Source organism: Tenacibaculum litoreum, from assembly GCF_964513915.1.
GTDB lineage: Bacteria > Bacteroidota > Bacteroidia > Flavobacteriales > Flavobacteriaceae > Polaribacter > Polaribacter litoreum.
In genome coordinates this window covers 690,001-805,343 of the sequence record NZ_CAZEQS010000003.1, presented here as the reverse complement: position 1 = coordinate 805,343, position 115,343 = coordinate 690,001, and the positions used below count along the sequence as shown (strand labels likewise).

94 protein-coding genes, 1 rRNA gene and 1 other RNA gene (2 of these 96 only partly in view) are annotated in these 115,343 nt (G+C 31.5%); 64 read left to right on the top strand and 32 right to left on the bottom strand.

Features of this window, described 5'->3' with window-relative positions; all coding sequences use genetic code 11:
* The 5 genes from lipA to ACKTTR_RS09750 all read right to left on the bottom strand — a co-directional run.
* Nucleotides 1-653, bottom strand: partial view of a lipoyl synthase gene (lipA, locus tag ACKTTR_RS09770; protein ID WP_408027665.1) — the 5' portion only. It extends 217 nt beyond the left edge of the window; only the first 653 of its 870 coding nucleotides appear in the window; its start codon is at nucleotides 651-653; the stop codon falls past the left edge of the window.
* A gap of 38 nt (nucleotides 654-691) precedes the next feature.
* Entirely contained in the window at nucleotides 692-1,912 is a 1,221-nt protein-coding gene (locus tag ACKTTR_RS09765) for an Nramp family divalent metal transporter (protein WP_408027664.1), read from the bottom strand.
* 182 nt (nucleotides 1,913-2,094) lie between these two features.
* The gene (locus ACKTTR_RS09760; RefSeq protein ID WP_408027663.1) at nucleotides 2,095-2,658 is read right to left on the bottom strand and encodes an RNA polymerase sigma factor; all 564 of its coding nucleotides are present in this window, start codon (nucleotides 2,656-2,658) and stop codon (nucleotides 2,095-2,097) included.
* Nucleotides 2,649-3,752 (bottom strand): glycosyltransferase, encoded by a 1,104-nt coding sequence (locus ACKTTR_RS09755; RefSeq protein ID WP_408027662.1) that lies wholly within the window; start codon nucleotides 3,750-3,752, stop codon nucleotides 2,649-2,651. Before ACKTTR_RS09755 ends, ACKTTR_RS09760 begins: the two co-directional genes overlap by 10 nt.
* A gap of 34 nt (nucleotides 3,753-3,786) precedes the next feature.
* Entirely contained in the window at nucleotides 3,787-3,990 is a 204-nt protein-coding gene (locus ACKTTR_RS09750) for a membrane or secreted protein (protein WP_099216576.1), read from the bottom strand.
* 134 nt (nucleotides 3,991-4,124) lie between these two features.
* Between ACKTTR_RS09750 and aqpZ the strand changes: the two genes are divergently transcribed.
* Nucleotides 4,125-4,811, top strand: a complete 687-nt coding sequence (aqpZ, locus tag ACKTTR_RS09745) for an aquaporin Z (RefSeq protein ID WP_408027661.1) — start codon at nucleotides 4,125-4,127, stop codon at nucleotides 4,809-4,811.
* A gap of 46 nt (nucleotides 4,812-4,857) precedes the next feature.
* Here aqpZ and murB read toward each other — a convergent pair whose 3' ends face one another.
* A complete protein-coding gene (gene murB / locus ACKTTR_RS09740; protein ID WP_408027660.1) occupies nucleotides 4,858-5,868 on the bottom strand; it encodes a UDP-N-acetylmuramate dehydrogenase in 1,011 nt (336 codons plus the stop codon).
* On the bottom strand, nucleotides 5,869-7,059 hold the full coding sequence (locus ACKTTR_RS09735) for a pyridoxal phosphate-dependent aminotransferase (protein ID WP_408027659.1): 1,191 nt from the start codon (nucleotides 7,057-7,059) through the stop codon (nucleotides 5,869-5,871).
* Nucleotides 7,060-7,216: 157 nt separating this feature from the next.
* On the opposite strand from ACKTTR_RS09735, the gene ACKTTR_RS09730 reads away from it, so the two are divergent.
* On the top strand, nucleotides 7,217-8,557 hold the full coding sequence (locus ACKTTR_RS09730; RefSeq protein ID WP_408027658.1) for an aspartyl protease family protein: 1,341 nt from the start codon (nucleotides 7,217-7,219) through the stop codon (nucleotides 8,555-8,557).
* A 49-nt stretch (nucleotides 8,558-8,606) separates the two neighbouring features.
* On the opposite strand, the gene ACKTTR_RS09725 is transcribed toward ACKTTR_RS09730, so the two are convergent.
* Complete coding sequence (locus ACKTTR_RS09725; RefSeq protein ID WP_408027657.1) at nucleotides 8,607-9,011, bottom strand: DUF1573 domain-containing protein; 405 nt, start codon at nucleotides 9,009-9,011, stop codon at nucleotides 8,607-8,609.
* 187 nt (nucleotides 9,012-9,198) lie between these two features.
* Between ACKTTR_RS09725 and ACKTTR_RS09720 the strand changes: the two genes are divergently transcribed.
* Complete coding sequence (locus tag ACKTTR_RS09720; RefSeq protein ID WP_408027656.1) at nucleotides 9,199-11,838, top strand: valine--tRNA ligase; 2,640 nt, start codon at nucleotides 9,199-9,201, stop codon at nucleotides 11,836-11,838.
* A 77-nt stretch (nucleotides 11,839-11,915) separates the two neighbouring features.
* On the opposite strand, the gene ACKTTR_RS09715 is transcribed toward ACKTTR_RS09720, so the two are convergent.
* A complete protein-coding gene (locus ACKTTR_RS09715; protein WP_408027655.1) occupies nucleotides 11,916-12,644 on the bottom strand; it encodes a head GIN domain-containing protein in 729 nt (242 codons plus the stop codon).
* A gap of 23 nt (nucleotides 12,645-12,667) precedes the next feature.
* Here ACKTTR_RS09715 and ACKTTR_RS09710 point away from each other — a divergent pair, with 23 nt between their 5' ends.
* Nucleotides 12,668-13,360, top strand: coding sequence for a lysoplasmalogenase family protein (locus ACKTTR_RS09710; protein WP_408027654.1), 693 nt, complete (start codon nucleotides 12,668-12,670; stop codon nucleotides 13,358-13,360).
* Here ACKTTR_RS09710 and ACKTTR_RS09705 read toward each other — a convergent pair.
* From ACKTTR_RS09705 to ACKTTR_RS09695, 3 genes are read right to left on the bottom strand one after another with little or no spacing between them, the layout of a single operon-like run.
* A complete protein-coding gene (locus tag ACKTTR_RS09705) occupies nucleotides 13,323-14,393 on the bottom strand; it encodes a hypothetical protein (RefSeq protein ID WP_408027653.1) in 1,071 nt (356 codons plus the stop codon). The genes ACKTTR_RS09710 and ACKTTR_RS09705 overlap by 38 nt on opposite strands.
* On the bottom strand, nucleotides 14,380-14,910 hold the full coding sequence (locus ACKTTR_RS09700; RefSeq protein ID WP_408027652.1) for a hypothetical protein: 531 nt from the start codon (nucleotides 14,908-14,910) through the stop codon (nucleotides 14,380-14,382). Before ACKTTR_RS09700 ends, ACKTTR_RS09705 begins: the two co-directional genes overlap by 14 nt.
* Nucleotides 14,900-15,466, bottom strand: a complete 567-nt coding sequence (locus ACKTTR_RS09695; RefSeq protein ID WP_408027651.1) for an RNA polymerase sigma factor — start codon at nucleotides 15,464-15,466, stop codon at nucleotides 14,900-14,902. The genes ACKTTR_RS09700 and ACKTTR_RS09695 overlap by 11 nt, the downstream gene beginning before the upstream one ends.
* 200 nt (nucleotides 15,467-15,666) lie before the next feature.
* On the opposite strand from ACKTTR_RS09695, the gene ACKTTR_RS09690 reads away from it, so the two are divergent.
* From ACKTTR_RS09690 to ACKTTR_RS09650, 9 genes are all read left to right on the top strand, one after another.
* Nucleotides 15,667-16,524 (top strand): hydroxymethylglutaryl-CoA lyase, encoded by an 858-nt coding sequence (locus ACKTTR_RS09690; protein ID WP_408027650.1) that lies wholly within the window; start codon nucleotides 15,667-15,669, stop codon nucleotides 16,522-16,524.
* 3 nt (nucleotides 16,525-16,527) lie between these two features.
* On the top strand, nucleotides 16,528-17,334 hold the full coding sequence (locus tag ACKTTR_RS09685; RefSeq protein WP_408027649.1) for a hypothetical protein: 807 nt from the start codon (nucleotides 16,528-16,530) through the stop codon (nucleotides 17,332-17,334).
* A gap of 36 nt (nucleotides 17,335-17,370) precedes the next feature.
* A complete protein-coding gene (locus ACKTTR_RS09680) occupies nucleotides 17,371-18,930 on the top strand; it encodes a bifunctional metallophosphatase/5'-nucleotidase (RefSeq protein ID WP_408027648.1) in 1,560 nt (519 codons plus the stop codon).
* A gap of 142 nt (nucleotides 18,931-19,072) precedes the next feature.
* Nucleotides 19,073-20,275 carry a porin gene (locus ACKTTR_RS09675; protein WP_408027647.1) on the top strand — a complete coding sequence of 401 codons (1,203 nt, stop codon included), beginning with the start codon at nucleotides 19,073-19,075 and terminating at the stop codon, nucleotides 20,273-20,275.
* A gap of 100 nt (nucleotides 20,276-20,375) precedes the next feature.
* Complete coding sequence (locus ACKTTR_RS09670; protein ID WP_273694409.1) at nucleotides 20,376-20,912, top strand: FMN-binding protein; 537 nt, start codon at nucleotides 20,376-20,378, stop codon at nucleotides 20,910-20,912.
* Nucleotides 20,913-21,404: a hypothetical protein gene (locus ACKTTR_RS09665; protein WP_408027646.1), complete on the top strand. Its 492-nt coding sequence runs from the start codon at nucleotides 20,913-20,915 to the stop codon at nucleotides 21,402-21,404.
* Nucleotides 21,405-21,564: 160 nt separating this feature from the next.
* Nucleotides 21,565-22,065, top strand: a complete 501-nt coding sequence (locus tag ACKTTR_RS09660; protein WP_408027645.1) for a hypothetical protein — start codon at nucleotides 21,565-21,567, stop codon at nucleotides 22,063-22,065.
* Between the two features lie 2 nt (nucleotides 22,066-22,067).
* Entirely contained in the window at nucleotides 22,068-23,768 is a 1,701-nt protein-coding gene (locus ACKTTR_RS09655; protein ID WP_408027644.1) for a tetratricopeptide repeat-containing sensor histidine kinase, read from the top strand.
* Between the two features lie 3 nt (nucleotides 23,769-23,771).
* On the top strand, nucleotides 23,772-24,515 hold the full coding sequence (locus ACKTTR_RS09650) for a LytR/AlgR family response regulator transcription factor (RefSeq protein ID WP_408027643.1): 744 nt from the start codon (nucleotides 23,772-23,774) through the stop codon (nucleotides 24,513-24,515).
* Here ACKTTR_RS09650 and ACKTTR_RS09645 read toward each other — a convergent pair whose 3' ends face one another.
* The 3 genes from ACKTTR_RS09645 to ACKTTR_RS09635 all read right to left on the bottom strand — a co-directional run bounded on the left by ACKTTR_RS09645 (nucleotide 24,516) and on the right by ACKTTR_RS09635 (nucleotide 26,261).
* Complete coding sequence (locus ACKTTR_RS09645; RefSeq protein WP_408027642.1) at nucleotides 24,516-24,785, bottom strand: hypothetical protein; 270 nt, start codon at nucleotides 24,783-24,785, stop codon at nucleotides 24,516-24,518.
* A gap of 5 nt (nucleotides 24,786-24,790) precedes the next feature.
* Complete coding sequence (locus ACKTTR_RS09640; protein ID WP_408027641.1) at nucleotides 24,791-25,378, bottom strand: hypothetical protein; 588 nt, start codon at nucleotides 25,376-25,378, stop codon at nucleotides 24,791-24,793.
* A 118-nt stretch (nucleotides 25,379-25,496) separates the two neighbouring features.
* Nucleotides 25,497-26,261, bottom strand: coding sequence for a hypothetical protein (locus ACKTTR_RS09635; protein WP_408027640.1), 765 nt, complete (start codon nucleotides 26,259-26,261; stop codon nucleotides 25,497-25,499).
* A 257-nt stretch (nucleotides 26,262-26,518) separates the two neighbouring features.
* Here ACKTTR_RS09635 and guaB point away from each other — a divergent pair, with 257 nt between their 5' ends.
* The 7 genes from guaB to ACKTTR_RS09600 all read left to right on the top strand — a co-directional run bounded on the left by guaB (nucleotide 26,519) and on the right by ACKTTR_RS09600 (nucleotide 51,132).
* Nucleotides 26,519-27,994: an IMP dehydrogenase gene (guaB, locus tag ACKTTR_RS09630; RefSeq protein WP_408027639.1), complete on the top strand. Its 1,476-nt coding sequence runs from the start codon at nucleotides 26,519-26,521 to the stop codon at nucleotides 27,992-27,994.
* Between the two features lie 162 nt (nucleotides 27,995-28,156).
* The gene (locus ACKTTR_RS09625; RefSeq protein WP_408027638.1) at nucleotides 28,157-30,622 is read left to right on the top strand and encodes a TonB-dependent receptor; all 2,466 of its coding nucleotides are present in this window, start codon (nucleotides 28,157-28,159) and stop codon (nucleotides 30,620-30,622) included.
* A 17-nt stretch (nucleotides 30,623-30,639) separates the two neighbouring features.
* A complete protein-coding gene (locus tag ACKTTR_RS09620; protein WP_408027637.1) occupies nucleotides 30,640-36,060 on the top strand; it encodes a fibronectin type III domain-containing protein in 5,421 nt (1,806 codons plus the stop codon).
* Nucleotides 36,057-36,536, top strand: a complete 480-nt coding sequence (locus ACKTTR_RS09615) for a hypothetical protein (RefSeq protein WP_408027636.1) — start codon at nucleotides 36,057-36,059, stop codon at nucleotides 36,534-36,536. The genes ACKTTR_RS09620 and ACKTTR_RS09615 overlap by 4 nt, the downstream gene beginning before the upstream one ends.
* 58 nt (nucleotides 36,537-36,594) lie before the next feature.
* Nucleotides 36,595-41,211 (top strand): hypothetical protein, encoded by a 4,617-nt coding sequence (locus ACKTTR_RS09610; RefSeq protein ID WP_408027635.1) that lies wholly within the window; start codon nucleotides 36,595-36,597, stop codon nucleotides 41,209-41,211.
* Complete coding sequence (locus ACKTTR_RS09605; protein ID WP_408027634.1) at nucleotides 41,204-43,303, top strand: fibronectin type III domain-containing protein; 2,100 nt, start codon at nucleotides 41,204-41,206, stop codon at nucleotides 43,301-43,303. Before ACKTTR_RS09610 ends, ACKTTR_RS09605 begins: the two co-directional genes overlap by 8 nt.
* A gap of 11 nt (nucleotides 43,304-43,314) precedes the next feature.
* On the top strand, nucleotides 43,315-51,132 hold the full coding sequence (locus ACKTTR_RS09600) for a T9SS type A sorting domain-containing protein (protein WP_408027633.1): 7,818 nt from the start codon (nucleotides 43,315-43,317) through the stop codon (nucleotides 51,130-51,132).
* A gap of 33 nt (nucleotides 51,133-51,165) precedes the next feature.
* Here the strand turns inward: ACKTTR_RS09600 and ACKTTR_RS09595 are convergent, their stop codons facing one another.
* Nucleotides 51,166-51,915 carry a hypothetical protein gene (locus ACKTTR_RS09595; RefSeq protein WP_408027632.1) on the bottom strand — a complete coding sequence of 250 codons (750 nt, stop codon included), beginning with the start codon at nucleotides 51,913-51,915 and terminating at the stop codon, nucleotides 51,166-51,168.
* A gap of 374 nt (nucleotides 51,916-52,289) precedes the next feature.
* Here ACKTTR_RS09595 and ACKTTR_RS09590 point away from each other — a divergent pair, with 374 nt between their 5' ends.
* The 11 genes from ACKTTR_RS09590 (at nucleotide 52,290) to ACKTTR_RS09540 (ending at nucleotide 62,635) form a co-directional block, all read left to right on the top strand.
* The gene (locus ACKTTR_RS09590) at nucleotides 52,290-52,457 is read left to right on the top strand and encodes a hypothetical protein (RefSeq protein ID WP_408027631.1); all 168 of its coding nucleotides are present in this window, start codon (nucleotides 52,290-52,292) and stop codon (nucleotides 52,455-52,457) included.
* 63 nt (nucleotides 52,458-52,520) lie between these two features.
* On the top strand, nucleotides 52,521-54,317 hold the full coding sequence (locus tag ACKTTR_RS09585) for a tetratricopeptide repeat-containing sensor histidine kinase (protein WP_408027630.1): 1,797 nt from the start codon (nucleotides 52,521-52,523) through the stop codon (nucleotides 54,315-54,317).
* A gap of 2 nt (nucleotides 54,318-54,319) precedes the next feature.
* The gene (locus tag ACKTTR_RS09580; protein ID WP_408027629.1) at nucleotides 54,320-54,985 is read left to right on the top strand and encodes a response regulator; all 666 of its coding nucleotides are present in this window, start codon (nucleotides 54,320-54,322) and stop codon (nucleotides 54,983-54,985) included.
* Nucleotides 54,986-55,595: 610 nt separating this feature from the next.
* The gene (locus ACKTTR_RS09575) at nucleotides 55,596-55,883 is read left to right on the top strand and encodes a hypothetical protein (protein ID WP_408027628.1); all 288 of its coding nucleotides are present in this window, start codon (nucleotides 55,596-55,598) and stop codon (nucleotides 55,881-55,883) included.
* A gap of 9 nt (nucleotides 55,884-55,892) precedes the next feature.
* Complete coding sequence (locus tag ACKTTR_RS09570) at nucleotides 55,893-56,126, top strand: hypothetical protein (RefSeq protein ID WP_408027627.1); 234 nt, start codon at nucleotides 55,893-55,895, stop codon at nucleotides 56,124-56,126.
* Nucleotides 56,126-56,404 (top strand): membrane protein insertion efficiency factor YidD, encoded by a 279-nt coding sequence (yidD, locus tag ACKTTR_RS09565; protein ID WP_408027626.1) that lies wholly within the window; start codon nucleotides 56,126-56,128, stop codon nucleotides 56,402-56,404. Before ACKTTR_RS09570 ends, yidD begins: the two co-directional genes overlap by 1 nt.
* Nucleotides 56,405-56,423: 19 nt before the next feature.
* Nucleotides 56,424-56,660, top strand: coding sequence for a hypothetical protein (locus ACKTTR_RS09560; RefSeq protein ID WP_121147378.1), 237 nt, complete (start codon nucleotides 56,424-56,426; stop codon nucleotides 56,658-56,660).
* Between the two features lie 92 nt (nucleotides 56,661-56,752).
* Nucleotides 56,753-58,609, top strand: coding sequence for a DNA topoisomerase IV subunit B (locus ACKTTR_RS09555; RefSeq protein WP_273694426.1), 1,857 nt, complete (start codon nucleotides 56,753-56,755; stop codon nucleotides 58,607-58,609).
* A 1-nt stretch (nucleotide 58,610) separates the two neighbouring features.
* Nucleotides 58,611-58,805: a hypothetical protein gene (locus tag ACKTTR_RS09550; protein ID WP_408027625.1), complete on the top strand. Its 195-nt coding sequence runs from the start codon at nucleotides 58,611-58,613 to the stop codon at nucleotides 58,803-58,805.
* 249 nt (nucleotides 58,806-59,054) lie between these two features.
* Nucleotides 59,055-61,769 (top strand): DNA gyrase/topoisomerase IV subunit A, encoded by a 2,715-nt coding sequence (locus tag ACKTTR_RS09545; RefSeq protein ID WP_408027624.1) that lies wholly within the window; start codon nucleotides 59,055-59,057, stop codon nucleotides 61,767-61,769.
* Nucleotides 61,769-62,635, top strand: coding sequence for a mechanosensitive ion channel family protein (locus ACKTTR_RS09540; RefSeq protein WP_408027623.1), 867 nt, complete (start codon nucleotides 61,769-61,771; stop codon nucleotides 62,633-62,635). Before ACKTTR_RS09545 ends, ACKTTR_RS09540 begins: the two co-directional genes overlap by 1 nt.
* A 15-nt stretch (nucleotides 62,636-62,650) precedes the next feature.
* Here ACKTTR_RS09540 and ACKTTR_RS09535 read toward each other — a convergent pair whose 3' ends face one another.
* The 3 genes from ACKTTR_RS09535 to ACKTTR_RS09525 form a co-directional block, all read right to left on the bottom strand.
* Nucleotides 62,651-63,613, bottom strand: a complete 963-nt coding sequence (locus tag ACKTTR_RS09535; RefSeq protein WP_408027622.1) for a hypothetical protein — start codon at nucleotides 63,611-63,613, stop codon at nucleotides 62,651-62,653.
* A gap of 148 nt (nucleotides 63,614-63,761) precedes the next feature.
* A complete protein-coding gene (locus tag ACKTTR_RS09530) occupies nucleotides 63,762-64,073 on the bottom strand; it encodes a DUF6787 family protein (RefSeq protein ID WP_408027621.1) in 312 nt (103 codons plus the stop codon).
* A gap of 86 nt (nucleotides 64,074-64,159) precedes the next feature.
* On the bottom strand, nucleotides 64,160-64,810 hold the full coding sequence (locus ACKTTR_RS09525) for a DUF937 domain-containing protein (protein ID WP_408027620.1): 651 nt from the start codon (nucleotides 64,808-64,810) through the stop codon (nucleotides 64,160-64,162).
* A 132-nt stretch (nucleotides 64,811-64,942) separates the two neighbouring features.
* Between ACKTTR_RS09525 and ACKTTR_RS09520 the strand changes: the two genes are divergently transcribed.
* From ACKTTR_RS09520 to ACKTTR_RS09510, 3 genes are all read left to right on the top strand, one after another.
* A complete protein-coding gene (locus tag ACKTTR_RS09520) occupies nucleotides 64,943-66,268 on the top strand; it encodes a dicarboxylate/amino acid:cation symporter (protein WP_408027619.1) in 1,326 nt (441 codons plus the stop codon).
* A 6-nt stretch (nucleotides 66,269-66,274) separates the two neighbouring features.
* A complete protein-coding gene (locus ACKTTR_RS09515; RefSeq protein WP_408027618.1) occupies nucleotides 66,275-67,111 on the top strand; it encodes a sulfurtransferase in 837 nt (278 codons plus the stop codon).
* 124 nt (nucleotides 67,112-67,235) lie between these two features.
* Nucleotides 67,236-67,646 carry a hypothetical protein gene (locus ACKTTR_RS09510; RefSeq protein ID WP_408027617.1) on the top strand — a complete coding sequence of 137 codons (411 nt, stop codon included), beginning with the start codon at nucleotides 67,236-67,238 and terminating at the stop codon, nucleotides 67,644-67,646.
* Between the two features lie 28 nt (nucleotides 67,647-67,674).
* On the opposite strand, the gene ACKTTR_RS09505 is transcribed toward ACKTTR_RS09510, so the two are convergent.
* From ACKTTR_RS09505 to ACKTTR_RS09495, 3 genes are read right to left on the bottom strand one after another with little or no spacing between them, the layout of a single operon-like run.
* Nucleotides 67,675-68,187: a DUF7935 family protein gene (locus tag ACKTTR_RS09505; RefSeq protein ID WP_408027616.1), complete on the bottom strand. Its 513-nt coding sequence runs from the start codon at nucleotides 68,185-68,187 to the stop codon at nucleotides 67,675-67,677.
* Nucleotides 68,177-68,890, bottom strand: a complete 714-nt coding sequence (locus ACKTTR_RS09500; protein ID WP_408027615.1) for a DUF3307 domain-containing protein — start codon at nucleotides 68,888-68,890, stop codon at nucleotides 68,177-68,179. Before ACKTTR_RS09500 ends, ACKTTR_RS09505 begins: the two co-directional genes overlap by 11 nt.
* Nucleotides 68,887-69,504 carry a SatD family protein gene (locus tag ACKTTR_RS09495; RefSeq protein ID WP_408027614.1) on the bottom strand — a complete coding sequence of 206 codons (618 nt, stop codon included), beginning with the start codon at nucleotides 69,502-69,504 and terminating at the stop codon, nucleotides 68,887-68,889. Before ACKTTR_RS09495 ends, ACKTTR_RS09500 begins: the two co-directional genes overlap by 4 nt.
* A gap of 229 nt (nucleotides 69,505-69,733) precedes the next feature.
* Between ACKTTR_RS09495 and ACKTTR_RS09490 the strand changes: the two genes are divergently transcribed.
* From ACKTTR_RS09490 to ACKTTR_RS09475, 4 genes are all read left to right on the top strand, one after another.
* Nucleotides 69,734-72,064, top strand: a complete 2,331-nt coding sequence (locus tag ACKTTR_RS09490; protein ID WP_408027613.1) for an ATP-dependent helicase — start codon at nucleotides 69,734-69,736, stop codon at nucleotides 72,062-72,064.
* Nucleotides 72,065-72,110: 46 nt separating this feature from the next.
* Entirely contained in the window at nucleotides 72,111-72,743 is a 633-nt protein-coding gene (locus tag ACKTTR_RS09485; protein WP_408027612.1) for a DUF4290 domain-containing protein, read from the top strand.
* Nucleotides 72,744-74,057, top strand: a complete 1,314-nt coding sequence (murA, locus tag ACKTTR_RS09480) for a UDP-N-acetylglucosamine 1-carboxyvinyltransferase (protein ID WP_408027611.1) — start codon at nucleotides 72,744-72,746, stop codon at nucleotides 74,055-74,057.
* Between the two features lie 134 nt (nucleotides 74,058-74,191).
* Nucleotides 74,192-74,956 carry a DUF6503 family protein gene (locus tag ACKTTR_RS09475; RefSeq protein WP_408027610.1) on the top strand — a complete coding sequence of 255 codons (765 nt, stop codon included), beginning with the start codon at nucleotides 74,192-74,194 and terminating at the stop codon, nucleotides 74,954-74,956.
* Between the two features lie 64 nt (nucleotides 74,957-75,020).
* On the opposite strand, the gene ACKTTR_RS09470 is transcribed toward ACKTTR_RS09475, so the two are convergent.
* Nucleotides 75,021-75,212 carry a hypothetical protein gene (locus ACKTTR_RS09470; protein ID WP_115901028.1) on the bottom strand — a complete coding sequence of 64 codons (192 nt, stop codon included), beginning with the start codon at nucleotides 75,210-75,212 and terminating at the stop codon, nucleotides 75,021-75,023.
* Nucleotides 75,213-75,408: 196 nt separating this feature from the next.
* On the opposite strand from ACKTTR_RS09470, the gene ACKTTR_RS09465 reads away from it, so the two are divergent.
* The 9 genes from ACKTTR_RS09465 (at nucleotide 75,409) to ACKTTR_RS09425 (ending at nucleotide 86,339) form a co-directional block, all read left to right on the top strand.
* A complete protein-coding gene (locus tag ACKTTR_RS09465; RefSeq protein WP_408027609.1) occupies nucleotides 75,409-75,984 on the top strand; it encodes a nucleotide exchange factor GrpE in 576 nt (191 codons plus the stop codon).
* 69 nt (nucleotides 75,985-76,053) lie between these two features.
* Nucleotides 76,054-77,178, top strand: a complete 1,125-nt coding sequence (gene dnaJ / locus ACKTTR_RS09460; protein WP_408027608.1) for a molecular chaperone DnaJ — start codon at nucleotides 76,054-76,056, stop codon at nucleotides 77,176-77,178.
* A 185-nt stretch (nucleotides 77,179-77,363) separates the two neighbouring features.
* Nucleotides 77,364-77,674, top strand: an RNA gene (rnpB, locus tag ACKTTR_RS09455) — RNase P RNA component class A.
* A gap of 289 nt (nucleotides 77,675-77,963) precedes the next feature.
* Entirely contained in the window at nucleotides 77,964-80,744 is a 2,781-nt protein-coding gene (locus tag ACKTTR_RS09450) for a bifunctional aconitate hydratase 2/2-methylisocitrate dehydratase (protein ID WP_408027607.1), read from the top strand.
* Nucleotides 80,745-80,931: 187 nt separating this feature from the next.
* Nucleotides 80,932-83,199 (top strand): aconitate hydratase, encoded by a 2,268-nt coding sequence (locus ACKTTR_RS09445; protein WP_408027606.1) that lies wholly within the window; start codon nucleotides 80,932-80,934, stop codon nucleotides 83,197-83,199.
* A gap of 103 nt (nucleotides 83,200-83,302) precedes the next feature.
* A complete protein-coding gene (locus ACKTTR_RS09440; RefSeq protein ID WP_408027605.1) occupies nucleotides 83,303-83,974 on the top strand; it encodes a Crp/Fnr family transcriptional regulator in 672 nt (223 codons plus the stop codon).
* 76 nt (nucleotides 83,975-84,050) lie between these two features.
* Nucleotides 84,051-84,938, top strand: a complete 888-nt coding sequence (locus ACKTTR_RS09435; protein ID WP_408027604.1) for an anti-sigma factor — start codon at nucleotides 84,051-84,053, stop codon at nucleotides 84,936-84,938.
* A 106-nt stretch (nucleotides 84,939-85,044) separates the two neighbouring features.
* The gene (locus tag ACKTTR_RS09430; RefSeq protein WP_408027603.1) at nucleotides 85,045-85,755 is read left to right on the top strand and encodes a peptidoglycan DD-metalloendopeptidase family protein; all 711 of its coding nucleotides are present in this window, start codon (nucleotides 85,045-85,047) and stop codon (nucleotides 85,753-85,755) included.
* A gap of 110 nt (nucleotides 85,756-85,865) precedes the next feature.
* Nucleotides 85,866-86,339, top strand: a complete 474-nt coding sequence (locus ACKTTR_RS09425; RefSeq protein WP_408027602.1) for a DUF6495 family protein — start codon at nucleotides 85,866-85,868, stop codon at nucleotides 86,337-86,339.
* A 16-nt stretch (nucleotides 86,340-86,355) separates the two neighbouring features.
* Here ACKTTR_RS09425 and ACKTTR_RS09420 read toward each other — a convergent pair whose 3' ends face one another.
* Nucleotides 86,356-87,039: an SIR2 family NAD-dependent protein deacylase gene (locus tag ACKTTR_RS09420; protein ID WP_408027601.1), complete on the bottom strand. Its 684-nt coding sequence runs from the start codon at nucleotides 87,037-87,039 to the stop codon at nucleotides 86,356-86,358.
* A gap of 382 nt (nucleotides 87,040-87,421) precedes the next feature.
* Here ACKTTR_RS09420 and ACKTTR_RS09415 point away from each other — a divergent pair, with 382 nt between their 5' ends.
* Together ACKTTR_RS09415 and ACKTTR_RS09410 are read left to right on the top strand one after the other, a co-directional pair.
* On the top strand, nucleotides 87,422-88,075 hold the full coding sequence (locus ACKTTR_RS09415) for a hypothetical protein (protein ID WP_408027600.1): 654 nt from the start codon (nucleotides 87,422-87,424) through the stop codon (nucleotides 88,073-88,075).
* A gap of 167 nt (nucleotides 88,076-88,242) precedes the next feature.
* Complete coding sequence (locus ACKTTR_RS09410; RefSeq protein ID WP_408027599.1) at nucleotides 88,243-88,914, top strand: TrmH family RNA methyltransferase; 672 nt, start codon at nucleotides 88,243-88,245, stop codon at nucleotides 88,912-88,914.
* Here ACKTTR_RS09410 and ACKTTR_RS09405 read toward each other — a convergent pair.
* From ACKTTR_RS09405 to ACKTTR_RS09395, 3 genes are all read right to left on the bottom strand, one after another.
* Complete coding sequence (locus ACKTTR_RS09405; protein ID WP_408027598.1) at nucleotides 88,907-91,243, bottom strand: type IA DNA topoisomerase; 2,337 nt, start codon at nucleotides 91,241-91,243, stop codon at nucleotides 88,907-88,909. The two genes, ACKTTR_RS09410 and ACKTTR_RS09405, sit on opposite strands and share 8 nt — an antisense overlap.
* Before the next feature lie 89 nt (nucleotides 91,244-91,332).
* The gene (locus tag ACKTTR_RS09400; RefSeq protein ID WP_408027597.1) at nucleotides 91,333-92,034 is read right to left on the bottom strand and encodes a LytR/AlgR family response regulator transcription factor; all 702 of its coding nucleotides are present in this window, start codon (nucleotides 92,032-92,034) and stop codon (nucleotides 91,333-91,335) included.
* Complete coding sequence (locus ACKTTR_RS09395) at nucleotides 92,031-92,993, bottom strand: sensor histidine kinase (RefSeq protein WP_408027596.1); 963 nt, start codon at nucleotides 92,991-92,993, stop codon at nucleotides 92,031-92,033. The genes ACKTTR_RS09400 and ACKTTR_RS09395 overlap by 4 nt, the downstream gene beginning before the upstream one ends.
* Nucleotides 92,994-93,333: 340 nt before the next feature.
* Here ACKTTR_RS09395 and ACKTTR_RS09390 point away from each other — a divergent pair, with 340 nt between their 5' ends.
* The 4 genes from ACKTTR_RS09390 to ACKTTR_RS09375 all read left to right on the top strand — a co-directional run bounded on the left by ACKTTR_RS09390 (nucleotide 93,334) and on the right by ACKTTR_RS09375 (nucleotide 99,109).
* Complete coding sequence (locus tag ACKTTR_RS09390; RefSeq protein ID WP_408027595.1) at nucleotides 93,334-95,517, top strand: DUF5916 domain-containing protein; 2,184 nt, start codon at nucleotides 93,334-93,336, stop codon at nucleotides 95,515-95,517.
* 185 nt (nucleotides 95,518-95,702) lie between these two features.
* Nucleotides 95,703-96,521 carry a copper resistance protein NlpE gene (locus tag ACKTTR_RS09385; RefSeq protein ID WP_408027594.1) on the top strand — a complete coding sequence of 273 codons (819 nt, stop codon included), beginning with the start codon at nucleotides 95,703-95,705 and terminating at the stop codon, nucleotides 96,519-96,521.
* A gap of 181 nt (nucleotides 96,522-96,702) precedes the next feature.
* Entirely contained in the window at nucleotides 96,703-98,136 is a 1,434-nt protein-coding gene (locus tag ACKTTR_RS09380; protein ID WP_408027593.1) for an ATP-grasp domain-containing protein, read from the top strand.
* Nucleotides 98,137-98,146: 10 nt separating this feature from the next.
* Entirely contained in the window at nucleotides 98,147-99,109 is a 963-nt protein-coding gene (locus ACKTTR_RS09375; protein ID WP_408027592.1) for a succinylglutamate desuccinylase/aspartoacylase family protein, read from the top strand.
* A gap of 785 nt (nucleotides 99,110-99,894) precedes the next feature.
* Here the strand turns inward: ACKTTR_RS09375 and ACKTTR_RS09370 are convergent.
* A complete protein-coding gene (locus ACKTTR_RS09370; protein ID WP_408027591.1) occupies nucleotides 99,895-100,737 on the bottom strand; it encodes a DUF2911 domain-containing protein in 843 nt (280 codons plus the stop codon).
* 122 nt (nucleotides 100,738-100,859) lie between these two features.
* Between ACKTTR_RS09370 and ACKTTR_RS09365 the strand changes: the two genes are divergently transcribed.
* From ACKTTR_RS09365 to ACKTTR_RS09355, 3 genes are read left to right on the top strand one after another with little or no spacing between them, the layout of a single operon-like run.
* The gene (locus ACKTTR_RS09365) at nucleotides 100,860-101,354 is read left to right on the top strand and encodes a DinB family protein (RefSeq protein WP_408027590.1); all 495 of its coding nucleotides are present in this window, start codon (nucleotides 100,860-100,862) and stop codon (nucleotides 101,352-101,354) included.
* Nucleotides 101,355-101,365: 11 nt separating this feature from the next.
* Nucleotides 101,366-102,031, top strand: coding sequence for an MIP/aquaporin family protein (locus ACKTTR_RS09360; RefSeq protein ID WP_408027589.1), 666 nt, complete (start codon nucleotides 101,366-101,368; stop codon nucleotides 102,029-102,031).
* Nucleotides 102,018-102,776 carry an NAD(P)-binding domain-containing protein gene (locus tag ACKTTR_RS09355; protein ID WP_408027588.1) on the top strand — a complete coding sequence of 253 codons (759 nt, stop codon included), beginning with the start codon at nucleotides 102,018-102,020 and terminating at the stop codon, nucleotides 102,774-102,776. The genes ACKTTR_RS09360 and ACKTTR_RS09355 overlap by 14 nt, the downstream gene beginning before the upstream one ends.
* A 14-nt stretch (nucleotides 102,777-102,790) precedes the next feature.
* Here the strand turns inward: ACKTTR_RS09355 and gldG are convergent, their stop codons facing one another.
* From gldG to ACKTTR_RS09335, 4 genes are all read right to left on the bottom strand, one after another.
* A complete protein-coding gene (gene gldG / locus ACKTTR_RS09350) occupies nucleotides 102,791-104,431 on the bottom strand; it encodes a gliding motility-associated ABC transporter substrate-binding protein GldG (protein WP_408027587.1) in 1,641 nt (546 codons plus the stop codon).
* Nucleotides 104,424-105,143 carry a gliding motility-associated ABC transporter permease subunit GldF gene (gldF, locus tag ACKTTR_RS09345; protein ID WP_408027586.1) on the bottom strand — a complete coding sequence of 240 codons (720 nt, stop codon included), beginning with the start codon at nucleotides 105,141-105,143 and terminating at the stop codon, nucleotides 104,424-104,426. The genes gldG and gldF overlap by 8 nt, the downstream gene beginning before the upstream one ends.
* 67 nt (nucleotides 105,144-105,210) lie before the next feature.
* Nucleotides 105,211-105,507, bottom strand: a complete 297-nt coding sequence (locus ACKTTR_RS09340) for a putative quinol monooxygenase (RefSeq protein WP_408027585.1) — start codon at nucleotides 105,505-105,507, stop codon at nucleotides 105,211-105,213.
* Nucleotides 105,508-105,511: 4 nt separating this feature from the next.
* Nucleotides 105,512-106,372, bottom strand: a complete 861-nt coding sequence (locus ACKTTR_RS09335) for an SAM hydrolase/SAM-dependent halogenase family protein (protein WP_408027584.1) — start codon at nucleotides 106,370-106,372, stop codon at nucleotides 105,512-105,514.
* 119 nt (nucleotides 106,373-106,491) lie between these two features.
* Between ACKTTR_RS09335 and ACKTTR_RS09330 the strand changes: the two genes are divergently transcribed.
* The 8 genes from ACKTTR_RS09330 to ACKTTR_RS09295 all read left to right on the top strand — a co-directional run.
* Nucleotides 106,492-107,445, top strand: coding sequence for a PhoH family protein (locus ACKTTR_RS09330; RefSeq protein WP_408027583.1), 954 nt, complete (start codon nucleotides 106,492-106,494; stop codon nucleotides 107,443-107,445).
* Nucleotides 107,442-108,062, top strand: coding sequence for a hypothetical protein (locus ACKTTR_RS09325; protein ID WP_408027582.1), 621 nt, complete (start codon nucleotides 107,442-107,444; stop codon nucleotides 108,060-108,062). The genes ACKTTR_RS09330 and ACKTTR_RS09325 overlap by 4 nt, the downstream gene beginning before the upstream one ends.
* Before the next feature lie 47 nt (nucleotides 108,063-108,109).
* A complete protein-coding gene (locus tag ACKTTR_RS09320; RefSeq protein WP_408027581.1) occupies nucleotides 108,110-109,060 on the top strand; it encodes a phosphoribosylaminoimidazolesuccinocarboxamide synthase in 951 nt (316 codons plus the stop codon).
* A gap of 114 nt (nucleotides 109,061-109,174) precedes the next feature.
* The gene (locus tag ACKTTR_RS09315; protein ID WP_408027580.1) at nucleotides 109,175-109,636 is read left to right on the top strand and encodes a (2Fe-2S)-binding protein; all 462 of its coding nucleotides are present in this window, start codon (nucleotides 109,175-109,177) and stop codon (nucleotides 109,634-109,636) included.
* Between the two features lie 12 nt (nucleotides 109,637-109,648).
* Entirely contained in the window at nucleotides 109,649-111,865 is a 2,217-nt protein-coding gene (locus ACKTTR_RS09310) for a xanthine dehydrogenase family protein molybdopterin-binding subunit (protein WP_408027579.1), read from the top strand.
* 128 nt (nucleotides 111,866-111,993) lie between these two features.
* On the top strand, nucleotides 111,994-113,247 hold the full coding sequence (locus ACKTTR_RS09305; RefSeq protein ID WP_159614866.1) for an aminotransferase class I/II-fold pyridoxal phosphate-dependent enzyme: 1,254 nt from the start codon (nucleotides 111,994-111,996) through the stop codon (nucleotides 113,245-113,247).
* A 107-nt stretch (nucleotides 113,248-113,354) separates the two neighbouring features.
* Entirely contained in the window at nucleotides 113,355-114,080 is a 726-nt protein-coding gene (locus ACKTTR_RS09300; protein WP_408027578.1) for a DUF4294 domain-containing protein, read from the top strand.
* Nucleotides 114,081-114,793: 713 nt separating this feature from the next.
* Nucleotides 114,794-115,343: ribosomal RNA gene (locus ACKTTR_RS09295) — 16S ribosomal RNA — on the top strand (it continues 974 nt past the right edge of the window).

Here is a 115,343-nt window from a genome sequence, read left to right as displayed (position 1 = left end):
ACTTCGTCTTCTGTTTCTCCTAAACCAAGCATAATTCCAGATTTAGTACGCATTCCGTTATCTTTTAAGTATTTTAAAACACCTAAACTACGATCATATTTAGCTTGAATACGAACTTCACGAGTTAAACGACGTACCGTTTCCATATTATGAGAAACGACTTCAGGAGCTACCTCAATAATACGGTCTAATAATTTTTCGTTTCCTTGAAAGTCTGGAATAAGAGTTTCTAAAGTAGTATTAGGATTAGCTCTACGAATAGCCTGTACTGTTTCAGACCAAATAATAGAACCTCCATCTTTTAAATCATCACGGTCAACAGAGGTAATTACCGCATGTTTAATATTCATTAATTTAATAGAACGAGCTACTTTTTCAGGTTCATCCCATTCTACAGTGTCTGGACGTCCAGTTTTAACACCACAAAATCCACAAGAACGTGTACAGATATTACCTAAAATCATAAAGGTAGCAGTACCTTCTCCCCAACATTCACCCATGTTTGGGCAGCTTCCACTGGTACAAATAGTGTTTAGTTTATATTTATCAACAAGTCCTCTTAGTTCCGTGTATTTTTTTCCTACAGGTAATTTTACACGTAACCATTTTGGTTTTTTCGTTCTTTCTGGTGTTGCTACAGTTTCGTTTGCCATTCCATAAAAATTGAACTGCAAATTTACGAAGAAAAGATTTATAAACTAAGTAAAAACCAAATACTAAATCCGAACAAAAAAACAATACCTATAAGACTCAAAATGCGTAACCCTATATTTGGTCTGTATTTTTTTGGAGTGTGCTTACCAGTAATTAAAATATAGTTAAGAATAGCATAAAAAGGAGCAGTTAAAAAAGATAAGACTGTGGCTATTCGTACAAGAAAGACCATATCACTTAAAAAATAATATAAAATAACAGAGGTTCCAAGTGTTAACAATACTAACCAAAACCAATAGCCTAGCTTTATTGTTTTAGGAAAAAGTAAAAATGAAGATTTTTCCATAGCTCTTGGAGAAGCATCTAACGTTGTAATAGTAGTACTAAACATGGTTGTAAAAGCAGCAACCCCAATAAATACAGAAGAAAATTCTCCTAAGTTTTTTGTGTATAAATTAATTAGTTGAGAAGCAAAAATAGTTCCTTTACTAGAGAATGATTCTCCCGACTGATACATAACTAATGCACCTAGCATAACAAAACAAACTCCCAAAAATAAAGCTCCAATGTAGCCAACATTAAAATCAAAAATAGCTTGTTTAGGTTTTATTTTTACAAAAGTAGTTTTGTCTTTTTCTACGGACCATAAAGAGTGCCAAATAGAAATATCTAACGGTGCAGGCATCCATCCTAAGAAGGCAATTAAAAAGGTTACTTGAGCTGTTCCGCTTGGTACTATTTGTTGAAAACTAAAGCCTTTATCAGTTTTAACTAATGCAATGTTAACAGCTACTATAGTACTAATGGTTAAAATAGCAATAATGTATTTCATTAAGTTATCTAAGAACTTATATTTACCTATACCTAATAAAACAATACTAACAAGCATAATGAGTACAGACCACGTAACTAAATCAAGTGAAATACCAAAAAGATTAGAGGCTAAACTGGCTGTAACAATAGTAACAGCTGCTTGAATGGTAAACATAGTAGCAAGATTTAAGATAAAGTAGCTGATTAAAACTCCTTTACCTAGCCTTTTATAACCATCGAGAAGAGTCTCACCTGTTGCAGTAGCATATCGAGGACCAAATTGAAAAAAAGGATATTTGATAATGTGTACTAGGAGTAAAGCCCATAGTAAACCAAAGCCAAAATCGGCACCAGCTCTGGTTGATTGTACTAAATGAGAAACACCTATAGCGGCTCCAGCAAACAATATTCCAGGGCCAAGTAAGTTTAAGAGGGATTTTTTCATGAAAAAAAAGAGCTTAAAAGTTTAAATAGTCACTATTTTTTAACTTTTCAAACAAAGTTTTTATATGCTTTTTTCTTTCTCTTTTCTGTTGAAATTCTTTGTAGAGTTCTTTTTTGTATAAGTTTTTTCCGCTTGCATAAAACTGTAAAATCATAAGGTTTTGATTTTTATGGTTTTGCAATTTATGATTTCTTTATTATTTCAGCTAATAATTTTTTGGCGCGAAGTAGTTTTACCTTTACATTGTTCATAGGCTCCCCAATTTGTTCAGAAATTTCTTTATAACTTAATTCTTGAAAGTAACGAAGGTTGATGACATCTTGATACTTTGGCTTTAATTTTTTAATGTCCTTTAGAAGTTTTGCTAAGTTTTGTTCGGTAATAATTTTGTCCTCAGGAGAAGGAGCGTCATCAACAACAGCGTATACTTCTTTTTCTTGTTCTTCGGTTGTTTGTGTATATATGGTAGATTTTTTCTTGCGAAGAGAATCAATATATACGTTTTTAGAAATTGTAATCAACCAAGTTTTAAACTGAAAGCTTTCATCAAAAGTTTCAATTCTATCAAAAGCCTTAGAAAAAGTTTGAATAGTTATATCCTCAGCATCGTTATCATTTTTAGTTTTTTTAAGCTGAAATGCGTACACGGTTCCCCAAAAAGTATCCAACAAATAATTAAAAGATATTTGATTTCCTTTTTTTGCTTGTTGAATGTGGTGGAGTACTTTTTCTTGATTTATTTCCAATGCTTAGGTTTCGAAATTTGATTTGATATAAAGATACTAATTTGCAGCAATACTAAACAAATATCAAGGAATGGTAGTAATAAAACAACATTTTTTTCATGGAGTTTTGATGCTGACCTTCCAAGAACTATGTATTGAATAAGATAATAACTAATTATAAAAGGTAAGGCTAACTTCCAGTTAACAAAAACAATATAACTTACTAAAAGGTAAAAAAGAAGCTTGGTAATATGGAAAAACCTAAGAAAAAAACGATGTTTAAACTTATATAGAGAAAAAAGAATTGATGCTTTTTTTTCTAAAGAAAACCATTTTTTAAAAGAAAGAGACTTTGTTGAAACAACAAAGCTATCTATGGTAATTGAATAGGTTGTATTCTTAGTGGTTACAGCATCTTTTAAAAACAAATCAGCTTCACCAATAAAAAGGTTCATGTGATTAATATATCCATTTACTTTAAAAAACTCACTTTTAGTATAAGCAAAGTTATGATTTGTAGCTTTATAAGGACTTCGGAATTTAACAAAAGAAAGTGATTGTATAGTTTTAAGTAAGTAGTCAAAACGAATGAGAAGATTACTAAATGAATTTTTCTTATGCTTTAGTTTTTGATGACCAATGACAATAGTTTTTTCTTGTGAAAAATTACTAGCCATTCCATGAATCCAGTTTTTAGACAATGCTTTACTACTTATTTCCGTGAATAATAAATGCTCATGAGTAGCGGCTTTTACCGCTAAAGTCAAAGCGTATTTTTTATTTCCCCAAAAAGCCTCTGTGTTTTTTACGTCTACTATTTTAATATTAGAAAAATCTTTTTGTAGCTTTTCAATAACACCGAGAGAATTATCAGAGGAAGCATTATTGACTAAAACAATTTCAAAACAAGTATATTTTTGTTTAGTTAAGTCTTGAATATAATTAATTAAAATGTCGGCATTGTTTTTTACATAAACAATTACTGACACAGGGATATTTACATCCGCGTCTTTTTGTGTTTTTTCTATATTAGTAAAAGATAAAAAGAACAAATAATACACTATTTGTACAGCCGTAACTACTACAAAAGTGTAGAACAGTATGGTAAATATCATAAAGAAAGTAAAAGGTTAGCTGCGTAGTGTTTGCTTAATTATGCTGAGGTTCGTTACATGTATCGAACTGGTCTGGAGTTTTACCACAAAATCCACAAGCTTCACCACTTTCGTTTAACATTGGGTTTTGGCTAGCACATGTACCAGCAAACTCTCCGTCTTTTTTTGCCCAAATTTTAATGGCAATTCCAGCAAATGCTAATGCTAATAATCCTATGGTAACAAAAATTAATTTCATGATGTATTGTTTTGTATTGCAAAGATACAAACTTCCTGTTTTTCTATATAAAATAAAGAGAGATTTATAAGGTTGTGACTTTTATGTGTTTGAGGGTCTTAATTGTATAATCAATTAATTTAAAAAATATGAATATGAAAAAATATTTTGCTGAATTCTTCGGAACATTTTGGCTAGTTTTTGGAGGTTGTGGTAGTGCTGTTTTAGCAGCAGGTTTTCCTGAGCTAGGTATTGGTTTTGCAGGAGTAGCATTAGCATTTGGTTTAACTGTATTAACAATGGCGTACGCCGTAGGACATATTTCTGGAGGTCATTTTAATCCTGCAGTTACTATTGGACTTTGGGTTGGAGGAAATCATACTGCTAAAGAAGTGGTACCATATATTATTTCACAATTAATAGGTGCTGTGTTGGCTGCTTCTTTTTTATACTTAATAGTAACGGACAATAATGGTTTTGAATCATTAGGAGGTTTTGCTGCAAACGGTTATGGAGATTTATCTCCAGGAGGATATAACATTGGAGCGGCTTTCTTAGCAGAGTTTTTATTAACCATGTTTTTCTTGTTAATTATTTTAGGAAGTATTCATAAAAATGCTCCGAGAGGTTTTGCTCCAATAGCAATTGGTTTAGGGTTAACTTTAATTCATTTAATTAGTATTCCTATAACCAATACTTCTGTAAACCCAGCTCGTTCTATGAGTCAAGCATTGTTTGCAGGAGGAGATTACTTATCGCAAGTATGGTTGTTTTGGGTAGCACCAATTGTTGGAGCAATTGTTGGAGGTTTAATTTATAAGACTCTGTTTGATAAAGAGTAGCAAAAGAGGTAGAAATAAAAAAGGAGTGTATTAATACACTCCTTTTTTATTTAATAATATTAACTTCTATTTCTAGATCAATATCAAATATGTTTTTAATAGTATGTTGAATTTTTTGTGCTAATTTGTAAATTTCTTTACCAGAGGCATCATTGTAATTGACTAAAACTAAAGCTTGTTTTTCATGCACTCCATAGTCACCAAAACGTTTTCCCTTAAATCCGCTTTGTTCAATTAACCAACCTGCAGGTACTTTAATTTCAGCATCAGAAATAACATAACTAGGAATATTAGGATGTTTTTTCTGAAGTTTTTCAAAATGTTTTCTAGAAATTACTGGATTTTTAAAGAAACTTCCGCTATTACCAATTTTTTTAGGATCTGGTAATTTGGACTGACGAATAGTAATAACAGCATCAGAAATATCTTTAATAGTGGGATTTGTAATTCCTTTTGAAGATAATTCAGATTCTATTGCTCCGTAAGAAGTGTTAAGTTTATGGTTGTTTTTAGTTAATTGAAAACTAACTGAAGTTAACACATATTTACCTTTAGCTTCATTTTTAAAAATAGAATTTCGGTATCCAAATTGACATTCTTCAGCAGAAAAAGAAACCAATTTTCCTGTTTTAATTTCAATCGCTTCTACTTTTGTGATAGTGTCTTTTACTTCAACTCCATAAGCTCCAATATTTTGGATAGGGCAAGTACCCACATTTCCAGGAATTAAAGATAAGTTTTCCAAGCCGCCATAATTTTGAGAAACGCACCATAAAACAAACTCATGCCAGTTTTCACCAGCATTTACAGTTATGTGGATGTCATCATGGTTTTCTCTATCAATAGAAATTCCTTTAATATCAATATGTATAACTAAGGTGTCAATATCTTTGGTAAGTAACATGTTACTACCACCAGAAATTAAGAAGATGTTTTTTTCTTCTTTTAAAAGTTGTTGTAGTTGGTATACAGAAGTAATAGAAACAAAACGTTTGGCATTTACATCAATGCCAAACGTGTTGTACTCTTTTAAAGATATGTTTTCTTGAATATTCAATTAACTATTGTATTTTTCTAAAGCGATTTTTAATATCTCAACTGAACGTTTTAAGTCCGCTTTATTTAAAACATAGGCTATACGTACTTGGTTTTTTCCTTCACCTTCGGTAGAATAAAATCCGCTAGCTGGTGCAACCATTACTGTTTCATTATTATCGCTAAATTTTTCTAAAATCCACTGAGCAAAATCGTCACTATCTTTTACAGGTAATTCAGCAACACAGTAAAAAGCTCCTTTTGGGTTGGCAACTTTAACTCCGTCTATTTTTTGTAATTCAGAGATTAATGTATTTCTACGATCTTCATATTCTTCAATAACTTCATCAAAATAACTTTGAGGAGTATCTAAAGCGGCTTCACTGGCAATTAAAGCATAGGTTGGCGGGCTTAGACGTGCTTGAGCAAATTTAATAGCTGTTCCAATAAATTCTTCGTTTTTAGAAACAATACAACCAATTCTTGCACCACACATACTATAACGTTTCGATACAGAATCAATCATAATTGCGTTTTGTTCTAGCCCTTCTAAAGTCATTACTGAATTGTGTTTTTCACCATCGTATGTGAATTCACGATACACTTCATCAGCTATTAAAAATAAATCGTGTTTTAACACAATTTGCTTTAGCTTTTCAATCTCTTCTTTACTGTATAAATATCCAGTTGGATTTCCTGGATTACAGATTAAAATTGCTTTAGTTTTTGAAGTAATTAATTTCTCAAAATCTTCAATAGCAGGTAAAGCAAAGTTGTCTTCAATTTTAGAAATTACAGGAACAACTTTTACACCAGAAGCAGTAGAAAAACCATTATAGTTAGCATAAAAAGGTTCAGGGATAATTATTTCATCTCCTGGATCAGTAATACTACCAATGGTAAATAATAAAGCTTCTGACCCTCCAGTAGTGGCAATAATATTATTTGCAGTTACATGAATATCATTTTTAGCATAATAATTAGCTAGTTTGGTTCTATATTCTTCTGAACCTTCAGATCTAGCATACGATAATACTTCAATAGTATTATTTTTTACTGCATCTAAAGCAACTTGTGGTGTTTTAATATCAGGTTGACCAATATTTAAATGATAAACTTTTGTTCCATTTTTTTTAGCAGCCTCAGCAAAAGGAACCAATTTACGAATTGGTGATTGAGGCATAGCATTTCCTTTACTAGAAATTGATGGCATTTTAATATAAATTAGTTGTTTGAAAGGCAAAATTGCGAAATATATTTGAGAGTATTAGAATCTTTATTGGAAAAAAAACGGTTAAAAAAATCATAAAAACCAAAATTTCTAAAATGAAGATTGTATCTTTAAGTATATAACCATAAAACAAGTTCTTTTGAATAGATTATTACTATACTTTTTTGCGCTTTTTTTTAGCGTGTCTGCCTTTACTCAACAAAATTTTCAGTTTTTAGGCAAGGAAACTGATAAACAATCTTTAAGATTTCAATTAATTAATAATTTAGTAGTCATTCCCTTAGAGATTAATGGGCATCAGTTATCATTTATCTTAGATACTGGTGTAAATAAGACAATCTTATTTAATTTAACTTCTAAAGATAGTGTTGGCTTAAATAATGTAAAGAAAGTGTTTATCAGAGGTTTGGGAAGTGGAGAACCAGTAGAAGCCTTATTTTCTAGAGGTAATAATTTTAGAATTAAAAACATTACTAGTTCAAATCAAGGATTATATGTTGTTTTGAAAGATGCTTTTGATATTTCTGCTAAAATGGGGACAACTATTCATGGTATTATAGGATATGATTTATTAAAAGACGTTATAGTTAAGATTAACTATGTAAATAAACGGATTGATTTTTATAATCCTAAAACATATAATTTGAATGTATGTAATAAATGTGAAAGTTTTCCTTTACAATTTTATAGAAATAAACCATACATAGATGTTAATGTACAGGTAGATACAGTAACTAACAAAATGTTACCAGTAAAACTTTTAATAGATACAGGTGGTAGTGATGCAGTCTGGTTATTTGAAGGAACAAAAAAAGAGCTTAAAACACCTAAGAAGTTTTTTAAAGATATAATAGGAGAGGGGTTTAGTGGTACCATTTATGGTAATCGAAGTAGAGTTCCCAAAATTTCTATTGGAAAGTTTGATATAGGTGAACCAACAGTATCTTTTTTAGATTCTTCATCAACATTTAATGCTAGACAGTTTAAAGAAAGAAACGGTAGTATTGGTGGTGGAATTTTAAAGCGTTTTAAGGTTTGGATTGATTACCCAAACAAAAGAGTTGTACTTAAAAAGAATGCTTCATTAAAGAAAGGTTTTTATTATAATATGAGTGGTTTACACATTGTGTATGATGGGCAAGAATTAATAAAAGAAAAAGGAACGACTAAGGTTGATGATAGTTATAATGTGAATAATCAGACCGCTAAAAACAATGTAATTTCTTTAGTGAGTACTTTCTTTTATCGTTTTAAACCTAAGTACAAAATAGATAAAGTAGTTGAAAATTCACCAGCTTTTAAAGCAGGGATTCAAGTAGGTGATGTAATAAAGAGAATTAATGGAAAGGCGGCACATGAATATCATTTAAATGAAATTATAGACATGTTTCATACAAAACCAGGTAAAAAAATAAAGATGGAAGTTGAAAGAGTAGGAGTTAAGCTTAAATTTATGTTTAAGTTAGAACAGAGGATATAAAAAAAGCTCAACATTAGTTGAGCTTTTTTTATATGTATAAAATAAGTTTCTAGCTATCACTTACTGTACTTTTCTCTTTGGCAGGAGTTGCATCTTTTACGATAAATCCTTTAATTTTAACTCTTTTTCTTTTGTTTTTAGCATTTGAAATAACAGTTAAAGTTTTAGAGAAACCACCTAATCTTTTTGTGTCGTAAGAAACTTCAATTTGTCCTTTTTTACCAGGCATAATTGGTTCTTCGGGCTTAGTAGGTACTGTACATCCACAAGGAGATACGATATCCTTAATAATAATAGGAGCATCACCTACGTTTGTAAATTCAAATACGCGTTTTCCTTCAGACCCATAAGCTATTTTTCCATAGTCAATAGTTTCAGTTTCAAATTTAAATTCTTGAGCGCTTACTGTTAAGGTGATAAAGCAAACAGCGATAAATGATAAAATTGTTCTCATAATGTTAAAAATTAATTTTTTAGGGTATTAACCGCTACAAATTTAGTATTATTTCTTTAAGTTCTAAAAAAACAACCTCTAATTTTCTGTACCTCATAGATAGTTGTATTTTTGCTAATCGAATTTCAAAAACAATGCCAAAGGTTAAAAAATGTTAAATTATTAACCATAAAGATACACATAACATATGAATATTCCATCAAAATATAATTCTAAAGAAGTAGAAGGAAAATGGTACGATTACTGGATGAAGCATAATTACTTTCATTCAGAAGTAGATGAACGCGAACCCTATACAATTGTTATACCGCCACCAAACGTCACAGGAGTTTTACATATGGGGCATATGTTAAATAATACAATTCAAGATGTGTTAATTCGTCGTGCTCGTTTACAAGGAAAAAATGCGTGTTGGGTTCCAGGTACCGATCATGCCTCAATTGCTACAGAAGCAAAAGTTGTAGCAAAACTAAAAGAGCAGGGTATTGATAAAAATGATTTAACTCGTGAAGAATTCTTAGCGCATGCTTGGGAATGGAAAAATGAGTATGGAGGTATCATTTTAGATCAGTTAAAAAAGTTAGGAGCTTCTTGTGATTGGGAGCGTACTGCGTTTACGATGGATCCTGCGTTGTCAGAATCAGTAATTAAAGTATTTGTGGACCTATATAACAAAGGATTAATTTACCGTGGATATCGAATGGTAAACTGGGATCCAGAGGCTAAAACTACACTTTCTGATGAAGAGGTTATTTATGAAGAGCGCCAAGGAAACTTATATTACTTACAATATGATATCGTTGACTCTGATGAAAAAGTAATTATAGCAACAACACGTCCTGAAACTATTTTAGGTGATACTGCTATCTGTATCAACCCTAATGATGAACGTTTTACACATTTAAAAGGTAAAAAAGCTATTGTTCCTCTTTGTAATAGAGAAATTCCAATTATTGAAGATGAATATGTAGATGTTGAATTTGGTACAGGTTGCTTAAAAGTAACACCTGCTCACGATGAAAATGATAAAACTTTAGGAGATAAGCATAAGTTAGAAGTAATTGATATTTTTAATGAAGATGCTACCTTAAATTCTTTCGGATTACATTATGAAGGTAAAGATCGTTTTGTAGTTCGTAAGGAAATATCTAAAGAATTAGAAGAAAAAGGATTTTTAGTAAAAACGGAAGTTCACACTAATAAAGTAGGTACCTCTGAGAGAACTAAGGCAGTAATTGAACCAAGATTATCAGATCAATGGTTCTTAAAAATGGAAGAGTTGGTAAAACCAGCTATTGAAGCTGTATTAGGAGAAGATAGAGAGGTGAAGTTATTCCCTAAAAAGTTTGAAAATACGTACCGTCACTGGATGGAAAATATCCGTGACTGGAATATATCACGTCAGTTATGGTGGGGACAACAAATTCCTGCATTTTATTATGGGGATGGTAAAGAAGATTTTGTAGTTGCTGAAAATATCGAAGATGCAGTTAAATTAGCTCAAGAAAAAACAGGAAACTCTTCATTGTCTGCGTCAGATTTAAAACAAGATCCAGATGCGTTAGACACGTGGTTTTCTTCTTGGTTATGGCCAATGTCGGTTTTCGATGGAATTCGTAATCCAGAAAATGAAGAAATAAAGTACTACTATCCAACCAATGATTTAGTAACAGGTCCAGATATTTTATTTTTCTGGGTGGCGCGTATGATTATTGCTGGATATGAGTACAAAGATGAACGCCCGTTTGAAAACGTATACTTAACTGGGTTAGTACGTGACAAACAACGTAGAAAAATGAGTAAATCTCTAGGGAATTCGCCAGACGCCTTAAAGTTAATAGAAGATTTTGGTGCAGATGGAGTTCGTGTAGGGTTGTTACTAAGTGCAGCAGCAGGAAATGATTTATTGTTTGATGAAGATTTATGCCAGCAAGGAAAAGGGTTTGCAAATAAAATTTGGAATACTTTCCGTTTAATTAAAGGATGGGAAATAGATGAAAGTTTAGAGCAACCAGAAACAGCTAAGATAGGGTTAGCTTGGTATGAAGCGAAGTTTAATAAAGTATTATTAGAAATAGAAGACCACTTTAGTAAATATCGTTTATCAGATGCGTTAATGGCGATTTATAAATTAATTACTGATGATTTCTCATCATGGTTATTAGAAATTGTAAAGCCAGGATACCAGCAACCAATCGATGCAAAAACATATAAAGCTGTAATAGAAGTATTAGAGAATAATTTAAAAGTATTACACCCATTTATGCCTTTCTTAACAGAGGAAATTTGGCAACACATTACAGAAAGAACTCCTGAAGATGCATTAATCATAGCTAAATATCCAACTGTAGGAGAAACAAATGAAGAATTGATAACGAATTTTGAGTTTGCTACTGGAGTTGTTTCTGGAATTAGAACAATTAGAAAAAACAAAAATATTTCGTTTAAAGACGCAATTGAATTGTCTGTTGTAAATAACGAAAAGTTTACAAAAGAGTTTGATGTAGTAATTCAAAAGTTAACAAATGCTTCAGAAATTAACTATGTTACCGATAAGGTAGATGGAGCAGCATCTTTCCGTGTAAAATCGAATGAATATTTTGTTCCGATTTCATTAGATACGATTGATGTGGAAGCAGAAATAACGAAGTTAAATGCAGAGTTAAAAAGAGCAGAAGGCTTTTTAACTGGAATTCAAAAGAAATTGTCTAATGAGCGATTTGTAAGTAATGCACCAGAGCAGGTAATTGCTTTAGAACGTAAAAAAGAATCAGATACATTAGCAAAGATTGAAACGATAAAAGCTAGTTTGACTTCATTACAATAATGAAAATAAATCTAGATAAATAAAAAATCCGCTGTTTACTTACAGCGGATTTTTTTATTATAATTTGTTAAGAATGTTTAATTTCTATCAATAACATCTCCTGAACCTAGAGAATTACTGTCTATTTGTGATGGATTCCCTTTGTAGTATATACTTCCTGAACCTACTACAGTAGCTTTAATTTTGTTAGTTACAGTTGCTAACACATCACCAGAACCTGCAATGCTAGCTTTTAAAGAATTGGTTTTTAAATCGTAACCCTTTACATTCCCAGAACCACCAATGGCACATTTTAAATTGTCAGTTTTTCCTTTTAGTCTAATGTTTCCTGATCCGCCTATAGATGTTTTAACGGTGTTAGCTTCAACACTAGCAGTAATATTTCCTGATCCACCTATAGCAAAAGATGCCTCATCAGCTTTTATACGTTTTTTAGCAATTACATTTCCTGACCCACCTAAAGCAACTGATTCTATATCCTCAAAAGGGACTGTAACTATTAGTTTTTTGGTAGTACTAATATTGGTATTTTCTTTAAAGTGAATATTTAACTTTCCGCTCTTCACTTCGGTTACAATATATTTTAAAATATTCTCTTCTCCTTCTAAGGTTACCTTACCTTCAGTTCCATCAATTAAATAAACATCAAAGGAACCTCCAACGTTCACTTTGTCAAAAGAACTAATCTTTCTAGTTTCAGTAATAACTTTTCCGTTACCTCTAATTTTTTTAGAATTCCACCAACTTTGAGAGTTAACGGTGAACGATAAGAGAATTAAAACGGTAGTAATAAGTTGTTTTTTCATTTTTAGTTATATTTAGCGTTAGTATGATGTCATTTAGCTTTAAAATCTTTAGTATAGCTTATGTTGTAGCTAGTATTTTATCATTATTTTTTATTGATGTAGATAAACCTATTACAGAGCTAATCTTAAAAATTTTTTCGTTACAATTTTTGTCTTTTTTATACTTGAGTTCTTCTCAAAAAATAAATTATTGGTATCTGCTTATATTAATGAGTTCTGTTGTATCAGACGCTCTTTTTATTTTTGAGGATGACTTTTTAAAAGGAGGTGTTTTTTTGTTGTTATTAAATAGAGTTTTATATTTAGTAATAGCAAGAAAGGCTATGTATAAAACAAAGCTTAAAACATTGCTTACCTACCTTATACCAGGGTTAATACTTTTTTTAATTATTTCGGTTTTATTAAGACCTTATTTAAAAGAACTTTCGTACTCGATTTTTATAATATGTTTTTTAAATGCGACTATAGTAGGAATAACTTTTTTCAATTTTTTAAATAAAATGAGTAAAGAAAATTTAATGTTCTTCTTAGGAATCTTTCTAATTATTACTGCTGATTTTTTAATTGCATATAATAAATATATAGATTACAAACTTTACTATGTTATCACGTATACTATAGTGTATTATGTGGCACGCTATTTAATTTGTATCTCGATGATTGAGAAAAAGAGGGTTTTTAATCGTTCAGTTTTAAAGAAACGCCTCCGTATCTAGATTTTATAGTAATGCTAGAGTTTGAATTATCTTTACCAAAAGTACCTTCATAATATTTTTTAGATGATTTATTAATGCTTTTAAACATTTTTATATAATCATCAGGGTATCCAAATCCAGCATAGCCTAAGTCAACAGTAAAATTAAAGTTGTTGTCACTACTAGTACCAAGTTTAATTCCAGCATAACTTCCATCAATAACAATACTTTGAAAACCTTTTTCAATATTATTAACTCTTACACCACCGTAATCGGTATCAATTTTTAAGTTTTTTCTAAGAGTCCCTATTTTTATACTAGCGTAATCAGAGTTACCATTAATGTTTGAGGCATCATCTATAGAAATACTTCCATAATCACTATTAAAATCAACATTGGTTGCAGTACCAATTTTCATGGTAGAATAATCGGCGTTTACTTTTAAGTTTTCTGATTTTAGAATGGCTAACTTAGAGTAATCAACACTTAAGTTCCCTGATCTCATAAAGTTAATTTCAGAAGTACCACAATAATCTAAATTAATGTTATTAGTTTCATTTAATAATTGATCAATTTGTATTTTACCGTAATCACAATTAATATTGGATTTACCTTCTAGTTTATCTAGCTCAATGTTTCCGTATTTATTATTTAAATCGGCATTATTGGTGATTGGCATCTTAACAAAGTAGTTAATCTTATAGTTTGTGTTATTACTGCCCCACCAAGACCAACTTGACTTTGTTTTTTCAATAATGGTTCTGGCTTCTACTAAACTAGGAGTAGATTCAAATCGAACATCAATCGCCTTTAATTTACGTTCAACATTAGATAAGTCATTACCCTTAACTGTTATTTTGACGTTAATCTCTATTCTGTTTTCGTTCCAAGTAGTCACGTTTACATTACCATATTTATTGTTAATATATAAGGTAGCGTTTTTGTTAACAGCAAAAGTTTTACGTATGTTTTTGCTTTTTTCGTGTTTTTTATCATTCGCTACTAAAAGTGTAGGAATGAATAGCAGTAGGAAAAGTAGTTTATATAATTTCATCTTCTAATATTTCTAATTTAGCGGGGTTTTGTTGTAATTCTAATCGTAAAAGAAGTTTCTCTAATACATCTAATCGTTGTTGATAATTTTGTATCATCTCTCTGATAATTTGATGTTTATTTTCTCTTTTAGATAGCTCTTTTACGAGCGTTTTGTATTGGTCTTCTAGTTCTTCAATTTCATTTAAAGAATCTTCAATAACCATTTCAGTTTCTAAACTTCTATATTGTTCAACCTCTTTTAATTCTTGATTTATAGTTGTTACAAAAAAGTTTTGAGCTTCTGCCATTTTAGGCGAAACATCTGCTAAGTCGTAGGTGTTTTTTTGTTGGTAACTACCAAGGTAAAACCCTAAAACTAATACTACTGATGCTGCGATACTCATCCAAAAATAAGATGGTTTTTTAGCTTGTTTTGGCGACTCTAGTTTTCGTTGAAATCGATTTAAATGTCCTTGATGAGGTTCAAAAACATCAAAATCATTTTCTTTAAAAAACTGATGTAGTTTATCCTCCATATACTTGTGTTTTATTAGTATTAGCTGTTAATACTTGTTTTAACTTCTTTTTTGCTCTAGATACTGTTGTTCGCACATTTTCATTGGTGTAATTTAATATCTGAGCGATTTCTTCATAATCATAACCTTCAATAAGGTTTAAGGTCAATACAATTCTGTAATTATCCTTTAAGCTTTGTAAACAGTTTATTACTCTTTTAACTTCTAAAGAACTGTAATCTATCTCAATATCTTCTATTTCATGGCTAGGAATCACGTCCATTCGTACTTCATCATATCGAGTAACCTTTTTTAATTGGGTTAAACTCTTATTAATTACAATTCTTTTTAACCATGCACCAAAAGTAACTTCACCTTTAAAACTATCTAACTTCATAAAAGCCGTTAAAAATGCTTCTTGAATTAAATCTTCTGCTTCGAACTCGTCTTTTAAAATACGATATGATGTATTATACATAGCTTTGTAATAGCTCTGATATACCTGCATTTGTGCAGAATTATCGTTTTTCCTACAGCGTTCGATTAGTTGGTTGATATGTGTTTGTTGCGACTCCAATGAAATCATTCTATACTAGAGACAATTTAACTTTTAAATTGTGACAGTTTACATCAATAAAAATAAATATTTTTCAGATTTTAATCTTTGGTTTGTGGTATTTTATTGATAATTAATTGGTTGGGTGTTTGTTTTTTTGTTGAACTTCAGTAAGTAATGCTAAGTAAAAAAAATGAATCAAAATATGTATATTTGACACAATGGTTAACAGTGTTAAAATTATTGAATGTCCAAGGGATGCTATGCAAGGAATTAAAAGCCATTTTATTCCCACAGAGACGAAGGCTAAATACATCAATTCACTGTTAAAGGTGGGATTTGATACGATTGATTTTGGAAGTTTTGTGTCACCAAAGGCAATTCCGCAAATGCGGGATACAGCCGAAGTTTTGTCAAAACTAGATTTATCGTCTACCACTAGTAAACTTTTAGCAATTGTTGCAAATGTAAGAGGCGCAAATGATGCATCACAGTTTGAAGAGATTGATTATTTAGGGTATCCTTTTTCAATATCAGAAAACTTTCAAATGCGTAATACGCACAAAACAATAGATCAATCTATTGATACTTTAAAAGAAGTATTAGCTATAGCTAATAGAACAAACAAAGAGGTAGTGGCTTATTTATCAATGGGATTTGGAAATCCGTATGGAGACCCTTGGAATGTTGAAATAGTAGGAGAATGGACGGAGAAACTTTCGTCGTTTGGTGTTAAAATCTTATCTTTGTCAGATACAATTGGGAGCTCAACACCTGAAGATATAGATTACTTATTTTCAAACTTAATACCTAGTTATCCTCAAATAGAATTCGGAGCTCATTTACATACAACACCAGCTAAATGGCATGAAAAAGTAGATAGTGCTTTTAAAGCAGGTTGTCGACGTTTTGATGGAGCTATAAAAGGGTATGGAGGTTGTCCAATGGCTAAAGATGAATTAACAGGTAATATGCCAACAGAAAAGTTATTGTCTTATTTTACAACAAATAAAGTAACAACCAATATTAAACCAATGAGTTTTGAAAGTGCTTATAACAAGGCACTAGAAGTTTTTTAAAAGATGATGAAATTAAATATTATTTTTCTTTTTTTCTTTTTCTCAGTTTTTTCACAATCTAAGGATAGTGAAAGAATAGGAGTGTGGGATGTGAATGGAAGTAAAATAATTAAAAATCAGTCAGTAAGTGATGAGTTAGCAGCCTATTATTGGGGTGAGTTCAATAGAATTTTTCCGAAAGAGTTGACTCAGAAATATATAAAACGTATTGTTTTAATGACTGATGGTGTAGATGAAAAAACTGGAGCTTTAGTTGCATTGAGTTCAAAGAATGATAAATGGCAATTAGAAATTGACATTAGAGATGTTAATTTTGAAACTAAAGATAAAAGAAGATTACATGAGTCAGTCTATACTTTAGTTCATGAGTTTGGACATTTACTAACACTAAATAGAACTCAAATAAGACCAACAAATAAAAGGGAACAAGGAGAAGGAGAACTATATTTGACTCTTGAAGGAGAGGCTTACAAAGATAGCTATATCAATAGGTTTGTTAATATATTTTGGAAAGGAGCATTATTAAATCGTTGGGATGTTATTCAACGAAAATACTGTTATACAGAGGCTAATTGTGTAGAAAAACTGTATGATTTATATTTAAACAATAGAACAGAGTTTCTTACTGATTATGCTGCAGAAAGTCCAGAAGAAGATATTGTTGAAAGCTGGACAGCTTTTGTGTTAAGACCTAAAATAAAGAAACCTAGAACTATAGCACATAAAAAAATAAACTTCTTTTACCAATTTCCAGAATTGGTAGAATATAGAAAAATGATAAGACAAAACACACGTCAATATCTTCATTAGAATTCGTAAATTTGGTTTTCTTATAAAAAAAGCCAAATGAAGCAATTTAAAATCCTTTTACTACTTTTAATAACTTGCACTTTAGTTAGTTGCGGTTCTCCCCAAAAGAAATTTAATTCAACTTCTTCAGAAACAAAATATCAGTTTAAAAGAGATACTGATAAAACCTATTTCACAATATTACAGCTAAATGATGTATATGAAATTGCTCCAATTCAAGGAGGAATGTATGGAGGAATGGCAAGAGTTGAAACCGTGCATAAACAGCTTTTAAAGGAAGATAAGAACACTATGTTAGTGTTAGCGGGAGATTTTTTATCACCTTCTTTACTAGGAACAATGAAGTATAATGGTGAAAGAGTGAGAGGAAAACAAATGGTAGAGGTTATGAATGCTATGAATTTTGACCTTGTAGCATTTGGAAACCACGAATTCGATTTAAGTTTTACACACCTACAAGATCGTTTGAACGAGAGTAAGTTTGATTGGATATCAGCCAATGTATTGCATAATGTTGATGGTAACCATTCCTATTTCCATAAAGTAGTTGATGGTAAAAAGCAAAGCTTAAAAGACGCTTTCATTAAAGAATTTAAGAATCCTGACGGAACTACTTTAAAAGTAGGATTTATAAGTGTTTGTATTCCTTCTAATCCTAAAAGTTATGTGTATTATGGAGATATGTATAAAGAAATACAACGTTCTTATAACGAAATAAAAGACAATGTTGATATTGTATTAGGCTTAACTCATGCATCACTTACAGAGGATAAAGAAATAGCAAAGCTTTTACCAAACGTACCATTAATCATGGGAGGACATGAGCATACAAATAGTTATACCGAGGTAGGTGAGGTAACAATAACCAAGGCAGATGCTAACGCAAAAACAGCATATATTCATAGGTTTGAATACGATCCAAAAACGAAAGAAATTAACTTTAAATCTGAGTTAAAAGAAATTAATAAATCGATTCCTTTTGATGCTAAAGTAAAAGAGGTTGTTGATAAATGGCAAGTAGTTTTAGAAGATAAAATTCAAGAAGTAGTATCAAATCCTTATGAGGTAATATATAAAGCAACAGAACCTTTGGATGCAAGAGAAAGTACTATTAGAACGGTACAAACCAATATGGGAAAAATCATTGCTGAATCTATGAGTTTAGCATATAATAATGAGGTGGACTGTGCTTTAGTAAATGGTGGGTCTGTACGAATAGATGATGTTTTATCTGGAGATGTAAATGCGGTAGATATTTTTAGAGTATTACCTTATGGAGGCGAGATTTTAAAAGTTAAGATTAAAGGAAGTTTATTGAAGGAAGTATTAGATTTTGGCGTTGAATCTTCAGGAACAGGTGCCTACTTACAACGATTTAATGCAAAAAAAGTAAATGGACTATGGGAGCTTAAAAATGGAAAACTACAAGAAAACCAAACTTACACAGTTGCTTTTTCAGATTATTTGTTAAGAGGACTTGATATTCCTATGCTTTCAAGTAAAAGTGAAGGAGTTTTAAATGTTTATACACCAAAAAAAGAAGAGATAGCATACGATATACGTAAGGCTGTTGTTAACCTTTTTAGAAAAAAATAAATTTAAAATATTGATTATTAAAGAAATATTAAAAAGTGTTAAATTTTATTTAAAATAAATCTTAATAAAATTTGTTAGATTAATTATCTCTATTACTTTTGCGGTCGTAAAACAAAAATAGTTTAAAATTAATCTAAATAAAATGAAAAAAATATTTTTCGGTTTATTAGCAGGAGTATCTTTATTCGCATCGGCGCAAACAGCTCCAAAAGATAGTATTCCAACAAACCCACAAAGCCAACAAAACGCCGCACAACGTTTATTGTCTTCTAACTTAAGCCAAAAAGGATTAACAGTAGGAGGTTATGGTGAAGTACACTTAAACAGAGCTACCGGTAAAGAAACTAATTTAGATGTTCATAGAGTAGTAATGTTATTTGGTTACAAATTCAACGAAAGAACACAGTTTATTACAGAAATTGAATTTGAGCATGTAAAAGAAGTTTACATTGAACAAGCATTCTTACAGTATGGTTTAACAGATAACTTAAATGTTAGAGCAGGTTTAATGTTAGTACCAATGGGTATTGTAAACGAATACCATGAACCAACTACATTCAACGGAGTTGAAAGACCAAGTATGGATAAAGCGATTGTACCAACAACATGGAGAGAAATCGGTTTAGGGGTATCAGGTAAATGGGATGAAGCTTCTTTACGTTACCAAGCTTATATGTTTAACGGATTTAACTCAGGGACTTACGATGATGCTACAGGAGAATATACTGGAAAGTTAGGAGGATCAAATGGTTTAAGAGGAGGTCGTCAAAAAGGAGCTGAATCTAAAATGAATAATATTAACTTCTCAGGTAAATTAGATTATTACGGATTACCAGGGTTACGTTTAGGGTTATCAGGATACTTTGGTAGAACACAATCTGATAGAGCAGTAGAAGATATTAACGGAGCTGATGTAGGAATTGCAATGCTTGGTTTAGATGCTCGTTATGCTTACCAACGATTTACAGCACGTGGACAATTTATCCATGCTAGTTTATCAGATACTGAAGAATACAATGCGTTATATGATTTAGATAACTCTAAAGATGCATTAGGAAGTGAGTTACAAGGATGGTATTTAGAAGCTGCTTATAACTTATTGCCTATGGACAAAAAGCAACAATTATACGCTTTTGCTCGTTATGAAGATTTTAATACACATGCATCTGTAGAAGGAGGAATTAGCGAAAATCTTGCTTATGATCGTGATGAGTGGACGTTTGGTTTAACTTATAAGGTTGCACCAGGAGCAGCATTTAAAGCTGACTACCAATTAAAGAACAATGCAATAGCAGGAAACCCAACAACAAAACAACTAAATTTAGGTTTTGGAGTTTGGTTCTAAGAGAACTAAAAGTTTAAAAAAATATAAAACCGAACCAAGTTCTAGTAATTTGGTTCGGTTTTTGTTTTTTTATTTAGACTAATTCTAATATTTTTGCAACATGAGAAAACAAATACTATTTCCTTTTGTACTATTAATAGCTTCTTTTAGCTTGTCATCATTTGTTATTCCAAAAAACATTCAAAAAAAAGTAGCTAAAGAAATTAGTAAAACTTTTGATGTAGAGGATTTTGACTTACAAAAAGTAGAAATATCAGATGAAGTTAATGATCAACTTGTACGTAAAATTAAAGGAGAAAAGTTGTTTAAAATAAATGCGAATGATAAACTTATTGGTTATGCATTTATTGATAAAGCACCTAGTAAAACAGACGAATTTGACTATTTAATTTTATTAGATTCAAATTTAATTATTGCTAAAACCAAGGTGTTAATTTATCGTGAAGATTATGGTGGAGAAATAGGAAGTAAACGATGGTTAAAGCAATTCAAAGGCAAAACATCAAAAGATAAGCTGAAGTATCAAAAAGATATTATGGCAATTTCTGGAGCAACCATATCTGCTTCATCAATGACTATTGCTGTTAATACATTCCTTCAAAATTTAGCAATTCTTCATCAAAATAAGGTATTATAAATGCAGGTTCACGGAGTTATTCATCAGTTTCCTAAAGAAATAAAACATTTAATTTTTGTTTTTGTAGCTACGTTAAGTATAGGCTATTTTGGAGGTCTTTCTTTTGTAAAAGATACGACCAATGCTAGCTCAAAAGGAATACAAGAACGCTACTTAGGAAATGAAGACGATGAAGAAGCTACTAAAATGATGTTTAAAAAATCTCCTGGAGAAATTAAAACATTAGTACACAATCACATTTTATCACTTTCAGTAATTTTCTTTTTATTAGCAATTATTTTGTCTACAACAAGTATTTCTATGAAGCTGAAACTGTTTTTAATGATAGAACCTTTTATTTCAGTTGTATGCACCTTTGGTGGTATTTATGTAATGTGGACAGGTATTACTTGGATGAAGTACATAGTTATGGCTTCAGGGTTTTTAATGACAGTTGTGTATACTACTTCTATAATTGTTATTGTTCAGCAATTATATCTTAAAAAACAATAAATAATATAATTTCTTATAGTCTACTTTTCTTTCAGTATTCTTCTTTACAAGAAAAGTAATTAAATACATAAAATCTTACTTAAAAATTATTTTAAGTGGGTTTTCTATCTAGTCTTTTTATTGTAAATTTAGCCAATAACCAAATTAAAAAAATTAAAAGATGGGAAACCCAGTAAACGTTAACGGAGTTACATTAACATTAAAAGATTTTAGAAAATTTGACACAAATATAAGTGCAGATAATGTACCTACAGGACCTTTGGTAAACATGTCTAGAGATGATTCAGGAAACAGTACAACTCCTAATACTATAACGGTTTTAGCATATTTACCAGACAATACATTGAATCCAGTTGATAATTCAAGTGGATTACAACTACAAGGAAACGAAATCTATTTAAACTACTACGGAGTTACGCCAACTAGAATCTTAAATAAAGAAGGTGGGTACGACACAGTAAATTGTAGAGATTTTAGAGTAGAATTTAATTGTGATGAACGTGCTACCCAGTATGATTTATATTATGTACAGTTTGCCTATCAATTAGATGAAGGAACTCCTTCTGTAGATATGATTTTAGTACGTAGTGAAAATGATGATCCAGAAACGGATAGAGGTACTGTAACAGGGCCTGTAGTTGAAGATGGAGATGGAAATTAACAATGAAAAAAATTATTCTATTTTTATTAATTAGTTACAATGTTATATATTCTCAAGATTTAGAGTTTTTAAAAGAAAGAGCAGAAATTATATGTAAAGAAAAGGAAAATAGTAAGTTTTGTAAAGTCTTTTCTTTTTATAAAAATAGTGAGTTTGATTCATGTTATGTGCATATTAATGAGTCTCTTTTAAAGGTATCAACGATAGAGGAGCGTGACATTTTAAATTATATTCAAGGTGTTTCAGCGGTTAGAAAAAAGCTTTTAAAGAAGGCATTGAATAGTATTTCTTTGATGTCAGAAAGTGGTGATTTTAAAGCTTTAAAAGAGCTTAATTTAGGAAGTATACATTTAAGGTTAAAGGATTATGATAAAGCTTTAGCTCATTATAAAAATTGGGAGAGTTTAAATGTAAAAACAACAGATAAGTTTGCTAAAAAGGTTTATCATAATATAGGTATAGTTTATATTCATAAAAAATCGTATTCAAAAGCAAAAGAATATTTCGAAAAAGAGCTTTCTCTTATAAAAGAAAAGGATACATTGTCTTTAATAAGAGCTAAGATGGATTTAGCAAATGTATATTACAATCAGTATTTAGATAGTGATGCTATTCCATTGTTTGAAGAAGCTTATAGTTTGGCTAAGTCCTATCCTAATCTAGAGTTTAAACAGTTAACTTCTCAAAACATGGCAGTTGTAGAGAAGAATAGAAAGAACTATCAAAAAAGTGTTGATTACTACATGGAGTATGGCCGTTGGAAAGATTCTATCTGGAACCGCGATAAAATTTGGGAGCTTACAGAAAAAGACAAACAATTAGCCGTAGCTCAAAAGCAACAAGAAATCGTTTTACAAGAAGAACAGCTAAAACGTCAAGCAGTAGTGCAAAAGAGTTTAGTAATTGGAGCTTCGGGTTTATTAGTTTTTCTGGGATTTTTAGGCTATTTTTATAGAGAGTTAAGAAGTAAAAATAGGTTTATAACTAAGCAAAAAGAGGAGTTAAACGTAGCTAACAAAACCAAAGATTATTTGTTTTCTGTAGTGTCTCATGATTTACGTTCTCCAATAAATACGATTAAACGACAACACGAAAAGCTAAAACGACAGTTAAAAAACAAAGAATACGACGCGGTAAGCGAAACTACCAATAATGCTATTGCATTAACTGAAAGTACGAGTCATTTATTAAACAATGTGTTGCATTGGTCGTTAGAGCAAAACAATCAGTTATCGTTTAAAGCAGAAGAATACCCTTTAAAACCATTGGTAGAACAGGCAGTTTATAACTTTGAAGAAATTGCAGAAGCTAAAAACATTGCACTAACTACAAAGTTAGAAGCTACTATTTTAGTAAAGGCAGATAAGGAATCCTTAAAAATAGTATTGAGAAATTTGTTAGATAATGCACTAAAATACACAGGAGAAAACGGTACAATAGCAATAAAAACCTATAAAGACTCTGAAGAATTTAGTACAATTGAAATTAAAGACACAGGTTTTGGAATTTCAGAAGAAAAACTAGCAAAAATTAAAGGATTAGAAGATTTAAGTATTGACAAAATTAACAGATCTGAGGGCGTAGGGCTAGGTATGTTACTATGTCAAACACTTATTAAAAAGAATAATGGAAAATTACTCATAGATAGTGAGTTGGAAGTGGGGACAACTATACGAATTTTGTTACCCAACGCAAGCGCATAAATTATGAAAAGACTACAATTACTATTGCTAGAAGATTCAGAAGAAGAAGCTTTAGAACTTTCTTCTTTTTTAGAAGATAATGATTATGAGGTATCATTAGCAAAAAATGCAGTAGAAGCAGAAAAACTGATTAGAAACCGCTTTTTTGATGTTATTATTTTAGACATCATGATAAACGGAAGACCAGACGGAATTTCGTTAGCACATCGTTTGAATAAAGAAGGAATTAATGTACCGTTTTTATTCTTAACAAGTATGCAAGGAAGAGAAATTTTTGATGAAGCAAAACTAACCAATCCGTTAGTATATCTTTTAAAACCATATAACAAATTAGAATTGTTATTCTCTTTAGAATTGGCTATTGAGTCATGCTATCAACAAAGTAATAGTATTAGTTTAGCATCTGAGAATGGTGTGATAAGTCCATCTTTTTTATTCATAAAGAAAAAAAGAAGCGTAGTAAAAGTTGATGTAGCTGCTATTAATTATGTTGAAGTAAAAGAAAAATACTGTAGCATAATTTGCGACTCAGGAAACTACCTTATAAAGTTATCATTAACTAAGTTAAAAGAAATGCTGTCTAATCCAGATTTTAGACAAGTGCATAGAAATTACTTAGTTAACGTAAAGAAAATCAAAGAAATTTACTTTGAAGATAATCTTATTGTCTTAGACAATGATGAAAAAATACTCTTTAGTGAGCGTTATAAAACAGCATTTATAAAAGACAATACAATTTTTAGGTAGTTATACCACTTTAGAAACTAAACTTATTACAAAGCCAAAGCCATTTTCGATATTAGAAATAGCTTTGGCTTTTTCATTATTACTAATAGTAGCATCATCAATAAGTTTAAGCGTTTTTATGGCATTAGCATTGGTAATTTTACTTTCCTTAATAAAAGCATCTACTTCACTAAGTTTTAAATTAGTTAAACTAGCCAATTGTTTGTTAAATTCAGTATCCGTTTGTGAAGCAGCTTCTTTAGCTATATTGTTCCAATCTATAGAATTCATAATCGTTATTTTTCAGTAATTACTTTTTCAATTGTTATCAATTTATTTAGAGTATTTCCAGTTTTATCAATACTTTGATTAATGGTGTTTTCAACTTTCTTTATATTAATTTTATCTTCTGTAAGTTGATCTATTGCCGATAAAGCATCACTTTCTGTAGTTTTTATTTTCACTGCAGAGTTAATTAAGTTTTGAAGCGAAGTAGTCGCCTTACTGTAATCACTATAATTAGAGTTTAGCTGGTTTAAAATATCTTGCCTTTGTGAATCTAATACACTTTGAAGAGAGTCTTTCTTGTGATTAATAACAGGAACAATACTATTTAGAATATTAGGTAGTTCTTTTTTATAATCTAAAGAGTCTGGTAATAAATCCTCAAACTTTTTTAGTAGTGTAGGGGTGTACTTATTTTCAATAAATAAATTGATTTTTTCTTTTCGCTCATCAAAAAGTTTGTTGACTAAAGATACATTTAGTTGATGCATATTATCAGCTTCTTTAATAACTTCTTTAGTGAGTGTTACAGTAGAGCTTGGAATACTGGCACAAGAAAGCAATAAGAAACTAAAAACAGATACGTAAAAGTACTTCATAGGAGTAGGTAGTTTTTAAAATTAAAAGAGGTTGCTACGATATTGAGCTAAGTTTGGTTAGTACGTTGTAAGCTCGATTAATAATCATTTAACGTCACAACCTCTTTATTTTCTATAGTTATTTTATATTGGTTTTTGGTATGATAAAAATGGACTTTATTCTATCTATAATACCTTGTAGTATGCTAAAAATAGCTTCTGAAGAAAACCCTCCAATTAGAGCTAAAACGCCTTTGTTAAAAAGATCAATATCTTCAGGGCTTTTAGTGTAAAATGAAATAATTTCCGACATAATAAGTCCAGCAATAATACCAAGTACTATTTGTGCCAAATAAGAAATAGACTCTTCTGAAACCATGGTTGATTCTCTAATAGAATCGCTAACCCTTTTCAATAAATAAAAAATAACACCTAAGCCTGCAACAGATGCTAAATAAGACAAATTTAAAAGGAGTGGTAATCCAGAGTTGTTCATTAAACCTTTATCTAATGAATTATTATTTACATCAGGAGAAAGTGCGGTAACAATAAATAAAACTAAAAAGAAAAGAGCTAAAAAAATGAGATTCCTTACTACAGGAAGCTTACTAAAAATTGATTTGTTTTGTCCCTCTCCACGAAGTGCTTTAGTGTATTCTATCGATTTTGGTGTTGCAGGAGCGATATTTTTAACAAGGATATTATGCGCATTTATTAAGTCGTTTAAATCCTTACTTTCAATTAAAGAATTTACCTCAGTATTAATAACAATACCATTATAAATAGCATATGATAGCATGTTGTTAATTTCAGTAATCAATTCTTTAGATACTTTAGGGTAAACCCCATTACTATTAGTGCTAACAACTTTTTTACTGTCTTTTTGAAGGGTATTGTTTTCCATTGCTTTGGTTTTGTGAGTTCTAAATATATGCAAAAGCAACATAAATGTAAAAAAATAGTAAAAAGAAAATAAGCTAAAAACCTTTAACGCACAAAACTTGATTATTAACGTGATAGATGAAAGTTTAAGAAGAAATAGAAACTAAAAAGTAAGGATAAAAAAAAGTGATTTACTTAACTTAAATTTAAAGATTGTTTTTGCATTATTTGTAGTATATTTGCATGCAATTAATTAACAACACACTAAATTGATTGCATATGCAAGCTCATCAAGCTAAAATATTAGGTGAAGGATTAACGTATGACGACGTTTTATTAGTTCCTGCCTACTCAGAAGTACTTCCTAGAGAAGTTTCAATCCAAACAAAATTTACAAGAAACATAACAATCAATGTTCCAATAGTATCTGCAGCTATGGATACGGTAACCGAATCTGCTATGGCAATTGCTATTGCTAGAGAAGGAGGAATAGGAGTGTTACATAAAAATATGACAATTGAGCAACAAGCTCAAGAAGTTCGTAAGGTAAAGCGTGCAGAAAGCGGAATGATAATCGACCCGATTACTTTGTCGTTAAGTGCAATCGTTTTAGATGCTAAACAAGCAATGCGTGAGCATAAAATTGGAGGTATACCAATTGTTGATGAAGCAGGAAAATTAGTAGGAATAGTAACAAATCGTGATTTACGTTTCGAAAAAAATAACGAGCGTCCTATCGTTGAAGTTATGACATCTGAAAACTTAGTAACAGTTGCAGAAGGAACTTCTTTAAAAGATGCTGAAGTTATCTTACAAGAAAATAAAATTGAAAAGTTACCTGTTGTTAATGATGATGACAAGCTAGTAGGGTTAATTACTTTTAGAGATATTACAAAGCTTACACAAAAACCAATAGCTAATAAAGACTCATATGGACGTTTACGCGTAGCTGCAGCATTAGGTGTAACACAGGATGCAGTAGATAGAGCACAAGCATTAGTAAATGCAGGAGTAGATGCTGTAATTATTGATACAGCTCACGGACATACGAAAGGAGTGGTTTCTGTATTAAAAGAGGTAAAAGCTAAATTTCCTGAATTAGATGTTGTTGTAGGAAATATAGCAACCCCAGAAGCAGCTAAATATTTAGTAGAAGCTGGAGCAGATGCAGTAAAAGTAGGAATAGGACCAGGGTCTATTTGTACAACTCGTGTGGTAGCTGGTGTAGGATTTCCACAGTTTTCAGCAGTATTAGAAGTAGCAGCGGCTATTAAAGGAAGTGGAGTTCCAGTAATTGCAGATGGAGGTATTCGTTATACAGGAGATATACCAAAAGCTGTTGCGGCAGGAGCAGATTGTGTAATGTTAGGATCATTATTAGCAGGGACTAAAGAATCTCCAGGAGAAACCATTATTTACGAAGGAAGAAAATTCAAATCGTATCGTGGAATGGGATCTGTTGAAGCGATGAAGCAAGGATCAAAAGATCGTTATTTCCAAGATGTAGAGGATGATATTAAAAAGTTAGTTCCAGAAGGAATTGTAGGACGTGTTGCTTACAAAGGAGAATTACAAGAAAGTATTCACCAATTTGTAGGTGGATTACGTGCAGGTATGGGATACTGTGGAGCAAAAGATATTGAAACCCTAAAAAATACAGGGAAATTTGTCCGTATTACAGCAAGTGGAATCAATGAAAGTCACCCACACGATGTAGCTATCACTAAAGAGGCGCCTAACTATAGTAGACGATAAAATATAAAGTTATTATTACCTTAATTTAGGTAGAATAATATTAAAGATAAAAGCTGTTAATTTAAATATTAACAGCTTTTTTAATTATATTTTAAAAAGTAAGAAGTAAAATTGTTTTTTGAATTAAAAAATCTTTCTTTTGTTGTTAAATTAAAATTGTTTTTGAATAGTAAAAAAAATACACTATTACTTTTTTTGTTGTCCCCTCTTTTTATCTTCAGTCAAAATTTAGATAAGGTAGGCAAGTCGCCATTATTTAAGATAACTGGAGGAGTTGGGGTAAACACAGTATATTATGATGGCAACTCTAATAGAGAGCCTTTTACTTATTTTTTATCAGGAAATGTTAATTTAAATGTTAGTGACATTTATAATATTCCGGTCTCTTTTTCATATTCAAATAGTAAGTTTCAAACTAATACACCGTTTACTTTTAATAGATTAAGTATTCATCCAAGCTATAAGTGGGTAACAGCACATATTGGAGATGTAAATATGAGCTTTTCACCTTACACATTAAACGGGCACCAATTTACTGGTGTCGGTTTTGATTTGTCTCCTAAAGATAAATTAAAAATAAGTTTAATGTATGGAAGGTTATTAAAAGAGCGGGAGTTTAACGAAGATAATTTAAATGGTGAAGCTAATTACAAACGAATTGGTTATGGAATTAAAGCTTCATATAAGTTTGATAAGTTAACAGCAGGAGTTATTTTTTTTAGAGCAAAAGATGATATAGAGTCTTTAAATAACCCAATTCCAATAGAAAAAGAAGTACTACCTAAAGATAATACAGTAATAAGCTTTAATACAGAGCTAGATTTTTTTAAAGACTTAAAGTTAAAGGGAGAAGTAGCTTTATCTGCATTAACAGAAGATGCAAGGGTTGAAGGTAAAAGCAATCATTTTGCCTCTTTTTTGTTATCAAGTAATCCAACAACTCAATATTATAAAGCATATAATTTAAATTTTGTTTATAAAGTAGGAAGAGGAGCAATAGGATTAGGGTACGAGTTAATCGATCCTAATTATAGAACTTTGGGAGGGTATTTTTTTAATAATGATTTAGAAAACTTAACTGTAAACGCTTCTCAAACAATTTTTAAAGATAAGTTGTCTATAAACTTAAACGCAGGTTTACAAAATGATGATATAGATAATACAAAAGCCACTCAGTTAAGTAGATTGGTTAGTTCTATTAACTTAGGGTACAACGCAAGCGAAAAGTTAAATGTTAGTGCTGGTTATTCTAATTTTCAATCTTATACTAATATTAAAAATCAATTCGATTTTATTAATGGTGTATCTCAAATAGAGGAAGAGTTGGACCAAGATAATATAAGTCAGATTTCACAAAATGCAAATGTGAATGTAAACTATACTTTAGAAGAAACTCCAAGTACTAGACAAAATTTAAATCTTAGTTTATCTTTTCAAGATGCTGTAAATAAAATAGGTGATGAAATTAGAGAAGAAGATGCCTCTTCGTTTTATAATTTTACAGGAGCATATACCATTGGGTACCCTGATTCAGATTTAACGATTTCAGGAGCTATCAATGCTAGTTATAGTGAGCTGGGAATAACAGATGAAAACCTAATTTTTGGACCTACAATTTCAGCAACTAAAGGTTTTTTAGAAAAAAAACTAAAATTAAATGGCTCGTTAAGTTATAACGAAAGTATTAATAATGGAAATAGAGAAGGTCAAGTAACTAATTTAAGAACAGGGGCAAGATATGTATACCATAAAAGGCATAATTTTAATTTAAATGGACTTCTTCAATTAAGAAATTCAACTAATATTTCGAATAATAGTATTACCGTAACATTTGGATACACATATAATTTTGGAATTTTTAATTCTAAAAACATTAAGTTTAAAAGAAAACCAAAGGCAAAAAAAGAGAAAAAAGTAAAGAAGGTTAAAAAGCCTATTAGATTTATTTACAAAGACTCTTTATATGAAGGAACAATTCCTGAAATAAGTTCTAGGATAAAAGAATTGTTAGAATCAGAAAGTTTTAAAGACGTACCAAAAGAGATAAGTAAGAAATTGCAAGATGAGAGAATACAAATTGCTGAAGAAAAAAGTAATAGAGTATATAAGATAAAAGCGATTCAATTACTTGATGATATATATAAGTCTAAAGAATATTTAAAAGATTATAATGAGTTAATATATCAAGCTTTAATAGGTGTTTATAAAAGTGCTGTGTATTTGGATTATCCTACAGAACAAGATTACTTGAAAAATAAAAAAGAAATAAGAAAACATGTTTTATGGCATAAAACATTAAAAGAGAGAGCAACTTACCCAAAAACATTACAAGCTGAATTTAACAAAATGAATCAAGTACTGAGAAGGTCTCATAAAAAATTACTTGTTCACAGGTGGATTGTTCCAAAAATAGAAGAATATAAAACTTTAAAGAGGGTAAAAGAAGACACAGATGTACTCAGAAGATTTAGAGAAGTAAATGCGTCTAAAATTTATAAGATGTTTAAAATGAGTGAGAAAAAAAAGAAAATAAAATTATATTTGCAAGGACTCGTAATAGAGTTTTTAGCGAAAGAATCAGAAAAACATATTGATGAGAGTCAATATGAATTAAAATATATAGACTAACCCCTTTACCCTATTGTATGAAAAGAAAGCTACTCTTTGCTACATTTTTATTAGTTTTTTTTAATAGTGTTTTTGCTCAACAGTTTCCAGTTAGCATTATTCCAAGAGTAAAAGCACCAGCACCAGTTAATTTTTATAATTATGCAGATGATACTAGTTTAAATAGCCCTATAACGGTTCAAATTTTTTTAAACGATTTAACTATACCTAATCGTCAAATAAGATTAAAAACGTATTTCGAAGGAGGCAACATACGTTTTTCAAGTAAGGATTTTGTAGTTGGAGCACAAGACTTGTTTTTAGAAGGAGGAATACCGTTAACATTAAGAAATACAGAACTAGCACCATATTACAAACTTGAAAATATACAAGGAATAAGTACCTCTGTATATGGGCAAACAATACCTGAAGGAAGTTATAATTTTTGCTTTGAGGTGTACGATTACATATCAGGAGCAAAACTATCCGCTAAAAAATGTACTACTGTATTTATATTCAAAAATGAACCACCAATACTAAACATCCCATTAACAGGAAGTAATATTGAACCTACAGACTTTGAAAATATAATTTTTCAGTGGACACCTCGCCACATCAATGTTAGCAATGTAGAGTATGAATTTAGTATTGTTGAAGTTTGGGATAACTCAGTAAACCCTCAAACAGCATTTTTATCGCAAATCCCTATTTATGAGGAGACAACTAGAAGAACAAGTTTAATTTACGGACCAGACAAACCTTTGTTACTCCCAGGAAAAAAATATGCATGGAGAGTAAGAGCCAAAGCGTTACAGGGCTTAGAAGAAATAGGACTTTTTAAAAATCAAGGCTATAGTGAGGTTTTTTGGTTTTCAAGAACAGCTCCATGTCAGGTACCAGAAGGGATATCAGCAGAAGCTAAAGGAACTTCAAAAATCAATGTTTTCTGGGAACAAGATCCAACAGTTTTTTCAGAATATATCATAGCATATAGAGAAAATGGAAAGGCGAATGCTAATTGGTTTACCAAAAGAACTAACAGTAGTTGGGCAACTATATGGAACTTAAAACCAGGAACTACTTATGAGTACAAAGTAAAAGGAAAATGTAATTATCAGTTTAGTGACTATTCAGAGTTACAATACGTAACAACAGATTTGATACAAAATGAAGATGCAAATTATAATTGTGGAATAGTTCCTGATGAAATTGCCATTTCTAATAGAAATCCACATACAGGTTTAACTATAGGTGATGAGGTTACTGCAGGAGATTTTAAAGTAATTATAACAGAAATTCAAAGCCAATCAAATGGAAGAATTTCAGGAAAAGGTTATGTAGCTATTCCTTATTTAAAGTTTGCTAAGTTCGGTGTAACTTTTTCAAATATTTTAATAAATACAGCTAATCAATTAGCAGAAGGAGAAATAGTAACATTATATGATCCAGAATTTGGCAAGGGAGCATCAGCTGATGTGGATGTAGATGTGGATATTTCTGATGGGATTAACGGAGACGATGGAGTTAAGGACGATTTAGTAGAAGTTGATTTTGTAATAGATGAAGTAAAAATAGATGCAAATGGAGCGGTCGTCGTAACTGGAACAAATGGAGAAGAAGCCATTATACCGGGTGATGATGATATAAGTATAAAAAGCGCCAATGGAGATATATGGTCGGTAGGAGAAGATGGAACTGTTACAAAAGAAGAAGGAGCTGAAGGAGGTGCTGTAGCAAACAATACAACAAATGGTATTGATGAAGAAGGTAATGTAAATGCAATAACAGCAACAGGGGTTACAGTTGTTTTTCAAGAATCTGGAGATTATTATTTTGATGCATTACCAGAAAATACTTCTACAACTTTTGAAAAAGAGTATAAAGTTTTAGAAGCAAACGGTACAAAGTATAAAGTACCTTATAAAGCAATATCAGATATACAAGGCGAAGATTTTATTACAGCTAAAGTAACCATCAATGATACTAGTATTTCAAAAGAAGACATTATTTTTAAAACAAAAGATGGAGCAAAAGCAGAGGTTACTTGGAATAATAGTAGCACTGAAGCAACATTAAAATTAAAGAGAAAGTTTGATTATGCAGATGAAGAAATTTTTGCGGTTGTAAAGTCTAAAGAGGATAATGAAAAATATGATATAGCGGGTAGTTTAATAACAACACATTTAGCGTCTAAAGAATTAGAAGCTATAAATGTAACCTTAATACCAGTAGGAGACGGTGTTGTAATTAACGATGCTTTAAAAGAAAAAACAGCAGAAATATATAGCAAAGCAGGGGTTCGATTAAATATTCAAACAGGGCAAAGTATTTTGCCAGATGAGGTGTATGGATGGGATAAAGATGGAAACAAAAGATTAAAAGTAGGAGACAGTTCTATACTATCACATTATACGGATGAACAATTGATGTTTAATAACTATGTTAAACAGCAAGAGTATTACACAGATAGAACATATTATGTTTTTGTTACGAATATATCTATAACTAACGCCAATGTTTCTGGTTTTATGCCATTAAAAAGGCAGTTCGGTTTTGTGTTTACTCAAAATGCAACCACAGAAACAAAACAATCTAGAACTTTAGCACACGAATTAGGACACGGAATTTTTGGATTAGAACATACTTGGGACGAGTACCAGTTTGGGCAAGGAGCAACTAATTTCTTAATGGATTATGGTAGTGGAACTACTTTAAACCATTTAGATTGGAAAAAAATGCATGCTCCGGGAGTACAGTTGTATTGGTTCCAAGGAGATAAGGATGGAGAGTATAGAGATGATGAATTTATAGATAAAGTTTTTCAAATAATACAATGTGCGTATATCAATTCCGAAGATGGATATATGAAATTTAACACCAATATATTTGGAAAGAAAGGAAAGTATTCCTTTAGGTGGAATGGTAGTTTTGTTGGTATAATAATAGGAGAAGGAACTTTTGAAGGACAGTCAGTATATGAACCAGTACGTTTAACAAAAGCTGTAATAGACAACCATAATCCAGGAGATCGTTTTAGTCTACTGTATAAAAATGTAGAAATTTATACACCAAGATACGATTCAGGAGCCTCTCCAGAAACATTAAAAAAACTAAAAGAGTACTTATTTCCAGAAGATAAGTCAGAAATAGAGAGAGAATCAAGACAAATTTTAGCAGAAATATTAAATGAAAATAAACAAGAGTTTACTGAGGAAGATTTCGAAAAAATAAAAAGTATAGCTAATTGTGGTGTACAATACTTTACTGCTAAAGAGAGGTACGAAATCATAGCAAGAACAATAAAGTACCTTGATAGAGAAAAGAAATGGGTTACTGAATATTATGAAGATTTATTTTTAGATCTTATAGAGACAGCTCCGAAAAAAGGTACATCTGTATGGGCGTATTCTAATAATTTTCTGGAATATTTATTAGAAGATATAGGAGTATTTCAAAAATTATTCATGCAATTAAGTGACGACACAGCAGGTAATTTATGGGTTGGAAACGAAGATAATTTTACAAGATTTATTGGTGCAATATATAAACTATGGGCTGGAAGTAAATATGCAGATACTGATAGATTTAAATATATTGAAAGAATAACTAATGAAGGTTCAAGTTTAACCCCATATTGGATACACTACGACGGTAACTCATGGTTTCCAAAAGTATCATATGAAAATCCTGTTTTTTTATCAGATGGTTTTACTATTAAACAAAAGAAAGGAAGTAAAATTATTGCAGACTTAAAGTTTGAATATTACCAACCAATTCAAATAACTTTTGAAGGAAATAGTGACTCTAAAGTAACAAAAGTAATACCTGCAATTTTCTTTGGAGGAACAATAAAGAAAGATAATTTATCAAAAAGTTTAGATCAGGCAGGATTAGCGTTTGATGTTGCTTTAACATTAACAGCTATAGGGAATTTTACAAAACTAAGGCACTTATCTACTTTACATAAAGTAGGAAGAGTTACAATGGGAACAGTTGATATAACTAATAGTTTCCTCTCTATGATGGTTAAGTATGGAGATTTAGAATATTGCCAAAAAAATAAAGAGTTTTGTAATACTTTTCTAGAGTACAGTACATATCTCCAGCTTGGACTTATGGGAGGAGGTATTATTGATGCCAAAATCACAGCTAGTAGAATTAAAACCAAAGAATTATATGAATCAGCTAGAGGAGATTTAGATGATGCTGATGAGATAAAAAAAGTATTAGATGAACATTTTGCTATTAATGTTTCAACAAACTGGTTAGAGAATCTTCCTAGTAAGTTAAAAAATGACTTGGCAGAAAATAAACTGTTAGAGGATCTCTTTAAAAAAGCTACGAATTTCCAAAGACAAGACTTAATAGAAGCATGGAAAGTATTAGAAGATTTTCCAAAAATAAGAATTATAGAGACTAACCTTGAAGTTTTAGCTAAAGTCAGCCCTAGGTTTTCATACAAAGGAGAAGCTTCTTATCAAGGATTAAAGAAATTATTTACAGGAGCAGAGAGCAAACAAAAGCTGATAAATGGATTAGAAGAAGCAGATAAGCTTTTCGATATAAATCTTCCAGTCTCTTTTAGTGGGATAAAAAAAGGAGATGTTACAGTAAACTTAAAGGAAGAATATGCAAAAGTAATTGATCAATACGGTAGAGGAGATGAAGTAGCAAGGTATGTTGATGGTGTTTTACAGAAAAAGAAAGTTATACCTGAAGAAGATGGAGCACAAATTGTACAAAAAGGAGATGTACCAGAAAATGATATTGTACAAAAAGGAGATGAAATAGGTTTTAGAAGTATAGATAGGTTAGGGGAAAATGCTAAATTCAATAGATCTTATGTAAATTCTTTAACAGGTTTTTCTGACAATATTGCTTCACTAGCAAGTAAGCATAATTTAAGTGTTGATGATTTTAAATTACTTCAACAAAAAAGATATAATTTGTCTGAAATGTCAGCTGTAGAGATGTCTAAAATAGATGCTATAAGGAATGAAATACCATTGCCAGATGGTAATACTATTTTGCAAAAAGTGCTTCCCAAAAAAGATATTCAAAAATACTTAGATGGAGATTATAGTGCTGTAGGTGGTTTTGTAACCACAGCCAAAGATGCAAAACACTTATCTAATTTTGAAGATGTTTTTTATGGGATGAGACTTGATTATAATGGTACTCTTTTTAACCTTTCTGATGGAAGTTTTGGTGTTATAAGATACAAAACACTTACACCCAATGCTTCTGTTCCTAAACTGCCAACTACTAGTGGGCAAGCACCATATACAGGAAATGGATTTACAGGAGGGAATAATGGTAGGTTGGGAGTGCCTGAGTGGAAAACACCTTACAATACACCTAACGAAGGAGCAGAACTTTGGGAGGTTTCCTCTGATGGAACAGAGACACTTAGAGCAGTATTTAATTCGAAAGAAAATAGATTTATAGAGTTACCATGATGAAGATAAGAAAAGGAACATATACTGTTTATAAAGGAATAGAAATGGTAATAACCGAATACTACGGACATGGTATTTTAAACCCTGAAATTGAAAACCACAGAGAAATATCATATTCTAAAGAACTAGGAAAGTTAAAAGGTTTTGAACTAGATAATAACTCGGATAGGTTTTTTAAAGATATTAAAGTTGATAAGTTGAATAATGCTTATCGGGTAGATACTAAAGGGATTTATAAAGGTGATGAATTTTTGCTCTGGGGTTATAATGAAAAACGAGATGTAATAGGTTTAATAACTTATAATGAAGAAAAAGCTAAAAAGTATGATTTCATTAAGTTATCAGATAGTTACATTAAAGAAGTATCTCCAAGTAAGATAGAAAAAGCATGGGAAGAGAGAACTAAGAGTGAGTTTGATTTACCATTGCCTGAAGAAATAAAAGAGAAAAAAATTATTTATCAAAAAGAGGAATAATAACTAAATAAAGGGAAAAACAATATTAGAAGAAGAAACAATTAACCAACCAAACTAAATGAATAAAAAATTACCCCTAAGTTTTTTAATACTATTATTTATAAGTGTTTCGTTGTTCGCTACACCAAATTTTACAGAACGAGATAGTATAACTACAGCAAGTAAACGTGTAGATAAAACAACCTTAACAGCAAAAAGTAAAACACTTCGTAATTTTTCTTCACTCGATAAATTTGATGAGCTAGAAGAAGCTTTAGAACCAGAAATAAAACAACGGTTTACACAGCAAGGTTTTCAGTTTAACACAGCCGATTCGTTAATCAATAAAAAATGGTTAGATATGGCTACCAATACATTTAAAAGTATTGAAGAGTCAGAAAACTATATTGATGTTTTAACAAAAGACGGATTAAGTGAGCTTCCTGTAGCAATTAAACCTGTTAATATTAGTAACGTAAAATATACGGTAGGAATTGCAAAGGCTGTATTTAAACCAGCTTATTCTGAACTAACAGTTTTTTTAAAAGTAGAGCTACCTAATACAAATCCTGATAGGGGAGAACAGGTTTTAATTTTAGGAGCATCGAATGTAAAATTATCTCATGAAGGAGGAATTATAGGAGACGCAAAACTACATTTAATATCGCAGTTTACGGTTAATTTTAATAGCGGAACATTACTACTTACCTTAAAAGGAAGTATGGAAGAACCAGGAACCTATGCAATTATTGATTGCTCTGGTTTTAAAGAAATGGGCTTAGATGCAAATGTAAAATTTGCCAATGGCTTATTACATCCTGTTGATGAAAAAGGGAAAAAGAAAATAGGATATGTAGAAGCAGATTTTAAAACCTCGATTTCTGATTGGAATGATATGGTTGTGAATATATCGTTACCTGAATTCGGGATTAAAGGTATAGAAGGAACTACGTTCAAATTAAATACAGCCGTATTTGATTTTAGTGATTTAAGAAATGATGAAGCAACACCAAAAGCCTACTTAGATAAGTTTTATAGTACGGAGCCAAATTTGTGGAGAGGAGTATATGTAAAATCACTTCAAGTTATTTTACCACCTGAATTTAAAAAGAAAAATGAAGATAAAAGAGTTGCTTTTGGTGCTACAGATTTAATTATAGATGGGCAAGGAGTAACAGGTAAGTTTACAGGAGAAAATGTAATCGATTTAAATGAAGGAACCGCTTCAGGTTGGGATTTTTCATTAGACTACTTTTTATTAGATATAGAAACAAATCACTTAAGAGCTGGAGAGTTTGATGGAAAGCTAGTGCTTCCTGTATCTCAGCTAGACAGTCTACAATACAATGCTGTTTTTCAACCAGGAGAATATAAATTAGCAGTAAAAACAGAAAAAGACATCAAGTTTAATGTTTGGAAGGCAAATGTTCATTTAACCAAAGATTCTTATGTAGAAATGAAGGTTAAAGATGGAGAGTTTAGACCTAAAGCAAATTTAAACGGATCAATGAGTCTTGCGTCTGGATTAAAAAAGGATGAAAAAGAATCTAATGACACATCAAAAAGTATCATAAATTTTAAGGGAATAACATTCCAAAAAATGGTATTACAAACTGAATCCCCTAAGTTTTCAGTCGATTATTTTGGTGTTAAAGGAAAGTTACAACTTGCAAATTTCCCTATAGCAATTAATGAAATAGGTTTAAGAACTCCTGCAGATAATAAAGCAGAATTAGTTTTTGATTTTGCAGTGAATTTAACGTCAGAGTCAGATGGAGGAAATGGAGGAGCTTCAAAATTAGCTTTTAAAGCTAAAATGGATGAATCCGGAAACAAATGGAAGTTTGATGGTGTAAGATTAGAACACTTATATATAAAAATGGATGTTGCCGGTATGCAGTTAAAAGGGGCAATTTTCATTTTTGAAGATGATCCAACTTACGGAACTGGATTTGCAGGTGCAGTTGGAGCTAAGTTTTCTACAGGAATAAAGTTAGAAGTAGAAGCAAAAGCGCTTTTTGGAAGAACAGATTCGTTTAGGTATTGGTATGCAGACGCCAAAGTAACATTGCCACAAGGAATTCCAATTTTCCCTGGTTTTGCATTGAATGCTTTTGGAGGAGGTTTCTACAATAAAATGCGTATGGCAGGTAATTCAAATGCGCAAGATGCTGCTTTTACAGAAATAGGAGCTTCAACTTCAGGAGTAATCTATGAACCGTATGAGCAAAACTCATTTGGAATGAAAGCATCTGTAGGAATCATTACTCAAAACTCAGAAGAACTTTTTCATGCTACCGTAGAGTTTGGTATGGCATTTAGAAAGTCAGGAGGACTACAAGAAATATACATGAAAGGTTTTGGTGAACTAATAGCTTCTTTACCAGGTGACTTTTTCGATACAGTAAATAGTAACTTGTCTAGCATTGCAGCTGTAGGAGGACAAGGAATTCCAGCACAAAGTCCAACAGCAGCTATTTCTGCAAATGTTTTTATTGGTTTTGATTTTGTGAATGATATTTTCCATTCTACATCTGAAGTATACATAAATTTTGGAGTTTTAAAAGGAGTAGGTCCTTCTGGAAGAGCGGGATGGTTAGATTTTTACGTAGCTCCAGATGAATGGCACATGCTTGTTGGAACTCCAGAAGATAGAGTAGGGGTAAAAATAGACTTAGGAATTCTAAAAATAAAAATGGATAGTTATTTCATGACAGGAGAAAACTTACCAGGAAGTCCGCCACCACCACCAATTGTTGCTGATATTTTAGGAGTTGATGTTGCTGAACTCAACTATATGAGAGATGCTAATATGTTAGAATCTGGAAAAGGTTTAGCTTTTGGATCTAGCATGAGTGTTTCCACAGGAGATTTGAAGTTTTTAATCTTTTATGCTCGATTTGATGCAGGAATAGGTTTTGATATTATGCTAAAAGACTATGGAGAAGCTTATTGTAAAGGATCTTCAGAAGTTATAGGAATGAATGGTTGGTACGCTAACGGACAAGCGTATGCATACTTACAAGGTGTTTTAGGAGTGAAATTTAAACTCTTTGGAATTAAAAAGAAACTGCCTATCATAGCAGGAGGAGGTGCTGTATTATTACAAGCAAGATTACCAAATCCAGCATGGTTTAGAGGATATTTAGCAGGGAAATATAGCTTGTTAGGAGGTTTAATCAAAGGGAGATTTAGGTTTAAAATTGAGTTTGGAGATAAATGTGAAATAATAGGAGGAAGTCCTATAGATGGTATTGTTGTAATTAGTGATTTAACACCAAAAGAAGGAAGTACAGATGTAGATGTATTTGCAGCTCCTCAGGCAGTATTCAACTTACAGATTAATAAAATTTTTGAGATCCCTGACGACACGGGAGATAGAAAATATAAAATTTTATTAGATGATTTTTCTGTAACAAAGGATGGACAAAATATTGTAGGAGAGATAAAATGGAATGATAGAAATGATGTAGCAGTATTTTATTCACATGAAATTTTACCACCACACGCTCAATTAAAAGCTAAAGTTCAATTGCATTTTGAAGAATACAAAGGAGGAAGCTGGCAAAAAATAAAATCAGGTGGAAAGGTAGCTACAGAAGTAAAAGAAGTAAACTTTACAACAGGAGAAGCACCAGAAACAATACCATTAACAAATATAGATTATATGTACCCTGTACTAGGGCAAAAAAACTTCTTTATTGATGAGTATAGCACAGCTTATGTAAAATTAAAAAGAGGTCAAACATACTTGTTTGACGCTGCCCCAGATTGGAAAAAAGAAATGATAATGACCAGTGCATCTGGTGAAAATTTATACAAACAATTCACATATAACTCTGCTAAAAAGCAGTTAGTTTATTCGCTACCAGTAAATCAAATGCAAACACAAACACAATATGATGTAAGCTTAAAACTAACATCAGAAGCAAGTGATTTGGATGATAATGTATCAGAAACATATACTTCTAAAAATATTGGAGGTAGTTCTGAAAATACAGTTGAAGTAAAATCAAGGAAAGCAGAAGGAAATGTAAGTAAAGAAGGAGAAAAAGAATTGTTAGTTTATAATTTCAGAACAAGTAAGTACGAAACATTCAGCGGAAAAATGCGAGATATGAATAAGAATAAAGATTTATATCAACACATTGTTTATCCTTACGGATTAACATTACTATCAAGTATTGACTACCAAGAAGCATTTGATTTAGCAGAGTTGAGAGGAAATGAGTATACAGGACATCAACCTTTAGTAGTATCAAGAGCAACTTTAGATGATAGTTACTATAGAAATCAGATTTATCCATTAATCTATAATAACTATCCATATGAAGGAGATATTTCGGTAAGTAGAGAAATTGATGAAGTGGGAGTACCACCAGTAGAAGGAGTGGAACCGATGACTTGGTATGTAACCTATTTAGAGAATAATTATTCGGGAGAAATAAATTTATATAACCCATACAGGTATAATCTCACGTATTATTATTTAGAAGATTACGAAGATTTGAGATATCAATTAGTTAGTTCAAATATTAATTGGAATGCAAAGTCACAGTATATAAAATTAATTACGGAAGCTTTTCCTTACATGCGTCAAGGAAAATATAAAGCAACGTTACAATACGTATTACCAGGTCAGGTAAAAAAGAGCAGAATAAATTCATTAAAATATTTAAACCCATTAAATGATTAAGAAGAAGAGTACACCTATCATCTTTATGCTTCTGATGTTGGGTATTACAGTAAAAACCTATGCCCAAAAAGAAATAGGTAATATTAAAGCAGAGGTAAAAGCAATTGCAACAGTATCTGAAAATAAAATATTATTACGTTGGGGAGTAACGACCCCAACAGCTTGGAAATATGCTAATAAATACGGCTATATAATTGAAAGAAAAACAATAGCAGTTGATAAAGAGATACTATCCACGCCTGTAATAAAGCAATTAACTCCCATTCCTTTGAAGCCTTATCCAATGATGGAGTGGAAAGAGTTTTCAGAAGAAAATAACTATGCTGCATTAGCTGCGCAAGCCTTATATGGAGAGGAGTTTGATGTAGAAATGAATGAAGGAGAAAATGGATTACTGAGTATTATAAATAAGGCACAAGTAATAGAACAGAGGTTTACTTTTGCTTTGTATGCAGCCGATCAAGATTTTAAAGTAGCAAAATATTCAGGATTGGCTTTTGTCGATGATACGGTAAAACCTACAGAACGCTATTTATATACGATACGAGTAGCTTTACCACAAGAGAAAAAAGACTTGATCAAATCAGGAGGAGTATATTTAGGATTACTAGATAAAAAACCGCTACCTGAGCCACAAGAATTTGTTGGGGTTTTTAAAGATAAAACAGTTATTCTAAGTTGGAATCAAGCGATCTTAAAAAAGTACTATACCAATTACATTATTGAAAAATCTGAGGATGAAGGAAAAACTTTTAAAAAACTACTAGGTACACCAGTAGCTACTTTAGGAGAAAAAGAAAAGAATCCATCAAATAGAATGATGTACATAGATAGCCTTTCACAAAACAATAAAACCTATTCTTATAGAATTAAAGGAATATCTCCTTTTGGTATTGAAGGACCATACTCAAAAGTTGTTTCAGGTAAAGGAATAAAACCATTAACACACACACCATTTATTACAGATGTAAAACTAAGTAATGAAGGAGGAGTTTTAAGTTGGGAGTTTCCTTCTGAAGGAATTAGCACACTTAGTAAATTTAAACTAGTAAGATCTAATACACCAAAAGGTAAGTTCCTCACTGTAATAGACAATATATCAAAAAACAAAAGATCTATTAAGATAGAAAACTTGCAAGCTATAAACTATTATAAAATTGTGGCTGTGGGTAACAATGGAGGCACCCGAGAATCGTTTCCAAAAATGGTACAACCAGATGATAGTACTCCTCCAGCAGTACCAACTATGTTAAACGGAACTATAGATTCTCTTGGAGTAGTAAGATTACAATGGAAACAAAACACAGAAATAGATTTTTTAGGATATAGGATATTTAAAGCTAATTTAAAAACAGATGAGTTTACCCAAGTAACATTTGAGCCTATTCCTAATAGTGTTTTTATTGATACCATTAACATTAAGACATTAAATAAAAAGATTTATTATAAAATTCAAGCTTTTGATAAAAGATACAATCCATCAGAATTTTCTGAGGTTTTAGAATTAAATAGACCCGATATAGTACCACCAACTGCACCCGTTTTTACTTCGTTTAAATCTGATAAAGGGAGAGTTGAGATAAAGTGGATATCAAGTACTAGTAATGATGCTCAATCTACAGTAATTTATAGAAAAGAAAAGGGAGTAAAAGAGCCATGGCAAATGTTAAAGAGTTTACCATTATTACAAAACAAGTTTATAGATGAAACAGGAATTGTTGGAAAAACGTATTTGTATACAGCTTTGACTATAGATGAATCAGGGCTTGAATCAGAACCTATAACACCTTTAAAAATAACAGTTTTAGATAATTCGTCTAAACCAAGTATAGAAAGATTTACAGGGTATGTAAATAGAGAAGAGAGGTATATTGAGCTGAATTGGAATTATAAAGAAACAAATACTAAAGAGTTTGTTTTATACAAAGCTGAAGAGGGAAAAAAGCCAACAATGTATAAAGTCTTTAGAGCAGATACTAATAAGTTTAAAGATAGAAACTTATTAATAAATACAAAATATACATTTTTAATTCAAGCAATTTTTGAGTCAGGAGTAAAATCTCCGCTTAACAAAATTGAAATAAACTATTAAAAGAAAGCTATATGAAAAGAAATATACTCTTAATTTTATTCTTATTTTTTTCAATTATATCAAAAGCTCAAACGTATACCATAAAAGTTGAAGGGTATATAGGTCAAGGAAAATCTTCTTGTGGTTCCAACAAAAATGGTTTAGGAGGAATAAAAATGTTTTTCTCTGACGGAACGACAAAATATTTAAGAGACCCTGCGATTTATGGATTACGCTTTATTAATCAAATGTATTCACATGAAGACACTTTTAATGTATCTAAAAAAGTAACTAAGGTAGAGTTTCATACAATTACCAGAAGAAATTCATGGAAAGGATGTGAAAGCTCTAAAGAATCTAAGATTGAGGTAGATATAGCTTCACCATGTTTTTATAAACAATATCAGAAAGATGAAGTATATAGAAGTGATATAAATAGAGGTTGGGCACGAATCTCTATAAAACCAAACGCTTCTCTATCGTATCCTGATGGGTCAAGTACTTCAAGAGTAAAAACAGTTTGTGCAAGTAGTTCGGTTAGAATTAAGGCAACTTCAGGTTTTACACCTACATCAAGTGTGTATGTGTGGGAGTTCTTAGATCCTGTAAATACAGAGACTAGAACACATCCAGACTATCAAGATTTATTAAATGCTGTGTCGTCTGCAGAAGCTGCTTATGATAGTTGTGTTAGAAGAACGGGAGATTTTGATAGATGTGAAGGGTTTATGATGGCTGTATTTGAAGCAAAGAGAAATTTAAATAATTACACAGGCCCTAAAACGATACAGGTAAGTGTTTGGAGAACTATCACAAATAAAACGGGGCAAGCTACAATTGACTTAAAGCTAGCTAATTTGTATTCTTCCTCAACAGATAGAAAAAAGGCCTTAACAAAAAACATAAATATACGTGTAAAGCCAAGTTGTAACAATTCCTTCACAACAAATACAGTTACAGTACAATATCTACCCGATGCTCCACAAATAGCAAAAGCGCCAACAATAAAACAACCTACTTGTTCTTATAGTACAGATGCAGACTTTAAACTGTATTTTACGAGACAAATTTTTAGTTATGAGAAAATAGATTTTAATCTTCTGAAGAAAACATTAACAAATGAATATGTCGCTGTTGATAATAATCCAGGAATTACCTCTTTTGTAAGTTCAGGAGGATACTGGATGTATGATTGGAAACCAACATCAGGAACATTAACATCAGGAGATTATAGGGTTGAGGTAACTGGATTTAATAGAAGTACAGGTTCTCCTTTATGTGAGAAGTACTCGTATGATTTTCAAATAAAGTCTCCACCAAAAGTAGTTTTTAGTGCTTCAAAAATTCAAGATGAAACATGCTATAGTAGTAAAGATGGAAAAATAAAAATTACGGGATCTGGTGGATCAGGTAGTTTTTACTATAGTTTAAATAATGGATCTACTTGGAGTTCTTCAACGTTTTCAGGTCAAATTACAATTAGCGGATTATCACCAGCTAATTATGTAGTAAGAATAAAAGATACTAAAGGTTGTATAGATAAAAATAAGACTTCACAATCAATAACAATAAGTGGAAAAAATAAAATAACACATATTTTACCTTCCAATGCAGTTACGCATCCTAGCGCAGTAGGAAGCACTGATGCATCTATAAAAATTAATAGTGTAAGCGGAGGTACGCCTTTTAGTAATTATTACAATTATACAGTTTTATTGAATGGAAGCACTACTAATATTAAAAGTGGTAGAGCTTATGTAAGTGGTTTTGTAATCCCTAACTTACCAGCAGGAACTCACAAGATTAGGTATACAGATAAAAATAACTGTACACAAGAGTATACATTACCAAAGATTATAGACCCAAAACCAATAACATTTTCTGTTAGTTCAGTAAAACCAGATTGTTATCAAGGTAAAGGAACAATAAATGTAACAAGTATTGCAGGAGGGTATCCTAACTATACTGTTATTTTAAAAAGAGGCTCAACAGTACTAAGCACATTGACGGGAAGAACAAATAGTGCCTCTTTTAATATTGAGGCAGGAAACTATTCTGTTTTGGTTAAAGACAGTAAACAAGGTAGTTTAGAAAAATCTATAGCAGTAATACAACAATCAGAGGTAACTATTTCAAGAGTAAGTTTAACAACTCCAATAAAATGTAGTGGAGGTAGGGCTTCTGTAAGTATTACGGCTACTGGAGGAAAATCAAATGTATATCAATATGCGATATATAAGAGCTCAGGAATTTTATGGCAAGATAGTAATGTGTTTTCGTTACCGGCAAGTAGTATAGGGTATAGGTTTATAGTAAGAGATAGAAATATAACAGCTTGTAGATCTAGAGTTTCCTCGTCAATAACAATAACAGAGCCTTTGCCAATTGAAATTATTGGTAATTCTGTAAAACATAATAATGTATTCGGAGAAGCTAAAGGAGAAATATCATTAACCATAGATGGAGGAGTTCCAAACTACACTATAACGTGGAGAAAGAAATATGATACTTCTTTTTCTAGGACAGGAAGCCTAATTACAGGGCTAAGAGCAGGGTTTTATATAGCTACTATTAGAGATAACAATGGATGTACGATAACTTCTAATGAAATAGAAGTAAGAGAAAATCCACAATTATTAGCCTCACTGACTATTAGTAAAATGATAGCCTGTAAAGGAGGAGTAGGTTCATTAATAGTAAATCCATCAGGAGGATCAAATAGTTATTCATATAAATGGTTTAGGGGAGGAACAGAATTAATAGGAAAAACGGCCAATCAATTGACTAATATTAGTCAAGGTAGTTATTCAGTTACCATTAATGATGGGTTTACCACTATTTCTAAAAATATAACATTAACAGAGCCTAGCGCTATTACGTTAAACATAACTAAAACAGATATCTCATGTTATGGAGCTGAGGATGGAAAGATAAAACTTGCCATTGGAGGAGGAACTCCACCATATCAATATTCTATTGATGATCAAACATCATTTCAAGTAGTAAATAGCTTAGTTGATAATACCATTGATGGATTGACAGTTGGAAGTTTTACAGTTTGGATTAAAGATAGTAATGGATGTATAGTTAATACACCAGCGACCACCACGATAAAACAGCCAACACAAATAATTATTAATAGCTTTTCTATAACAAACTGTGAAGTAGCAGGGAATAATGAAGGAGCTATAACAATTGAAACTTCAGGAGGTGAAGGAGCACATAGTTATAAATGGACAAAAGAAGGAGATGCTTCTTTTACTAGTAATACTAAAGACATAAATAGTCTTTTTGCAGGAATTTATCATGTAGTTATAAGAGATGCAAAAGGTTGTGAAATAACCCAGTCATATGAAGTAAAGGAACCACAACCTATTCAAGTGGCCATAAAACTAACAAAACCTATTTTATGTAATGGTGATGAAACTGGTGAACTGCTAGCTGAGGTATCAGGAGGATATCCAATATATTCAACTCCAAATGATTTTGATTATAAATGGTACGATATAACTTCAGGGACACCGGTTTTATTAAATTCAGATCTAAAACAAAATAAAATAAACAACCTAAAAGCAGGAAGTTATAGAGTGGTAGTAAATGATATAAAAGGAGCTACTACACAAAATGAGATAACAATTAATCAACCACTTAAAATTGAAGTCAATTTAGCGTCGAGTACAAATGTGAGTTGTTTTGGAGGAGGAGATGGAAGTATTGATGTTACTATTTTAGGAGGAACTAAACCCTACAGTTTTTCTTGGAAAAGTACCAATAACACAACATTTAATAAAACTACGGAAGATATTACAGATTTAAGAGAAGGGGCTTATTACGTAGAAGTTACTGATAGTAATGGATGTACATTTACTTCAAATAACTTTACGATAGAACAGCCTTTAGCAGCGTTAGAGATATCTAATTATGTGGTAAATAACTTAACCGGTTTTGAAACAAAAAATGGAAGCATATCTGTTGATGTTGTTGGAGGAACACCAAGCTATACATATGAATGGAGACAAAAAGGAGGTACTACTATTTTAGGAACAACCAATCCATTTGAAAATATAGCGGCAGGAGAATATGAATTAACTGTTAAAGATACTAATGGTTGTATTACAACTGGAAGTTATACTGTAACAGAACCGAAGTTATTAGTAATTGATGCCATAAATCAACAAGGTAATATTCTTTGTTATGGAGATAACACTGTAAGTTTAACAGTTGAAGCTAGTGGTGGAGTGCTTCCATATAGTTATTCATGGAAATTAAAAGGAGGCCTAGTAGAACTAGGTACTAACAATACACTTAGTAATATAGGCGCAGGAATTTATGTAATAACAGTAACAGATAAAAACGGCAATATTGCTGCGAAAGAGTATGAAGTTACAGAACCACTACAGTTAGAAATTAGAGGAATAACTAAAGTAGACGTGTCTTGTAATGGAGGAGCAGATGGTTCCATAGACGTAAGTGTTTCAGGAGGAACTGCACCATATACATATAGTTGGAAGCATGGAACAATAGGTAGTAGTTTAAACTCTTTACAAGCTGGGATATATGAAGTGGTTGTTAGAGATAAAAACTTATGTGAAGTAACAAGAAAAGTTACAATTCAAGAACCAACAGTTTTAGCTATAGATAATTCAGTAATAAAAGATGTTACAGGTTATGGATTATCAAATGGAGAGATAAGTATAAATGTTGTTGGAGGAACGCCAAACTATACTTATGAATGGAAAAATTCAAGTGGAATTGTACAAGGTAATACAACCTCTAAATTATCGGGAGTTAAAGCAGGAGAATATTCGGTAAAAGTAGCAGATACCAAAGGGTGTTTAGTGGAAAAAACATATACAGTTAATGAACCAGAATTGTTAACTGTAAATGTAAGTGAGACTTCAATTTTATGTAAAAATGGAGTAGGAACACTAACAGCTGAAGTTAAGGGAGGAGTAATACCATATACGTATTCATGGAAGTTAAAAGGAAATTCAACAGTATTAAGTACTACTGATGTACTTCAGGATATAGGGGCAGGAATTTATGTAGTAACAATTACAGATAAAAACGGAAATGCAGCTACTAAAGAATATGAATTAATCGAACCATCATTACTTGAAATTACAGGAGTAAATAAAGTTGATGTTGTATGTTATGGAGGTACAGACGGATATATAGACATAACTGTTTCAGGAGGAGTAGCACCTTATACATATAGTTGGAATCATACAAGTTTAGACGCTCGAAAAGTGGAAAACTTATCTTCAGGTACATACTCAGTTGTAGTTACTGATAAGAATGGATGTACGACAGCAAAAGAGGTAACAATAAATCAACCAGAAAAGTATGATATAACGAATGTAAAATTAATAAGACCTTCATCAAATTTAGTAGATGATGGTAGTATTGAAGTAATTTTCGTCGGAGGAGTAGCACCTTATTCATTTGAATGGAAGAATGAAAAAGGAGATATAGTTTCTACAAAAGTATCTAGTGGCTTATCCGATAAAATAGAGAACTTACCAGAAGGAATCTATACAATTACAATAAAAGATGCTGAAGGCTGTGTAATTGAAGAAACATACAATTTAGCAAGTCCAGGAGAATTATTAGTTGAAATAACACAGGTACAAGAAGTAAAATGTCATGATGCTTCAAACGGTATTTTAGATGTAATTACCGTTGGTGGAGTTGGAGGAAACAATTATGCGTGGTATAATGCAGACAGTAATGAGCTTATAGGAACAGAAAAACAGCTTAAAAATATTTCAGCAGGTAATTACTATGTGATAGTAAATAATGCAGAAGGAATAGAAGAAAAAAGTTCAATTTTTACAGTTTCTGAACCCACAGAAATTCAGTTAGCAATCAAAGAAATAGATTTAAGCTGTTTCAATGCCAATGATGGAAGTTTTGAGGTAGAAGTGCAAGGAGGAACAGGTAACTACCAATTTAGATATAGAGATGTATCAAGCTTTAGTGATTGGATAAGTGTAGCAGGAAATATTATAAAAGTGAATAACTTAAAGAAGAACACTTATACACTTCAAATAAGAGATGCAAACAACTGTTTAGCTCTAAATACAGATGGAGGCTCAGACTTTACAATAGAAATCACTCAGCCATTACCACTATCAGTTTCAAATGTATTGATAGAAGAAGTTACAGGGTTTGGATTATCAAATGGATCAATTTCTGTGGGAATAGTAGGAGGAACACCACCTTATGCTTATGAATGGAAAGATAGCTCAGGTACGACGATTTTAACAGGCAGTAATAAAATTACATCTATCTCAGCAGGCAATTATCAATTAATTACAACAGATAGTAAAGGGTGTACTTTGATTAAAGAGTATGTAATAAGTCAACCATTAAAATTAGAAGTAACCGTAGTAAAGGCTTCAGTGATTAGTTGTAATGGAGAGAAAGATGGAACTTTAGCAGCTCAAGTTGTTGGAGGAGTAAAAGGATACACCTATAAGTGGTATAAAGAGTCTAACAGCCCTTTATTGTTAGGAACTTCACAATCAGTTTCAGGTTTAGGCGAGGGAGTATATTATGTAGTCGTTGAAGATTCAAAAGCAAACATAGTAAAGAGTGCTTTATATAATTTAAAAGAACCAAAAGTATTAGCATTACAATTAGGTTCAGACTATACATTATGTGGAACAGGAAATGATTGGACAGTAAATACAACGGTAACTGGAGGAACAGCACCATATAGCTATTTATGGAATACAGGAGGTAACAAAGCTATGTTACAGAGTGTACCTATTGGAGAGTATAGCGTAACGGTTGTTGATGCTAATGGTTGTAGAGTGTCTGGAGAAATAAAATTAACACTACCACCAGAAATATCAATAGTAAGTGAAACAATAACAAAACCAACTTGTTTTCAAGGCAATGATGGTAGCATTGCATTAGAGGTTACTGGAGGAGCTCCACCTTATGAATATACTTGGAGTAATTCAAGAAAAGGTAAAGTAGTCACTGGATTAACTTCAGGAGAATATACTGTTGAAGTAAAAGATAGCAAAGGATGCTTTATAACAAAATCTTTTATAGTTGAAGATCCAGAGCAAATAGAACTAGATTTAGGAGCTGATGTAACACTATGTGTAGATCAAACACATATTTTAGATGCAACTATTATTGATGGTGTAGCATATAGTTGGAGTTCAACAAACGGATTTACAAGTAATGAAGCTATTATTGAGGTAAAAGAAGAAGGAACTTATACTGTAATAGCAAAAGATAAAAAAGGATGTGTAGTAGAAGATAGTATTGAAATTATACGTTCAAAACAAGAGATATCTGCAGATATAGCAGTATCAACCCAAGTGTTTACAGATGAAAGTTTTGTAGTGGTAAATATTAGTAGCGTTGTAGCTGATGAAGTAGTATGGATATTGCCAGACGAAGCAATTATTAATGAAAGTAATGATAGTTATACAGAAATTAAGTTTGCAAAAGAAGGAGAGTATGAAGTAACCATGATAACTAGAATAGGAAGTTGTGAAGCAATGATAACAAAGAAAGTAATTGTTATTGATAGAGAAGTGACAACAACGGAAGAAGACCTAAGAAATGCTTCACCAATGATTAAAAATCTGGTAATATACCCTAACCCTTCTTCAGGTAAGTTTACGGTTGATATAGAATTAAAAGAACAAAACATAGTTAGTATGAAGATTTTAGAAATGCTTGGAGGTAGTTTAGTAGATGCAAAAACTATGAATGGCTCTGATAATTATAAAGTTGATTACGATTTGAGTTTAGTTTCAGGAGTATATTTTATCTTAATAGAAACAGAAGAACAAAGAATAATTCAGAAGTTAATAATTAACTAAACAAGAATTGGACATTATAAAAAAGCCGTTAATTTAATTATTAACGGCATTTTTACTTTCTATAGAAAAACCTTCTACTTCTAAAATGTAAGGTGTAATAGGATCTAACTCCTTTAACGTTTCAGGATGTACGCCTCTAGCCGTAAAAAACTCTCGTTTTCCTTTCGTATTATTTCCATACCAAAAATTCGGCTTACCGTCAGTGAAAAACTCCATATCCTTAGTAAGAGTTACTTTCTTAAAAGAATTAATATTTATTGAAAAGACATTATTGTTTATGGAATTTTCAGTAGTGCAAGAAGTTTTTTTATAATGGTCTTTTTTCCAAATGAAACAATTACCACTATCAAGGAATGATTCTCTATAAATAAATAAAAAAGGGACAATTATAATAATCCCCACCACAATAATAGATTTTTGCTTTTTTACTTTCCCTTTACTAGAAGTGTCCCCAACGTTGTCATCAAACGTATTATTTTTTTTAGAAGATTTCTTATTAGAGGAAGTATGTTTATTAACATAATCTTCATAATCCTCATAGTTTAGGTAGTTAGCCATAAAATCTCTTTGGTAGCTATTAGGTAAACTAACACTTACTCCTTCTTTTTCTTCCACATACTTTTCATAATAACGTTTAGCTTTTCGTTCACTAATATAGTTTTCATCATTATAGCCTACTTCTTGTAACTCATTAGCCCAAAAAACAGCCTTCGCATTTTTATTGGTTTTATACTCATTTTTCTCTATAGCATTAAAAAAATCGGTTATAAGTTGTTTAATCATGGTTATTTGGTGTTTGGCCAAAAGTATCCAAAGTGGTCACTTTTTGGTTACGGTTAACCATAATGTGCACAAATACAATATGGAGAAAAATTGGTTAAATAATGGTTCATTTTAAACCTTTTTCATTGCCAATATTTGCATCAGAATTAATCGAGAGAGCAAAAAAGAAAACAATCGATAGGTTCTAATTATAAGATAAACATTAGTGGATTTTCTTAGAGGGGGAGCTACTAAAAAACACTGATGTTCATCTTCACTTCCCGCAAAAGAGATGCGCACCTCTTTTAAAAATTCTACACCCAAACTCGGTGTAACTGTACCCAAGCAAAGTGCTGGGACAGGATAAATACTATCAATTTTTAAAAGAAACAAAAATGAACAAGGTTTTATTAATTATAACATTTTTAGTAACAAATGGATTATACACTATAAATACAGATTCAACCACTGTAGCACCACAAACAAACTCTACAGAAGTAGTGACAAGTGATACTGGAGGAGAAGAAGATCAAGATCCAGAAGTAGATCCTGATGGAAATTAATATGATAATGGGTGTAGTTAACTACACCCGTTTTTTTTCTTTCTAATTTCATATTTTAGTAAAATGAAACAGATCAAGGTATTATTTTTTAGTGTGCTTTTTTTACCATTAACTATAACAGCTAATAGCGTAGATGAAATTAGAATAGATTTAGATTCTGTTTTATTAAAAAAGCTAAAAAAAAAATATTCTTTTTATAAAAGAAAAGGTTTAAATAAAAAGACAATTATTTATGCAGATAGTATACTTAATTTGTTAAAAAAAGGAAAAGAGAATCAAGAATTAGCTTTGGCGTACAATAGAGTAGGTTATTTACATTATAGAAACAAAGCATATGACAAAGCATATAAAAATTATGAAGAATCGAAAGCAGTTTATAAAAAGTTAAATGATAGTCTTAATGTAGCGAGCAGATTATTAGCCTTAGCGAAACTTGAGTCTAATTTTGATTTGTTTTTAAAAAGTGACTCTACAGCTATAGAGGTGTTGAAATATTCAAATAATAACCCGAAATTTAATGAGATTGAATGTTCAACATATAATTGTTTAGGAATAAATTCAAGAAAACAAAGAGTTTACAATCAAGCTATAGATTATTATAATCAAGCTATTCAAATAACAAATGATAGTTTAAAAAGAGTAAGGTACATAGCAAATAAAGCTGTTGTTTATAAATATGAAAAGAATTATAAAGAAGCAGTAAAAATATATGAAGAGTTAATTAAGAATAAGTTTTTTGATGAAATAGATTTAAAGCTGAAATTTAAAATATTAGATAATTATACCTATACAAAGTATTTATTAGGACAAGAGATAAATACTAGAGATTTTTTCAAAGTTCAAAGGTTAAAAGATAGTATTAAAGATTATGAAGGATTAATAACCAATTACTCATACATATCAGATTATTTTTATAATAAAAACTCTGATAAATCTCTATTTTACGCTCAAAAAATGTATGATTTATCAAGGGAAAGAGAAAGACCTAATGATAGAATAGAAGCAATAGATAAGCTAATTAAACTAGTAAAAGGAAATGAGATTAGAAAGTATGCAATTGAAAGAAGTTATTTAAAAGATAGTATAATTGATGCTAGAAGAAAGTCAAGAAACAAATTAGTTAAAACGATATATAACTTTGATCTGTTAAAAGAGCAGAAATTAAAAGCAGAAATTAAAACAGAACAACAAAAATCACAAAAACAACTATTAGGTTTTGCAGTTATCCTTACTGTTTTATCCTCATTAGTATACTTCTTCTATAAAAGAGAGAAAACTAAAAAAGAAAAAGCCATAGAAGTCTACAATACAGAAACCCGTTTGTCTAAAAAAATACACGATGAATTAGCAAACGATGTATATGCAGTAATGAACACTTTACAAAATAAAGCAGAAACAGACACCAAACTACTAGCAAGAGTAGAAAAAATATACGCTCAAACCAGAGATATTTCTCATGAGAATAGTCCTGTACTTACAGGAGAACATTTTGAGAACTTTTTAAAGCAGTTGTTTATAGATTTCACGAACGATACTTGTAAAGTAATCCATAAAGGATTGAAAGAAGTAATAGTAAATGAGTTGCCAAAAGAAAAGCAAATAGTACTATACAGAGTGTTACGAGAGCTCTTGGTAAATATGAAAAAACACAGTGAAGCAAGCTTGGTGCTTATTACATTCTCGTTGTCTAAAAAAATGTTATCTGTTGTATATCAAGATAATGGGAATGGAGTTAAGAGCCTATCAATAAAAAGCGGTTTACAAAATATGGAAACCCGTATTAAATCGGTTGGAGGGATTATTACTTTTGAATCAAAGCAAGAAAAAGGATTTCAAGCAAAGTTTCACTTTAAAAAGTAGTTATGTTCAAAAAAATATTGATAGCCGAAGATGCCGATTTCATGTCAAGCGGAATTAAAGTAGCTTTAGAAGACATGCAAATACCTACTATAGAATACGCACAATACTGTGATGAAGCTTATTTAAAATTAAAAAAGGCATGGTTAGACGAAGAACCATTTGATTTATTAGTAAGTGATTTGTCATTTAAAGATAATGTGAATCCACAAAGATTAGAATCAGGAGAAGATCTCATAGCTGAAGCAAAAAAATTGCAACCTAATTTAAAAACTATAGTATTTTCTATAGAAGATAAACCGTACCGAATTCAACAACTATGCAATGAATTAGAAGTAAATGCGTATGTATGGAAATCTAACCATGGACAAAAAGAACTCAAAAAAGCAGTACAATCTGTTTATAACGATGAGTTTTTTATTACTCCGCAATTAGCACATGCCTTACGAAATAAAGAAGCATTTGAAGTTACAGATTACGATGTGTTTTTACTAAAACATTTAGCTGAAGGATTAGATCAAAAAGAGATTAGCGGAGAATTAAAAAGCAAGAACATCAAACCAAGTAGCATAAGTTCAGTAGAAAAACGCTTAAAACTATTAAAAGAAAACTTTAACGCCAATAATCCTACCCAACTCATAGCGATTACTAAAGATTTTGGGCTTATTTAAAATAAGTGTCTTTCCGAGTGATAAGAAAAAATTGTAAGGTTCAACTAAGAAAGATACATACCTTTTTATATAGTCATTCCGAGGAAGGTATGACGAAGTAATCTGTAAGTAGGTAACTCTAAATGTGAAGATTTAGCTACGCTGAACCTTACGGTTTCTCCCTCTGGTCGAAATGATGTTATAAAGAGGAATGATAGAACACCTTATAAAGCATTGAGAATTTTGTTTGAAACATCAAACACTACTGTTGCCTGTTACATAACAGTAGTGTTTAGTGTTAAACAACAGTACTGTTGTTACTTAAGCAACAGTGAGACTAAATGTAGAACCACCTACCATAATATCTTTTAAAAAGCGTTCAGAGTTTCCTGTTGCCTGCGTTTTAATTCTAACACGATAGTTACTAGCAGCAAGGGCAGGAGCTTGACCAATAATCTTCTTATTACTCTTTTAAAAGTTAAGAAAATCAATATAACCTCTAACAAAGTTCTAATTATGGAAGTCATTTTTGTATAGCCCCTAACATAATAGTAAACCCTACGGATTCCCGTAGGGTTTTGTGTTTTAGAGAGTATAAGTTTGCTGTAATATTAACACTAAAACAATAATTATGAAAAGTGAAATTTGTGAAGCAATATCGTACAAAAAAATAATTACATTTTTTTATGAAGGAGGGGTAAGGAAGGTAGAACCTCATTGTCATGGAAAAACGACTGCAGGTAACGAAGGACTGAGAGGATATCAAACAGAAGGGTATACGAAATCTGGTAAATATGGTTGGAAAATGTATGATTTAACTAAAGCAAAACGAATAGAAGTAATTAATGAAAAGTTTAATGTAAGGAATGGTTATAAAAAAGGAGATAAAGGTATGAGTGTAATTTATTGTGAAATATAAAAAGAGATTATGGAGTACAAAGTAGTGCCTTTTTATCCTGTGATAAACAGAGATAAGGATAATTCAAAGAAAGTAGCAAAACAATTAGAAGATATCATAGAAAATTTTACGAACCAAGGGTGGAGATATGTTCGACTTGAGAGTGTTGAAACCTATGTAAGAGCTGATCCAGGTTGTTTTGGCTTTGGTGCAAAACCTGGGTTTACAGCATATAGACAAATGATTGTTTTTAGTAAAGAATAATGAAATATTTGTTACTTCTTTTTATAAAAACATATTGGAAATTTAAACCCAAAGATAAACCAGCTAGCTGTATTTTCAGAGAATCGTGTTCACATAATGTATACAGGGAAACATTAAATAAAGGAGCAATAGCAGGTTTACGAGCTCTCAAATATAGGTATGAGAACTGTTCTTATGGTTATGAGTTCTACATAAACCCTATGAATAAGAAGAAGCAAATAATTCTAAAGAACGGTGAAGTACTTCAAGAGGAAGAAATAGCAAAAAGATTATTGTGATAACCAAACTAAATAACAAATGAAAAAAGTCATAATAATGCTATTATCAGTAGGTGTGTTAGTGGCATTTCAAAAAGTAGAAGACAAAAAAGTGTATATCTGTAGTAGTGTAGCAAGCACAAAATATCACTTCAAAAAAAACTGTAGAGGATTATCTCAATGTAAAGCAACCATAAAAGAAAGTACAGAGAAAAAAGTAAGACGATATGGCAGATTACTCTGTAAATGGGAGAAGAAAGCACTAAAAAAGAAATAAAACGAACTCTGTTGATAACTATATTAACAGAGTTTTTTATTTTTTCTGGCGAAGTACTATTTTAGCACAGACTTCAATTCACACGATTTTTTATGACGCAAGAAACACAATATACCGAAGACAATATACGCTCGCTCGATTGGAAAGAACATATCCGTATGCGACCAGGGATGTATATTGGTAAACTGGGAGACGGATCATCACCAGACGACGGAATTTACATTTTGGTTAAAGAGGTTTTAGATAACTCTATTGACGAATTTGTCATGGGAGGAGGTAAGACCATAGAAGTTTCTGTACAAGGGAATAAAGTAATTGTGCGAGATTACGGACGTGGTATTCCTTTAGGAAAAGTAGTGGACGTAGTTTCTAAGATGAACACAGGAGGAAAATACGACTCCAAAGCCTTTAAAAAATCAGTTGGTTTAAACGGAGTTGGTACCAAAGCAGTAAATGCTTTGTCAACCTATTTTAGGGTAGAATCTAACCGTGATGGTAAATCTGCTTCTGCCGAATTTGAAAAAGGGAATTTAACCAATCAAGAAATACTAGATGAAACATCACGTCGTAGAGGTACCAAAGTAACCTTTATTGCAGATGAAACCATCTTTAAAAATTATAAGTATCGTCCTGAATATATTTCTAAACTATTAAAAAACTATGTGTACCTAAACCCTGGGTTAACTATAGTTTTTAATGGAGAAAAATTTTATTCAGAAAACGGTTTAAAAGATTTATTGGAAGATAACAACAACAAAGAAGACATGTTGTATCCAATAATCCATTTACGAGGCAATGATATTGAAGTAGCAATAACACACAGTAGAACACAGTATTCAGAAGAATACCATTCATTTGTAAACGGACAAAATACTACACAAGGAGGAACACACTTAAATGCCTTTAGAGAAGCAGTAGTAAAAACAGTTCGAGAGTTTTTCGGAAAGAATTTCGATGCCTCTGATGTTCGAAAATCAATTATTGCAGCAATCTCAATCAAAGTAATGGAACCCGTTTTTGAAAGTCAAACAAAAACGAAACTAGGTTCAACTGAAATGGGAGGAGACCTGCCAACCGTTCGAACCTACATCAACGACTTTGTAAAAACACAGTTAGATAATTACTTACATAAAAACACTGAAGTAGCCGATAAACTTCAAAAGAAGATATTACAGGCAGAAAAAGAGCGTAAAGAATTATCAGGAATACGAAAATTAGCTCGCGAACGCGCAAAAAAAGCAAGTTTACACAACAAAAAACTACGCGATTGTCGTATACATTTTGGAGATACTAAAAAAGATGGGTATTTAGACACTACATTGTTTATTACGGAGGGAGATTCGGCAAGTGGATCCATAACAAAATCACGTAATGTAAACACACAAGCAGTATTCAGTTTAAAAGGAAAGCCACTAAACTCGTATGGGTTGTCTAAAAAGATAGTGTACGAGAATGAGGAATTTAACCTATTACAAGCAGCCTTAAACATTGAAGACGGACTGGAAGACTTACGTTATAACAATATCGTAATTGCTACCGATGCCGATGTAGATGGTATGCATATTCGCTTATTATTAATAACCTTTTTCTTACAATTCTTCCCAGAAGTAATCAAAGAAGGACACCTGTATATTTTAGAAACTCCGTTATTTAGAGTACGAAATAAAAAAGAAACCATTTATTGTTATTCAGAAGAAGAAAAGCAAGCTGCGATAAACAAACTAAGAGGAAAGCCAGAAATTACTCGATTTAAGGGGTTAGGGGAGATTTCTCCTAACGAATTTGTCCATTTTATTGGAGATGATATTCGTTTAGACCCGGTAATGTTAGACAAAGAAATGTCGATAGAACAAATGTTAGAATTCTATATGGGTAAAAATACTCCAGACAGACAAAAGTTTATCATTAACAATTTAAAGGTTGAGTTAGATATTGTAGAAGAAGTTTAAAATGAAAAAGTTAAGAATAGTAATTTTAATTGCGGCATTAATACTAATGATTGTAAATGTTTTATCAATCGACTTGGGGAAGTTAACTAATTTAGAGGTTAATTTAAGTCCATATTTAGGTGCTTTATCAATGATGTTAGTAGGATTATCAATGTTATTATCAATCAAATCGTCTAAAAAAACAATAGATAAATAGATAGCTTGTAATTCAGGATAAGAATAAAGGAATGGATAGAAATAGAAGAGGAAGAATATATTTAATAATAGCATCTACAATTTTTTTTGTCAACGTATTTAACGTAGATTTTGACAATTTAAGTTGGGAGGCAAATAGTTCATCCTATATCAATATGATAGTTGCAGCCTTAGTTTGGATAGCTATTTTTTTACTAATCAAAAAGAAACAAACCAACTCTTAAACGAATAAACGTTTAAACATTCATACATGAGTGAAGAAAATAACAATTACGAACACGACGAAGAACTAAATCAACCCCTTGAAAATACAGAAACCATAACCAAGGTTACGGGAATGTATAAAGAATGGTTTTTAGATTATGCTTCGTATGTAATTTTAGAACGTGCAGTACCATCAATGGAAGATGGATTTAAACCCGTGCAACGTCGTATTATGCATTCAATGAAAGACTTAGACGATGGACGCTATAACAAAGTAGCAAACATTGTTGGTCATACAATGCAGTATCACCCTCATGGAGATGCTTCGATTGCTGATGCCATGGTACAAATGGGGCAAAAAGAACTGTTAATCGACATGCAAGGTAACTGGGGTAACATTTTAACAGGAGACCGCGCAGCGGCTTCTCGTTATATTGAAGCACGTTTATCAAAATTTGCGTTAGATGTTGTTTTCAATGCTAAAACTACCGAATGGCAAGCCTCGTATGACGGACGTAAAAAAGAACCTGTAAACTTACCTGTGAAATTCCCTTTGCTGTTAGCACAAGGAGCAGAAGGTATTGCGGTAGGGTTATCAACTAAAATATTACCACACAACTTTAACGAGTTAATAGATGCCTCTGTAAAATACTTAAAAGGAAGAAGTTTTACACTTGTACCCGATTTTTTAACAGGTGGAATAGCAGATGTTACCAACTATAATGAAGGAAAACGAGGAGGTAAAGTAAGAGTAAGAGCAAAAATATCAGCTCTTGACAAGAAAACATTAGTAATTACTGAAGTCCCTTTTGGCACTACCACATCATCGTTAATTGATAGTATTTTAAAAGCCAATGAAAAGGGGAAAATTAAGATTAAGCGTATTGAAGATAACACAGCAGCCAATGTTGAAATCTTAGTACACTTACCAGCTAATGTATCACCAGATAAAACAATTGATGCCCTATATGCTTTTACCAGTTGTGAAAATTCAATTTCTCCGTTATGTTGTATTATTGAAGACAACAAGCCAGTATTTATTGGAGTAACCGAGGTGTTGAAAAAATCAACAGATTTTACGGTAGAGTTATTAAAGCGTGAATTAGAAATTCAATTACACGAATTAGAAGAACAATGGCACTTTGCTTCTTTAGAGCGTATTTTTATAGAAAACAGGATTTATCGTGATATTGAAGAAGTAGAAACATGGGAAGGAGTAATTGAAGCAATTGATAAAGGGTTAAAACCCCATACAAAACATCTAAAAAGAGAAGTAACTGAAGAAGATATTGTTCGTTTAACAGAAATAAGAATTAAGAAAATCTCTAAATTCGATATTGATAAGGCAAAACAATTTATTGAAGGTTTAGAGGAAAAAATAGCTGAGGTTAAACATTATTTAGATAATTTAATTGACTTTGCAATAGATTATTTTAAAGAGCTAAAAGCAAAATACGGAAAAGGAAAAGAACGTAAAACAGAAATCCGAATTTTTGATGATATCGTAGCTACCAAAGTAGTAATGCGTAACTCAAAACTCTATGTAAATAGAGAAGAAGGATTCATAGGAACATCGTTACGAAAAGACGAATACGTTACCGATTGTGCCGATATTGACGATGTTATAGTGTTTAGAGATAATGGCTCAATGGTAGTGACGAAAGTAGATTCTAAAACCTTTGTAGGAAAAGGAATTATTCATGTTGCGATATTCAAGAAAAAAGATAAACGTACAGTTTATAACATGATATATCGTGATGGCGCTAAAGGACCTTCATATATGAAGCGTTTTAACGTTACATCAGTTACTCGTGATAAAGAGTACAACTTAGCCAACGGAGATTCAAAATCAAAAGTACTTTACTTTACCGCAAACTCTAATGGAGAAGCTGAGGTAGTAACTATTTTACTCAGAGCAGTAGGAAGTGTGAAAAAACTAAAATGGGATATTGATTTTGCCGATTTAGCCATAAAAGGACGTAGTGTTAGAGGAAACTTAGTAACCAAGTACGCAATTAAAAAAGTAGAGTTTAAAGAAGCAGGAGTTTCAACTTTAAAACCTAGAAAAATTTGGTTTGACGATACGGTACAACGTTTAAATGTTGATGGTAGAGGAGAATTGTTAGGTGAGTTTAAAGCAGAAGATAAAATTTTAATAGCAACACAGTCAGGAAAAATAAAAGCAGTATCACCAGATTTAGCGATGCATTTTGAAAATGATATGATTGTGTTAGAAAAATGGAAACCTAACAAGCCAATTTCAGCAATTTATTTCGACGGAATTAAAGAACGTTATTTTGTAAAACGATTCTTAGTTGAAACACCTGATAAAGAAGAACTTTTTATATCAGAAGACGATAAATCAAAGTTAGAAATTATAGCTACAGATTATCGCCCCATGGCAGAGGTAATTTTTTCAAAAAGAAGTTTAGACAATATAGAAGTTAATTTTGAAGACTTTATAGCAATTAAAGGAATTAAAGCCCAAGGAAATCAATTAACAACCGATAAAATAAGAACGGTTAATTTATTGGAATCGTTGCCTTATGAAGAACCAGAAGAGGAAAAAGTTGAGGATATTGAGGTGAACGATGAAGAAGAAATTAAAGAAGAAGCATTACCATTGGACGTAGAAGATACTAAGCCTAAAGATAAAGAGTTTGCAGAGTCTAAAGAAGATAAAGCAAAAAAAGCGTTAGAAAGAGCACTTCAAAAGAAGAAAAAAGATAAGGACGACGAAAGTCAAACAGCATTATTTTAATGGATAAGCTTTTACCATATCGTTTTAATTTAGATACCTTTTTTGGTATTTTAGGATATATTATTGTTGTATTTCTAGTCTCTTGGGTTATTTCTAGATTGGCAAGAGCTATTATTTGGCAGCTGATTAAAAGTAAGAAAGAAGACCGTTTTGGTAGAACAAGTATTCAGTTTTTACGTAATTCAGTATCGTTTGTAATTGGGCTCTTAAGTGTTATTTATGTAATTATGACGGTGCCTGCTTTTAGAAGCAAAGCAACCTTAATTTTTTCTGGAGCCGGTATTTTAGCCGCTATTATAGGTTTTGCTGCACAAGCAGCACTATCTAACTTAATAGCTGGAGCTTTCATAGTCATATTTCGTCCATTTAGAGTGGGAGACTATATTAAGCTGGATGACACTCGAGTTGGTATTGTTGAAGACATAACATTGAGGCATACCGTAATAAACAACTTTGAAAATAAACGATTAATTATACCCAACTCGGTAATTAGTACAGATTCTATTTTAAACCATACTATAGAAGACTCTCATGTATTGAGTTTTAACAACTTTAAAATAGGATTAAAAGCAGATATTGATTTAGCAAGAAGAATTATACAAGAAGAAGCTGTTAAGCTACCAACAGTTATTGACTATCGTACGCCTGATCAAGTAATGAGTGATGTACATCAAGTAGATGTTCGTGTTATTGATATATACCCAGACCATATTCACATGCGTGCTTATGTGTGGTTAAACGAACCATTTCAAGAATTTAAAACGAAATGTGCTTTAAAAGAAGCTGTTCATAAACGTTTTCTTGAAGAAGGTGTACACTTGCCGATACCAATTAATATTAATGAAATAATAAAAAGAGCAAACTAGGTTTGCTCTTTTTTTTTAATATACTTCAAAAGTTATAAATAAGTTTTTTTCGGAAGGATTGGGAACTTCAGAAATTAATCCGTAGATGCCTTTATTTAATATAGCAGTAAAATAAGCTTTATTACCAGTAGGCATATCGTTAACCCCACCTAAAAAAGTGACATCAGAGGGTGCAGGCTCAATTAGTCCTTTAGGATCAGCCCAATTCATCCAATTTTCTAAGTTCTTAAGATCAGTTTTACTTTGTAGTTTTACTAAGTTAATATCATGTCCTACAAAACTTTCATATACAATTTGATCTTTAAAGTGTACAGAGAAAGTACGCTTTCCAGCAAAAACTGAATCTTTTAAAACAATACCATCAGTACTAGAGATAGTTATGTTAGCATCTGCTTTAGGCTCAGAGTTTCCAGAATCTTTGTTAGAAACAACAACATCTTTAACCATTCCCATAGAAGTGTGAAACACTCCATTACTCATTTTTACATAGCACTCAAGCATATAATTTCCAGGGTTTAAATAAAGTGTAGTTTCTCCCGTTTTTTCAGGAGAAAGTAATCCGCTGCCTCCTAAAAAAGCAACCTCACTAAACCATTCAGGTAAATTAGCAAATTCAGCAAATCCTTCTTTAGCTTTACCTTCATTAATAAGTTTCATCGCTTCATCAAAAACAGGAGCTACATATTTTTTTGCATCCTCTGAATTTTTACCTTCAGGATACTTATCAATTAGAAAAAAGTGAGTTTGTGGAGATTTGTTAATATAACGAAATGTATTCCATCCAGAAGGTATGGTGTCAGACATTTGAAAATCCATACTTTCTGTAACGATTTCAATTACCTTTTCCTTTTTTATAACTTCTTTTTTAGTTTCGGTGGTGCTATGAGTTTGCTTTTTATCTTTTTTACAAGATTGTAAGATTAAAAATGAACAACATATAATTATGAGAGCTAATGTCTCTTTAAATAAAGTTTTCATATAGAAAAGAGTTTAGTTAGTAATTCTATCTTAAAACTAGGGAAGTAAAAGAGAGGAATTATTATTAGTTAATTAATAATAATGTAAAAATAAAAAATACTTTAGAGAAAAAGTGTAGGTAAATAACTGATTTTAAGTAAAATGGTGTTTAGTTTGCTTTTTTAAATAAAAAACTTAGTCCTAAACGACTTAAGAACTTCTTTTCAAACTCCCAAAAGAACTTAAATTGACCAAAAAGCCATCCAACTAAAGGTAAAGTAGTTTGGTATATAGGAAATATAAGTAAAATTCTTAAAGGATAATATAGCCAAGGAGTCATGGTATCAGGAGATAATCCTAATAGATTAGTAACAGGTCTGGCAACCCAAGCAGCAAAAGAACCATTTATAGCAAAAACAATAAAAATAGCAGTTAATGCCCAATTACTTTCTATACCCCAACGTTGTTTAAGTTTATCCATAAATCCTAATATCGGGGCAAAAGTAGTTAAAAGAAAAGGGGCAAACAAATGTTTACCCCTTCATTACATTATATAAATCAACAAAGTTATTTTTTTCCAAATACCCCACCTAAAAGTCCTCCTAAGAGTCCTCCCGACTTTTGTTGGCTGTTACCTACGTTTCCTAAAATCATTCCAGCCACATCATCAACAATACTACCATCACCATCAGCATCTAATATTTGTTCTAAGAAACTTTGTTCTTTTTGAGCTGAATTACCGCCAAGTAAACCACCTAAAAGTCCATTTAAATCACCAGCGCTATTTATGTTTTCTTGACGAGATTGCTTACCAAGTAACCCCATTAAAATTGGAGCCGCAGTTTTTAAAATATCAGCAACAGCACTAGTGTCCATTCCTGCTTTTTGACCAATAACTTTCTCTACTCCTTGTTGTTTACTACCTAAAACATGACCTAAAATTTTATTACCATCTTGTAAAACATCAGAGTTAACGCCACCATTAAATAAGTCACCCAAATTATCTAAGATTCCACCATCATGCTTATTTAATGCACTTTTTAAACTTTCAGCGCCTTGAGGTGTAGCAGCATTTCGTTGCATTGCTTTCATTAAAACAGGTAATGCCATTGTTAAAACACTACTAGTTTTATTAGTGTCTTGCCCTGTAGAGCCAGCAACCCCAGATATAATTGCCTTTCCAGTGTCGCTATTTAATAAATCTAAAATACCAGTCATTTTTTTATTTTATAAGGTTAGTACAAAGTTTCTAATTAATGGGACACAAGATACAAACTCAAGGTCACTTTTTTTTTAAATAATTCTTTATACCTTACGGCCAATAAAAAAACTAATAGATTAATATATTATATGAAGAAACTTGCACTACACTGGCAAATTTTAATAGGAATGATTTTAGGTATTTTATTTGGGTTAGGAATGACTTTTATAGATGGAGGAGCATCATTCGTGTCTGACTGGATAAAGCCTTTGGGAACTATTTTCGTAAAATTATTAAAACTAATAGCCGTACCATTAATAATTGCTTCTTTGGTAAAAGGGATATCGGATTTAAAAGACATTTCTAAATTTAAAAATATAGGTTTACGTACCATCTTAATTTATATAGGTACTACAGTAATAGCTATAACAGTAGGGTTAATGTTGGTTAATGTTGTACAACCAGGAGATGGAATTTCAGAAGATACCATAGCTAAACTAACAGCAGATTATGCAAATAGTGAAGGAGTACAAGCTAAAATAGCTGAAGCTAGCAAGCAAAAAGAAAGTGGACCGCTTCAGTTTTTAGAAGATATGGTTCCAGATAATGCTATGCAGGCCATGAGTAATAATAAAGCAATGTTACAAGTAATTTTCTTTACTATCTTCTTAGGGATATCAATGTTATTGGTAGGTGAGAAAAAAGCAAAACCATTAAAAAACTTCTTTGATTCGTTAAATGAAGTTGTGTTAAAAATGGTGGATCTAATCATGTTAACAGCCCCTTATGCAGTATTCGCATTGTTAGCAAATGTTGTAGTATCCTCTAATGATCCAGATTTATTATTAGCATTATTAAAATATGGATTAACAGTTATAGGAGGTTTGTTATTAATGGTGGCACTTTATATGGTTTTAATAAGTGTATTTGCCAAGAAGAACCCATTGTGGTTTTTAAAACAAATAAGTCCAGCACAATTATTAGCATTTTCAACGAGTTCCAGTGCTGCAACTTTACCTGTTACAATGGAAAGAGTAGAGGAACATATTGGAGTAGATAAAGAAGTATCAAGTTTTGTGTTACCAGTAGGAGCTACTATTAATATGGATGGTACTAGTTTGTATCAAGCAGTAGCAGCAGTTTTTATATCGCAAGCTTTAGGTTTCGATTTAACATTCGGAGATCAATTAACAATTATTTTAACAGCTTTGTTAGCTTCTATAGGTTCAGCAGCTGTACCTGGTGCAGGAATGGTAATGTTAGTAATAGTATTAGAATCAGTTGGTTTTCCAGCAGATAAATTAGCTATAGGTTTAGCGTTAATATTTGCCGTAGATAGACCATTAGATATGTGTAGAACAGTTATTAACGTAACAGGTGATGCAACAGTATCTACTTTAGTAGCGAAGTCTGTAGGGAAGTTAGGAAAGCCACATCCACAAAATTGGGATGATCATTACGATGAAGTAAAATAAAGTAATATGCTTACAATAAGTACACCTATAGTTTCGGTTGAATGGTTACACGAGAACTTGAATGCAGATAACTTAATAGTTCTTGATGCAACTATTCAGAAAGTAGGAACTCAAACAAATGATAAAAAAGAAAAACAGCAGATTCAAAATGCTGTTTTCTTTGATTTAAAGAATGTTTTCTTAGATTCTGAAGCAGAATACCCTAATACGATTCCGTCAGAAAAATATTTTGAAACTGAGGTTCAAAAGCTAGGAATTAATAATGATAGCTGCATTGTTGTTTACGATGATTTAGGAGTGTATTCATCTCCAAGAGTTTGGTGGTTGTTCAGAACATTTGGGTTTGAAAATATTGCTATTTTAAATGGAGGTTTACCTTCTTGGAAAGGTGCAGGTTATATGGTTGAGTCTAAAAACGAAAGAACATTGCCTGTAGGAAATTTCAAAGCCACCATTAATAGAGATAAAATTAGTATAACAGAGGAAGTATTGAAAGCTTCTTGTGATAATAAAGTTATATTGGATGCTCGTTCCAAAGGAAGGTTTTATGCTACGGAACCAGAACCAAGAAAAGATTTAAGAGGAGGTCATATTCCAGGTTCTAAAAGTTTACCTTATAAAGAGTTACAAGTAAATGGGAAGATGAAATCAAAGGAAGAACTTCAAAATATATTTTCAGAAATAAACCCCAAAAAAGAAGAAATGATTTTTTCTTGCGGGTCAGGAATTACGGCATGCATACTTGCTTTAGGAGCTGAAGAAGCAGGAAATACTAATTATAGTGTATACGACGGTTCTTGGACAGAATGGGCTAGTAGGTTAGAGCTACCAGTAGAGAAATAATTAAAAGAGATAAAAGGAGAAGGAGGTAATAGGATTTAATGTAAGTGTTTTAAAATAAATAAGTTATGTTTTTTTTAGTTTGTTTAACTTAAATGTTTAAGTTAGTAGCTTAAACTGATTAATTATGAAAAAGACTACTCTTTTATTTTTGTTTGTATTTATAAGTGCAATTAGCTTTTCTCAAAGAACCTATTGGTTAGGAGAATTTAAAAGTGGTTCAAAAATTTATTTAGCTTTAATTAAAAATGATAAAAATCATGGCTTGCATATAAGAATGTATAATACTAATAATGATAGGGCTGTGTTAATTTATGCGAATAAAAAGAAAAACTCAGAGACTTATAAATTACAAAAAAAGTATGGTGGTTGGTCTGATAAAAATTACTTAACATTTTCTAATCTTTTAGGAAAAGATAGTGGTTATCTTGTTATGAATAGTAAGCCTTTAAGTATAAAAAAGATAAGCAGAAACGATATTCCTAATTATATAAAAGGTTCAAGAACAGAATATAAAAGAACATATGTTAAAAACTAAAAAAAGCCTCTAATTAGAGGCTTTTTTATTATATCAGTTTTTTAACTTCTTGCTTTAAAAAGCCAATAGCAGTATTAGCAGGACTTTCTTGTTGTGAATAATCAATTAATACATTTTCACGTAAATCTTTAGCTGTGTCAGAACTCTCTGCTGTAGAACGAAGTTTAGCTATTATAGCTAATTTAGCTGCTAAAACAGCTTTCCAACTATCGTCAGAAATATATAATTGCTGTACTAAATTATGTTCAAACTCTTGTTCTATATTACCAATTAAAAGTTGTAGATAGTTGTCAGCATCATCTCCTATAGGATTTACTCTTAATAGTAATTTTGATGGGTTGATACGCTCACAAAACAACAACATACGTTCGTAAGCTTGTAGCTTTGTAGGTAAACTTTCACGTTTTTTCTCAACTAAAGCATTAAACGTTTTTTCTTTATTGTCTTGTTCAATAAAGCGGCCTAAAATTAAGTAAGCTACACCGCCAGTTACTAATGCTGGTAGGGCATAAGCAAGCCCTTCAATAATTTTATCTTCCATAATGCGAATATACGAGTCCTGTTAAAATTGCCAATCCAAAACTTAGTAAAGTTCCAATCAGTACATATTCAGTAAGCTTTCTATCTTTTGATGCTGTCAAATCTCCAAATCTAAATATAGATTTGGCTGCAAGTAAAAAGCCGACACCTGCCCATTGGTTAATTGCGATAAAAACAAAAATTAATATACGTTCTAAAAAACCAATATACTTACCTGCATTGGCTAACGATTGTTCTGTTGATTTATTACCTTTTTCTGGATTCCATTTAGAAATTAATGTATTTATGATAATAGAGGAAGTATAGGTGACAAAAATTAAACAAGCAAAAAGTAATAAGTTTTGTTGGGTTAAAATAGCGTCTATACTAATTTTAAAAGGAGAGTATATGTATGTGGCTAAACCCAAAAAGAATATATGTAGAACTTGGTCTAAAAAGAAGAATAAACGTTTGTTCTTCTTTTTTTGAAGGTATAGTTTTCCTAGATCAACTAAATAATGAGAAATAATTACCAGTAAAAATACACTCCAATATATAGAGTTAAACTGCAGGATTAAAAGTAACAATAGAGCATGAATGCCTATATGAGCATAAAGTTTGGTAGATCTTATTTTCTTTTTCTCTTTATCCTTTACCCAATTTTTAGGTTGGAGAACAAAATCACCTAATAAATGAGTAATAAGTAGTTTTAAAAATAGTATCATAGATTATTTATTTTCTGATTCATAAGTTTTCTATAACGCTTTTCTAACTTCATAATTTCATCAAAGCCAGAACGTTTTCTTCGTTCACTAGCACTACTTTCTGAAATAGTTAGTTTTTTAGCAATTACTTTTTGAGTGCACTCGGGGTTTTGTATAGACATATTTACAAAAGCAGCTGAGTTAGTTGTCCAATTGTCCATTATTAACAAACTTAACCCTAAAGAAACTTCAAATTCTTCATTAATATCTTTCCATGGAGTTTTCAAGGCTAAATTCTGTTTTTTTAGTAAATGATCAAATGCATAACCAGAATTTATAAAAGCTTCACCGTTGGCTTCGGTAATTTTTTCGGTATCAAAACTCTTATCACCAATGCCAATAGCTAAACGAATGTCTAAATCTTTTATTTTCTTAATGTTAGTTTTTAATTCAATGACGAAAAGTAGCGCATCCGCAATATTTTCAATTTCAATTTGAAAACTATCTCCACGAAAAAGCTCCCATGTTTTAGGAGTTTCTCCAACAGTATTAAAAGATTTTTTCAGTAAAGGGAGCCATGTTTCAGCAGAAACACCACGAGAATTAATAATATCACCAGTAATTACACTTGTCATGTATTTAATTTTTAGTAAAAATAGGCTTTCAAACTGAAAACTCCAAATAATTCGGGTTTTAAAACGAATATTAAAAAATAAGGGTTTTAAGACGAATATTTGTTAATTCGGGTTTAAACTTGAATTTATAGCAATTAAAATTAGTGAATAAAAAAAAGGTTAGAATCTTTAAAAAACCTAAAAGATTGGTTAATTTTCCATTTTTAAAATACTTTCAATTTAATTTCCATTGAGTACTTATTTAGAGCAACTTAACGAACCACAGAGAGCGGCTGTTTTACAAAAAGACGGCCCAATGATAATTATAGCAGGAGCAGGATCAGGTAAAACGAGAGTGTTGACCTATAAAATTGCTTATTTAATGGAGCAAGGTGTAGATGCATTTAACATTTTGTCGTTAACATTTACCAACAAAGCTGCCCGTGAAATGAAAGATCGTATTGGTAAAGTAGTAGGTTATAGCGAAGCCAAAAATCTTTGGATGGGAACATTCCACTCGGTTTTTGCACGTATTTTACGATCTGAAGCTGATCGATTAGGCTATCCGTCAAACTTCACCATCTACGATACACAAGATTCAGTTCGATTGATAACGGCGATTATCAAAGAAATGAATTTAGATAAAGATCGATATAAACCAAAGCAAATATTAAGTAGAATATCATCTTTTAAAAATAGTTTAATTACGGTTAGAGCGTATTTTAATAATTCTGATTTACAACAAGCAGATTTAGAAGCTAGCAGACCAAGAACAGGTGATATATATAAAGAATATGTAGATAGATGTTTTAAGTCTGGAGCGATGGATTTTGACGATTTACTATTGCGTACAAATGAATTATTAGCGCGTTTTCCAGATGTGTTGGCAAAGTATCAAGATCGTTTCCGATACATTTTGGTAGATGAGTACCAAGATACCAACCATTCGCAGTATTTAATTGTACGTGCGTTAGCAGATCGTTTTCAGAACATTTGTGTGGTAGGAGATGATTCGCAAAGTATTTACGGATTCCGTGGGGCGAATATTCAAAATATCTTGAACTTCCAGAAGGATTATCCAGATGTGAAAACATTCAAGCTAGAACAAAATTACCGTTCAACAAGTAACATCGTACGCGCTGCGAATAGTGTAATTGATAAGAATAAAACGAAGTTAGATAAAGAAATTTGGACAGCTAACGACGCAGGAGATAGTGTAAAGGTAATGCGTACAATTTCTGATGGAGAAGAAGGACGTTTTGTAGCACAATCTATTTGGGAAAACCAAATGAATTATCAGTTAACAAGCGATCAATTTGCTATTCTATATCGTACCAATGCACAATCGAGAGCGATAGAAGATGCGTTACGTAAAAAAGATATTAAGTATAAAATTTACGGAGGTATTTCATTCTACCAACGTAAAGAAATTAAAGACTTGCTATCGTATTTACGAATTTTAATCAACCCGAATGATGAGGAAGCATTAAAACGTATTATTAACTACCCAGCAAGAGGAATTGGAGCTACAACGCTAGATAAATTAACAATTGCAGCGAATCATTATAAAAAATCGATGTTTGATGTTTTAAAGAACATTAGCACGATTGACATCAATATCAATTCTGGAACCAAAACAAAATTGCAGAATTTTGTAAACATGATTCAGCGCTTTCAAATTGAAGCACAAACAAAAAACGCTTTTGAAATTGCTGATTTGGTGGTAAAGCAAACCCAGTTAGTAAAAGATTTACAAAAAGATGGAACTCCAGAAGGAGTTAATAAAGTTGAAAACGTTCAAGAACTTTTAAACGGAATAAAAGACTTTATTACCGATAAAATTGAAACAGGAGAAGACGCATCGTTAACTTCATTTTTAGAAGATGTAGCATTAGCTACTGATTTTGATTCTGACAAACAAGATGAAGAACCTCGAGTTTCGTTAATGACAATTCACTTATCTAAAGGGTTAGAGTTTCCTTATGTATACATTGTTGGATTAGAAGAAAGTTTATTCCCCTCAGCAATGAGTATGAATACTCGTAGTGAACTTGAAGAAGAACGTCGTTTGTTTTACGTAGCTTTAACAAGAGCTGAAAAAGGAGCGTATTTGACCTATGCGCAAACACGTTATCGTTGGGGAAAATTAACGGATGGTGAACCAAGTAGATTTTTAGAAGAAATTGATGAGCAGTATTTAGAGTATTTAACTCCAAAAGTACCTGAACCATCAGTAAATAGGTTTATAGATGCTAGTTTGTTTGAAGATGATTCACCAAAGAAAATACGTTTTCAAAAACCAATTCAAAAAAAGAGAAAGGAATTCTTAGCGAAGAAGGAAAAAACAAATATGGTTCCTCCAAAAAGTAAAATGAAAAAGGTCTCAGAAATGAGCCCGAAAATGAATTTGTTTGATGGAGAAATCACAGTAGGAAATGTAGTAGAGCATAACCGTTTTGGTACTGGAAAAGTGTTAGCTTTAGAAGGTAAAGGACCCAATAAAAAAGCAGAAATAGAGTTTAGTACCGTAGGTAAAAAGAAATTATTGTTACAATTTGCAAAATTGAAAGTAATCGGGTAGTTAATTCATAATAATTACCTATTTTGCATAGATAAAATATAGAGAAATGACGTTTGATTTAGAATACAATTCGAAAAGATCCAAATTAATCATCCCAGAATATGGGAGGCATATACAAAAGCTAGTAAATCATTGTATCGCTTTAGAAGATAAAGAAGAACGAAATACAATGGCTAAAGCTATTATTGATGTAATGGGTAATTTACAGCCTCACTTACGCGATGTGCCTGATTTTAAGCATAAACTTTGGGATCAGTTACACATAATGGCAGATTTTCAGTTAGATGTAGACTCTCCATACGAAACACCTTCAAAGGAAGAGTTACAAGAATCTCCTGAACGATTACCATATCCTAAATCAGCATCAAAGTATCGTTTTTATGGAACTAATATCCAAACCATGATTGATGTTGCATTAACGTGGGAAGAAGGAGAAATGAAAGAAGCGTTGGTATTTACCATTGCTAATCACATGAAAAAGTGCTATTTGAACTGGAACAAGGATACAGTTGAAGATAGTGTTATTTTTGACCATTTGTACGAGTTATCTGATGGAAAATTAGATATACGTAACACAGAAGAAGACCTTACAGATAGTAAGAGTTTGCTGAGGAAAAGAGGAGGTCAAGGACAACACAAATCAAAAGGAAAAACAAATACTAAATACAGAAAAAAGTAAATGGCATCATTTAAAATAGAAGGAGGTCACAAATTAAAAGGAACAATAACACCACAAGGAGCAAAAAATGAAGCATTACAGGTAATATGTGCGGTGTTATTAACGTCAGAAGAAGTAATTATAAACAACGTTCCTGATATTATTGATGTTAATAAACTGATTTTTATTTTAGGAGAATTAGGAGTTAAAATAGAAAAACTTTCTAAAAACTCATATAGTTTTCAAGCAGATGATATCAATTTAAAATATCTTGAGTCACCAGAATTTAAAAGAGATGGAAGCTCTTTAAGAGGTTCTATTATGATTGTTGGTCCGTTATTAGCTCGTTTTGGAAAAGGATATATTCCACGACCAGGAGGTGATAAAATTGGACGTCGTCGTCTAGATACTCACTTTGAAGGATTCATCAATTTAGGAGCAAAATTCCGATATAATCGTGAAGAATATTTCTACGGTGTAGAAACAGAAACAGGATTAGTAGGAGCAGAGATGTTATTAGATGAAGCTTCAGTAACTGGTACAGCAAATATCATTATGGCTGCAGTATTAGCTAAAGGAACCACAACAATATATAACGCAGCTTGTGAGCCTTATATTCAGCAATTATCAAAAATGCTGAATTCAATGGGAGCAAAAATTTCAGGAGTAGGCTCTAATTTACTTACAATTGAAGGAGTAGAAACTCTAGGAGGTTGTGAACATACTATATTACCAGATATGATTGAGATTGGTAGTTGGATAGGTATGGCTGCAATGACACGTTCTGAATTGACAATTAAAAATGTAAGTTGGGACGATTTAGGGCAAATTCCTAATGTGTTTAGAAAACTTGGAATTCAGTTAGAAAGAAAAGGAGATGATATTTACATACCAGAGCAAGAAAGCTACGAAATTCAAAGTTATATTGACGGATCAGTATTAACAGTAGCAGATGCTCCATGGCCTGGATTTACACCAGATTTGTTAAGTATTGTTTTAGTAGTAGCTACACAAGCTAAAGGTACGGTATTGATTCATCAAAAAATGTTTGAAAGTCGTTTGTTCTTTGTAGATAAGCTAATTGATATGGGAGCAAAAGTAATTTTATGTGATCCACATAGAGCCACAGTAATAGGTCATGATTTTAAATCACAGTTAAAGGCTACTAAAATGACTTCACCAGACATTCGAGCAGGTATCTCACTATTAATAGCAGCACTTTCAGCAAAAGGTACGAGTATTATTAATAATATTGAACAGATAGATAGAGGTTACGAAGATATCGAAGCACGTTTGAAATCTATTGGAGCAAAGATTGAAAGAATTGATAGCTAGTAAAGAAGCAACAAGAAATAAATAAAAATCCCAAATCAATTGATTTGGGATTTTTTTATGACGAAAAAATTTTAAAACACAGTGTAATTAAAAGAAACATGTTTCGACTAAGGCGTTTAACTTTAATCAATATTATGAAAACAAGAATCATACTTGTAATACTATTACTTCAAGTAACAATTTTTACAGCGCAAGAAAACTCTCAAACTTTTACATCTTCAATAGAAAAAGCTCATAAAAAGGATATGTTTATGAGCCAGAAATACCTTAAATATACTATTGATATTACTTTTGGAGGGAAAAAACATTTAAAAGGAGTTATTACACAAGAACCAGGAGGAGGAAAAATAAAAATAGAAAAAGAAGACGGTTCTCTTATTATTTTTGATGGAAAAGAAGTGTATTCATTAGGAATAAAAGAAAAGGATATGGCAACAGCTCGTTTTGATATTTTTACATGGTCTTATTTCTTAGGTTTACCATATAAATTAAATGACCAGGGTACTATTTGGTCTGATTTTAATAAGAATAAATGGGGAAAAGAAAAGTTAACAACAGGAAAATTAACTTTTGCATCAGGAACTGGAGATGCGCCAGACGATTGGTATGTGATATATAAAAATCCTGAAACAAATGTATTGGAAGGAGCAGCATATATTGTAACCTTTGGAAAAGGGAAAGAAAAAGCAGAAAAAGAACCTCATGCTATTAAGTACAATCAATTTAAACAAGTAAATTTAATACCAATCGCTACAAATTGGACATTTCATATGTGGTCTTTAAAAAACGGATATGAAGAGCAAATTGGGGAAGCAAAATTATCTAATATAAAATTTATTAAAGAAGCAGAATTTATTGTGCCTACCAAGGCTAAAATAGTTAAGGCGTTACCAAACTAGTTAAGTAGAAGAAATAAAAAAGCTGTTATCGTTTAGATAACAGCTTTTCTTTATGTTTTAACTTTTACATTTCTTCATTACATGTATATTCTTGTGTACAAGCAAAATATTGATGACAATAAATAGGACCTGTAACGCTTCCAGAGCAATCACATCCACACTTATTAAGATCAATAGCAGCACCACCTGTTAAGTTCTTTTGTTGGTTTTTTGAAAGAATTGTAACTCCTGAAATGTTTAAAAAATTCTGTTTCATAATGAGGGACTTTTTTATGTTATAAATTAATTAATAAAAATTTCTTAAATATATAATTTTGAAATCTTTGAACAAAAGATAAATGTGTTTTTTTACACCTTATATTGTAAATTTCCTTGTAAAGTTATGTTATAATGTCATTATGACACATTTCTTTTATTGGCAGTATTATTGTTAATCAAAAAGTGTTAAATACATGAAACGATTTACAATGAGTAAAGATCAATATACAAAAGAAGACGAAATTAACGACGCTATTAAAAATGGCGATTTAGGAGAGAATCAAGAAGAAACTCAGGAAAATAAAGAGGTTGAGGCAAAGGAAGAGCCAACTGCAGAAGAATTAATTCAAGCAGAGAAGGATAAATATCTGCGATTATTTGCAGAGTTTGAAAACTATAAAAAACGTACTTCAAAAGAGCGTATTGAACTTTTTAAAACTGCAAGTCAAGAATTAATGACAGCTTTACTGCCAATTATGGATGATTTTGATAGAGGTTTGGCAGAAATTAAAAAAACAGAAGACGCTGAGTTATTAAAAGGAATGGAGCTTATTAATAATAAGTTTAAAAATACCTTAACTCAAAAAGGATTAACCGAAATAGAGGTAAAACCAGGAGATGATTTTGATGCAGAAGTTCACGATGCAATAACACAAATACCGGCACCTTCAGATGATTTAAAAGGAAAAATTATAGATTGTGTGGAGAAAGGATATAAGCTAGGAGATAAAATTATTCGTCACCCTAAAGTAGTAATGGGGCAAGCGTAAAACAATCATCATTAATACAATTATTAGTCATTTAGATAACTACTTACTAATAGTTGAACATTGAAAGTTATGGCAAAACAAGATTATTACGAAATATTAGGAATATCAAAATCGGCATCAAAAGCTGAAATCAAAAAGGCATATCGTAAGATGGCAATTAAATACCATCCAGATAAAAACCCTGACGATAAAGAGGCTGAAGAAAAATTCAAATTAGCCGCAGAAGCATATGAGATATTAAGTGACGACAATAAAAAAGCTCGTTACGATCAGTACGGTCATGCTGCTTTTGAAGGAGGTCATGGTGGCTTCGGAGGTGGAGGCATGAATATGGATGATATATTTAGCCAGTTTGGAGATATTTTCGGAGGAGCATTCGGAGGTGGTTTCGGTGGTTTTGGTGGCGGAGGTCACCGTCAAGCACGAGTAAAAGGTAGCAACTTGCGTATTCGTGTAAAATTAACATTGGAAGAAATTGCCAAAGGTGTCGAAAAGAAAGTAAAAGTTCGTAGAAAAGTTCAAGCAGACGGAGTAACCTATAAAACATGTTCAACATGTAACGGTAGCGGACAACAAATGCGTGTTACCAATACTATTTTAGGTAGAATGCAAACAGCTACTACTTGTAGTACTTGTCATGGAGCAGGAGAGATGCTAGACAAAAAACCAAGTGGAGCAGATGCACAAGGAATGGTAATAAAAGAAGAAACTGTTTCTATCAATATTCCAGAAGGTGTAACTGAAGGTGTACAATTAAAAGTAGGTGGTAAAGGAAATGAAGCTCCAGGTAAAAACTCAATCCCAGGAGATTTATTAGTGTTGATTGAAGAAGTACCACACGAAAGTTTAAAGCGTGAGGGAAGTAATATTCACTATGATTTATACATTAACTTTTCAGAAGCAGTTTTAGGAATATCAAAAGAAATAGAAACCGTTACAGGAAAAGTAAAGATTAAGATTGAGCCAGGAACCCAATCAGGTAAGATTTTACGTTTAAAAGGAAAAGGATTACCAAGTATTGAACGTTACGGTCACGGAGATTTCTTAATTCACATAAATGTGTGGACACCACAAGAATTAACTAAAGATCAGCGTAAGTTTTTTGAGGAAATGCAAGAGGATGAGAACTTTAGCCCAAATCCGCAAAAGTCGGACAAATCTTTCTTTGAAAAGGTTAAAGATATGTTTTCTTAAAAAAATCTTAAAAAAGATAATTTTTTTTAAATAAAATTTTTTTTAAACGAAAAACAGTTATATATTTGCAGTGTCTAGGAGACGTTCTAGACACTTTTTCTTTTTCATAGCAATTTTCCCACTCAATTCTTTTGAGTGGGTTTTTTTATGAATAGAGGTGCGAACTTTTATTTGACAACAATATAATAGCAGACCTATCTTATCGACTTGTAGAAAATATAAGTAGGAAAGTCTGGACACCATAGAGTAGCATAGCGGATAACATCCGTCCGGTGTAAACCGAGGACAAGTGCAACAGAAAGAATGTACAGGTAATGCTGTAGTGAAACCAGGTAAACTCTATGCGGTGCAATGCCATGTACATTAGAGCTTGAGCGCTACTCGCGCGATTCTAAGGGGTAGGCAGATTGATTCTGAGAGTAATTTCAGAACTAGATAAATGATAAGAACCTTATTTTTTAAGGGACAGAATCCAGCTTATGGGTCTGCTTTTTTTCCTATTTAGAATCATTATAGTATTTTTTTAAATACTCTTAAAAATAGCGAATTGTCAATTTGATAATTATTAGGTGTTTTTACACTTGTTTTTTTGAGATATTTTTAAAAATAAGCCTTTCGAATTAAATTAATTTGCTTTTTTGACTGTTTTGTTGTTTATTTTTAAAATTGAGGTTAAAATATTACTTTTGCTAAGCAAAAATAAAGGGATAAAGCTGTAAAAGAACGGTTTTAATATGTAGTAACTTTTACTATTTCCTTCTAAATATTTAAAAACAAAACTTTTTATGAACACATACTCAGATTACCTAAAGGAGATTGAAGTAAGAAAAGGGCAAGGGCTTCATCCTAAGCCAATCGATGGAAGTGAATTGTTAACTGAAATCATCTCACAAATTAAAGATGTAAACAATCCTCACAGAAAAGATTCTCTTAATTTCTTTATTTATAATGTTTTACCAGGTACAACAAGTGCTGCAGGGGTAAAAGCTAACTTTTTAAAAGAAATTATTCTAGGTGAATCTGTTGTAGAAGAGATAACTCCAGCTTTTGCTTTAGAGCAGTTAGGGCACATGAAGGGAGGAGCGTCTATAGAAGTTTTACTTGATTTAGCATTAGGTAATGATGCTGCTATTGCTGAAGAAGCTGCAAAAGTATTAAAAACACAAGTATTCCTATATGAAGCAGATACTGAACGTTTAGAAAAAGCATACCAAGATGGTAATGAAATAGCAAAAGAACTTATTGAAAGTTATGCGCAAGCAGAGTTTTTTACAAAACTTCCAGAAGTAGAAGAAGAAATTAAAGTAGTTACTTACATTGCTGGAGTAGGAGATATTTCTACAGATTTATTATCTCCAGGAGCAGATGCGCACTCAAGATCTGATCGTGAGCTACATGGACAGTCTATTTTTGAGCATAATAAAGATATGCAAAAAGAATTGTTAGCATTGAAAGAAGAGCATCCAGACAAGCGTGTGATGTTAGTAGCTGAAAAAGGAACTATGGGAGTAGGTTCTTCTAGAATGTCAGGTGTTAATAACGTGGCTTTATGGACAGGTATTGAATCAAGTCCATATGTTCCATTTATCAATATTGCACCAGTAATTGCAGGAACTAACGGAATTTCTCCAATTTTCTTAACTACAGTTGGGGTAACTGGAGGTATTGGTATTGATCTTAAAAACTGGGTTAAACAAAAAGATGCTGAAGGAAACACAATTGTAGATGAAGATGGAGAGCCAGTTTTAAAGCAAGAATACTCTGTAGAAACAGGAACTGTTCTTACAATTAACACAAAGACTAAAAAATTATACAACGGAAATAAAGAATTAAAAGATATTTCTGCAGCATTAACTCCGCAAAAAATGGAGTTTATTAAAGCTGGAGGTTCTTATGCAGTTGTTTTTGGTAAGAAATTACAAACATTTGCAGCTAAAGTATTAGGAATTGAAGTTCCTCAAGTATATGCTACTTCTAAAGAAATTTCTGTAGAAGGTCAAGGCTTAACTGCAGTTGAAAAAATCTTCAACAAAAATGCAGTAGGAACAACTCCAGGAAAAACATTACATGCAGGTTCTGATGCACGTGTAGAAGTGAATATTGTAGGTTCTCAAGATACTACAGGGTTAATGACTTCTCAAGAGTTAGAAATGATGGCAGCGACTGTTATTTCTCCAATAGTTGACGGAGCTTATCAATCAGGTTGTCATACAGCTTCAGTATGGGATGATAAATCAAAAGCAAACATTCCAAGATTAATGAAGTTTATGAACGATTTCGGTTTAATTACAGGTCGTGATCCTAAAGGACAATATCCTGCAATGACTGACGTAATTCATAAAGTATTGAACGACATTACGGTAAGTGATTGGGATATTATTATTGGTGGAGATTCACATACACGTATGTCAAAAGGAGTAGCTTTCGGTGCTGATTCTGGTACGGTAGCATTAGCTTTAGCAACAGGTGAAGCAACTATGCCAATTCCACAATCTGTAAAAGTAACCTTTAAAGGAAACATGAGAAGTTTCATGGATTTCCGTGATGTAGTACATGCTACACAACAACAAATGTTAAAGCAGTTTGATGGAGAAAATGTTTTCCAAGGAAGAGTTATTGAAGTACATATTGGTACTTTAACAGCTGATCAAGCTTTTACATTTACTGACTGGACTGCTGAAATGAAAGCAAAAGCTTCTATCTGTATTTCAGAAGATGAAACATTAATTGAATCATTAGAGATTGCTAGAGATCGTATCCAAATCATGATTGATAAGGGAATGGATAATGAAAAGCAAGTATTAAAAGGTTTAGTTGATAAAGCGAATACTAGAATCCAAGAGGTTAAAACAGGAATTAAACCAGCGTTGAAACCAGATGCTGATGCGAAATATTATGCAGAGGTTGTTATCGATTTAGATGAAATAGCTGAACCAATGATTGCTGACCCTGATGTAAATAACGAAGATGTATCTAAGCGTTATACACACGATACCATTCGCCCATTATCATTCTATGGAGGAACTAAAAAAGTAGATTTAGGTTTCGTAGGATCTTGTATGGTTCATAAAGGAGATATGAAAATCTTAGCTCAAATGTTGAAAAATATTGAAGCACAAGAAGGTAAAGTAGAATTTAACGCTCCATTAGTAGTAGCTCCACCAACATACAATATTGTAGATGAGTTAAAGGTAGAAGGAGACTGGGAAGTATTACAAAAGTATTCAGGATTTGAGTTTGATGATAATGCACCAAAAGGAGCAGCACGTACGAAGTATGAAAACATGTTGTATTTAGAGCGTCCAGGTTGTAACTTATGTATGGGTAACCAAGAAAAAGCAGAACCAGGAGATACAGTGATGGCTACTTCAACACGTTTATTCCAAGGAAGAGTAGTAAAAGACTCTGGTGAGAAAAAAGGAGAGTCTTTATTATCATCTACACCAGTAGTTGTGTTATCTACTATTTTAGGAAGAACTCCTACTATGGAAGAATATGAAAAGGCAGTTGACGGTATTGTTTTAACGAAATTTAAACCGTCTCAAAAGCAATTAGTAATTTCATAAATTGAATAAAACTATTTGTTACAATATAGAAGCCCGAGTGTAAAAGCTCGGGCTTTATTATTTTAAGCTTATTTAATAAACTCTACTATAGAAAAAACTTATTTAAACTTATTATAATTATATAGTTACTCCATCTTTTATACTGTTTTTTTTGGTAAATTCGTACAGCAACAAAAAAATTACATATATGGCTTTTGATATTAATATGATAAAAGAGGTGTACAGTAAAGTAGTTGAGCGAGTAGATGCTGCCCGTAAAATTACAGGTAAACCTTTAACATTAGCAGAGAAAATTTTATACACACATCTTTGGGATGGAACACCAACGAAAGCTTTCGAAAGAGGAAAGGATTATGTTGATTTTGCTCCAGACCGTATCGCTTGTCAAGATGCAACAGCGCAAATGGCATTGTTACAATTTATGCAAGCAGGAAAAGATAAAGTGGCAGTACCAACAACAGTACATTGCGACCACTTAATTCAGGCAAAAGATGGGGCAGCTACAGATTTAAAACACGCAAACGATGTAAGTAGTGAAGTTTTTAACTTTTTAGAATCTGTATCTAATAAATATGGTATTGGCTTTTGGAAACCTGGAGCAGGAATTATTCACCAAGTGGTATTAGAAAATTATGCATTTCCAGGAGGAATGATGATTGGTACTGATTCTCACACAGTAAACGCTGGAGGATTAGGAATGGTAGCTATTGGTGTAGGTGGAGCTGATGCAGTAGATGTAATGGCAGGAATGCCTTGGGAATTGAAATTCCCTAAGTTAATAGGGGTAAAATTAACAGGTAAATTATCTGGTTGGACAGCGCCTAAAGACGTGATTTTAAAAGTAGCAGAAATTCTAACAGTAAAAGGAGGAACAGGAGCTATTGTTGAATATTTTGGACCTGGAGCAACAGCTATGTCATGTACTGGTAAAGGAACTATTTGTAACATGGGAGCAGAGATTGGTGCTACAACTTCTACTTTTGGTTACGATGAGTCTATGGAACGTTATTTACGTGCTACCGATAGAAATGATGTGGCAGATGCAGCAAATGAAATTAAAGAATATTTAACGGCAGATGCTGAAGTATACGCAAACCCTGAGCAATATTTTGATCAGGTTATTGAAATTAATTTATCAGAATTAGGACCGTTATTAAACGGACCTTTCACTCCAGATTTATCTACTTCGGTAGGTAAAGAAATGACAGAGAAGGCTCAAGCAAATGATTGGCCATTACAAGTAGAATGGGGACTAATAGGATCTTGTACCAACTCTTCTTACGAGGATTTATCACGTGCAGCTTCTATTGCGCAACAAGCTATAGATAAAGGACTAAAAACAAAAGCAGAGTTTGGTATTAATCCAGGATCTGAGCAAGTACGTTTTACTGCTGAAAGAGATGGAATACTACAAGTCTTTGAAAATTTAGATGCTACAATATTTACCAACGCATGCGGACCATGTATTGGGCAATGGGCTAGATATAGTGATCCTAAAAATGCACCAAAGAACAGCATTGTTCACTCTTTCAACCGTAATTTTGCTAAAAGAGCTGATGGTAATCCTAATACACATGCTTTTGTTGCTTCACCAGAATTAACTGCAGCAATTGCAATTTCTGGACGTCTAGATTTTAATCCGATGACAGATTCATTAATTAATGAAAATGGAGAAGAGGTAATGTTTGATGAGCCAACAGGATGGGAGTTACCACCAAAAGGCTTTGAGGTTAAAGATAATGGATATCTAGCACCAGAGAAAGATGGAAGCCATGTAGAAATAGTTGTTAATCCTAATTCAGAGCGTTTAGAATTATTAACACCGTTTGAACCGCTAGGAGATACTATTAAAGATGCTAAACTATTAATCAAAGCACATGGTAAATGTACGACTGACCATATTTCTATGGCAGGACCTTGGTTACGCTATCGTGGACATTTGGACAATATTTCTAACAATATGTTAATTGGAGCAGTAAATGCTTTTAACATGCAAACAAATTTCGTGAAAAACCAATTAACAGGAGAGTATGATGCAGTGCCTAAGGTACAGCGTGAATACAAAGCAAAAGGAATTAAAACAGTTGTAGTAGGAGATCATAACTATGGTGAAGGTTCTTCTCGTGAACATGCTGCTATGGAGCCTCGTCACTTAGGAGTGGCTGCTGTATTAGTAAAATCATTTGCGCGTATTCATGAAACGAACTTGAAAAAGCAAGGTATGTTAGGGTTAACATTTGATAACGAAGCAGATTACGATTTAATTCAAGAAGACGACACTTTCAACTTTTTAGATTTACATGAGTTTGCTCCAAATAAACCATTAACTATTGAAGTGGTTCATGCTGATGGTTCAAAAGATATAGTTATTGCGAATCATACATATAATGAAGGTCAAATTGAATGGTATAAAGAAGGCTCTGCTCTAAATTTAATTAAAAAGCAGAATGCTTAGTTGAACATAATTCAAAAATAAATAGTAAAAGCTCTGGAAAACTCCAGAGCTTTTTTTGTAAAGAATATTCTATTCTTTCGACCTAAATTTAAAAGTAAAAACTATGAGTGCACTTTGGTATTTTGAGGATGTTAACTTATTTAAAATATTATGCCCACATAAATATCCTGCTTACAAGGAAGGTCATATGTTAAATAAGTACAAAAAGAAGGACTATATTTATTTTGAAGAAGACACCGCAAACAAAATTTACTTAATAGATAGGGGGAAAGTTAAAATTGGATATTATACAGAAGAAGGAGAAGAAGTAATTAAAGCTATATTAACCAAAGGAGAAATATTTGGTGAAAAAGCTATTTTGGGAATCGAAAAGCGAAATGAATTTGCCCAATCGATAGATAATACAACAGAAATTTGTCCTGTATCTAAAGAAACAATGTATTCATTAATGCGAGATAATGTATCTGTAAGTTTTAAGATTTACAAATTTATTGGGTTGCGAATGAAAAAGCTAGAAAGAAGGCTTCAATTATTACTCTTTAAAGACACACGAACTCGTCTATTAGAGTTTTTTAAGGAATTGTGTGAAGAGTATGGACATGAATGTGAAAAAACAGGAGATCAAGTAATAGAACACCCATATACACAAAAAGATATTGCAACTCTAATAGGAACTTCAAGACCTACATTAAATACTTTAATGAATGAGTTAAAGCAAGAAAAAGTTATTGAATTTAACAGAAAAGAAATACGATTGCTTAAAAAAGTAGCATAAGTGTAAGCTAGCTAACATTTTAATAGAAAACATGCAAGTAACTTTGTTTTTGTACAAATTCAAAATTACAAAAACAATGAAGAAAATACTTTTAACAATAGCAGTAGTAAGCACGTTAACTTTTGCTGCTTGTAACGATGATGACGACAATACACCAAAAACATCAAACTTAAGTTTAAGTGTTAGCGGTTTAGAAAATTTAGGAGCAGATTATGTGTATGAAGGTTGGATAATTGTAGGAGGTTCGCCAGTATCAACAGGAACTTTTAATGTAAATGATTCAGGAGAATTATCACGAAGTTCTTTTGTGGTTGATTCAGATATGTTATCAGCAGCATCAACTTTTGTTTTAACTATTGAACCAACAAATGATCCAGACCCAGCACCATCAAGTACTAAAATTTTAGCAGGAGATTTTTCAGGAAATAGTGCTTCTATAAACTCGAACATTGTTGGAGATTTTAGTAGCTCTTGGGGTAAATTTATTTTAGCAACTCCAACAGATGGAGAAAACACAAATGAACGAAGTGGTGTTTGGTTTTTAGAACCAGGAATGCCACCACAAGTAGGTTTAGGATTACCAGAATTAGATGAAGGATGGAAATATGAAGGATGGGCTGTAATAAATGGAGTACCTGTAACTACAGGTAAATTCACAAAACTTGCAGCAACAGATGAGTTTGATGGTTTTAGCGGCCCTATGGATTTACCAGCACCAAATGGAGCTGATGGATTTTTTCCAGGTGAAGATTTCTTAGTGAATGCCCCAGATGGAGTAACTTTTCCAACTGATTTAAGAGGTTCAACTATTGTAATTACAGTAGAACCGAACCCAGACAATAGTCCAGCACCTTTTACTTTTAAACCATTAGCTAAAAAAGTAGCTGATGATGCTCAAGATCATGTAGCTATTGATTTAGGAACTGGACCATCGGTAGCTATTACAGGAACCGTTTCAAGATAACAAAAATTGTATTGCGTTTAAAATTTAATTAATACGCTTAATTCCCCTTATTTTTAAGAGTAATCAATTATTTTTGGTTACTCTTATTTTTATATAAAACTATTTTATGACAGATTTTTTAAGTAATATTTCTCAAAAACCATTGTATGTAATTGATGCCAGTATACCTTTTAGTGAGTACATTCCGATTTCAATAGCTGCATCTAACAAAGAGTTAACTTTTGACGTTTCTTCATCAAAAGAATGGGAGGCATATTTAGAAAACTATTTTTTAAAACATAAAAAAACAGTTGCTTTTGGAGGATATCTAGAAGTAAGAGATATTTATAGTAGAAGTGAACACTTCAATAAGTTATCAGAAGAAAACCAACGAAATATTCATTTGGGAGTAGATTTATGGTGTGATGCTGGAACTGATGTTTTAGCTGTATTAGATGGAGAAATTCATAGTTTTAAAAATAATTTAAACTATGGAGACTATGGACCTACAATCATTATAAAACATTCAATAGATGGAAATGAATTTTATTCATTATATGGTCATTTATCCTTAGAATCTTTAGAAAATATATCTGTTGGTAAAAAAGTTAAACAAGGAGAAAAGATTGGAACTTTAGGAGATAGTTCTGTAAACGGAGACTATGCTCCACATTTGCATTTCCAATTAATGATAGACATTGAAGATTATTATGGAGATTATCCAGGAGTGTCTTCAAAAAAGACCTTAGATTATTACAAAGAAAATTGTCCCAACCCCAATTTATTACTAAAATTGCCAGATGAAATGAGCATTAATAAATTTAAAAAACTTCTTTAGAAAAGAATTTGTTTAAAATTTTTAATGAGAGAACGAGTGGAGCGAGTGGTTGCAAAACGTTCCTAATTTTATAATTATAATGAATCAATTAATTAAAAAACTTAAAGCGTTTGAAATATAGACAACTTACAAAAGAGCAATTTGAAGGATTACACGAAGAGTTTGCACGTTTTTTAGCATCGCAAAACATTGATAAAAAAGAATGGGATGAACTAAAGAAAGAAAAACCACATGTAGCAGAAGATGAAATGAATGTTTTTAGCGATGTTGTTTGGGATGACGTATTGACCAGAACAGCGTACTTAGAACATTTTTCTCCAAACTTAGTAAACCTCTTTAAATGCGAAGAAAAAGAAATACATCGTATTGTGATAAAAATTAATAAAGAGATTAATGTTTTAGAGCAAGAAGGGTTTGAGTGGTTACTAAAAAATCCAAATGATGAAGCAATTGAATTTTTACGAGGTTCAAAAGCATATCAAGAAGAAAGAAATGTAGAAATTTTTGATTTAATTGAAAAAGGAAGTACTATTTCTAAAGGAGAATTATACGAGTATTTTGATCAATTAACATCTAATTCATAAAAAACTGATAGTACACTTATTTTAGCATAGTAATTAATTTATCAGTACCAGAACTAGCAACGTCTTTAATAATAGTTAAGTTATTGAAGGCGTTTTTATTTACAGCAGGTTTAGGGTCTATAAAATAAATAGGAGTATTATGCTGTATATAGTTAACTAAACTAGCAGCAGGATATACCTGCATAGATGTACCAATAATTACCAAAATATCTGCTTGTAAGGTTATTTCAGCAGCTTTCTCCAATAACGGAACATCTTCACCAAACCAAACAATATGTGGGCGCAATTGAGCGTTTTCTTCACATACATCGCCCATAACAATATCTTTATTCCAATTGTAAACTAGGTGTTTGTTTTTTGTACTACGGGCTTTTAATAATTCGCCATGTAAGTGAATTATATTTTTGTTTCCTGCTCTTTCGTGTAAATCATCTACGTTTTGAGTAATAATATCAACTTTAAATTTTTTTTCTAAAGAAACTAGATTATGATGTGCTTTATTGGGAGATACCTCTAAAAGTTGTCTTCTACGTTGATTATAAAAGTCTAACACTAATTCAGGGTTTGCATGAAAACCTTGTGGAGAAGCGACTTCATAAATATCATGACCTTCCCATAAACCATCAGCATCCCTAAAAGTTTTAATACCGCTTTCGGCACTAATTCCTGCTCCTGTTAATACAACCAATCGTTTTTTCATAGATAAAATAGAGAAGTTAATAATTCTAAAATATGAATTATGCTCTTAAAAAACATTCTTCTTTCGTTGCAAGTTTAAGAAAATAAATAAGAGATTATTGTCTTGTGATTAAAAATAAGAAAGTTTACTATGTATGTAGTACGATTAATTAAGGTTTGTTAATCTGTTTAAAATTAGATAACTTCTTTAACTTTAATATATCTTTTTACGTTTGAATCTCTTTAAAGCAGAAAACTCTTTAACACTTAAGTAAACTACTCGTGAAAATAGCTTCAGCTTTCCAAAGAATTTAGTAACTTTATCTGTATACCATGAGAGTGTTTTTTTAAGCTTAAGAAGCTCTTTTTAGTATTATGAGAAGGAATAACATAAACTAGTAAATATGAAATCATTTATAAAGCTAATACTATTATTATCAATTATAGTTGTTGCGTTTAATTGTTGTACAACAACTCAATTAGTTGAGTATTGGAAGAATCCAGAAATTGATTCACTCTCATTATCCAAGGTATTAATCATTGGTATGACTCCAAATTTAGAAGCTAGAGATAAATTCGAAGAATTACTAAAAAAGGAGTTAGAATCTAGAAACATTGCAGCAGTACCAAGTTTAGATATTTTTGAGCCAGAATTTAGAATGGAAGGGAAAACTGAAGAAGAATTAAAACTTATAGAGAATGTTTTAACAGCAAACTTTTATGATGCAGTACTTTATACTAAGGTTGTAGGAGTAGAGGATAGAAAAGTCTTTTCAGAAAAATATAAAGAAAAAAAATACCTAGATGTTAAGTTTAAGGAAGATTATTATAACCACCGAGAAATTCTAGAAGACCCGAATTATTACGAAAAGTATAAGATATATAAAGCAGAAACTTCTTTATATTGTATTTGCCCTACAAAAGAAAGAGAGTTAATTTGGAAAGGATACATAGATATTATTGATCCTAAGTCTATAGAAGAAACTGTAAATGATTATGTTAATTTATTGGTTCTAGCATTAGAAGAGCAACAACTTATTAGTAAAAAAGAAATTTAGCCTTTTCTTCTTTATTCAAGTTTATATTGGTAGGCCAATAAAACTAAGATTTATAATTTTACTTGTTATTTTAATTTAGTTGTGAATAAGGTTTACTATCGTTTATTAAAAACGAACGAATCGTTTCAGCATAAGAGAAAAATAGGAAAATTCATTATGTTTGTCGTATGATTGATGAAGGATTATTAGCCTATTTGGAAGGCTACATTACCGAAAAAAGGAAAGATACATTTCACAAGGTTTTAAATGAAAGAACACGCCATTTTACGGTAGTGTTAGAAGATATTTATCAGCCACACAATGCAAGTGCTGTGGTAAGAAGTTGTGATATTTTTGGAGTGCAAGATGTGTATGCAATTGAGAATAAATTCATCAATAAAGTATCTAGACATGTGGCAAAAGGAAGCCAGAAATGGTTAGATATTCATAGATATAAAGAAGATAGAGATAATACTAAAGTTTGTTTAGAAGATTTAAGAGCAAAAGGATACCAAATTATAGGAACAACTCCACATACTGATTCTTGTATTTTACCTGATTTTGATGTGAGCAAAAAATCTGCATTTGTTTTTGGAGCTGAAAAGGATGGGATTTCAGATTATATCAAACAAGAAGCAGATGGATTTTTAAAAATTCCGATGGTTGGTTTTACTGAGAGTTTAAACATATCAGTAGCAGCAGCTATTACCCTACAAGATGTAACTACACGCTTGAAAAGAACAGATATAAATTGGCAACTTTCAGAAGAAGAAAAGAAAGTATTGTACTTTAAATGGATAAAAAACACTATTAAAAATCCAGAGAAACTAATAGAGTACTACTATAAAGAGCTTACTTAGAAGTTAAAATTTTAGATACTAACTCTTTGGTTAATGGTTGTCCATTAGCCATTTTTTTGATGTTTTCAAAAGTAAACACAAAGTCACAACCATTTTTGTATTCAGAACATCCATAGGCAGACTTTCCTTTTAAAACGGTTCCTTTGTTACACTTAGGGCAGGTTAGGGTGTCTTGAGACTTGGTTTCGCTGAACTTACGTTTCTCGCTATCGCTCGAAATGGTATTTGAGTTCGTTTTTTTAGGTTCAAATTTTAAATTAAAATTATCATCAAAATGAACCAAACCTTCTACTTTTTTATCTTCTTGTTTGAAACCTTTTAAATTTGTAGTACATCCTTTATCAAGTAAACGAATTAGTTGGTTTTCAGATATTTTTTTATCCATAAACTCAAAATACAATGTAAAATTACAACCATTTTTATAAGCAGAACAGCCATAAGCAGTACTTCCTTTTAATAATTGACCTTTTTTACATTTTGGACATTCTTTACCAACGACAGTTTTCTTTTTAGAAGTTGTTTTTTTAGGTTGTTGTTTTGTTTTTTGAACTTCATATGAAATCCGTTTCATTTTAGAGCTCGAACGTACTTCGTAGACTAAATCGTCTACCATTTTTTTCATTTGATTGATAAACGTAGCAGCATGGTATTCACCACGTTCAATTTCTTTCAAACGTTTTTCCCAGAGTCCTGTTAATTCAGCAGATTTTAAAAGTTCGTTGTCAATTAAATCAATTAAATCGATACCCGTTTGGGTAGGAATAATCAATTTTTTTTGACGCTCAATATATTTTCTTCTAAATAAAGTTTCAATAATACTTGCACGTGTAGATGGTCGTCCAATACCATTCTCTTTCATTAATTCTCGCATTTCATCATCATCTACTTGCTTTCCTGCAGTTTCCATAGCACGTAATAAACTCGCTTCGGTATAATTTCGAGGAGGTTTGGTTTCTTTTTCTAAAAAAGAAGGTTCGTGCGGACCTTTTTCTCCCTTTTCAAAAGTAGGAAGTACATCTTTCTCTTCTGTTTTTTTAGAGTCGTTTCCATATTCAAAAACAGCTCGCCAACCTTTGGTAAGTATTTCTTTTCCTGAAGTTCTAAAAGGAACTTTATCAGCTTCTCCTTTAACTTCTGTTTTAGAAATATCACTATCAGGATAAAACACGGCAATAAATCGTTTTACAATAATATCATACACTTGTTGCTGATTGTATTGCAGGTTGATTTCTATTCCTGTGGGAATAATAGCATGGTGATCGGTAACTTTTTTATCGTTAAAAACTTTACTCGATTTACGTATTTTCTTTCCTAATAAAGGTTGTGTTAACGAAGCATATTGTTTTAGTCCTTTTAAAATATTCGGAACCTTAGGGTAAATATCATTTGGTAAAAAAGTAGTATCTACTCTAGGGTAGGTAACAACTTTCATTTCGTATAATTTCTGAACAATTTTTAATGTTTCATCTGCAGAAAACCCAAACTTATTATTACAATATACCTGTAAGCCTGTTAAATCAAAAAGTTTTGGAGCGTATTCCTTTCCTTTTTTCTTGGTAACTGAGGTAATTTCAAAATCACTTTCTTTTACTTTATCCGCAAAAGCTTGTCCATCTTCTTTTTTTAGAAAACGACCTTCTTCACAACTAAACAGCGTTTCACGATATTGGGTTTGTAATTCCCAATACGGTTCAGGTTTAAAGTTTTGAATTTCTTTATAACGATCAACCAACATAGCTAGGGTAGGAGTTTGTACTCTACCAATAGATAATACTTGTTTATAACCACCAAATTTTACAGTGTACAAACGGGTAGCATTTAAACCTAATAGCCAATCACCAATAGCACGAGAAAACCCTGCATAATATAAATTATTGTAATCGTCGTTGTCTTTTAGGTTTTCAAAACCTTCTTTTATAGCTTCTTCAGTTAAGGAAGAAATCCATAATCGTTGAATTTTACCTTTATAATTAGCTTGATTGATAACCCAACGTTGAATAAGCTCTCCCTCTTGTCCAGCATCCCCGCAGTTGATAACCACATCGGCTTTTTCAAATAAAGACTTAACAATTTTGAACTGTTTCTGAATACCACTATCATTAGTAACTTTGGTATCGAAACGTTCAGGAAGCATAGGTAAGTTGTTCAAATCCCAACTTTTCCAGTGTGGTTTGTAGTCTTTAGGCTCTAAAAGTGTACATAAATGACCGAAAGTGTAGGTAACTGCATAACCATTACCTTCGAAATATCCATCTCGTTTGGTGTTGGCTCCTAGTATATTAGCAATTTCACGAGCTACGCTTGGTTTTTCGGCAATACAAACTTTCATGTAAGTAATTTAGAAGGTCGAAATTACTAAATTATTTGTGAATGTTATAGGTTGTTTTTTGAAGAAGTTTTAATAATTGTAATTAATTATTAACTAATAAAAGTTAAGTTACTTCGAAAGTTTTCACCAATGGGGATTTCAATTTTTCCAATTTCAATATCATTTTTAGTATATGCAGTAATTTTATCAATATTAACAATATATGAGCGATGTATTCTTATAAATCGTTGATCTAATTTTTCTTCAAAAGCAGATATACTAGATTTAGTAACATGTTTTTCTTTTTCTAAATGTATTTTAATGTAATCTTTTAAACTTTCTATATACAAAATAGAGTCTAAATGAACTTTTACTTGCTTTCTGTCTTTTCTTATATAAATAAAAGAGTTGTTGTTTTCCGGAATAGAAACTGTTGAAGGACTAACAATATTCTCTTTTTGTGAAGCTTTAAACTTTTGCACAGCATTAAAGAAGCGTTGAAAAGTTATAGGTTTTAAAATATAGTCGATTGCGTTTAATTCAAACCCCTCAACAGCATAATCTCTATAAGCTGTGGTAAAAATAACTTTGGGTTTGTGTACTAGGTTTTTAAAAAAGTCAGTACCTTTTAAAACAGGCATCTCAATATCTAAAAATAATAAATCAATAGTTTCTTTTTGAAGTATATTACTGGCTTCAATAGCACTACTACAAGAAGCGATTAACTCAAAATCATCTAATTGAGATAAATGTGTTTTTATAAGGCCTCTCGCTAACTTTTCATCATCAACGATTAAACATTTGTACGTCATTTTATAGGTAATTTTAAGTATAAATTAAAGCTACTAGAATCTTCATTGATATGTAAAGAGTAGTTAGTTAGATATAATAATTCTAATTGCTTTTTTACGTTGTTTAGTCCAATACTTTTTTTATTTTCTGTTATATTATTTTTTGCTTTAGAATTTATAATATTAAACTTTATAAACTCTTCTTCCACAGATATATTTATGTGTATAAAAGCTTTTTTTAGTTCTTGAGAAACTCCGTGTTTAAAGGCATTTTCTATAAATGTGAGAAGAATTAAAGGAGCAATTTTAACATCGGATTTTACTTCTTTATTAAAACTAATTTCTACGCGTTCATCATATCTAACTTTTTCCAAAGCGAGATAATTTTCTATCAGCTCAATTTCTTTTTTTAATGAAACGTATTTGTCATTGCATCCATACAACATATAATCTAACATTTCTGAAAGCTTAGCAATAACTTCAGGAGCTTCATCAGATTTTTCTATAGATAAAGCGTATAAATTATTTAAAGTATTGAATAAAAAATGTGGGTTTAATTGATGTTTTAAAACAGAAAGTTCTGTAAACATTTTTTGCTCATTAAGTTGTAAATAAGCTTGTTGGTCTTTGTAAAATTTAGCTATAACTAATAATATAGTGGGGGTTAAGATTATTGTAGACTTCCCTAAAAATATACGAAGGTCCAATAACTTTTTCCAAAACATTTTACTAGAATCATATATGTTGTTATTACTAGATTTAAAATATTTAGGAATGTGATAATATTCATGAAACCCAACAAAAATGATAAACACACCAACTAATAAAAGCAAAAGGTATATAGTAAATTGAATGTTTTTTTTGGGGATTAAAAATTTAGGAATTAAAAAGTTAAGGCTAGTGTAAGCTACAATAAATTGGCATAAAACATAAATAGCATAATGTTCTAAAACTTCAGGATAACCACTGTAGTAAGTCATGTTTACAGTGCCAATAAAATAGACGTATACTCCCAACCAAAACAAAGCTTGTTTAACCGGAGGAACCTTAAAAAATCTTACTATGTTTTTTAGAATATGCATGGGTGCGCTAAAATACAATTTTAAAAGAGAGACAAATTAAAAGTAGCCCAAAGCTGATTTTTTGTAGCTATAAATAAAAAAACAATAGACTAAACTTAGTTTCTTTTAAAGATAACTTTCTGGTAGTAAAAGCAACTTGTTAGTCTACTTTTTCTAATACAAGTACATCTCTAAGATAGTTTTGTTTGCCAAATGTGCTTAAAAATTATAGCACTTTATTAATTTTTAATTTATGCAAATGAAGAGAATTGTATTTTTTTTAATGTTAGTTTTTGAAGTGTTTTACGTTCAGGCTCAGTCTGAGGAAAAAACAAGTAAAATAATTTTCAGTGATAGTAGTGTTCAGTTAGATGGAAAATTAAATGAACCTATATGGAACAAATTAATTCCCGAAGGAGAATTTCTTAATTACATACCTAATAATGGAGATTTGGCATCTAACAAAACTGAGGTAAAAATGTTTCATAATGGTAAAAAACTATACATAAGTGCTGTGTATTATGATACAACAGATATTGTTCAAATAGGGTCTTTAAAAAGGGATGATATAGGATCTTCTGGAGGAGATAGTGATTCTTTTGCTATAATTCTTGATACCTACAACCAACAACAATCAGGTTACTTTTTTATTGTCAATATGGGAGGTGCTTTAATAGATGCATTAGTATCTAGAAACGGTGATGGTTTTAAAGTAAGCACTAGTTGGAATACTGTTTGGAATGCAAAAACCTCTGTAAAAGGAAATTTAAAAATATATGAAATAGAAATTCCTTTAAAGGCACTAGGTTATAAGGTTGATTCTACTGAATGGGGAGTAATGTTTCATACAAGGAATATTAAATTAAATGAGTGGACAACTAGTACATTAATAGATCGTAATTATAAGCAATTTGATTTACGATTCGCCAAAGTATTCGAAGTAGAGAAGTTATCGGAAAATAAACCATCCAGATTCGTTGTAACACCATCTGTTACCATGAATTATTCAGAAGATGTAATAAATGATGTAGAGGATACTATGGTAAAACCAAGTGTAGATATACAATTTAATGTAAGTTCTTCTTTAAAATTAGACGCTACTATAAACCCTGACTTTTCACAAATAGATGTAGACAGACAAGTTACAAACTTAAGTAGGTTCTCTATATTTTTTCCTGAACGACGTAACTTCTTTTTAGAAAATAGTGATTTATTCACAAATTTAGGAGTAAGTGGAGTAAACCCCTTTTATTCAAGACGTATTGGTGCAGATAGCGAAATATCTTTTGGTTTAAAATTATCTGGAAATATTACTAAAAAAACACGATTAGGAATACTTAATGTTGCAACAAAAGCCAAAAATGATAATCCTGCTCAGAATTATGGAGCATTTGTGGTGCAACAGCAACTGTCTAAGCTTTTCTCAGCAACAGGGTACCTTATTAATAGACAAGAAACAGATGGCTTTTCTTTTATGGATGATTATAATAGAATCACTGGAGTTAACTTAAACTATCAATCAAAAAACAATAGATGGACAGGGCTTGCTAATTTTGCAAGTAGTTCAACAAGTAATGTTTCTGGAAAAAATAAATTTTACAATACGGAGGTTTGGTATAACAATATAAACGTTTCTGGATACGCAGGAATTAAAAAAATCGAAAAAAACTACATAGCTGATGTTGGTTTTGTACCACGTTTGTATAACTATGACGCCATTTTAGATGAAGTTATACGTGAAGGATATACGCAAACCAGTGGACGTATTAGTTTGACCAAATTTTATAAAAAATCTAAAGTCCTCGATCATCATCGTTATTTAAATTTGTTTAATAATACCTATTGGGACGATCAGGGGGATGTTAGTCAATCTACTACAGTATTAAACAATGATTTAGTGTTTAAAGATCAATCATTTTTATACGGTGGATTTCGTCATGAATACGTAAACCTAAAATACGCATTTGATCCTTTAAATAATGGAAAAGCTATTACAACAGGGAAGTATAGGTATTTTGATGCTGGTTTTGGGTATGTTTCTGCCGATAATAAAAAGTTTCAATACAGTGGTGATATTAGTTATGGAAGTTATTACAGCGGTTATAAAAAAGGTGTTAGCATAAATGCTCAATATAGATTAATGCCCTTAGCACGTTTGCAGATTCGATATGAAAGAAATAGAATAAATTTAAACGAATTAGGAAGAGAAACCTTTTATTTAGCACGTTTTACAGGAGAAATATTCTTTTCTAACCGATTAAATTGGACTACCTATGTACAGTACAATACTCAGTTTGATAATTTTAATATTAATAGCCGTTTACAATGGGAGTATAAACCATTATCGTATATATATATAGTAGTTTCGGATAATTATAATCAAGATATATCACGTAAAAATTGGGGTATAGCTTTGAAAGCAAACTATAGGTTTGATTTTTAAGAAGGCCTAGAAGAAATTAGTAAAATTGAATTGATTTAGAAATAAGTCAAGGCGAGTTTTAAAAAGAAATGAAGACCACTTTATTGGTACAATATTTGTTTGTTTGCGAATAAATCCAGTATTTATACTGAAAAACAACACTGAATATAGTGTTTTAATTGTTAAATTAAATTATGATAAAAAAAATGCGAGCATTAAAATTTTTAGGAACGTTATTATTAGTTATTTCTTTATTAGTAGGATGTAACTTTAATAACAAGAAAACGAAGGAGATTAAAGAAGAGACTAATGAAATGAATGAGCCTATAACAGTGATTTATAAAGTAGCGTCAAGATATTTTATTAAAAATGATGTAGATGAGCTACCTAATAAAATAAATAGTAGAGAGGAGTTTGAAAAGTACTTTGGAGCGGCAACAGTTATGGGAGAAGACGGAAAACCAACTCCAATTGATTTTGAAAAAGAATACGTAATTGCTGTAACTGTTAAAGCTAGCAATAAATCAATAGAGCTTCAACCAATATCTCTTACTAAAATAGGAGAAGAAATTAATTTTAATTTTTCAGTTATTGAAGGAGGTGAAAACAGTTATACTACACGACCTGTATTGATAATAATTGTGTCAAATAAAACGGAAGGTAATGTAAATGTAAACCCAATAAAGACAGTGCTCGATGAGCATAATGCAAAAAACTCTTTAGATTGGAATGGAAAATATGAAGGGGTATTACCATGTGCAGATTGTGAAGGAATTAAAACCACTATTCAGTTAAAAGATAATGGGACTTATATAATGACTACAAAATATTTAGGAAAAAAGGAAGAAGATATAGTTGAAGGAAGTTTTAAATGGGATGTTGCAGGAACTATTATCACGCTGCTAAATAATGAAAAAGAGCTATATAAGTTAAAAGTTATTGAAGGAGCTATACAGAAACTAGATGTTGAAGGGAGAGAAATAACAGGAGAGCTAGCAAAATTATATTTCTTACATAAAAAGTAAATCAAACTATATACAACATGAAGAAAAACGTTCACCAATGGTGAGCGTTTTTTATTTTTAAATAAAACCAAAAATATGTTTATAAATTAACGAGGGTAAAAGTAAGATAGTTTGTTTTTTTATTATTTTTAATTGTGTAGAAATAACCATTTACAATAGATAATAAATTTTTAAAAGAATAATGAAAACAATAGAACTTATAAAACCTAATACATTTAATAACGAGAACCATTGGTATCCTAAGGTGCTGAATGCCACAATTCATCCAATGGTGAACTTTTTTTTAAATTTAGATAAGGAACGAATTATTGCTAGGTATTGTCACTTACATCCAAAAGTAAATGCTGATAAACTTAGGGAAATTTTATCGTATGAATGTAAGTACTTTTTATGGGGAGGAGCAGATTTGATCAATTCAACTTCAGCAGATGGAGATAAAAATATGGTTATAATAGAGAATAATTCATGCCCATCAGGTCAAAAATCAATGCCTTTATTAGATGATAATAAAGAAGACGGAGTATATCGCTTATTAATTGAAAGAACTTTTAAACCTATTTTAGAGAAAAAGCGAAAACTTGTTAAAGATGGTAGGTTAGCAGTACTTTATGATAAAAATTATATGGAAACATCAGGTTATGCAGCAGTTATAGCAGATGTTTTTAAAGAAGATGTTTTTCTAGTACCTTATTATTCAAACAAAGAAAACGAACATATAAAAATAGAAAATGAAATCTTTTATCTAAAACAAGGTGACGAATGGATTCCGTTACGAGGTATTTTTAGATATGTAACCCAAAAACCATGGAATAGATTCCCTATTAATAGTAAAACAAAGATTTTAAATCCGATTATTACTTGTTTGGCTGGAGGAAGAAATAAAATGGTTGCTGCCAAAGCATATGATATTTACAATACAGAATTAGAAGAATATGGAATGAAAATAAACATTCCAGACACTATTTGGGATGTAAGCAAAAATGAAATTCCGTTATGGGTAAAAAAAATGGGAGGACAAGCAGTAGTAAAAATTCCATATAGTAATGCCGGACAAGGAGTTTATACGATTGTTAATGAACAAGAACTAGAAGAATTCATGAAGTTAGAAATCGAATATGAACGTTTTATTGTACAAAGTTTAATAGGTAATTATAATTGGAGCTCAGTAAGTACAAAAGGTAAATATTACCATGTTGGTACAATGCCAAACGCTAAAGGAGAAACATTTGTATCTGATATACGTATGATGATTAGTAGTACAAAAGATGGAATAAAACCATTATGTATGTATTCGAGAAGAGCATTATTACCTTTGGTGAATGACTTAGAAAGTAGTAAAGATTCTTGGCAAATGTTAGGAACAAACTTATCGGTTAAGTTAGGAGAAAATGAATGGACGTCAGACACTAATCGTTTGTTAATTATGGACAGAAGAGATTATAACAAATTAGGTTTAGGTATAGACGATTTAATAGAAACTTTTATACAAACTGTACTTTCTACCATTGCTATCGACAAAATGTGTATTAGTTTAATAAACTCTAATAAAAAGTTTAAAAAGAAACTATTTACTTCATTAAATAACGATAGTACGTTGTTAAATGAATTATATTAAATGTATGAGTATGGGACACCAAATTGAATATATTACCGAGTTTGATGTGAATCAAACACCTAAAAATTCTATCAAAAATTACTGGTTAAAAGTAACTTCTAACGCAATGGGAATTCCCACGTGTATTCCTATTATGGTTGCTAGAGGAAAAGAAGATGGTATTGTATTAGGGCTTACAGCAGCAGTTCATGGAAATGAATTAAACGGAATATCAGTTATCCAGCGATTGTTTAAAGATTTAGATACAGACAATTTAAAAGGAACAATTGTAGGAATTCCTGTAGTGAATGTACCTTCATTTGTTAGGGGAACAAGGGTTTTTAGTGATGGAGTTGATATTAACAGAATAATGCCAGGAAAAGATAATGGAAATACAAGTGAAGTATATGCCAATCGTTTTTTGAATTTAGTAGTAAAGAAATTTGATTATTTACTGGACCTACATACGGCTAGTTTTGGTAGAGTGAATTCATTTTATATTAGAAGTGATATGAACAATAAAGTCACCAAAAAATTAGCCTTATTACAAGATGCTGAAATTATAGTACATACACCACCATCAGACGGTACTTTACGAGGAGCTGCAGAAGAGTTAGGAATTCCATCTATTACCATCGAAGTGGGTAATCCGCATAGTTTTCAAAAGAAAATTATTAAAAGTGGAGTAGCAGGAGTGCACAATGTATTGGCATATTTAGGAATTACCGATGATGAATATGAAACCTCTAAAAGAAATACAGTAGTTTGTGAAAAATCTTATTGGTTGTATACACAAGAAGGAGGGTTACTTACAGTACATGTAGATTTAAGAGATATAGTGGAAGAGGGTGATCATATTGCTACACTACGAGATGTGTTTGGTAATAGAATTAAGAAGTATTATGCTCCAGAAAGAGGTATTGTAGTAGGGAAGAGTGTAAACCCCGTAAATCAATCAGGTGGACGTATTATTCATTTAGGGATTATAAAATAACTATCAAAAAGACTGTTTTAAAGAATAAAAAACAGTCTTTTTTTATTCAGTAAACTATTAGCTTGCTTTTATAATATTGTCTATACTATTATCTTTTTGAGCTTATAAATTTTGACTTTCTAAATCTAAGGAAGAAGTATGTAAGAATACTAAAAAAAGGAATAAACATAGCACTATATTCTTTTATACTTTCTGAAAAATCGCCCATATATATTATTGAAAGTATAGTTATTATGGAAGGAACTAAGAAAAAAGAAGTAAGTGAATAAAAAATATTTTTCCTTATTTTCTTTTTTAAATTAAAAAAAATGGGCAAACATCCTATTGTTAAAAAAATAATAAGCCCAATGCCTATTCCGTAAATTATCCCAGACATATCACAACGCATCCTATTATGGGTTAAGGATCTCATTGATTGAAAGATAAAAAGTAAAAAAGTTGTTGTAATACAACTAAAAAGAAAAGTTAAACTTAATATTTTAGATAAGTATTTTACCATAACTAATAATGATAAAGAGTTTTATAACATAACAATTCAACAAGTTGTGAAAACAATAAATATTCTAAGATATCTTCGGTTAGACTCTAGAAAAAAATTAAATATTGTGTTTCGGATAACTACGGACAATTTAGTGAAAAGCATGGTAGTTTAAAAAATAATAATTTATATAAATTTAAGAGATATTGTAATTTGTTACACACTAACAGAAGCTAGAACAATTATAAAAACAAAAAACTCGCCAAATAGCGAGTTTTTATATCTATAAAAAGTTTAGCAGAAAAAATTACTTCATTTCAGCAATAAACTCTTTGTTCATTTTTACATAGTCAGCATTTCCAGCTTTTTCAGCACCAGCTAATGAAGCTTTAGCTGCTTTAACAGCACCTTTTTTATCACCAGCTTTAGCTAAGATTAAAGATTGTTGACGTAAGTACCAAAAACGAGGTTGGTCTTTAGTCATGTCAACAGCTTTGTTAATCCAATTTTTAGCTTTGTTAATGTCTTTCCCTTCTTGTAAATAATACACAGCAGAAGAAAAATAATCATTAGCAGAAGGTCCGCCCATTACTTGCGCAATGCTTTTTTCTACCGCTTTATCAGTAGGAGTATTAAACTTTACACCTACGTAAGCATTTTCCCATAAAATTCCTAACACAGCAGAATCGTTTGTTAAATCGTCAATAGACATTGTAAACGTTTCAATTTTCACAGGCATAGCTTCAACTTTAGCAGTAGTTGATACAGCTACTTTAGAGTCATCCCATTTTTGAGGAGTTCCCCAGTTATTAGCGTCAGAGTAAAAAATTACTTCCCAAGAATCTTTTCCTGGTTTAGTGTATAATGCGTAGGTACCTTTTTTTAAGGTTTTTCCATCAATAGTTACATCGTCACTAAAAGTAACAGTAGTATTTTTATTGGCTCCAGTTCTCCATACTTTACCGTAAGGAACTAAATTACCAAAAATAGTTCTTCCTTTCATACTCGGACGAGAATATTCAACTGATACATCTGTTAAACCTACAGTTTGCTCTAACTTAGCTGCAGGACTAGGGGCTGGGGTCTTTAATTGTGCACTGATATTTGTTGATAAAGCAACAACAAACAAACTTAAAAGTATTTTTTTCATGTTGATAGATTTGTTTTTTAATTAGTTTTGTTAAAATTACGAGGAATTCCTTGGATTAATGTTAACAAAAACTTAAAATACCTAAGAGTTGTTTTAATAGATATTTGCAACCAAAGTTAAGAATGACAAAAAATAGAGTATACAGAAATAATGGAGCAATTGGTGCTTTGTTAGATGAATATGAAAAATCAATAACCGAGTTTAAAGAAGTTATTAAGGATGTAAATTCAAAAGAACTAATTCAAATAGTTGATAGTAAAACGGAAGATGAAGATTGTAAATCAATTCAAACAATAATAACACATGTAGTTAGAGCGGGATATACGTATGTTATTGAGATAAGAAGATGGTTAGGAGAAGATATAAAGTATAAAGAGAAAGAGACGTTAAATTCTATTTTAGAGTATAATGAAGCATTGGATAAAATGTTTGCTTATAATGAGCAACTTTTTGATGATTATCCAAATATAAAATTAGAAGAATTGGAACCACATAAGAAAGTACACGTTAGATGGGGACAGAAATATGATGTAGAACAATTATTTGAACATGCTATTGTACATATACTAAGACATAGAAGACAAATAGAACTATTTAAAAACAAAATTAGTAGATAGAAATTTATAAAATGAAAAGATATATTTCTGAAAGTATAGGAACCTTTGCTTTAATTTTCTGCGGAACAGGAGCAATGACAGTAAATGAAGTAACCAACGGTGCAGATCTAACACATATTGGAGTGGCAATTACTTGGGGATTGATAGTAATGGCAATGATTTATGCTTTTGGGGAAATTTCTGGAGCACATTTTAATCCAGCAGTAACCATTGCTTTTGCCTATGCTAAAAAGTTTTCATGGAAAGAGGTACCTAAATATATAATAGCTCAATTATTAGGTGCTTTATTAGCAAGTGTAATGCTCTGGATTTTATTTCCAACGAGTGAGTTCTATGGAGCAACACTACCATCAGTAGTGCCTTGGCGAGCCTTTATTTTAGAGCTGTTATTAACTTTCTTTTTAATGCTAACGATAATAAATGTATCTACAGGAAGTAAAGAAGTAGGAGTAATGGCAGGTATTGCCATTGGTGGAGTAGTTTTATTGGAAGCTATGTTTGCAGGCCCTATAACAAAAGCTTCTATGAACCCCGCTCGCTCTATAGCACCAGCATTAATTTCTGGTCACTTAGAGCATTTATGGCTGTATATACTAGCACCAATTATTGGAGCTTTATTGGCGGTGGTTTCATGTAAACTTGTAAAAGACGATAATTGTTGTGATGAAAAATGTTAGCATTTTAGGCTGTGGTTGGTTAGGAAAAGAATTAGCAGTAAACTTTATTGAAAAAGGATATGAAGTAAAAGGATCTACAACCTCAGAAAAGAAACTTCAAGAACTGCAATTAGCTCATATTAGTCCTTTTTTAGTTGATATATCAGCAAGAAAGATTCAATTAGAATTTTTAGACGCTGATGTATTGATAATTGCGATAACTTCTAAAGAAGTAGAAAATTTTAAATGGTTGATAGCTTCAATAGAAAAGTCAAACATAACTAAAATTATCTTTATTAGTTCTACCTCGGTGTATCCTAGTTTAAATAAGGAAATGACAGAAGAAGATGAAACTGTAGATTCTCCGCTAGTAGAAATAGAAAACCTATTTAGAAATAATAATAAGTTTCAAACAACGATCATTCGTTTTGCTGGATTATTTGGAGGGGAAAGGCAACCGGGAAATTGGTTTGCTAATAGAAAAATACCACATCGAAAAGGCTATGTAAACATGATTCACCGTGAGGACTGTATAGCTATTATACAAGAAATTATAGAACAAAATGCTTTTGGAGAAGTATTTAATGCTTGTGTAAATCACCATCCAACCAGAGAAGATTTTTATATAAATGCTAGAAAAACTCTAGGAAAACCAATCCCTGAATTTGATGATTCAAAACCATTGGAATATAAAATAATTAATAGCGAAAAACTTCAAAAAAGATTAAGCTATCAGTTTATACATAACGATTTATTAAGTATTTAAAAGCATCAGTAATTCTACTGATATTTCTTCTTCCTCCAGTAATTAAAACCAAGACCAAACAGTGCTAATAGCACTAATGGAATACCAATATTGATAAATTGCCAAAAACGTTTTTCAGCAAAAGCACGTTGCTTATCCAATAAGTTAATTTGAATGGTTTTATTACGTAGTTGAATCAACCCAGAATCGTCTAATAAATAATCAATAGCATTGATTAAAAACTCTTTATTACCAAACTGTTCTCCTGTCCATTTATCCAGTGATAAATCGTGAGGTTTTCCTTTTAAAACCTGATTTCTACCTACATCACCATCAGCAATTACAATCATTTTATTGTTTGTACTCTCAGCTTTAAAATCAGGAGTGTCAAAAGGCTTTATTCTGTTTTTATAAGCAGAAGGAATATTACCCTCTACAAGAACAGCTAATAATTGCGGACCTGATGCAAATTCATTCTCTTTAGGTTCTTTGGCAATACTTTGTAATTCAATAAAGTTGGGAGTTCCTGTTTTTTTAGTAAGTACAGAAGTTACTAATAAAGGAGTTTTTTTCAAGCTACCTTTTAACGTATCTATTTGAGTGGTAAAACGAAAACGAACAGGCGCAACATTTTTAGTAATTGGGTGGTTCGGATTACCATTAACTAGTGGATGATAAAACCAATTTAAGTGTTGAAACTGTGTTTGATTCCCTACATTTCCTGTAGCTAACGGAATTTTAGCTGAATATAAATCTTGAATGAGTTTATTGTTTACACGAACTTGATATCCAAATAATAAGTCCGTTAAATTCAAATCACGAGGAAATGCTAACATTTTTCCTTCATTATACAAACTATCAGTATCCGCATAGTTATTATCTAGCATCCATAAACTTTTACCACCGTTTGCTATAAACTGATCAACGGTAAGCTTTTCCTCTTCTGTAAAACGCTCAGTAGGTTTAGCAATAATTGCTAAATCGTATGCTCTTAAGTCTTTTAAAGTTTTTTGCGGATTGTTAGCAACACTATCTAATGTAAATTTTGCTAAACGGTATTTTTTGCCAATTTCACTTAATAAACTATATTGATAAATATCTTGTAATTCACCATTACCAGCTAATACAGCTATTTTCTGTCTTTCTTTTAAGGTAACATTATGTAGCGCATTAGCAAAAGAATACTCTAGTTTTTCAACAGCATTTTGTAGCTGTGCCTCTTGCGTCTTAGCAATAGAGTTAGGAAGTAAAGAAATTAACTCTACTTTTTTACCATAAGTAATTTCTGCCCAAGGAAAAATAATAGCTTCAGATAGCTTTCCATCTTCCTCTACAGTTAACTGGCTAGGCATCATTCCTCTTTTTACCAAACGTTCACGAATATTATCAGGGTTGATAAAACGGAAACGAATATTAGAGTTTTTAGCTTGTAATTCTTCTAAAAACTGACGTGTTTCTATTTGCAAACGCTTAAATTCCGCAGGAAAATCACCTTCTAAGAATACATGAATCGTTAGTGGGGTATCAACTTTATCAATAAGACGTTCGCTTACTTCAGATAAGGTATAACGTTTGTCTTGTGTTAAATCGAAACGTTTGTAAACTGAATTAGCGATGTAATTAACAATTAACAGTCCGATAAGTGCTAATGCAATATGTTGTAATTTCTTATTCATTTTTTAACTGTTGTTTAGTGATGAATAAAAAGAAGAAGGTAACACTGATAAAATAGATTAAATCACGAGTATCTACTACACCACGACTAATACTTTTAAAGTGTTCGTTAATACCAAATTGTTGTAAGGGGTATCCTGAGTTTCCTAAAGAAGAACCTACAGCATCAAAACCGTAGAATAAAGCAAAAGTGATAAATACACTTACAATAAATGCTACAATCTGATTTTTTGATAGGGTAGAAGTAAACAATCCAACAGCTGTATAGGTTGCTGCTAAAAATAACAAACCTAAATATGAACCAATTGTACTACCTACATCTAAATTTCCAATAGGACTTCCTAATTGATACACAGTATATGCATAGGTTAATGTAGGTAATAATGCAATGACAACTAACAAAAGAGAAGCGAAAAACTTGCCTAATACAATTTGCCAATCGGTAAGTGGTTTGGTTTTTAAAATTTCAATAGTTCCACTATTAAATTCATCAGCAAAACTTTTCATTGTTATGGCAGGAATTAGAAATAAGAACAACCATGGAGCTAAATAAAAGAAGCTATTTAAATCGGCAAAGCCCGCATTTAAAATATTGAAATTATCTTTAAATACCCATAAAAATAAGCCATTTACAAGTAAAAATACCCCAATCACCAAATATGCAGTGGGAGAGGCAAAAAATGAGTTAAATTCTTTTTTTAGTAGTGGTAACAATGTATAACTGTTTAGTTGTTTATAATGTTTAATTATTTTTATAAGACTATTGTCTAACGCCTATGGACTAAGGTAACGATTCAACTTTATCAACACTCCAAGCAAAAGGCTTGTCATTAAATAAAACTTTGGTTTGTGCCCAAACTCCTTTAAATAATTCAGAATTCCTGTAATTTTCTAAATCTTGCTCAGTACTCCAATAACTATAAGTAAAAAATATATTCGGATTTGTTTTGTCTCTGTATAATTCTAATAAACGGCAACCAGGTGAATTTCGTATAAATTCTTTTTTAGAATTAAAGTTGTTTAAAAATTCTTCAATTTTTTCTGGCTGAAAGCTCATTTTTACAATTCGTACAAACATAAATTTAACTTATAGGTGTAAACTCTGGTTTAATAGGGTTTTCAAATTCAACAGTAATAGTGTCACGATATTCTAAACCAAGTAGGGTAGAGGCTCCACCAACTGTTTCTAAATTACTTCGGTAAATAGCAATTTCTAAAAAGCCAGCAGAGTTAAAAATAGCTAACTTTTCACCATCATACTGTCGCTTATCAGTTACCGAAAAATCAACAATCTCGTTATATCGGTTGTAAATTTTAGAAAAAGTATAGCGTCTAGCCGTAACTTTATAATCACGACCTTTTCCAATGGTATTAAATTGTTTTTTACTGATGTTAGTAATTACATTTCCATAATTATCAATGTAAATAACACCACCTGCAATAATAGTTTGCTGCTCGTTTACTTTTGGCTTAATTTCAACAATCTTTTTATAGGTTTCAATTTCTCTTCCAATAACACTTAAACTACCACCACGAGCAATATGAGAAGCTACTTGTACAAAAACATCTAACACAGGGAAGCTACTTTCAATACGATCGTGAATATTAATTTCAACAATTTTAGTAGGTTTAATTTCAGAAGCAATCATTGAAATTAACCCGTTATCAGGACAAATAAAAAAATGATTGTCTAGTTCTAAGGCAATATGTTTATTATCCACACTTAATTCTGAATCTACACCAATTACATGGATTGTTTTATCAGGAAAGCTTTTATAAGCATTCTTTAAAATATAAGCAGTTTCAGTAATGTTAAAAGGAGAAATTTCATGCGTAATATCAACAATCTTAGCATCAGGTAACTCAGAATAAATAGCCCCTTTTACAGCCCCTACAAAGTGGTCTTTCGTTCCAAAATCAGTAGTTAATGTAATCAGAGACATTACGTTAGGTGTTTGTTAATTAATTTGTGAAAAATTATGCTGAAATTTTAAACAAAACTACGTAATTCAAGAAAAATAATCATTATTTTTAGTGTGAATAATATTAAAACTTTTATCATTTGAACGAACGCGTAATTGAATTAACAGAAATCAACCCAAACGATTTTTTTGGAGCTCAAAACAGCACTATTACTCAGTTAAAAAGCTTCTTTCCTAAAATAAAAATAGTTGCTAGAGGAAATAAACTTAAAATTTTTGGAGAACCTGAATTATTAAATGAATTTGAAAAGAGGCTAGAGATGCTTATCAAATACTTTAATAGATACAACAAGCTAGATGAAAATAGTATTGAGCGAATTTTAACGTCAACAGGTAAGGAAGAAGAAATACGAAAATCTGGAAATGCAAAAGACGTTTTAGTACACGGTGTTAGTGGAAAGTTAATAAAAGCGCAAACAGCAAATCAGCGTAAAATGGTTGAGTTAATGCAAAAAAATGATATGTTATTTGCTGTAGGACCTGCGGGTACTGGTAAAACATACACAGCGGTTGCTTTGGCTGTAAAAGCATTAAAAGAAAAAGAAGTAAGACGAATTATATTAACAAGACCTGCGGTGGAGTCAGGTGAAAACTTAGGATTTCTTCCTGGAGATTTAAAAGAGAAGTTAGATCCATACATGCAACCTTTATATGATGCCTTACGAGACATGATTCCGCATGAAAAACTTGAATCACACCTAGAAAAAGGAGTCATACAAATAGCGCCTCTAGCTTTTATGCGTGGGCGTACCTTAGATAATGCTTTTGTAATTCTAGATGAAGCTCAAAATACCACTCATGCACAAATGAAGATGTTTTTAACACGTATGGGAATGCATGCAAAGTTCATCATAACAGGAGACCCAGGTCAAATAGATTTACCACGTAGGCAAGTTTCTGGATTAAAAGAATCGTTATTAGCGTTAAAAGATATTGACGGAATTGCACAGGTGTATTTAGATGATAAAGATGTAATTCGTCATCGATTGGTAAAGAAAATTATCTCAGCCTATAAAAGTATAGAAACGGAATGATAAAAATTGATAAAGATAAACTAGGCCTTCAAGATTATTTTTATATCGGTTATTTATATTTAATTATTTTAGGATTAGTAAGTGATGCTATTTTTTATGGGGTTTTTGGAGTAACCTATTTAAACTATACGACTATATTAGATGCTCTAATTTCTCCAGTAAGTTTATTGGCTAATAACTGGTTAATGGCATTAATTTTAGCTGTGTTATTTGCATTAATGTATATGTATTTTTCTAATTGGATGTTTAAAGTTTATGCATACTTAAGAGAAAAAAAATGGTATCAAAAAATATATGACATTGAAAAAGGGGACAAAAAATATGAAAGGTTAAGAAGTAAGAAAAACCCGGTACTTGGATTAATGTTTATGTTTTTTATGCTATTCGTTTCTATGCGATTAGGAATGGCTTTAGGAATTAGGAGTAAAGTTTCAGAAAAAGAAATAATACCAAATTATACATTAGTTTTTAAGGATAATTCAAAGTTAAATGTTAAAAAAGTAGGGCAGAACTCTGCTTATTTTTTCTATTTCGTTCCTGGAGAAAAAACAATTAGTGCAACTCCAATAGCTGATAATTTAAAACAGATAAAACGTTTTAAAAAGATTGATGAATAATCTGTCTAAAAGATTACATTTGCGGGCAACAACACAACAACATACTAATGAATACAATTAACGAAACAAACTTCCAGTTTCAAGGACAAAAAGAAGTTTATAAAGGAAAAGTAAGAGAAGTATACAATATCAATGATGATTTATTGGTAATGATTGCTTCAGATAGACTTTCTGCTTTCGATGTAATTTTACCACGTCAAATTCCTTTTAAAGGACAAATTCTAAATCAAATTGCTACAAAAATGATGAACGATACAGCTGATATTGTTCCAAACTGGTTATTGGCAAATCCAGATGAAAATGTAGCTGTGGGGCATTTGTGTGAACCTTTTAAAGTAGAAATGGTAATCCGTGGGTATTTATCTGGTCATGCAGCCCGTGAATATGCAGTAGGAAAGAGAATGCTTTGTGGAGTAGCAATGCCTGAAGGAATGAAAGAAAATGATAAATTCCCAGAGCCAATTATTACACCATCAACAAAGGCAGATAATGGAGAACATGATGAAGATATTTCTCGTGAAGATATTTTAGCAAAAGGAATTGTTTCTGAAGAAGACTATTTAGTATTAGAAGATTATACAAGAAAGTTATTTCAAAGAGGAACTGAATTAGCTGCTAAAAGAGGATTGATTTTAGTAGATACCAAATATGAGTTTGGAAAAACTAAAGATGGTAAAATTGTATTGATTGATGAAATTCATACACCAGACTCTTCTCGTTATTTTTATGCTGAAGGATATGCAGAACGTCAAGAAAAAGGAGAGAAGCAAAAACAACTATCAAAAGAGTTTGTGCGTCAGTGGTTAATTGAGAACGGATTTCAAGGAAAAGAAGGACAAGAAATTCCTGAAATGTCTGATGAAAAAGTTATTGAAATTTCAAATAGATACATTGAACTATACGAACAAATCACAGGAGAAACTTTTGTGAAAGCGAATACAGAAAACGTACTCGAAAGAATAGAGAAAAATGTAAAAACATTTTTACAAAATAGATAAAAAAGAGAGGCTTAAGCCTCTCTTTTTATTTAAAATTATCTTAAAAGAACTTCATTAATAAACAGGCATTTATATTTTTTGTAACTTACACGAGACAAACAAAAATTAGCCAAAATGCCAAATTATACATTAAAAATTAACGGAAAGTCGGTGTCCTTTAAGGCAGATGCTGATACGCCATTGTTGTGGGTTCTACGAGATGAGCTCAATATGGTAGGAACTAAATTCGGTTGTGGAATAGCACAATGTGGAGCCTGTACTGTTCATATAGACGGAACAGCAATGAGAAGTTGTCAATTACAAGTTTCTATGCTAGAAAATGAAGAAATTACCACGATAGAAGGATTATCGGCGGAAGGAGATCACCCGCTTCAAGAAGCTTGGAAAGAAGTAGACGTTCCACAATGTGGTTACTGTCAAGCAGGTCAAATTATGACAGCTGCATCTTTTCTAAAAGAAAATCCAAATCCTTCAAAAGAAGATATAAGAGAAGCAATGCAAGGGAATATATGTCGTTGTGCAGCATATAATAGAATAGAGAAAGCGGTTGCTTTAGCAGCAGATAAAATGTCTTAAAAAATTTCAATCATGAGTACACAAGAAAAAAACTTTACGTTTAGTAGAAGAAACTTTTTAAGAACCTCTGCATTAGCTAGTGGTGGTATTATGATTGGATTCAATTTATTTACTGCTTGTAAACCTAATGTAAAACCATCTGTAGATGTTGAAAACCTAAATTTCAACGATTTTAATGCGTTTATAAAAATATCTAATGAAGGGTATGTAACTATTTACTCCCCCAATCCCGAAATAGGTCAAGGAGTAAAAACCTCAATGCCGATGATTATTGCTGAAGAATTAGATGTTGAGTGGGATAAAGTGCACGTAGTACAAGCTCCACTAGACACGAAAAATTATACACGTCAATTAGCAGGAGGGAGTGGATCTATTCGAGTAAGTTGGCCTGTTTTAAGACAAACAGGAGCTACAGCTAAGCAAATGTTAATTAATGCAGCGGCAGTAAAATGGGGTGTAGATGCGACCACTTGTTCAGCTTCAAAAGGAATTATTACAAATGAAAAAGGAGAAACTTTAGGTTATGGTGAAGTAGTTAAAGAGGCTGCTTTGCTTGAGGTTCCTGAAAATGTAATTTTAAAAAAGCCTTCAGAGTTCTCTATTATTGGTAAAAGCGCTAAGAATGTCGATTTAGAAAAAATTGTGACTGGAGAACCTTTATTTGGTTTAGATTATAAGGAAGAAGGAATGTTATATGCTTCAGTAGTAAGACCTCCGGCTTTCGGACAAGAACTTGAATCGTATGACGATACAGAAGCAAAAAAAATACCTGGAGTAGTAGATGTTATAACAATAGGAGAAAAAGCAAGAAATTTTATAGAGTCAGGAAAAACTAATTGGACATTTAAGTTAACAAAAACAGATAAAGTAGTTGTGTTAGCTGAAAATACATGGGCAGCAATTAAAGGAGCAAAAGCAATTAAAGCTGTATGGAAAGATAGCTCTAAGTTAGAAGATACAAAACTTCATGATGAAAAGCTGATAAACTTGTTAGAATCTAATGATTTAGATGTACGAAGAGAAGATGGAGATGTGAAAAAAGCTTTTACAGAAGCAGATAAAGTAATTGAACGTACTTATCACTCACCTTTTTTACCTCATAATTGTATGGAGCCGATGAACTTTTTTGCTAATGTAACTCCAGAAAAAGTACATCTAGTAGGACCAACGCAAACGCCAGAGTTTGTAGCAAGGGTTGCTGCCGAAATGATAGGACGCGATTTAGAACAAGTTCATGTAGAAATGACAAGAATGGGAGGAGGATTTGGAAGAAGGCTATATGGTGATTTTGTATATGAAGCACTAGAAATATCTGATAAAGCTAAAAAACCAGTGAAAATGGTTTCAACAAGAGAAGAAGATGTAACAAGTGGAACATTCAGACCAGCAATCAAATATAGAATAGCAGCTTCAATTAAAGATGGAAAAGTAACAGGATACCATTTAAAAGAAGCAGCGATTAATGATAATATGTATGGATTGGTTCCACATTTCTTTCCAGCAGGATGTATTCCAAATTATAAAGTATCCACAGGAAATTACAAGAGTAATATTAGTACAGGAGCTTGGAGAGCACCCTACACTAACTTTTTAGGCTATGCAGAACAATGTTTCTTTGATGAATTAGCACAAGAACTAGAAATTGATCCAGTACAATTACGTTTAGATTTACTAGAAAATGTAAAAGAAACAAAAGACGAAAAAATCCAGTATTCAGGAAAAAGAATGCAAGATGCAATTCGATTAGCCGCAAAAGAAGGAAACTGGGGTAAATCAAAAGAAGGAGTTTATCAAGGATTTTCAGCTTATTACAGTCACAATACTCATGTAGCTGAAGTAGCAGAAGTAGAGCTAAAAGATGGAGTGCCTGTGGTAACAAAAGTAGTAGCAGCAGTCGATTGTGGTATTGTAGTAAATCCAACAGGAGCTAAAAACCAAGTAGTAGGAGGAGTAATTGATGGTATTGGACATGCTATGTATGGTAATTTAACCTTTAGCGAAGGAAATCCATCGAGCAGAAATTTTGATAACTATCGATTAATAAGAATAAATGAAACCCCAAAAGTTGAAGTGCACTTTGTTGAAAACGAGATAGCACCAACTGGTTTAGGTGAACCAGGCTTACCACCAGCAGGAGGAGCAGTAGCAAATGCAATTCATAAAGCTCTAGGGAAAAGACTATATAAACAGCCATTTATAGAAGAACTAAAATCAAACATTTTATCTTAAAAACTAAAGAACTTTGTAGGTTTAATAAAGTAGTGTTTTTGCTATTTATTGAAAATGAAACACTCTGTAATTTTTGAAAATCTGTCAAAAAGCACTACTTTCGCAACCTATAAAAATCAAAAATAACAATGGTTAAAGATTTATTTGAAAGAATTAAAGGAGATAAGGGACCTTTAGGAAAATGGGCAGATAAAGCAGAAGGGTATTATGTGTTTCCTAAATTAGAAGGACCAATTTCTAACCGTATGTCTTTCAATGGAAAAAAAGTAATAACTTGGAGTATCAATGACTACTTAGGATTAGCTAATCACCCAGAAGTATTAAAGGTAGATGGAGAATCAGCTGCCACAGATGGAATGGCATACCCTATGGGAGCTCGTATGATGTCAGGTCACACAAAATACCATGAACAATTAGAGCAAGAATGTGCTGAGTTTGTAGGAAAAGAAGCAGCTTATTTAGTAAACTTTGGATACCAAGGAATGGTATCGGCAATTGATGCTTTAGTAGGAAAAGACGATATCATAGTATATGACATGGATACACATGCATGTATTATTGATGGAGTTCGCTTACATGCAGGAAAACGTTTTGTGTATCGTCATAACGATATTGAGAGTTGTGAGAAAAACTTGAAACGTGCTACCAAAATGGCAGAAAAAACTGGAGGAGGAATTTTATTAGTTTCGGAAGGTGTTTTCGGTATGAGGGGAGAGCAAGGACGTTTAGCAGAAATAGTAGCCTTAAAAGAAAAATATAACTTTCGTTTATTAGTAGATGATGCTCACGGATTCGGAACATTAGGAGAAGGAGGAAGAGGAACAGGATTTGAACAAGGAGTACAAGACGGAATTGATGTGTATTTTGCAACATTTGCAAAATCTATGGCAGGAATTGGAGCATTCTTTGCAGGAGACAAAGATGTAGTTCAATACTTACAATATAACATGAGGTCACAAATGTTTGCTAAATCATTACCAATGCCAATGGTAAAAGGAGCATTAAAACGTTTGGACATGATTCGTACTATGCCTGAGTTAAAAGAAAACCTTTGGAAAATAACTAATGCATTACAATCAGGTTTACGTGAAGCAGGTTTTGATTTAGGAACAACGCAAACATGTATTACACCAGTATACTTAAAAGGAGAAATTCCAGAAGCCATGGCAATGGTAAATGATTTACGAGAAAATCATGGAGTATTCTGTTCAATCGTAGTATACCCAGTAATACCAAAAGGATTAATAATATTAAGATTAATTCCAACAGCACGTCATACAATTGAAGATGTAAATGAAACAATTGAAGCATTTTCTGCAATCCGTGAAAAATTAGAGAACGGAACTTATAAACAAGTAGCAGCTACAATAATGGCAGAATAAAAAGAAATTGTAAAAAAATAAATAAAAACTCATGAAATACTTCATGAGTTTTTTTGTTTTAAAAGAGAAATGATACATTTGGAATCCTTTTGCTTATCAAAAATCAAATGAAAAAAATACTATACATATACTTATTATTATTCGTAGCAGCATTAAGTGCACAAATTAAAGATACATTACCAAACTTTAATGATGAATATATTTTGATAAGAGAAGGAGATAGTTTAATGATAAAGTTAAATGAAGTAACGGTACTTCCAAAACATAAGTTTAAAGAAAAAAAAGATATCCTATATTATTATTGGCTTCGTAAAAAAGTATTCAAAGCATATCCTTACGCAATTTTAGCAGCAAAAAGAGTAGATAGTGTAAACTCGCGTTTAGCTAGAGTGAAATCTAAAAGTAAAAAAAGAAAATACATAAAAAGAATTCAGAAATATCTAGAAGAAGAATTAACAGCACCCTTAAAGAAGTTAACAAGAACAGAAGGAAGGATTCTTTTAAAGTTAATTCATCGTCAAACAGGTAAAACAGCCTTTGATAATGTAAAAGAATTAAGAAGCGGTTGGAAAGCCTTTTGGTACAATACAACAGCAAATTTATTTAAGTTATCGTTGAAGTCAGAGTACAAACCAGAGACAGAAAACGAAGATTATTTAGTAGAAGATATCTTACAGCGAGCATATATAGAGGAGAAGTTAGAATATCAAGAGCCTAAATTACGTAAAGACTATTTAATAATTGTATCAAAAAGTAGGGGTTATGTTGATGTTTCAGAGTATAAAGAGATGTTTGCGAAGATGCGTAAGAAGCGAAAACGCAAGAATAAGTAACCAAATCATGTTTCAGACCAGCATACTTTAGTCTATTTTTACAGTATATATAAGTCATTTCAGTGTTAAGGGAAGTAGTTAAAAGATGTATTTAGAGTACAAGAGTAGGTATTGTTTTGATTGGTTAGAAAAAACTTTCAGGTATAAAGAGGTATAAGACAAAGAGTTAAAAAAAGGTTTGGAAAAAAGGTAAAAAAAGTCATTGTTGTAAAGAAAAAGGTATCTATATTTGCACCCGCAAACGGAGAAGCGGTAAGCTAAGAAGTTAGTAAGAGTTCATTAAAATAGGGTTTAAGATATTTAAAGAAAAGGTTAAAAAATAGTTTAAATTTTTCTTGTTTAATAAGAAATAAAGTGAGTATCTTTGCAGTCCGATTTTTAGGGAAACAGTTCATTAAAATAGTGTAGCGAAACAAACGAAAAAAAACTTTAAAAAAAGTTTTGTCAGATTAAAAAGAGTTTGTAGTTTTGCATCCGCTTTGAGAAAGCGACACGATCACAGAAATTTTGGAAGACGGTAAGGTCACTAGTTCGAGTCTAGTATTTCTACAAAAGGTTGGATTGAAAAGATGAGTTAACGCTTATTGTTAGAGATTCACCAAGTTCATTGAAAATATTGAAATTGACAGCGTAAAACAAAGAGTAGAATAACCATAACTTCTACGAAGTTAAAAATTCTTTTGGAACTTAACATTTATAATATTAAAGATTATACAATGAAGAGTTTGATCCTGGCTCAGGATGAACGCTAGCGGCAGGCTTAACACATGCAAGTCGAGGGGTAACAGGGAAAAGCTTGCTTTTTTGCTGACGACCGGCGAACGGGTGCGTAACGCGTATAGAATCTGCCTTGTACAGGAGGATAGCCTTTAGAAATGAAGATTAATACTCCATAATGTTGAGAAATGGCATCATTTTTTAATTAAAGATTTATCGGTACAAGATGACTATGCGTCCTATTAGCTAGATGGTAAGGTAACGGCTTACCATGGCAACGATAGGTAGGGGGTCTGAGAGGATTATCCCCCACACTGGTACTGAGACACGGACCAGACTCCTACGGGAGGCAGCAGTGAGGAATATTGGTCAATGGAGGCAACTCTGAACCAGCCATGCCGCGTGCAGGAAGACTGCCCTATGGGTTGTAAACTGCTTTTATACAGGAAGAAACTTAGTTACGTGTAACTAACTGACGGTACTGTAAGAATAAGCACCGGCTAACTCCGTGCCAGCAGCCGCGGTAATACGGAGGGTGCAAGCGTT

Excerpts from the sequence above, each read along its gene's own strand:
- guaB (WP_408027639.1), top strand. The coding sequence starts at position 26,519 with ATGCAAGCTCATCAAGCTAAAATATTAGGTGAAGGATTAACGTATGAC.
- ACKTTR_RS09715 (WP_408027655.1), bottom strand. The coding sequence starts at position 12,644 with ATGAAAAAACAACTTATTACTACCGTTTTAATTCTCTTATCGTTCACC.
- ACKTTR_RS09375 (WP_408027592.1), top strand. The coding sequence starts at position 98,147 with ATGGGACACCAAATTGAATATATTACCGAGTTTGATGTGAATCAAACA.
- dnaJ (WP_408027608.1), top strand. The coding sequence starts at position 76,054 with ATGGCAAAACAAGATTATTACGAAATATTAGGAATATCAAAATCGGCA.
- ACKTTR_RS09595 (WP_408027632.1), bottom strand. The coding sequence starts at position 51,915 with ATGATTAAACAACTTATAACCGATTTTTTTAATGCTATAGAGAAAAAT.
- ACKTTR_RS09420 (WP_408027601.1), bottom strand. The coding sequence starts at position 87,039 with ATGAAAAAACGATTGGTTGTATTAACAGGAGCAGGAATTAGTGCCGAA.
- ACKTTR_RS09405 (WP_408027598.1), bottom strand. The coding sequence starts at position 91,243 with ATGAAAGTTTGTATTGCCGAAAAACCAAGCGTAGCTCGTGAAATTGCT.
- ACKTTR_RS09690 (WP_408027650.1), top strand. The coding sequence starts at position 15,667 with ATGGTTAACAGTGTTAAAATTATTGAATGTCCAAGGGATGCTATGCAA.
- ACKTTR_RS09600 (WP_408027633.1), top strand. The coding sequence starts at position 43,315 with ATGAAAAGAAATATACTCTTAATTTTATTCTTATTTTTTTCAATTATA.
- ACKTTR_RS09560 (WP_121147378.1), top strand. The coding sequence starts at position 56,424 with ATGAAAAAAGTCATAATAATGCTATTATCAGTAGGTGTGTTAGTGGCA.
- ACKTTR_RS09610 (WP_408027635.1), top strand. The coding sequence starts at position 36,595 with ATGAATAAAAAATTACCCCTAAGTTTTTTAATACTATTATTTATAAGT.
- ACKTTR_RS09525 (WP_408027620.1), bottom strand. The coding sequence starts at position 64,810 with ATGACTGGTATTTTAGATTTATTAAATAGCGACACTGGAAAGGCAATT.
- ACKTTR_RS09385 (WP_408027594.1), top strand. The coding sequence starts at position 95,703 with ATGCGAGCATTAAAATTTTTAGGAACGTTATTATTAGTTATTTCTTTA.
- ACKTTR_RS09320 (WP_408027581.1), top strand. The coding sequence starts at position 108,110 with ATGAATACAATTAACGAAACAAACTTCCAGTTTCAAGGACAAAAAGAA.
- ACKTTR_RS09410 (WP_408027599.1), top strand. The coding sequence starts at position 88,243 with ATGATTGATGAAGGATTATTAGCCTATTTGGAAGGCTACATTACCGAA.
- ACKTTR_RS09750 (WP_099216576.1), bottom strand. The coding sequence starts at position 3,990 with ATGAAATTAATTTTTGTTACCATAGGATTATTAGCATTAGCATTTGCT.
- ACKTTR_RS09605 (WP_408027634.1), top strand. The coding sequence starts at position 41,204 with ATGATTAAGAAGAAGAGTACACCTATCATCTTTATGCTTCTGATGTTG.
- ACKTTR_RS09665 (WP_408027646.1), top strand. The coding sequence starts at position 20,913 with ATGCAGGTTCACGGAGTTATTCATCAGTTTCCTAAAGAAATAAAACAT.
- ACKTTR_RS09590 (WP_408027631.1), top strand. The coding sequence starts at position 52,290 with ATGAACAAGGTTTTATTAATTATAACATTTTTAGTAACAAATGGATTA.
- ACKTTR_RS09660 (WP_408027645.1), top strand. The coding sequence starts at position 21,565 with ATGGGAAACCCAGTAAACGTTAACGGAGTTACATTAACATTAAAAGAT.
- ACKTTR_RS09580 (WP_408027629.1), top strand. The coding sequence starts at position 54,320 with ATGTTCAAAAAAATATTGATAGCCGAAGATGCCGATTTCATGTCAAGC.
- ACKTTR_RS09520 (WP_408027619.1), top strand. The coding sequence starts at position 64,943 with ATGAAGAAACTTGCACTACACTGGCAAATTTTAATAGGAATGATTTTA.
- ACKTTR_RS09365 (WP_408027590.1), top strand. The coding sequence starts at position 100,860 with ATGACAAAAAATAGAGTATACAGAAATAATGGAGCAATTGGTGCTTTG.
- ACKTTR_RS09475 (WP_408027610.1), top strand. The coding sequence starts at position 74,192 with ATGAAAACAAGAATCATACTTGTAATACTATTACTTCAAGTAACAATT.
- ACKTTR_RS09360 (WP_408027589.1), top strand. The coding sequence starts at position 101,366 with ATGAAAAGATATATTTCTGAAAGTATAGGAACCTTTGCTTTAATTTTC.
- ACKTTR_RS09685 (WP_408027649.1), top strand. The coding sequence starts at position 16,528 with ATGATGAAATTAAATATTATTTTTCTTTTTTTCTTTTTCTCAGTTTTT.
- ACKTTR_RS09535 (WP_408027622.1), bottom strand. The coding sequence starts at position 63,613 with ATGAAAACTTTATTTAAAGAGACATTAGCTCTCATAATTATATGTTGT.
- ACKTTR_RS09615 (WP_408027636.1), top strand. The coding sequence starts at position 36,057 with ATGATGAAGATAAGAAAAGGAACATATACTGTTTATAAAGGAATAGAA.
- ACKTTR_RS09435 (WP_408027604.1), top strand. The coding sequence starts at position 84,051 with ATGAAGAAAATACTTTTAACAATAGCAGTAGTAAGCACGTTAACTTTT.
- yidD (WP_408027626.1), top strand. The coding sequence starts at position 56,126 with ATGAAATATTTGTTACTTCTTTTTATAAAAACATATTGGAAATTTAAA.
- ACKTTR_RS09755 (WP_408027662.1), bottom strand. The coding sequence starts at position 3,752 with ATGATATTTACCATACTGTTCTACACTTTTGTAGTAGTTACGGCTGTA.
- ACKTTR_RS09545 (WP_408027624.1), top strand. The coding sequence starts at position 59,055 with ATGAGTGAAGAAAATAACAATTACGAACACGACGAAGAACTAAATCAA.
- ACKTTR_RS09540 (WP_408027623.1), top strand. The coding sequence starts at position 61,769 with ATGGATAAGCTTTTACCATATCGTTTTAATTTAGATACCTTTTTTGGT.
- ACKTTR_RS09710 (WP_408027654.1), top strand. The coding sequence starts at position 12,668 with ATGATGTCATTTAGCTTTAAAATCTTTAGTATAGCTTATGTTGTAGCT.
- ACKTTR_RS09500 (WP_408027615.1), bottom strand. The coding sequence starts at position 68,890 with ATGATACTATTTTTAAAACTACTTATTACTCATTTATTAGGTGATTTT.
- ACKTTR_RS09530 (WP_408027621.1), bottom strand. The coding sequence starts at position 64,073 with ATGGATAAACTTAAACAACGTTGGGGTATAGAAAGTAATTGGGCATTA.
- ACKTTR_RS09670 (WP_273694409.1), top strand. The coding sequence starts at position 20,376 with ATGAGAAAACAAATACTATTTCCTTTTGTACTATTAATAGCTTCTTTT.
- ACKTTR_RS09445 (WP_408027606.1), top strand. The coding sequence starts at position 80,932 with ATGGCTTTTGATATTAATATGATAAAAGAGGTGTACAGTAAAGTAGTT.
- ACKTTR_RS09465 (WP_408027609.1), top strand. The coding sequence starts at position 75,409 with ATGAAACGATTTACAATGAGTAAAGATCAATATACAAAAGAAGACGAA.
- ACKTTR_RS09495 (WP_408027614.1), bottom strand. The coding sequence starts at position 69,504 with ATGACAAGTGTAATTACTGGTGATATTATTAATTCTCGTGGTGTTTCT.
- ACKTTR_RS09575 (WP_408027628.1), top strand. The coding sequence starts at position 55,596 with ATGAAAAGTGAAATTTGTGAAGCAATATCGTACAAAAAAATAATTACA.
- ACKTTR_RS09620 (WP_408027637.1), top strand. The coding sequence starts at position 30,640 with ATGAAAAGAAAGCTACTCTTTGCTACATTTTTATTAGTTTTTTTTAAT.
- ACKTTR_RS09395 (WP_408027596.1), bottom strand. The coding sequence starts at position 92,993 with ATGACTTACTACAGTGGTTATCCTGAAGTTTTAGAACATTATGCTATT.
- ACKTTR_RS09325 (WP_408027582.1), top strand. The coding sequence starts at position 107,442 with ATGATAAAAATTGATAAAGATAAACTAGGCCTTCAAGATTATTTTTAT.
- ACKTTR_RS09440 (WP_408027605.1), top strand. The coding sequence starts at position 83,303 with ATGAGTGCACTTTGGTATTTTGAGGATGTTAACTTATTTAAAATATTA.
- ACKTTR_RS09310 (WP_408027579.1), top strand. The coding sequence starts at position 109,649 with ATGAGTACACAAGAAAAAAACTTTACGTTTAGTAGAAGAAACTTTTTA.
- ACKTTR_RS09680 (WP_408027648.1), top strand. The coding sequence starts at position 17,371 with ATGAAGCAATTTAAAATCCTTTTACTACTTTTAATAACTTGCACTTTA.
- ACKTTR_RS09550 (WP_408027625.1), top strand. The coding sequence starts at position 58,611 with ATGAAAAAGTTAAGAATAGTAATTTTAATTGCGGCATTAATACTAATG.
- murA (WP_408027611.1), top strand. The coding sequence starts at position 72,744 with ATGGCATCATTTAAAATAGAAGGAGGTCACAAATTAAAAGGAACAATA.
- ACKTTR_RS09355 (WP_408027588.1), top strand. The coding sequence starts at position 102,018 with ATGAAAAATGTTAGCATTTTAGGCTGTGGTTGGTTAGGAAAAGAATTA.
- ACKTTR_RS09570 (WP_408027627.1), top strand. The coding sequence starts at position 55,893 with ATGGAGTACAAAGTAGTGCCTTTTTATCCTGTGATAAACAGAGATAAG.
- ACKTTR_RS09300 (WP_408027578.1), top strand. The coding sequence starts at position 113,355 with ATGAAAAAAATACTATACATATACTTATTATTATTCGTAGCAGCATTA.
- ACKTTR_RS09415 (WP_408027600.1), top strand. The coding sequence starts at position 87,422 with ATGAAATCATTTATAAAGCTAATACTATTATTATCAATTATAGTTGTT.
- gldG (WP_408027587.1), bottom strand. The coding sequence starts at position 104,431 with ATGAATAAGAAATTACAACATATTGCATTAGCACTTATCGGACTGTTA.
- ACKTTR_RS09315 (WP_408027580.1), top strand. The coding sequence starts at position 109,175 with ATGCCAAATTATACATTAAAAATTAACGGAAAGTCGGTGTCCTTTAAG.
- ACKTTR_RS09515 (WP_408027618.1), top strand. The coding sequence starts at position 66,275 with ATGCTTACAATAAGTACACCTATAGTTTCGGTTGAATGGTTACACGAG.
- ACKTTR_RS09650 (WP_408027643.1), top strand. The coding sequence starts at position 23,772 with ATGAAAAGACTACAATTACTATTGCTAGAAGATTCAGAAGAAGAAGCT.
- ACKTTR_RS09675 (WP_408027647.1), top strand. The coding sequence starts at position 19,073 with ATGAAAAAAATATTTTTCGGTTTATTAGCAGGAGTATCTTTATTCGCA.
- ACKTTR_RS09765 (WP_408027664.1), bottom strand. The coding sequence starts at position 1,912 with ATGAAAAAATCCCTCTTAAACTTACTTGGCCCTGGAATATTGTTTGCT.
- ACKTTR_RS09510 (WP_408027617.1), top strand. The coding sequence starts at position 67,236 with ATGAAAAAGACTACTCTTTTATTTTTGTTTGTATTTATAAGTGCAATT.
- ACKTTR_RS09655 (WP_408027644.1), top strand. The coding sequence starts at position 22,068 with ATGAAAAAAATTATTCTATTTTTATTAATTAGTTACAATGTTATATAT.
- ACKTTR_RS09505 (WP_408027616.1), bottom strand. The coding sequence starts at position 68,187 with ATGGAAGATAAAATTATTGAAGGGCTTGCTTATGCCCTACCAGCATTA.
- ACKTTR_RS09635 (WP_408027640.1), bottom strand. The coding sequence starts at position 26,261 with ATGGAAAACAATACCCTTCAAAAAGACAGTAAAAAAGTTGTTAGCACT.
- ACKTTR_RS09720 (WP_408027656.1), top strand. The coding sequence starts at position 9,199 with ATGAATATTCCATCAAAATATAATTCTAAAGAAGTAGAAGGAAAATGG.
- ACKTTR_RS09470 (WP_115901028.1), bottom strand. The coding sequence starts at position 75,212 with ATGAAACAGAATTTTTTAAACATTTCAGGAGTTACAATTCTTTCAAAA.
- aqpZ (WP_408027661.1), top strand. The coding sequence starts at position 4,125 with ATGAAAAAATATTTTGCTGAATTCTTCGGAACATTTTGGCTAGTTTTT.
- ACKTTR_RS09705 (WP_408027653.1), bottom strand. The coding sequence starts at position 14,393 with ATGAAATTATATAAACTACTTTTCCTACTGCTATTCATTCCTACACTT.
- ACKTTR_RS09380 (WP_408027593.1), top strand. The coding sequence starts at position 96,703 with ATGAAAACAATAGAACTTATAAAACCTAATACATTTAATAACGAGAAC.
- ACKTTR_RS09700 (WP_408027652.1), bottom strand. The coding sequence starts at position 14,910 with ATGGAGGATAAACTACATCAGTTTTTTAAAGAAAATGATTTTGATGTT.
- ACKTTR_RS09585 (WP_408027630.1), top strand. The coding sequence starts at position 52,521 with ATGAAACAGATCAAGGTATTATTTTTTAGTGTGCTTTTTTTACCATTA.
- ACKTTR_RS09450 (WP_408027607.1), top strand. The coding sequence starts at position 77,964 with ATGAACACATACTCAGATTACCTAAAGGAGATTGAAGTAAGAAAAGGG.
- ACKTTR_RS09645 (WP_408027642.1), bottom strand. The coding sequence starts at position 24,785 with ATGAATTCTATAGATTGGAACAATATAGCTAAAGAAGCTGCTTCACAA.
- ACKTTR_RS09485 (WP_408027612.1), top strand. The coding sequence starts at position 72,111 with ATGACGTTTGATTTAGAATACAATTCGAAAAGATCCAAATTAATCATC.
- ACKTTR_RS09370 (WP_408027591.1), bottom strand. The coding sequence starts at position 100,737 with ATGAAAAAAATACTTTTAAGTTTGTTTGTTGTTGCTTTATCAACAAAT.
- ACKTTR_RS09390 (WP_408027595.1), top strand. The coding sequence starts at position 93,334 with ATGAAGAGAATTGTATTTTTTTTAATGTTAGTTTTTGAAGTGTTTTAC.
- ACKTTR_RS09640 (WP_408027641.1), bottom strand. The coding sequence starts at position 25,378 with ATGAAGTACTTTTACGTATCTGTTTTTAGTTTCTTATTGCTTTCTTGT.
- ACKTTR_RS09335 (WP_408027584.1), bottom strand. The coding sequence starts at position 106,372 with ATGTCTCTGATTACATTAACTACTGATTTTGGAACGAAAGACCACTTT.
- ACKTTR_RS09340 (WP_408027585.1), bottom strand. The coding sequence starts at position 105,507 with ATGTTTGTACGAATTGTAAAAATGAGCTTTCAGCCAGAAAAAATTGAA.
- ACKTTR_RS09725 (WP_408027657.1), bottom strand. The coding sequence starts at position 9,011 with ATGAGAACAATTTTATCATTTATCGCTGTTTGCTTTATCACCTTAACA.
- ACKTTR_RS09400 (WP_408027597.1), bottom strand. The coding sequence starts at position 92,034 with ATGACGTACAAATGTTTAATCGTTGATGATGAAAAGTTAGCGAGAGGC.
- ACKTTR_RS09430 (WP_408027603.1), top strand. The coding sequence starts at position 85,045 with ATGACAGATTTTTTAAGTAATATTTCTCAAAAACCATTGTATGTAATT.
- ACKTTR_RS09555 (WP_273694426.1), top strand. The coding sequence starts at position 56,753 with ATGACGCAAGAAACACAATATACCGAAGACAATATACGCTCGCTCGAT.
- ACKTTR_RS09735 (WP_408027659.1), bottom strand. The coding sequence starts at position 7,059 with ATGCCATCAATTTCTAGTAAAGGAAATGCTATGCCTCAATCACCAATT.
- ACKTTR_RS09305 (WP_159614866.1), top strand. The coding sequence starts at position 111,994 with ATGGTTAAAGATTTATTTGAAAGAATTAAAGGAGATAAGGGACCTTTA.